Genomic DNA, 113,059 nt, shown 5'->3' on the forward strand with positions numbered 1-113,059 from the left:
CCTCACCCAGACAGCGGCGCACGGCGGAGTGCCGCTCTACGCCGCCAAGTGTGTCGTCGCGCCCGGTCATGGGTCGCTATCGGTCAGGCAACACAACCCGAACTGAACCGTCACGTTCCTACCCGCTGAATGACTCCATCAGCTCCGAACGGATGATGAAGCGCACACCGCGTGGAGCCTCGGCCGAGAAGCCGCCACCGCGACCCTTGACGGTGTCGATGAGCAGGGCGGTGTGGCTCCAGTACTCGAACTGTTCGGCGGAGATCCAGAACTCGATCAGCTGCTCGGGGTCCCCCGCAACGGCGATGTCGAGCCGGCCGAGCAGCACGTCCTGGTCGGAGGTGATGAACTCGCCCGCCGGAAAGCACATCGGTGAGCTGCCGTCGCAGCAGCCGCCGGACTGGTGGAACATCAGCGGGCCATGCTCCTCCCAGAGGCTCCGGAGCAGGTCGACGGTGACCTGCGCCAGCGCCACCCGAGACCGGGTCTCCCCCGGGATGGTGATGCTTGCCTCGACGGCAGCGACAGGGGGCGGGTCCTTGAGGTCTGTCATGGTGTCCTCCACAGGGTGGGATTGAGGGGTGCGGGGTCTCGCCAGGCTCGACCAGCGTGGGAATCGTTGGTCGAGCCTGCCGAGACCAGGTGACGGACGGTGGGCCGGCCGTCGAGCCTTCCCGCCGTCAGCAGGGCCTAGAAGAACCCCAGGGCGTCTTCGGAGTAGGACACGAGCAGGTTCTTGGTCTGCTGGTAGTGCCCCAGGGCAAGCTTGTTGTTCTCCCGGCCGATACCCGAGCTCTTGTACCCACCGAAAGCGGCTCCAGCCGGGTAGTTGTGGTAGTTGTTCACCCACACACGTCCGGCGTGCAGGTCCCGGCCCGCACGGTACGCCGTGGTGCCATTCCGCGACCACACCCCGGCCCCGAGGCCGTACAGGGTGTCGTTGGCGATCGAGATGGCGTCGTCGTAGTCGTCGAAGCTGGTCACCGCGACAACAGGCCCGAAGATCTCCTCCTGGAAGATGCGCATCTTGTTCTGGCCCTCGAAGATGGTCGGCTGCACGTAGTAGCCACCGCTGAGGTCGCCGCCCAGGTCGGCCTGTTCGCCGCCGAGCAGCAGCTTGGCGCCCTCCTTCTTGCCGATGTCGATGTAGGACAGGATCTTCTCCAGCTGGTCGTTGCTGGCCTGCGCGCCCACCTGGGTGTCGGTGTCGAGCGGATTGCCCTGCTTTGCCAGCTTGGTGCGCTCGATGGCGCCGCCGAGGAAGCTGTCGTAGATGGGCTTGTGCAGCAGTGCCCGGCTGGGGCAGGTGCACACCTCGCCCTGGTTGAAGGCGAACAGCACGAAGCCTTCCTGCGCCTTGTCGTAGTAGCTGTCGTCCTTCTGCGCCACGTCGTCGAAGAAGATGTTGGCGCTCTTGCCGCCCAGCTCCACGGTTGAGGGGATGATGTTGGCGCTGGCGTACTGCAGGATCAGCCGGCCCGTGGTGGTCTCGCCGGTGAAGGCGATCTTGCGGATCCGGTTCGAGGAGGCGAGCGGTTTGCCCGCTTCGATGCCGAAGCCGTTGACGATGTTGAGCACCCCGGGCGGCAGGATGTCGCCGATCAGCTCGATCAACACCAGGATCGACGCGGGGGTCTGCTCCGCGGGCTTCAGCACGACCGCGTTCCCGGCGGCGAGGGCCGGCGCGAGCTTCCAGACCGCCATCAGGATGGGGAAGTTCCAGGGGATGATCTGGCCGACCACGCCCAGCGGCTCGTGGAACTGGTACGACATGGTGTCGTTGTCGAGTTCGGCGTGGTCGCCGTCCTGGGCACGGATGGCGGAGGCGAAGTACCTGAAGTGGTCCGCGGCCAGGGGCAGGTCGGCGTTCAGCGGCTCCCGGATGGGCTTGCCGTTGTCCCAGGTTTCAGCGACCGCGAGCAGTTCACGGTTCGCGTCGATGACATCCGCGATCTTGTTGAGCACGGCGGCTCGGTGCGTGGCCGTGGTCTTGCCCCACGCCGGTGCGGCCTTGTGGGCGGCGTCGAGGGCCAGGTCGATGTCTTCGTGGGTGCTGCGGGCGACTTCGGTGAACGGTTTGCCGTTCACCGGGGAGATGTCTTCGAAGTACTGGCCTTTCACCGGCGGTACCCATTCGCCTCCGATCCAGTTCTCGTAGCGGGGCTTGAAGGTGACTTTCGCATCCGGCGTACCGGGGGCGGCGTAAACGGTCATTTCACTCCTTGTTCGACGGCTCTGTCGATGGTCTCCGCGTTCTCGCGGTCCATGGGCTGAGCCTAGGAACACAGAGGTTGCGAAACGTTGCGGTGCGTTCCCGGTGCGGCGCCGCGGCCGAGGTCATCCTCCGGTATGCGCCCGCTCACCCTCTGGATGGATGTCCGGCCTGCCCCGGTTTGCCTAGCGTTGACCACATGGAAACCCTGGAGAGTTCTCGCTTCGTCGCGCCGGCGCCCGCGCGCAGCGGCTGGTGGCACGCCGAGACCCGATCGTCGGCGCTGCGGGCCATCGCCGTGGCGGTCGGCGGAGCGGTGCTGATCGGCGGGCTGACCAGTTTCGCGCAGCAGTACCTGCCGCCCTGGATCAATTCGCTGGGCAACTCTGCCGGCGGCTGGACGATGTTCAGTTTCCTGATCGTCTGGCTCAGCCGCGCCCGGCCGCTGCTCGCGGCCATCCTCGGCATCGTGGTCTTCCAGCTTCTCGTCGAGTCCTACAGCGTCGTGTCCGAGTGGCGAGGGTTCGACGACGGCGATCCGTTCTCCTCGATCTGGACTCTTGTGGGCCTCGTCGCCGGGCCGCTGCTGGGCGTCGCCGCCAGCCTGGTGCGCCACGCGCCGCCGGAGTGGCGTGCCCTGGCGGTCACGCCGCTGAGCGCAGTTCTCCTGGGCGAGGGCATCTGGGCGCTCAACACCATCGCAGACACCACGAGCCCGGTCTACTGGACCCTCGAGATCGTGCTGGCGGTGCTCTTCCTGCTCGCGGCGATCCTGCACGGCCGGCTCACGCCCCGGCACATCTCGGTGGTGGGCAGTGTGTGCCTGGTGGGGACTCTGGCCTTCGTGAGTGTGCTCGTGTTCGTCGTGAATTGACGACTGACCCGGCTACGCGCTGAGCTCGGCCTCGATGCGGGTGAGGCTCGCCACCACAGCGGCTCGCTGCGGCGACCTTGCGGGCAGCAGCTGAAGACAGGCGCGCCACACCTCGGAGTCCCAGGCGGCCTCCTCGGTGCGGGCGTAGTCGAGCAGTACCTCCGCCGAGGCATCGCTGAGCAGGGTCTGGCGCAAACGCTGGCTCACCTCGGCGCGGATCTCCGTGACGCCGGGCGCTGCGGAGCCCGGCAGCACGGTTCCGCGGTATGCGGCCAGGGCCATCCGGTGGGCGCCGCGGGCGAGGAGGCGAAGCACCCGGCCGGCGTCAGTGTCGACGCTGGTCTCCAGACGGTATGGGCGAGAGCCGACCCGCAACTGCGGATGGCTGACCGCGAGCACCCGGCGCAGTCGCACCATCTCGGCGCGAAGGTTCTCGACGGCGTGCGGGTGCTCGTCGCTGAGGAGGCCCGCGAGCCTGTCGGCGGACAGGCCCTGCCGGTGCCAGGCGAGCAGGAGCAGGATCTCGGCGTGCCGGGGACTGAGGTCCATGCTGTGCTGGTCAACGCCCTGGGCGCCGTGCAGAGCACCGTGTTCGGTGCCGAGAACGCTCAATAGTATTCCGGGCGCGGTGAAGCCCGACGGGCGTGCGGGTACCGTCCGTGGAGCACTGAGGCTCTGAATGCGCAACTCAGCCTCGAGCGCGGCGACGGCCGCCTCCACGAGCGGCAGGGTCTGCGGGGCCACGGCGGCGTCTCCCCCGGTGATGTCGATCACGCCGAGCAGCGCCCCGGTGACCGGGTCGTGGATGGGCACGGCGGTGCAGCTGAACGGGTGAGCCAGCTGGCTGAAGTGTTCGGCGCGCTGAATCTGGATGCCGTGGTCGAGCGCCAACGCGGTGCCTGGTGCGCTCGTACCGACCCGGGCCTCCGACCAGTCGGCGCCGACCACGAAGTGCATGTCCTCGGCCCGGGTGCGCACCGAGCTGTCACCGTCGATCCAGAGCAGCCGGCCCGTCTCATCGGCCACCGCCACGATCAGCCCGAATTCGGCGGCGTGCCGCACCAGCAGCGTGTTGATCACCGGCAGCACCGCGGCCAGCGGGTTCTGCGCGCGCAGCCGGGCAAGCTGGTCGGCGCTCAGCGTCGGTGCGGCCTGCGCCGTCAGCGGGTCCAGGCGCAGCGAGAGCGAGCGTTGCCAGGATTCCCGCACCAGCCGGCGTACCCCGGCCTGCACGGCACCGGAGCCCAGGTCGGTTCGGTCCCCGATGGCGGCCTCATGCAGGCGTTCCTGCCGGGAGAACGTCCCCAGCGGTGAATCGGCAGGAGTTATCGTCCACGGGCTGCTCACAACACCTCCGATCAACGCTGGTCGTAGGCGACCTGCGCTCAGCGGCCGGTCGGGTGCTTCATTCTAGGCACAGTCGGCGGGAACTGTGCAGGCACGTAACGCGGTGATCCGCGTCCGCGAACGCTCAGGGCTGCGGCATGGCCGGTCGGTCCCCTTCGCGCAGCCAGTCGTCGAAGAAGGCGTCGAGCTGCTGGCCCGAGCTCTCTTCCATGACGGCTTCGAAGTCCTCGGTGGTGGCCGTGGAATCGTGGTAACGAGTCAGCCACAGGCGGGCGCCGACGAAGAATGCGTCGTCGCCGATCTCCGCACGCAGCGCGTACAAGGCGGCCGCCCCCCTCTGGTAGACCGGACTTTCGAACAGACCGTCGCGACCCGGGTCGGCGATGTTGAGCGTCCAGCCGTTGTCCGCGTCCAGCTCTGCCACCGTGTCGGCGAACTGGTCTGCCACATCTGCAGTGCCTCGATGCTCGGCCCACAACCATTCGACATAGGTCGCCCAGCCTTCGTTCAGCCAGATGTCCTTCCAATCGGCGGGCGACACCGCGTTGCCGAACCACTGGTGCCCCAGTTCGTGCACCACTGTCGATTCGTGCGCGACCTCGGAGTACACCGGACGGGTCTGGGTCTCCAAGGCGTAGTCGACAGAGTCGTCATCGACGATCGCCCCGAACGACTCGAACGGGTACGGCCCGAATTGGTCCTCGAGGAACGTGATCATCTGGGGTTGCAGGGCGAGGGACGCCGTCGTTTCGGCAAGGTCCTCCCCCGCTACGCCATCGTCGATGGCATTGATGATCGGCAGACCGTCAGGGCCGACGTCTCGGGAAACGGCGTAGTCGCCGACGCTCGCCGTCGACAGGTAGCTGGCCATCGGGTCCGAGGCCCGCCAGGTCCAGGTGGTCCACCCTGCCCTGGTCTTGGGCTGTCCGGCCGGCAACCCGTTCGCCACCGCGGTCTTGCCGGCCGGAACCGTGAGGCGGAACGTGTATGTCGCCTTGTCCTGCGGGTCGTCGTTGACCGGATACCACGTAGCCGCGCCATCGGGCTCGTTGACCACCATCGCGCCGTCAGCAGTGGTAACCCAGCCGTAGAGGGCCCCGGTGGTGTCCAGCGGTTGCCCGGTGGCACCGCCGTACTCGATCACGATGGTCGTCGTCTGACCTGCTTTGAGCTTCGGCCGCAGCTCGACGGTGAGTTCCCAGATACGGTTCGCGTCGTCCTGCTGCTGTGTCCACTCGGCGCTATCCCTGCCGTGGGACTTCCCGTGTGCCGCGGCCTTGCCGTCCACCCGGACGGATGCGACGTCCAGGCCGCGCAGGTCGAAATTGAGGGACTGCAGGTCCTGTGTCGCGCGGAGCGTGACGGCCGCGACGCCATTGAGGCGGCCGGTGAGCATCGTGGGATCCACCGGTGGTTCATAACGGAGGGCAAGGTCGTAGTCCTGGACGTCATACCCGCCGTTGCCGGCGTAGGGAAAGTACGTGTCGCCGGATCCGGCAGCTCCGGCCGAGTAGCGCGGCCCGTCGTTCCCGGAGGAGAACTGGGTCGTCGTACTGGACGCCGTCCCGCTGGTCGCGCTGATCTCGACCGTTGCCGGCGCGACCAGGGCGAACACCGACAGCCCCGCAACCGCGGCAGTTTTGAGCTTCTGCAATGACTTCAACGGACATTCCCTTCATCGGGAGTGACGACGAACAGAGACCCGCTGAACAGGGCACCGACCTGGTCAGGTCAGATGGCGAGGAGTTCGTTGCAGGGAATCCACAACTTAGTGCTGCTTGCCGGAAACGGGAAGGCCCTCGGACGAGATCGGGACGCGCTAGGAGCCGATCTCCTGGTAGGCGGCGAACAACAGCGACGCATCCGGACCCTCGAGCACGGTGGGCTTGCCGATGTCATCGAGCACGATGAAGCGCAGCATTCCGCTGCGGGTTTTCTTGTCGCGCTGCATCGTTGCCAGCAGGGTGGGCCAGCGGCCCACCGGGTAGGTCGTCGGCAGCGTGAGCGACTCCAGGATGCGGCGATGCCGGTCCACGGCCTCGTCGGAGAGCCGGCCGCTGAGCCTGGCGAGCTCGGCGGCGAACATCATGCCCACGGCGACGGCGGCGCCGTGGCGCCAGCCGTAGCGTTCTGCGTGCTCGACGGCGTGGCCGAGGGTGTGCCCGTAGTTGAGGATCTCGCGCAGGCCCGCCTCTTTGAAGTCCGCACCGACGACGCGGGCCTTCATGGCGATCGCCAGTTCCAGCACGCGGCGGAACTCGGGGGTGGTCGGGTCGGTGACAGCGGCGACATCCGCTTCGACGATGTCGAGGATCTCCGGGATCTGGATGAATCCGGCCTTCACGATCTCGGCGAAGCCGGCGAGGATCTCGTTGCGGGGCAGGTCGGCGAGGATCTCGAGGTCGCAGATCACGGCGGCCGGCGCGTAGAAGGTGCCGACGAGGTTCTTGCCCTCGGCGGTATTGATGCCGTTCTTACCGCCGACGGCGGCGTCGACCATGCCGAGCACGCTGGTGGGAATCTGCACCAACTTGACCCCGCGCAGCCAGGTTGCGGCCACGAAGCCGGCCAGGTCGGTCACGGCGCCGCCGCCGAAGCCGATCACGGCGTCGGTGCGGGTGAAGTCGGCCTGTCCCATCACCTGCCAGCAGAACGCGGCGACCTCCACCCGCTTGGCGGGTTCGGCGTCGGGGACCTCGGCGATGAGCACCTCGTACCGATCCAGCAGGCTTTCGCGCAGGGCAACGGCGCGGGCGCCGAGGTGCGAGGTGTGCACAATGAGCACCTTCTTCACGGTGTCACCGAGCTGTTCGGCGACATCGGCGACGATGCCCCGCCCGATCAGGACCGGGTAGCTGTCGACACCGCTGACGGTGATGGTGGTGGTGCCGGTCTCTGCGGGGATGATGTCGGTCACGATTGTTTTCTAACCCATTTCACAATGTCGGCGGCGATGGCGTCGACCGGTCTGGTCGACGTGTCGAAGTGCACGCTGGCCAGCGCCTCGTACAGCGGGCGGCGCTCGTCGTAGATGCGCTGCCAGGCGTCGGGACCGTCTGCCAGCAGCGGCCGCTTGGCGTTCTTGGTGCGGTTGCGCACGGCCTCGGCGGTGGTGCTCAGCGAGATCACGGTGGTGTGCCGCAGCGCGTCGCGGGTGGCCGCGTCGAGCACGGCTCCCCCGCCGAGGGACACCACGGCCGGCTGCTGCCGCAAGGCATCAGCGACGGCGGCACGTTCCAGGTCCCTGAAGTGGCTCTCGCCGTGCTCGGCGAAGATCTCGGTGATCGGGCCGTGCTCGGAAACGATGAGGGTGTCGGTGTCCAGGAACGGCACCCGGAGGGTGCGGGCGACCCGGCGGCCGATCTTGGACTTGCCCGATGCCATCGGCCCGATGAAGACCAGGGGGTAGAGCGGCGCGTCAGCGTCCCGCGCTGTTTCCGCATTCGCCGGCGTTACCGAGTCGCCACGGCCCCGGCCCGGTGCGGGGGCTGCCGGCCAGCCGTCTGCCGGACGGGACGCCTCCGGGCTCAGGAACAGCACGCTAGATCGTGGCGTCGCTGGACGCGCCGGTTCGCAGATTGGCCGGGATGCTGGCGAGATAGGAGTCCAGGTTGCGCTTGGTTTCGCCGAGCGAGTCGCCGCCGAACTTCTCTAAGACCGAGTTGGCCAGCACGAGCGCCACCATGGCCTCGGCCACCACGCCCGCGGCCGGGACCGCACAGACGTCGGAGCGCTGGTGGTGCGCCGGTGCCGCCTCGCTGGTGGTGATGTCTACGGTACGGAGCGCTCGCGGGATGGTGGCGATGGGCTTCATGCCGGCCCGCACCCGCAGCACGGTTCCGGTACTCATGCCGCCCTCGGTGCCGCCGGCCTTGTCGCTGGCGCGCAGGATCTCATCGTCGACCTGCACGAGTTCGTCGTGCGCCTCTGAACCCCTGCGGGTGGTGGTGAGGAAGCCGTCGCCGACCTCGACGCCCTTGATCGCCTGGATGCCCATCAGAGCGGCGGCCAGCTGCGAGTCCAGCCTGCGGTCCCAGTGCACGAAGGACCCGAGGCCGGGCGGGAGGTTGTATGCGAGCACCTCGACGATGCCGCCGAGGGTGTCGCCGTCCTTGTGGGCGGCGTCGACCTCGGCGACCATAAGCGCGCTGGTGGCGGCGTCGAAGCAGCGCAGCGGATCGGCGTCGAGCGAATCGACGTCTCCGGGGCGCGGCAGCGGTGAGCCCTCTGGCACCCGGACCGGACCGATCGACAGGGTATGGCTGACCAGCTCGATGCCGAGGCCGGCGAGGAAGGCCCGGGCGACGGCGCCGAGGGCGACCCGCGCGGCCGTCTCCCGAGCGCTGGCGCGTTCGAGCACCGGGCGGGCCTCGTCGAAGTCGTACTTCTGCATCCCGACGAGGTCGGCGTGGCCGGGCCGGGGGCGCACCAGCGGTGCGCCACGGCCGCGAGCCAGCAGGGCGGGGTCAACGGGTTCGGGGCTCATCACCTCGGCCCACTTGGGCCACTCGGTGTTGCCGATCCGCAGGGCCACCGGGCCGCCGAGGGTGAGACCGTGGCGGACGCCGCCGGAGATGCTGAGTTCGTCCTGTTCGAACTTCATGCGTGCCCCACGGCCGTAGCCGAGTTTGCGGCGCGCAAGGTCGAGGCGGATCTCATCTAGGGTGACCGGGATCCCAGCGGGCAAACCCTCGACAATAGCGAGGAGTTCGGGGCCGTGGGACTCTCCGGCGGTGAGCCAACGAAGCATGGGTACTATCCTTCCACAGCGCGGCCGGGTGCCGTCCCGCCGGCGGGAGCGGGCAGGGCTGCGCGCATGGCCGCCAGCACCGCTTCCTCGTCGGGAAGCGGCAGGAACGGGTCGTTGGCCACGAAGATACGAATCTGCACCAGGGCCTGGTGCAGCAGCATGGTGAGGCCGGACCTGGCGCTGCCGCCTGCCGCGTTCCACGACGTGGCGAGGGCGGTGGGCCAGGGCGCGTACCCCACGTCGAAGAGCAAGGTCTTCGCGCGGAGGGCGGCCGGGAATTCGTGTGGCAGAGCGGCGTCGCCGGGCATGGTGCTGATCACCAGGTCGCTCACGCGGTCGGTCGCGGCGGCGGCCGTCAGGCCCGACACCGTGACGACGAGCCCGAGCTGCCGGCCGAGCTCCGCGAGCGGGTCGGCCCTGGCCACGGTGCGCGTGATGATGTCCACGGTCTCCGCACCGAGTTCGGCGGCGGCCACGAGCGCGGATGCCGCGGTGGCCCCTGCGCCCAGCAGGGTCACGTGCGCGGCCCTGTCGATGCCGACCTCGGCGAGGGCGCGAACCAGGCCGGGCACGTCGGTGTTGTATCCCACGAGCGGACGCGAAGCGGCTGGGGCGTCGATGAACCGCACCGTGTTCACCGCGCCGGTGAGAGTGGCGACGCGGTCCAGGTCGGCCAGCCGAGGTCGTATCTTGTGCTTGAGCGGCATGGTCAGCGACAGGCCCAGCCACTCCGGGCCGAGGCCGTCGAGGAAGGCGTCGAGCTCGCCCTCGCCGACCTGCACGGCCGTGTACTCCCAGTCCAGTCCGAGCACCCTGTATGCGGCGGCGTGCAGCGCCGGGGACAGCGAGTGCGCGATCGGTGAGCCGAGCACAGCCAACCGGCGACGCGGCGAGGACATGTCGAGGGCTTCAGTCGGGTCAGCCATATTCGGGGTGATCATCCATCCAGTCCAGCCACTTGGTCACGCCGGCGTCGTGCTCGTCAACCGTTGTCGAGAAAATGGTCTCACCGGTATCCAGGTTCCACGTCACGAAGAATAGCCAGGTTCCTTCCGCGGGGTGCAGGGCGGCGTCGATGGCCAAGTCACCCGGGTTGCTGATCGGTCCGACCGGCGGTCCGGGGTGCACGTAGGTGTTGTAGGGGTTGTTGGCGTCTCGTCGTTCATCGTCCGTCGTGGTGACCAGGTGGGTATTGCCCGTTCCATAGGCCACCGTCGCGTCGGACTCCAACTTTCCGCTCTCCCACTGGGCCGGGTCGAGCCGGTTGTAAAAGACCCTGGACACCTTGAAGTAATCGGGTGCGAGCCCGGCTTCCCGTTGGATGAGGGAGGCCATCACGATGGTCTTCCACCGGTCGGCGGGGGCGACTCCGGCCGCGTCGAGAGCTTCGAACTGGCGATCCACGAGGGTCTTGATTGCGTCGTGGGCGCTGGTGGCCGGTTGGAACGTGTACGTGGCCGGGAACAGGAACCCCTCAAGGCTGGTGGCCTCGGCGGGAAGCCCGAACCCGGACAGATCGGCGGCGGCCGCCTGCAGGTCGGCCAGCGGGATGTCGGTACCTTCGGCAATCGAGGACAGCACGTCGACCGCTGCGGTGCCTTCGGGGATGACGACGGTGAGTTCCTGGCGGCTTTCCGGGTTCTGCAACGCCTCGAGCGCGGCCTGCGCGCTCATCTGGGATGCCAGCAGGTAGGCGCCGGGTTGGAAGACCGGGTCGGTCGGTTGAGCCAGAAGCAGGTCGTAGAAGGCGTCGTAGCTCTTCACCACGTCCTGGTCGAGCAGTGTCGTCGCGATATCGGACCCGGTGTCACCGTTGTGGATCATGACGAGCACCTCGCCGCTGCCGGAGCCCTCGTAGTCCTCGGGGGGCTGGGTGGAGGCGATGAACTGGCTGATCGGTCCCTGCAGGGCGAGCGCCGCGGCGCCCATGAGACCCAGCACGACGAGGAGGACGACCAGGCAGCCCACGGCGCCCTTGCGGGACTTCTTCTTCTCCGTGCCCGGATGGTCGGCGAGTTGCGCGCGGCGGTTTGCCCGTGAGTTGGGGCGCCCGGCGACCGCCGGGCCACCTGGGCCGTCGGCTGACGCGGGTGCAGAATCGGGCATCGTGCCAAAGCCGAGCCCGGCAAAGGGATTCTGGTCGGCCTGGTCGGTTTCGGCGGCGGCGGCGGACGGCGCGGAAACCGGAGGCTGGGGTGCTTCGGCCCGGACGCCGGTATTCGCCACGGAACTCTCGGCAGCAGAGTCAGCCGTCGAGGGTGGGTAGGCCGAGTCGGGCGCAACCGGCGCAGACCAGTACGCCAGCGGTGCCGGAGGCTGGGCGGCCCGGGGCGCCCGTCGTGCCGCAGGGGCTTCGGCCGTGCCGGGGGCTTCGTTCGCCGCCGGCACGGCAGCCGGGTCAGCGCTCTGCTCTGCCTGGGCATCCAGTGCCGCCTGGGCATCCAGTGCCGCCTGGGCATCCAGTGCCGCCTGGGAATTCCGTGCGTCCTGGGCCTCGCGCATGGCGCGGCGAGACGGCAGCGGCGTGTCACCTGTGCTCTCCGACCAGTTCTGGTCGGGGGTTTCGGGCGGGCTATTCGCCACGGTTACGGCCTTCCGGTCGGTTCTACGGGCGCGCCGGCAGGTTTACCCGTGGCCCGTTCCGTATCAAGTGCATGCTGCAGAATAATAGTCGCGGCGACCTGATCGACAACTGGACGCTGGGTGCGGGTGCTGCGGCCGGCGGTGCGCAGGGCGGCCTGCGCCGACACCGTCGACAGCCGTTCGTCGACGAGCCGCACCGGCACCGGCACCGTTACCGCGAGGCTCCCGGCGAACGTGACGGCGTCGTCGGTGGAGGCGGTGTGCCGGCCCGACAGCGCCAGGGGTAAACCGACCACCACTTCGACGGCGTCGAGTTCGGTGACGATGGCGGCGATCCTGGCGAGGTCAGGCGGCACCGACGCGGCACCGGGCGACGCAGCGCCGCGGTCTCTGGGCACGGTCTCCACCGGGGTGGCGAGCATGCCGTGGAAATCGCTGCGCGCGACGCCGATCCGCACCGTGCCGACATCGATTCCCACCCGCACACCCGAACGCATGGGCTAGCGGGCCACGAGCGTGCGCAGGGTGCTGAGCGCCTCGGGGATCAGGTCGACCTTGGTGCCACCGCCCTGAGCCAGGTCGTCCTTGCCGCCGCCGCCGCCGCCGAGAATCCCGGCGAGCTGTTTGGCCAGCGCGCCGGCCTTCGCTCCGGCGTCGCGAGCGGCCGCGTTGGTGGCCACGATCACGACGGGCTTGTCGGCCACCGTGGCAGCGAGGGCCACGACAGCGGGGTCGTTGCCCAGGCGTTCCCTGGTGCCGGTCACCAGCATCCGCACGTCGTCGGCTGAGTTGAGCACGCCGAGGTCTTCGGCCACCACCGTCAGATCGCCGATCCTGGTGGCCTGGGCCACGAGGGCCGGCACCCGGTCGCTGAGCGCACGTGCCTCGAACGAGGCGATCTTCTTCTCGGCGGCCTTCAGGCTCTGCATGAGGTCCATGATCTTGGCCGGCAGCTGCTCACGCGGGGTCTTGAGGTTGCTGGTGAGCTGCGACACGATTGCTCGTTCGGCGGCAAGGTCACGGAAGGCCTCGAGCCCGACCAGGGATTCGACCCGGCGGTTGGTCGAACCGACCGAGGCCTCGCTCACCAGGTTGATCATGCCGATCTCGGCGCTGGAGGCGACGTGGGTGCCCGCGCAGAGTTCGCGCGACCAGGGGCCGCCGATGTCGACGACGCGCACGGTCTCGCCGTACTTCTCGCCGAACAGGGCCATCGCGCCGAGCGCCTTGGCCTCGGCCAGTGGCAGTTCGCGGGTGCTGACCTCGAGGTTGTCCCGGATGGCGTTATTGGAGATCTCTTCGATCTCACTGCGCGTCGCCGGCGACAGGGCCTGGTTCCAGGAGAAGTCCAGCCTGAAGAAGCCGGCCTTGTTGTACGACCCGGACTGGTGGGCGTTCGGGCCGAGCACCTGGCGGAGCGCCGCGTGCAGGATGTGTGTGCCGGAGTGCGCCTGACGGGCGCCGCGACGCCAGTCGGGGTCGACGACGCTGGTGGCGGGGTCGCCCACACCCACCTCGCCGGAGCTGACCTGCACCTTGTGGCTGATCAGACCCTTGACGGGCTTCTGCACGTCGAGCACCTCGAGCTCATAGCCGGGGCCCACGATGAGGCCGGCGTCGGCCTCCTGGCCGCCGGACTCGGCGTAGAGCGCGGTCTCGGCGAGGATGACCTCGGCGATGTCCCCGGCGACCGCCCGGTTGACGGAGGCGCCGTCGACGATCAGGCCCAGGATGCTGGACTCGGTCTGCAGCATGTCGTAGCCGGTGAACACGGTTTCACCGTGTGCACGGAACGCGCTGTACACCGACAGGTCGGCGAGGTGGGTCTTCTTGGCCTTCGCGTCGGCTTTGGCCATCGCGCGCTGCTTCGCCATCAGGGTGTCGAAGGCCTCACGGTTCACGCTGAGGCCGGCTTCCTCGGCCATTTCGAGGGTGATCTCGATGGGGAAACCGTAGGTGTCGTGCAGCAGGAACGCCGTGTCGCCGGGAAGTTCGGCCTTCTCGGCCTTCTTGGTCTTGGCCACGGCGAGGTCGAGCACGCTGGAGCCGCTCGCGAGGGTGCGCAGGAAGGTCTCTTCCTCGGCATACGCGGCCTGGCTGATGCGGTCGAAGTCGGTGGCGACCTCGGGGTACGCGGCGCTCATGGCGTCGCGGGAGGCCGGGAACAGTTCGGTGAACGAGGCGGCGTCGACGCCGAGCAGGCGCATCGCGCGCACGCTCCGGCGCATCAGGCGGCGCAGGATGTAGCCGCGGCCCTCGTTGGACGGCATGACACCGTCGCTCATCAGCATCAGCGAGGAGCGCACGTGGTCGGCGACGATCCGCATCCGCACGTCATCCTCGTGGTCGGCACCGTAACGGCGGCCGGAGAGGGCCGCGGCACGGTCGAGGACCGGACGCACCTGGTCGATTTCGTACATGTTCTGCACGCCCTGCTTGAGGAACGCGACGCGCTCCAGACCCATGCCGGTGTCGATGTTCTTCTTGGGCAGGTCGCCGAGGATCTGGAAGTCATTCTTGCCGGTGCCCTCGCCGCGGAGGTACTGCATGAAGACCAGGTTCCAGATCTCCACGTAGCGGTCGTCGTCGGTGGCAGGGCCGCCGTCGATGCCGAAGGCAGGTCCACGGTCGAAGAAGATCTCGCTGCACGGGCCGGCCGGCCCCGGCTGGCCGGTCGACCAGTAGTTGGTGTCCATGCCGAGGCGCTGGATGCGGTGCTCCGGCAGCCCCAGGGCGCGCCAGTACCCGAACGCCTCGTCGTCGTTCTCGTACACCGTGACCCAGAGGTCCTTCTCGGCAAAGCCGTAGCCGCCGTCGGCCTCGCTGCTGGTGAGCAGCTCCCAGGCGTAACTGATCGCCTGTTCCTTGAAGTAGTCGCCGAAGGAGAAGTTACCGCTCATCTGGAAGAAGGTGCCGTGCCGCGGCGTCTTGCCTACCTCTTCGATGTCGTTGGTGCGGATGCACTTCTGCACGCTCGTGGCCCGCGGGAACGGGGCGGGCACCAGCCCGGTGAGGTAGGGCACGAACGGCACCATTCCGGCGACGGTGAAGAGGAGGGAGGGGTCGTCGCTGACGAGCGACGCCGACGGGACAACGGTGTGTCCCCGGTCGGCGAAGAAGTCGAGCCAGCGCCCGCGGATGTCGGCAGTCTGCATGGGGTCCGTACTGTTACTGGGATCGGAAATACGATCGGGAAGGTTCTGGTGGGAAGTGGCGCGGGTGAGCGCAGGAGGTTAGGGCTTGGACAGCTCTTCGATGGTCTCTTCTGCCTCGCCGAGGGCGGCGTGCAGTTCGGCCTCGCGCTTGCGGTAGCCCTCGGAGATGGCTTCGCCGAACTCACGGGTCTTGGCGTCGAGGTCGGTGAAGAACCGCTTGCCCTGCTGGGTCTTGTTCACCTCGTGGGCGGCAACGAATCCGATTCCGACGCCGACGAGTAACCAGATGACGTTCTTCATGGCATGTTCTCCCTGAGTTTGTGGAATGGGTGGCTCCCGGCCGGGGAACCCGCTGGTGAAGCGGGCACCAGGCGCTGGCAGTCTGCTTTCCAGCGTAGTGGACTTACTTCGTGCTGCGACGGGGCTTGGTGGCCCTGAAGGCCGCCCGCACCCCCGCGGAGAATCCCGCGAGCTTGATCAGCGGACCACCCACGGTGGCCGCGAAGAGGGCGACCATGGCCGACACGTTTCCGGTGACCTCCGCCACATTCGTGGTGATCGTGTCGATCGTGGCCAGCTGCTGATTGGTCTGCGCGACGGTGCTCGTGGTCTCCTCGAGCAACGGGGTGACGTTCTGACTGAGATCACGGATGGCGAGGGTCGTCTCGTCGAACACCCGGCCCAGCTTGATCAGGGGGATGGCGAGGAACGCCACCAGAATTGCGAAGACGCCAGCGGCAATCAGCCCGGCGATATCTCCACCAGTCATTCGGCACCATCCATTTCACATCGGCTCAGCAGGGTCCAGAGACAAGTTAGAACGCAAAAGGGCGGATCACCTAGGTGATCCGCCCTCAAGCGTAGTTCAGTTCCGGAGCGGCAGGCCGCGCCGGAGGCGACTAGCGTGCTGCGTAGTACTCGACGACGAGCTGAACTTCACAGGTCACGGGGATCTCGATGCGCTTCGGGGCGCGAACGAGACGGGCCTGCAGCTTGTCGAGTTCGACCTCGAGGTACGGCGGGAGCTTGGGCAGCAGGTCGACGTGACCGCCGGCCGCGGCAACCTGGAAGGGCTCGGTGCCCTCGCTCTTGGCCTTGACGTGGATGAGCTGACCCGGCTTCACGCGGAAGGAGGGACGGTCGACCAGCTGGCCGTCGACCAGGATGTGACGGTGCACAACCATCTGACGGGCCTGGGCGGTGGTGCGGGCGATGGCGGAGCGCACGAGGAGGGCGTCGAGACGGGTCTCGAGGATCTCAACGAGGTTCTCACCGGTCAGGCCCTGGCGGCGACGCGCTTCTTCGAAGGCGATCTTGAGCTGGGCTTCGCGGATGCCGTACTGGGCGCGTAAGCGCTGCTTTTCGCGCAGACGCACGGCGTAGTCCGAATCGGTCTTGCGCTTGGTGCGGCCGTGCTCGCCCGGAGCGTAGGGACGCTTCTCGAGGTACTTGGCGGCCTTCGGGGTCAGGGCGATGCCCAGGGCCCGCGAGAGGCGGGTCTTACTGCGGGTACGTGACTTGGTAGACACAGTGTCCTTTCGGATGGAACTGGAAGGTGGATACCAGGGCGACCGGGCGAGCCCGTTGGGGCAAGCCGAAGCGTCATGGGAGTTCAGAGGGGTGGGTGCCACGGGCCGCCCGGCTACAGGGCGAATCCACTCCAACTCAGGTTCAGGACGCAGCCGCATGCCGAAACCAGTTGTAGGCGAGGTCAAGGCTAACACACGCCAGGGCCGGTCGCCCCTGATTCAGGGGCAGGCGCGCCTACTCGCCGTGCACGATCTTGCGCAGCTTCGCCAGTCGGGCCGACACATCCCGTTCGTTGCCGTGCTCGGTCGGTCGGTAGTACCGGGTGCTCCGCAGCTCGTCGGGCAGGTAGTCCTGGGCCAGCACGCCCAGAGCGTCATCGTGCGGGTAGCGGTAGCCCTTGCCGTGGCCGAGGCGTTTGGCTCCGGGGTAGTGCGCGTCGCGCAGGTGCTTGGGCACCCGGCCGGTGTTGCCGTTGCGCACGTCCGCGATCGCGGCATCCAACGCCATGTACGCGGCGTTGGACTTGGGCGCGCAAGCCAGGTGCACCACCGCCTGGGCAAGCGGGATCCGTCCCTCCGGCATGCCGATGTACTGCACGGCGTCCGCGGCGGCGATCGCGATCACGAGGGACTGCGGGTCGGCCATGCCGATGTCTTCGGAGGCCAACACGATGATGCGGCGGCAGATGAAGCGCGGGTCCTCCCCGGCCTCGATCATCCGCGCCAGGTAATGCAGGGAGGCGTCCACGTCGGAGCCGCGCACCGACTTGATGAAGGCGCTGATCACGTCGTAGTGCTCGTCGCCGTTCCTGTCGTAGCGCAGCAGTGCCCGGTCGACCGCCAGCGAGACGATCTCCGTGGTGATGACGGGGCGCTCGCCGTCGGCGACCTCGGTGGTAGCGGCGGACACGGATGCGGCCTCCAGGGCCGTGAGCGCCCGGCGGGCATCGCCGGACGCGAGCCGGATGATGGCGCCACGTGCCTCGGGATCCAGCACGAACCGATCGGCGAGTCCGCGCAGGTCGGTGACGGCGCGGTCCACGACGATTCCGAGGTCGTCGTCGCTGAGCGTCTCCAGGGTGAGCAGCAGCGACCGCGACAGCAGCGGTGAGATCACCGAGAACGACGGGTTCTCTGTCGTGGCGGCCACGAGGATGATGATGCCGTTCTCCACACCTGGCAGCAGGGCGTCCTGCTGCGCCTTGCTGAACCGGTGGATCTCATCCAGGAACAGCACGGTGGACAGCCCGTAGAGGTCGCGACTGGTGCGGGCTTCTTCCATCACCTGACGCACGTCTCGAACGCCGGCCGAGACGGCGGACAGCTCGACGAACCGGCGCCCTGAGCTGTGCGCAATGGTCTGGGCCAGCGTGGTCTTGCCGGTTCCAGGCGGGCCCCACAGGATGACCGAGACCGAGCCCTGCTCCCCCGTCTTGTCGTTGGCCAGGCTCACCAGCGGTGACCCCGGGGTCAGCAGGTGGCGCTGGCCGGCGACCTCGGCCAGGCTCTTGGGGCGCATGCGCACCGCAAGCGGCGTCGCACCGGTACGGAGGCCTGGTTGGGCAGAAGACATGGCTCCAGCGTAGTTTGTGCCGCCGACAGCACAGCCCGCCGGAGTCGGCGTCGCCCGGCGCCAGATTTTCGCCGCCCCCCCCGGCAGTGCGTAGAGTGCACAGTGACCCGGGCCGTGTTGCCCGGCCAGCCCGATTCCCGCCGCAGGCGGCACCTGGAGGATTCCCGTGGCACCGAGCAACAAGCAGGAACGCGAAACCCGAGAAGCACGTGGTCGCGTTCGCTCCTATCAGGCCCGCAAGGCCGTGAACGAGCACCAGGTGAAGCGCCGGGTGCGCGACAACATCCTGGCCGGCAGTGTTCTCGTGGTGGTTCTCGTTGTGCTCGTCGGCGCCCAGCTGTTCTACTTCGGCGGCGGCCCCGGCACTCCGGCGCCCAGCGCCTCCGGCACGGCGACGCCGGCCGCCGAGCCGGTGACCCCGACCCCCGGAGCGAACGCGGGCGACGTTCCCTCGAGCGATCTGGCCGAGGGACGCACCTGGACCGGCACGCTCACCCTCAACGACATTGACCTCGGCGTCTCCCTCGACGGCGCCCTCGCCCCGCAGGCGGTTTCCTCGACCGTCCGCCTGGCCGCTTCCGGTTTCTACGATGACGTCGCCTGCCATCGGCTCACCACGCTCGAGGACTTCTCGGTGCTGCAGTGCGGCGACCCCAACGGCGACGGCTCCGGCGGACCCAACTATTACTACGGTCCGGTCGAGAACGCTCCGGCGGACAACGTCTACCCGGCCGGCACCATCGCCATGGCCAGGTCCAGCGATCCGTACAGCATGGGCAGCCAGTTCTTCATCGTCTACGAGGACACACCCATTGACGCGAGCGCGGACGGTTCCGGTTACACGGTCATCGGCACCGTGACCAGCGGTCTGGACCAGCTCATCAGCGGCATCGCCGCTGCCGGCGTAGCGGACGGCACGGAGGACGGCGCCCCCGTCGTACCGACCACCATCACCGGATTCTCGCTGCAGTAGAAACAGTTCCGCGGTAACAGTTCGGTCGTTTCCGCTGAACGATGGGCAGGCTTGCAATAGGCTTGTGCGCGTATTGGCTTGTGTCAGTACTGGCTCGTTCAGGGATTCACCCGCTGCAGTGCTCCATCGCACGGGGAATCAACCAAATCATTAAGGTGAGGCTCTTGACTACGACAGATCAGCAACCATGGGGTCGCGTAGACGAAACCGGCACGGTTTACGTGCGCGAGGCAGACGGCGAACGTGCCGTCGGCCAGTATCCCGACGCGACTCCGGAGGAGGCTCTCGCCTACTTCGAACGCAAGTACGTGGAGTTGAACGGGCAGGTCACCCTGCTCGAACAGCGCGCGAAGGGAGGAGCGCCGGCTGCGGATATCGCCAAGTCGGTCGCGAACCTGACCAAGTCCGTTGCCACGGCCAACGCCGTCGGCAACCTCGCCGCTCTCGCTGAACGCCTCGGCGCGCTCGGCGGCACCGTCACCGAACTCACCGAGCAGCAGGGTGTCGAGGCCAAGGCCGCCGGCGCTGCGGCCCTCGCGGAGCGTGCCGCCATCGTCGAAGAGGCCGAGCGCCTCGCCGCCGAAGACCCGGCCAAGACCCAGTGGAAGCAGACCAGCGCAGCGCTGGACGCCCTGTTCGCCAAGTGGCAGGCACATCAGCACGACGCCCCGCGCATCCCCAAGGGTGAGGCGAACGAGCTGTGGAAGCGATTCCGCGCCGCCCGCACCACCATCGAGCAGAACCGCAAGGCGTTCTTCGCCGAGCTCGACAGCGCCCACAAGGACGTGCGCAACCGCAAGCAGCAGCTCATCGAGAAGGCCGAGGCGCTTGCCCCCCAGGGTGCCGACGGCATCCCGGCGTACCGAAACCTGCTCGAGGACTGGAAGGCCGCCGGCCGCTCCGGCAAGAAGCAGGACGACGCCATGTGGGCCAAGTTCAAGGCCGCCGGCGACGTGCTCTACTCGGTGAAGAGCGAGATCGACGCGCAGGACAACGAAGAATTCGCCGGCAACCTGGTGGTCAAGCTCGAACTGCTCACCGAGGCCGAAGCACTGCTCACCGAAACCGACCGGGTCAAGGCCCGCGAGGTGCTCAGCTCGGTTCAGCGCCGCTGGGACGCCGCGGGCAAGGTGCCCCGCGACCAGGTCAAGCCGGTCGAGGAACGCATGCGCAAGGTCGAAGCCGCCGTGCGGAAGCTCGACGACGACCACTGGAAGCGCAACAACCCCGAGACCAAGGCTCGCGCCGAGGGCCTCGCCGGTCAGCTGCACGACGCGATCGCCAAGCTCGAGGCTGAACTCGCCGCCGCCGAGGAGACCAAGGACTCGCGGAAGATCAAGGACGCCACCGAGGCGCTTGAGACCCGCAAGGCCTGGTTGAAGGCCATCGGCCAGTAACACCGGCCCTCTGCCTACCCACACCCGACCGGGATCGGGAATCTGTCCACAGATTCCAGGTCCCGGTTCTGTGTGTCCGGCACGATCCGCAGGCTGGGGCGATGACGCCGCTCCTCCCCGCTGCCCTCACCTCAGCCGATCTGCCGCTGACCGAACTGCACTGCGCCCGGCTCGACGGTGAGGTGTTCGAGGTGGCCGGCGCCTGGTGCCCCGTGGATGCGCACGACGGGCCGGAGACCCGGGCCGCGGCGCTCGTGTCCATCTCGCCCCGCCACGCCGTGGCCGAGCGGATGACCGCGGCCTGGGTGTACGGCCTGACCGCCGAGCCCAACCGGCACCAGTTCTGCGTCGACGTGTCCGCGCGCACCCGGAAGCCGCTGGGCTCTTCCATCGAGCTCCGCGAGGTGCGACTCGGCGTCCAGGACGCCCGAGCGCTGGGGCCGCAGTTGATCACCACTGCCCTGCGCACCGCGATCGACCTCGCCCGCTGGGGACGGTCTCCGGGCTGCCCAGCCGACACCGCGCTACTGGCGGCCCTGCTGGCGTACGACGGTATCGACGGGAGACCCGACGACGCTCTTTACCGGCACGACCCTCTCGCCGTGCACCGGGGAATCTCGTTCAGTCGCGTGGCCGTCGCGCAGTTGACCGAGGCTCTCCGTCTGGCGCGTCGGCTCCACGGCGGCACCCCGCGATGGACCCCGCCGTGGTCCGGCGAGGCCTCAGCCGTCGCTGACCCTGTAGACGTCGTAGACAGCGTCGATCCGGCGCACGGCGTTCAGCACCCTGTCGAGGTGGGTGGTGTCGCCCATCTCGAACACGAACTTGCTGATCGCCAGCCGGTCGCTGGACGTGTGCACCGTCGCCGAGAGGATGTTGACGTGGTGCTCTGAGAGCACCCGGGTGACGTCGGAGAGCAGGCCGGAGCGGTCGAGGGCCTCGATCTGAATCTGCACGAGGAAGAGGCTCTTCGACGTCGGCGCCCAGTCGACGTCGATCATCCGCTCGGGCTCCTTGAGCAGCTCCTGAACGTTGTGGCAGTCGGCCTGGTGCACCGACACACCCGAACCGCGGGTGATGAAGCCCACGATGGTGTCACCGGGCACCGGGGTGCAGCAGCGCGCCAGTTTGACGAGGATGTCGGGAGCGCCGCGCACCAGGATGCCGGAGTCGTTGTTGCGCAGCGTCTGGGTGCGCCCGTTGGGTGTGAACGGCAGGTCGGTGGCGTCGCTCTCCTCCACGCTCTGCAGCGTGGCGACGACCTTCTCCAGCACTGACTGGGTGGACACGTGGCCCTCACCGACGGCGGCGTACAGCGCGGAGACGTCCTCGTAGCGCATGACCGCGGCGACCTCGGCGAAGGAGTCCTGGTTCATCAGCTTCTGCAGCGGCAGGTTCTGCTTGCGCATGGCCCTGGCGATGGCGTCGCGGCCCTGCTCGATGGCCTCGTCGCGGCGTTCCTTGGTGAACCACTGGCGGATCTTGTTGCGTGCGCGGGGGCTCTTGACGAAGTTCAGCCAGTCCTGGCTGGGGCCGGAGTCAGGGTTCTTCGAGGTGAACACCTCGACGACGTCGCCGGTGGTGAGTGAACTCTCCAGCGGCACCAGCCGTCCGTTGACCTTGGCGCCCATGGTGCGGTGGCCCACCTCGGTGTGCACGGCGTAGGCGAAGTCCACGGGGGTGGCGTCGGCAGGCAGGCCGATCACGCGCCCCTTGGGCGTGAAGACGTAGACCTCCTTGGCGCCGATCTCGTAGCGCAGGGAGTCGAGGAACTCGTTCGGGTCTGCGGTCTCGGCCTGCCAGTCGGAGATGTGCGCGAGCCAGGCCATGTCGGTGTCGCTCTGCGGGCCGGGGCCTGAGCTCTTGCCGTTGACCTGTTCCTTGTACTTCCAGTGCGAGGCCACGCCGTATTCGGCGCGTTCGTGCATCTCCTGGGTGCGGATCTGGATCTCGACGGGGCGGCCGCTCGGGCCGAGCACCGTGGTGTGCAGCGACTGGTACAGGTTGAACTTGGGGGTGGCGATGTAGTCCTTGAACCGGCCGGGCAGCGGGGTCCAGCGGGCGTGGATGGCACCGAGGACGGCGTAACAGTCGCGCACCGAATTCACCAGCACCCGGATGCCGACCAGGTCGTAGATCTCGTCGAACTCGCGGCCGCGCACGACCATCTTCTGATAGATGGAGTAGTACTGCTTGGGTCGCCCGGCCACCTTGCCGCGGATGCGCGCGGCCTTGAGATCGTCATTGATCGCGTCGATGACGTATTGCACGAATTCTTCGCGCTGCGGGGTGCGCTGCTTGACGAGGCTTTCGATCTCGGCATACAACTTGGGGTAGAGCACACCGAAGGAGAGGTCTTCGAGTTCCCACTTGATGGTCTGGATACCCAGCCGGTGCGCCAGCGGAGCGTAGATCTCGAGGGTCTCGGTGGCCTTCCGGGTTGCGGACTCGGCCGGCACGAAACCCCAGGTGCGGGCGTTGTGCAGACGGTCGGCCAGTTTGATGATGAGAACCCGGATGTCCTTGGACATCGCGACGATCATCTTGCGCACGGTCTCGGCCTGGGTGCTGTCGCCGTACTTGACCTTGTCGAGCTTGGTGACGCCGTCGACGAGCATCGTGATCTCGTCGCCGAAATCCGCGCGCAATTGGTCCAGGGTGTAGTCGGTGTCCTCGACGGTGTCGTGCAGCAACGCGGCAGCCACGGTCTTCGGCCCGATCCCGAGGTCGGCCAGAATCTGGGCGACGGCGACGGGATGGGTGATGTACGGCTCGCCGCTGCGACGTTTCTGGCCCTCGTGTGCGCGCTCGGCGGCGGCATACGCCCGTTCGATGATCGACAGGTCCACCTTGGGATGGTGGGTGCGCACGGTCTTCAGCAGCGTGTCGACAGCGCCGACGGGCTGTGCCCTGGAGAAAATGCGCGGAACCAGGCGGCGCAGTGATGCGGCGGATGGCGTAGTTGTCTCTGTCATCTCGTTACCTCACTCCTTGGCGCCAATTATCCCTGTACTAGCGAATAAACGGTAAACCGAGGCACGAGATCGGGTATTCCCGGCGGTTCGGCCGGCTCACGCGGTGACGTCCGCGTGAGTGACATCGGCGACCGGCGACGTGCCGGCGGCCTTGGCCTTGAGGGCCAGGGCCTTCTTGTCGCGCTTGCGGATCTCGGGCTCGTTCTCCCGCATCTGGGCGTAGAGCGGTGCCGCGATGAAGATGGTGGAATAGGTGCCCACCAGCATGCCGATGAACAGGGCGAGCGAGATGTCCCGGAGGGTTCCCGCTCCGAGCACGAACGCGCCGATCACGAGGATGGACGCCACCGGCAGCACCGCGACGACCGAGGTGTTGATGGAGCGCACCAGAGTCTGGTTCACCGCGAGGTTCACCGACTCGGCGAAGGTGCGCCGGGACTCGGGACCGTCGACGGCGGTGTTCTCACGGATCTTGTCGAAGACCACCACGGTGTCGTACAGCGAGTAGCCGAGGATCGTGAGGAACCCGATCACCGCGGCCGGCGTGATCTCGAAGCCCGTGATGCCGTAGAACCCGGCCGTGATCACGAGGTCGTGCAGCAGGGCGACCATTGCCGCGACGGCCATCTTCCAGGTACGGAAGTACAGGGCCATCACGACGCCGGCGAGCACCAGGAAGGTGAGCAGCGCGCGGATGGCGGAGCCGGTGATGTCCTGGCCCCAGGACGGGCCGATGAACGACGAGGTGACCTGTTCGGGATCCAGGCTGTATGCGGTGGCGAGGGCCGAGCGCACCTCACGGCTTTCGGTGTCGGTGAGCTGGTCGGTCTGCACCCGGATGCTGTCGGTGCCGACAACGGACACCCGCGGCGCCGCGGCGGGCACGACGTCGGTGACCGCCGTGGAGGCGGCATCCTGGTCCTGGGTGGAGATCTCGGAGAGAACGAACTCCGAACCGCCGGTGAATTCGATGCCGAAGGTGAAGCCGCCGCGCAGCGCGGGAACGACGATCGCGATCAGGATCATCGCCGCCGCCGCCAGGTACCAGACCTTGCGACGACCCACGATGTCGTAGGAGAGCTTGCCCGTGTGCAGGTCGTTGCCGAACTGGTTGAAGCTGGCCATTAGGAATCCTTCCCGTCGGTCGACTTACCGGAGCCGGTACCGATGAGCTCGGCCGCCTTGCGTTCGGCAATGGTCTGGCGTTTCACGGCCTCTTTGCTCGAGGACGATCCCTTGCGCGATGCCACCTCGCTGGAGGGCTTGAATTGCGCCCGCCCGCGGTACACGGCGCCCAGGGCGCGCGGGTCGAGGCCGCTGAGCTTGTGCCCGTCGCCGAAGAACTTGGTGCGGGCGAGCAGCTGCAGAGTCGGGTGGGTGAACAGCGCCACGACCAGGAGGTCGACGAGCGTGGTCAGGCCCAGCGTCAGAGCGAAGCCGCGGACGTTGCCGACGGCCAGGATGAACAGCACGGCGGCAGCCAGGAAGTTGACGGTGTCGGACGCGATGATGGTGCGGATCGCGCGCTTCCAGCCCGATTCGACCGAGGACACCAGTCCCCTGCCGTCACGGAGTTCGTCGCGCACCCGCTCGAAGTAGACGATGAACGAGTCCGCGGTGATACCGATCGCCACGATCAAACCGGCCACACCGGCCAGCGACAGTCGGTAGCCTTCCCGCCAGGACAGCAGGGTGATGAGCAGATAGGTGATGACGGCGGCGACGGCGAGCGACGCGACGGTCACCAGGCCCAGCAGCCGGTACTGCACCAGCGAGTAGAGCACGACCAGGATCAGGCCGATGAGGCCGGCGATGAGGCCGCTCTGCAGCTGCGTCGAACCCAGGGTCGCCGAGATCGTGTCCTGGCTCTGCACGGTGAAGCTGATCGGCAGGGCGCCGAACTTGAGCTGGTCGGCGAGGGCCTTGGAGGTGTCCTGGTCGAAGGAGCCGGTGATCTGCGGCTTACCGTCGGTGATCACGGCGAGGGTGCGTGGCGCGGAGATGACCCTGCCGTCCAGCACGATGGCGAACTGGTTCTGCGCGCCCTCGAGGCCGCTGAGGCGCGTGGTCACGTCGGCGAACGACTTGGTGCCGGCACCGTCGAAGACGATGTTGACGGCCCATTCGCCGGTGGTGGCGCCGCTCTGCGTGGTGACCTGTCCGTTGGTGGCGTCAGAGATGTTCTCTCCGCTGACCTCGACCGGGCCGAGGATGTACTTGACCGAGCCATCCGCTTCGCAGGTGATGAGCGGCTCGCCGGCCGGTGCGACAACGCTGGTGTCGATGTTGCTGCACTGGAAGCTGTCGAACTGTTCCTGCAGGGCAGGAGTGATGTTGTTCAGGTCGCTGGCGTCGGTGGGAGCGACAGCCGGCGTCTCGGCGGCCGGATCCGTAGCGGCATCCGTCTCGGGGGCGGCGGCATCGTCGGTGGCACCCGGCGTCGGAGTAGCGGTGGAGCCGTCGGCCCCGACGCTGTCCTCAGTGGGGGCGGATGCGACGAGCACCGGGCGGAACTCGAGCTTGGCCGACGATTGGATGCGGTTCAGCGTCGCGTCATCCGGCGTGCCCGGAATCGACACGACGATGTTCTGCCCGCCCTGGGTGTTGATCTCCGACTCGGAGACACCCGCGGCGTCGATGCGCTCACGGATGATCGAGACGGCCTGGTTGAGCTGCTCCGAGGAGACGGTCTGGCCGGACTCGAGCTTGGGCGCGAGAATGATCTGCGTGCCGCCCTCGAGGTCCAGGGCCAGCTTCGGCGTCCACGACCCGCCGCCGGTGAGCACCCCGGCTCCGTTGGCAACAATGAGACCGACGATGATCACGCCAAGCCAGGACAGGGAGCGCCAGGCCTTCTTGGTCGGAGACGACTTAGCCACCTATTGAACTCAGCTTTCTTTGCTCGCGGCCGCGCCGAAAGGCGCGGACCGCAGTGGGGTTGTTACGCGTCGCCCTTTTTGGGTTCGGTGTTGTTGTCGGGAGCGGCTTCTTCGGTCGTCGGCTCGAATTCGGTGCGCTGACCGTACTCCGGCTCGCCCGTGACGGCGGCGGTGCCGGCGTCGCTGTCGGCGGACTCGTCGAGCACGACGTCGTCGCCGACGACGGTGGGCTCCACGACGCGGGCGATGGTCTGACGGTGGATCTGCACGATGGTTCCGGGTGCGATCTCGAGGGCGACCTTGTTCTCTTCCTCATCGATCGACACGATGGTGCCGTACAGGCCGAAGTTGGTCATCACGTCTGCGCCGGCGACCATCTTGGACTGCAGCGCCAAGGTGTCCTTCTGGCGCTTGCGGCCGTTGCGAAACATGAAGAACACGAGCAGCGCCAAAACGGCGAGCATGACAAGAGTCAACGGATCCATAGAACTGTGAAACCTTCCCGTGCGAACGTGTAGTCGCGACGAAGTTTTTTAGTGCGAGTGGTTGAGGGGAACCGGTCGGAGGCACGCTCCTGACCAGCTTGAATTATAGAACATCCAAGGTGAGCGCAGCCTGAGGATTGCTCAAGCCGAAGTGCCGCCACGCTGCGGCAGTGGCAACCCGCCCTCGCGGGGTACGCGTGAGGAAGCCTATCCGCACCAGGAAGGGCTCAACGACCGATTCGATGGTTTCGGGCTCCTCCCCCACCGAGACGGCAAGCGTATTCAGCCCGACGGGTCCACCCCCAAAACGGGTGAGGACGATGTTCATGACCTCCCGGTCGAGCCTGTCGAGGCCGATTTCGTCGACATCGTAGAGCTCCAGGGCCGCGTGGACGGCGGCCAGGTCGGCGTCGCCGCCGTGCACCAGGGCGTAGTCGCGCACCCGGCGAAGCAACCGGTTGGCGATTCGCGGGGTGCCCCGGCAGCGGCCGGCGATCTCGTTGATGGCCTCCCGGTCGATCACCAGACCCAGCAGTCGTGCCGCGCGCACGAGAACCAGCTCGAGTTCGGCGTCTGCATAGAACTCGAGGTGCGCCGTGAAGCCGAACCTGTCCCGCAGCGGGTTGGGCAGCATCCCGGAGCGCGTCGTCGCACCGACCAGGGTGAACGGGGCCAGGTCCAGCGGCACCGAGGTGGCGCCGGCGCCCTTGCCCACCATGATGTCGATGCGGAAATCTTCCATCGCCAGGTAGAGCATCTCCTCGGCGGAGCGGGCCATCCGGTGGATCTCGTCGATGAAGAGCACTTCGCCGGGTACGAGCGAGCTCAGCACGGCGGCCAGGTCTCCGGCGTGCTGGATAGCCGGCCCGCTGGACATCCGCAGCGGCCGGTTGCCCTCGTAGGCAATGATCATGGCGAGTGTGGTCTTGCCCAGTCCGGGCGGGCCGGCCAGCAGGATGTGGTCCGGTGTGCGCTGTTGCATGGATGCCGCGGTGAGCAGCAGCTGCAGCTGGCCGCGTACCTTGTGCTGGCCGACGAACTCGGTGAGGCTCTTGGGACGCAGGGCGCCCTCGAACGCCAGCTCAGCGTCTCCCTCGAGGGACGGGTTGGTCAGGTCGACACCGGGGTCCTGGGTCATGAGCGTCGCTCCGCGGCATTGCCGGTGGCGGCGTGCTGGGCCGGTCCGAGCCTGGCCAGTGCGAGCCGGAGCACGGCTGCCACGCCGGCCGCCTCGGCGTCGAACTCGGCGGTGCTGCCGGCCAGGATCTCTTCCACGGCTTGAGCGGCGACACGTTCGGACCAGCCGAGGCCGATCAGAGCCGTCTGCACGCTCGCGCTCACCGTCGTCGTGGTCACGCCGGCCCGTCCGGCACCGGCGGGAGCCGCCGTGACGGCGACCTTGCCGACCAGCGACAGCACAATGAGCTTGGCGGTCTTCGGACCGATCCCGCTGACCTTGCGGAACACCGCGTCGTCTTCGGCGGTGACGGCCTGCGCGATCTGGTTCGGGCTCAGCACGGCGAGCACGCCCAGGGCGGACTTCGGCCCGACGCCCGTGACGCCGACCAGCAATTCGAATACGGCGAGTTCCTCAGCGCTAGGGAAGCCGTACAGGGTCAGGGAGTCCTCGCGCACGATCAGGGTGGTGGAGAGCCGGGTTTCGGTTCCGATCCGGGCGGCCAGGGCCGTTGACGGGGTGACCTGCAGAGCCAGTCCCACTCCCCCGACCTCGATCACGACCGTTGAGCCCAGGGCTGAAAGGACTGGGCCGCGCACTGATGAGATCACCTGGCAAGCCTACGGTGCGCCGCCGACGCTGCCGCCGTGGACCCCGGCGCGTTGCCGCGTTCGGCGTCACGCCAGGCCTTCTGCGCCGGGGTGAGAGCACCGGGGGCGAGCGACGGCGTGGACCGGTTGCCGGCCGCGACGGCGCCGCTGGTGGGCAGCACCCCGCCGGCGGCTCCGGTTCGCCAGGCGTGGCAGATGGCCAGGGCCAGGGCGTCGGCGGCATCCGCTGGTTTCGGGATCTCGGTGAGGCCGAGCACCCGGGCGACCATCGTTCCGACCTGCTTCTTGTCGGCGGATCCATAGCCCGTGATCGCGGCCTTGACCTCACTCGGGGTGTGCAGGGTCACGGTCAATCCGCGCTTGGCGGCGAGCATCAGTGCCACCCCGCTGATCTGGGCGGTGCCCATCACCGTGCTCACGTTCTGCTGGGCGAACACCCGCTCGATGGCCACGAAGTGCGGCTGGTGCCGGTCGAGTAGCTCCCCGAGGCCCTCGCTGATCAGCAGGAGCCGGCGTTCGAGGGGAAGCTCCGGTGAGCTGCGCAGCACCTGGACGTCGACCAGGGTCGCCGAACGGTTCGCTGCGACGTCGACGATGCCGACGCCGCAGCGGGTCAGACCGGGATCGATGCCCAGCACCCTGACCGTCATTCGGTGACTATTCGCTGTCTGCTTCGAGCTCGGCCTGAACCTCGGCCGATACGTCGTAGTTGCTGTAGATGTTCTGCACGTCGTCGAGCTCTTCGAGGGCGTCGATGAGCCTGAACACCTTGCGGGCGGTCTCGGCGTCGACCTCGATCTTGAGCTGGGGAACGAAGGCGATGTCGGCGGAGTCGTAGTCGATTCCGGCGGCCTGCAGCGCGGTCCGGGTGGCGACGAGGTCGTGGGCTTCGCTGAAGACCTCGAACTTGTCGCCGTCGTCGACGACCTCTTCGGCGCCGGCGTCGAGCACCGCGGTGAGGACGTCGTCTTCGGTGAGGTCATTGCCCTTGGGGACGACGACGATGCCCTTGCGGTGGAAGTTGTAGGCGACGCTGCCCGGGTCGGCCATGTTGCCGCCGTTGCGGCTCACCGTGGTGCGCACCTCGGCCGCGGCGCGGTTCTTGTTGTCGGTGAGGCACTCGATCATGATGGCGACACCGTTGGCGGCGTAGCCCTCGTACATGATCGTGGTGTAGTCGACGGCCTCGCCGGACAGTCCGGCCCCGCGCTTGACGGCGCGGTCGATGTTGTCGTTGGGAACCGAGGTCTTCTTGGCCTTCTGGATCGCGTCGACGAGGGTCGGGTTACCGGAGAGGTCCGCGCCGCCCATGCGGGCCGCGACCTCGATGTTCTTGATCAGCTTGGCGAACGCCTTCGCCCGACGCGAGTCGGTGACGGCCTTTTGGTGCTTGGTGGTCGCCCACTTGGAATGCCCGGACATGAATCTCCCGTTTGACGCTTACTCGTGCGACGCGCTTGGGGCGTCGGCTCCTGGTGGAGGTGCTCACTCACGTCACTGCATCGCTGCAGTTCGGCAAGACGCGCACCGCCCTGATGGCTCGGTGGCATCGCTGTCTGGCGACGGCGCGATGCCTTGCCAGTCTAGCCCGGGCGCCCCAGCGGTGCCCCTCGCCTCGCCAGGCCCTGGCGCGTTGATCGGTCAGGGCAGCGCGAGAATTTTGTGCAGAGTGCGAAGATTCCGGTTGGTGGTGGTTGATTTGTACCGAGCCTTGGCGCTGAGGCTGCTGAACGGGCTCTTGATGCCCACGGCCCGGCGCACCTGCCAGTAGAGCAACCCGGCGCCAGGCTGCACCCTCTCGTCGGCGGGATCGAGCGTGGCAGCGGCGGCCAGCAGTTCGTCGAGCAGGGCAGGCTCGGAGCCGAACAACACATAGGAGTGCCAGCCGTCACGGTCCTCGAACGGGTACCCGGCCACCGCTTCAGCCAGCTGGTCCCTGGTCATGAGCACGACCCAGGCCTGGTAGCCGAAGCGCTCCGACAGCGCCCGTTCGAGACCGGCCTTGACCGCCGAGACCTCCGGGTCGTCGCTCTCGAACACGACGTTGCCGCTGGCGAGCACTGTCTTCACTGCCGAGTGCCCGAGTGCGCTGACGGTGTCGGCCAGGGCCGCCATCGTGACCGTGATTCCGCCCACGTTGATGCCGCGGAGAAGGGCTACATACCTCGTCGTGCCGGGTGCTGTCATGCGCCCATTCTGGCGCAGAGACGGCTAGGTACCGAAGCCTGCCCGCGCCACCTTCTGCAGGAAGTACTCGTGGAAGCGGTACTCCCCCGTGATCTCCGGGTGGAAGGACGTGCCGAGGAGGTTGTCCTGCTCGACGGCGACGCACCTGCCGTCGGTGACGGTGGCCAGCGCTCGGGCCCGCGGGCCGATGCTCTCCACGACCGGCGCACGGATGAACACCGCGTGCACGGGCGCCTGGCCGAGCGCGGGCACGTCGAGGTCGGTCTCAAAGGACGCGGTCTGGGAACCGAACGCGTTGCGGCGCACGCTGATGTCGAGGCCGCCGATGCTCTCCTGGCCGGCGATGCCGTCGAGGACGGTGTCGGCCAGCATGATCAGGCCGGCGCAGGTGCCGTAGACCGGGAGCCCGGCCGCCACGGCCGCCTTCAGCGGGCCGGCGAGGCCGAACATCCGGGTCAGCTTGTCCATCACGCTGGACTCCCCGCCCGGGATCACCAGCCCGTTGACACTGGCCAGTTCCTCCGGGCGGCGCACGAGCACCACGTCGCTGCCGAGTGAGCGCAAGACCGCGACGTGCTCGCGAAAGTCGCCCTGCAGGGCGAGTACTCCGACGGTCATGAAGCGGGTGTTACCAGCCGCGCTCGGAGAGGCGGTGCGGGGCGGCGAGGTCGGACACGTTGATGCCGACCATCGCCTCGCCGAGCCCGCGCGAGACATCCGCGATGATCTTGGCGTCGTCGTAGAACGCGACAGCCTTCACGATCGCGTTCGCCCGTTCCTGCGGGTTGCCGGACTTGAAGATGCCCGAGCCCACGAAGACGCCGTCGGCGCCGAGCTGCATCATCATGGCCGCGTCGGCCGGGGTGGCCACGCCGCCTGCGGTGAAGAGCACGACGGGCAGCTTGCCGGTCGCGGCGATCTCGGCGACCAGCTCATACGGTGCCTGCAGTTCCTTGGCGGCCACGTACAGCTCGTCCTTGGTCAGCGAGGACAGCCGGGCGATCTCGCCCTTGATGGTGCGGATGTGCTTGGTCGCCTCGGACACGTCGCCGGTGCCGGCCTCGCCCTTGGAGCGGATCATCGCGGCACCCTCGGTGATGCGACGCAGCGCCTCCCCCAGGTTGGTGGCACCGCAGACGAACGGGATGGTGAAGTTCCACTTGTCGATGTGGTTGACGTAGTCGGCGGGGCTGAGCACCTCTGACTCGTCGATGTAGTCGACCTCGAGGGCCTGCAGCACCTGTGCCTCGACGAAGTGACCGATGCGGGCCTTGGCCATGACCGGGATGGAGACCTCGGCGCGGATGCTGTCGATCAGGTCGGGGTCGCTCATGCGGGCGACACCGCCCTGGGAGCGGATGTCGGCGGGAACGCGCTCGAGGGCCATGACGGCGACAGCGCCGGCGTCTTCGGCGATGCGGGCCTGCTCGGCGTTGACGACGTCCATGATGACGCCGCCCTTCAGCATCTCAGCGAGTCCGCGCTTGACGCGGCTCGAGCCGAACTGCTCGTGTGAAGTGGTGTCAGTCATAGCTTCGATTCTATTCCTTGCGTCTGGTGCCGCCGTTCGGGCGGCGACACGGGTGATGATCACTGATGGTGAAGCAGTACCGAGGGTTACGCAGTGCCAAGGGTGAGCAGGGCCGAGCAAACGACGGCTCAGGATTCCCCGACGGGCCAGCCCTCTGCGACCGAGCGGCGCACGTCGCCCAGAAGCTGGGGAATGGCCTTGGTGCCGGCGATGATCGGGAAGAAGTTCGAGTCCAGGGCCCAGCGCGGCACGATGTGCTGGTGCAGGTGCTCGGCAATCCCGGCGCCGGCGATGCGGCCCTGGTTCATGCCGAGGTTGAACCCGTCGCACCCCGACGTGGCCTTGAGCACTCGCATGGCCGTCTGGGTCAGGCTGCCGATCTCGGCGACCTCCTCGGGCGTCGCCTCGTCATACGTCGCGACATGCCGATACGGGCAGACCAGCAGGTGGCCGCTGTTGTACGGGAACAGGTTCAGCAGCACGTAGGCGTACTTCCCGCGGGCCACGATCAGAGCCTTCTCGTCGTCCATCGACGGTGCGATGCAGAACGGGCAGTCGTCGGGGTGCGGTTGCTGGCCGCCCTGGATGTAGACCATGCGGTGCGGGGTCCACAGCCGTTGGAAGGCGTCGGGTACCGCGGCGAAGTCGCCGGAGTTCTCCACCTCGACGCCGTCGGCCAGGTCTTGCGGATTGCCGGACAGGCGGTCCCAGGGGGTGTCGCGCGGCTGGTCCTGTGCGGGACCTGCCGGGGTGGCGTCGTTCATGGGCTAGCTCAGCCCGGCGGGAAGAACGGCGTCGACGATCTCGTCCGCCTCGGTGAGCGGGGCCGTCGCGGCACCCTCGGCGAAGTCGGCGGCGCCGAGGACCTGCGCGCGGGTGCTGATCGACGCGATGATCCGGCGGATGGCGTCGTCAACCGGGACACCGTTTTCCTGGGTGCCGTCGCGGAACCGGAAGCTGACCGCGCCGTTCGCGCGGTCGTCTTCGCCGACGATGAGCTGGAACGGGATCCTCTGCAGGGTGGCATTGCGGATCTTCTTCTGCATCCGGTCGCTCGACGCGTCGAGTTCGACGCGCACGCCGGCGGTCTTGAGCTTGGCCAGGACCTCCCAGAGGAAGTCCTCGTACTGCTCGGACACGGGGATGCCGATGACCTGCACCGGAGAGAGCCAGACCGGGAACGCGCCAGCGTAGTGCTCGAGGAGGATGGCGAAGAACCGCTCGATCGAACCGAGCAGCGCGCGGTGGATCATGACGGGCTGCTGACGGGTGCCGTCCGGCGCGGTGTACTCCAGGTCGAACAGCTCCGGCTGGTTGAAGTCGAGCTGCACCGTGGACAGCTGCCAGGTGCGGCCGATGGCGTCACGGGCCTGCACGGAGATCTTCGGGCCGTAGAAGGCCGCTCCACCGGGGTCGGCGACGAGTTCGAGTCCCGAATCCTCTCCCACCTGGCGGAGGGTCTCGGTCGCCGCATCCCACTGCTCGTCCGTACCGACGGACTTCTTGGGGTCGCGGGTGGACAGTTCCAGGTAGAAATCGGTGAGGCCGTAGCCACGCAGGGTCTCGAAGACGAACTCGAGCTGGCTTGCGACCTCGGCGCGCACCTGGTCCTGCGTCACGTAGATGTGCGCGTCGTCCTGGGTGAGGCCGCGCACGCGGGTGAGGCCCTGCAGGGTGCCGCTCTTCTCGTAGCGGTAGACGGTGCCGAACTCAGCCAGCCGCAACGGGAGCTCGCGGTAGCTGCGGCCGCGAGCCTTGAAGATCAGGTTGTGCATCGGGCAGTTCATGGGCTTGAGGTAGTAGTCCTGGCCCTGGCGGGTGACGTTGCCCTCGGCGTCGACCTCTTCGTCGAGGTGCATGGGCGGGAACATTCCGTCGCGATACCAGTTGAGGTGCTGACTGGTCTCGAACAGGTGACCCTTGGTGATGTGCGGGGTGTTGACGAGGTCGTAGCCGTTGGCGAGCAGGCGCTCGCGCATGTAGTTCTCGATCTCGGAGCGAATGATGCCGCCCTTGGGGTGGAACACCGCGAGACCGGAGCCGATCTCCTCGGGGAACGAGAACAGGTCCAGTTCCTGGCCGAGCTTGCGGTGGTCGCGCTTGGCGGCTTCCTCGAGGCGAGCCTTGTAGGCGCGCAGTTCGTCCTTGGTGGGCCAGGCGGTGCCGTAGATGCGCTGCAACTGCGGGTTCTTCTCCGAGCCTCGCCAGTAGGCGGCGGCAAGGCGGGTGAGCGAGTAGCCGTTGCCGATCATGCGGGTGTTGGGCAGGTGCGGGCCGCGGCAGAGGTCCTTCCACACCGTCTCGCCCGTCTTCGGGTCGACGTTGTCATAGATGGTCAGCTCGGCGCCGCCCACCTCGACGGACTCGTTGTCGCCGTTCTCGGCGGTGCCACCTGCCGAGACCCCGCCCTTGATGCCGATCAATTCGAGCTTGTACGGCTCTGCGGCCAGCTCGGCGCGGGCCTCGTCATCGGTGACGACCCTACGCACAAAACGCTGGCCCTGACGGATGATGCGGTCCATGGCCTTCTCGAGCGCCTTGATGTCTTCGGGTGTGAACGGTACGGCCACGTCGAAGTCGTAGTAGAAGCCGTCGGTGACGGGCGGGCCGATGCCGAGGCGGGCCTCCGGGTTGACGGTCTGCACGGCCTGGGCGAGCACGTGGGCAGCCGAGTGCCGCAGGATGTTCAGGCCGTCGGGCGAGTCGATGGTCACCGGGGTGACGTCATCCGTCTCGGTCACCGTGGTGGCCAGATCCTTGAGCTCGCCGTTGACGCGCATTGCGACAACGGATCGGTCGGTGAATAGCTCAAAGCCGTCAGCCACGTGTATTACTCCCTGTGTTTGCGTACCCGACAACTTTAGTGGAGTCGAGCCATCGGGGATGCGAGGGCAGCTGCCGACGAAAAAACCCCCGGTTCGAGAACCAGGGGTTTGTCTGTGCTGTGGTGGGCGATACTGGGATCGAACCAGTGACCTCTTCCGTGTCAGGGAAGCGCGCTACCGCTGCGCCAATCGCCCAGAACCGCCGGTCGTACGTGCGGGCTGGAGGTGGATACGGGATTCGAACCCGTGTAGACGGCTTTGCAGGCCGTTGCCTCGCCTCTCGGCCAATCCACCGTGTTCGGTCATACGTGTACACCAAAGAAAATCGGCCTTTCGGCCGATTCACTTCGAGCGGATGACGAGATTCGAACTCGCGACCCTCACCTTGGCAAGGTGATGCGCTACCACTGCGCCACATCCGCAACTGCTCGCATTTCTGCGTGCTTGGAAGACTCTACCTGATCCTGGAGGCGCCGTGTGCACATGACGCGCCGACACGGCGCCTCCCGGGATCACAGGGTGTCGGATGTCGCTGTCGCCCGGGTGCGGCCGAACACCACACCCAGCACAACCATGCCCAGGCCGAGGACCAGGTGCAGCCAGTTGTCCGCGCTGTTCAGCGGAACGAAATTGACCGCAGATTCCTGGTCGATGAACAGCCCGTACAACCACAGCACGAGATAGATCACTCCACCCCAGATGAGGTAATTGCGGGCGCCGATGGCCGTTCGGGCCAGGACGATTCCGACGACGCCGTAGAGCAGGTGCACCAGGTTGTGCAGGATCGAGACCTGGAAGACGCCAAGCAGCAGGGCTTCTGATTCGTGCCCCGCCAGCAGCAGTTGGTCGTAGTTCGTGGTTATGCCGGGGATGAATCCCGCGATGCCGACGACGAGGAAGATCACGGAGATCACCAGGGTGACTTTCTGCACGCTGGTGGCCGTAAGGGTCCCGGTGGTCGACGCTCCAGATGATGTGGACATGTCTCCTCCAATCCTCAGGTGACGAACGGGTTCGATGCCGCCCACGGTAGTCCCGACGATGTCGCGGCTCAAGCACGCACAAAAAAACCCCCGGCGTGAGCCGGGGGTTTTGCTGTGGGCGATACTGGGATCGAACCAGTGACCTCTTCCGTGTCAGGGAAGCGCGCTACCGCTGCGCCAATCGCCCAGGTCCTTCGGGTACTCGTGGTGCGTGAGTACATCTCAGGCTGGAGGTGGATACGGGATTCGAACCCGTGTATACGGCTTTGCAGGCCGCTGCCTCGCCTCTCGGCCAATCCACCATACTTGTAGGGTTCTATACCAAAGTGAATCGGCCTTTCGGCCGATTCAATTCGAGCGGATGACGAGATTCGAACTCGCGACCCTCACCTTGGCAAGGTGATGCGCTACCACTGCGCCACATCCGCAACTGCTCGCATTTCTGCGTGCGTTGAAGACTCTAGCCGATAGTGCGACGCATATTCAAACCGAGCGAATCCAGCGTGTCGCGGCCTCTCGATGTGCGTTCGGGGCCCGGTCTGGTCTAGTATCAGATGTCGCAGTCGAGAGGTTTTCGGGTGTGGTTCGGGCGATTGGCGCAGTTGGTAGCGCGCTTCCTTCACACGGAAGAGGTCGTGGGTTCGAGTCCCGCATCGCCCACCAGAAACAGCCCCCGGAATCCCCGGGGGCTTCTTTCGTTAAACGTGCTGTGCGATGCCGGCTAGGTCGACTGCACGGGCGTGGAGGCGAAGAGAACCTGGTCGCTGGAGACGAGATCATTTAGGGTGAGCACCCGATCGAGGTTGTGACCGGCCGCCAGCGCCATTGTGAGCTGGTCATCGCTCTGAGGAGCGAGCCGTCCCTCCATGAATCCGTTCAACGCCCGCACCGCGCAGGCGGTGAGCACGCCCTCGGGGGTGCCGCCGATGCCCATGGCCAGGTCGATGGCCCCTTCAGGCGTGGCGGCGCTGATCGCCGCGGACACGTCGCCCTCCCCCGCCAGCACGACGCGTGCCCCCATTCCGCGCAATTCGGCTACCAGGTTCACGTGCCGCGGCTTGTCCAGCACAGCAACGGTGATCTCGCTCACCGGCTTGCCGAGCGCGTCGGCGAGGTTGCGCACGTTCTCGGTCGGCGTGGCGCGGAGGTTCATGACGCCGCGGGCCGGCCACGACGAGATGAGCTTGTCCATGTAGAACACGTCGGTGGGATCGAACAGCGTGCCTCGCGGGGCGAGCGCGATGACGCAGACCGATCCGGGCAGGCCCTCCTGCACGAGGCGGGTGCCGTCGAGCGGGTCTACGGCGATGTCGCAGGCCGGGCCCTGGCCGGAGCCGAGTTCCTCTCCGTTGGCGAGCATCGGCGCCTCGTCCTTCTCGCCCTCCCCGATCACGACGAAGCCCGCGAACGGGGCGTTCAACAGCTCGGCGCGCATTGCAGCCACCGCCGCCGCATCCGCCGCGTTCTTGTCACCGCGACCGAACCACGCTCCCGCGGCCAGCGCCGCGGCAGCTGTCGAGGCGCGCACGGCGTCGACCAGCTCGTCGGAGTAGTGTTCGGCGCCGAGCACCGTGGTGCTGACGGTGCCGATGATCGTGCGCGTGCCCGGAGTGACGGCGTCGGCCGTGGTGTTGCTGCCCATGGGAGTCGATGGTACTCGCCGGGCCGAGCGGCCTCTCGGATAGGGTCGACGGGTGATCACAGAACACGCCATCCTGCCCGTGCGTCCTGGCCTCGAAGAGGCCTTCGTGGCTGCCTTCCAGAAAGCCCGGTCGTTGATCGAGTCGATGCCCGGATTCCGGAGCCTCAGCCTGTCAAGGTCGGTCGAGGTGCCCGCGTCGTTTCTGCTTTTGGTCGAGTGGGAGCGGCTCGAGGATCACACCGAGGGCTTCCGGGGCTCCCCCGAGTACGGCGAGTGGAAGGCGTTGCTGCACAGGTTTTACGACCCGTTCCCAGACGTTCAGCACTTCATCGCCGTGGGCTGATTCGAGGTCGCCGCTCCTCCACAAGTCGCTGGTCAGAAGTCTTTTATGCACCCGCGTTCGCCAGCGCCAGAATGTCGGTGGTGGGTGGGATTATCAGGGTATGAGCAGCCCAGGAGAGCAGTTCCCCGAAGACCCCGACGCCGGTGCCCAGGCCCAGGCCAGACGCCGTAGGCAGGCTCTGCAGGACCAGGCGCGGGCGACTCTGGCGAGGAAGGTCGCCAAAGCCGGGAAGGCCCACCGGAAGATTGCGAAGGCCACCGCGCTGCGCGCCCGAGCATTGGACGAGCTGCGCGAATGGAGCTCAGACCCGGTGAACGCGACACTACTGAACCCCGACTACGCCCGCGTCGGTGCGACCGGCCCGGTCCTGACCGATGCGGATTCCAGTCCGCGGAAGGTCACGGCGTGGGAGGACCAGGAGATCGCCCGCCGCACCGTCACCAGCGAAGTCGCGTGCAGCCTGCGCCTGGCCGAGCACACCGCGGAGAATCTGATCGGGGAGGCGTCGATTTTCGCCGGTCCCATGAAGGCGACCCTGACGTTGATGAGTCGCGGGGAGATCAGTTATCGCCACGGGCAGGTGTTGATGGAACAGCTCAGCTTTCTACCGCTGGAGGACGTGGCGGAACTGGAGTCGCAGCTGCTGCCGGCAGCGAAGGACCTCACGGTGGGCAAGCTCAGGGTCAAAGCGCGTCAGCTGCGGGAACGGGCCCACCCGGAGACCATCACGCGGCGCGCCACCGAGGCAGTGAAGGAACGCGGGGCGTGGTGGGAGGGCCGGCCCGACGGGATGGGCACGCTGACCTGGTACGGCACCCCTCAGCAGACCATGGCCGCGCACGACCGTTTGAGCAGCATCGCCGAAGCCACCCGAAACAGGCAACGCCAGGACGAGTCGATCCCCGAGGAGCAGCGGCGCACCATCGGCCAGATCTGCGCCGACGCGATGGCCGATCTGCTGCTTGACGGTGTCACACCGACCGGCACCGGCGGGGGAATTCGAGGCAGCGTCATGGTCACCATTCCGGTGCTGTCCGTGATGGGACAGGACGACGCCGCGGGTTTCCTGGAGGGGTACGGGCCGATCCCCGCGGACGCCGCCCGGGAGATAGCGGGCGGGGCACCGAGTTGGACCCGGCTGCTGACCCACCCGGAGACCGGAGTCGTACTCTCCATCGGCAGTGAACAGTACCGGGTCCCCGCAGACATGAGACGGGTGGCACGCCTGCGCGACGGCACCTGCCGGTTCCCAGGCTACACTCGCCCGGCCGCACGGAGCGACATCGACCACACCATAGCCCGGGAAGAGGGAGGACCAACCGACGTGGACAACCTGGCCCACCTCTGCCGGCCGCACCACCGGCTGAAGCACCAGACCCTCTGGGCCGTCGAGCAGGAACCCGGTGGTGTGCTGGTCTGGACCTCCCCTGCCGGCCAAACGCACCGCACCTTCCCGGAGACCTACCTGGGCCCGCCGGTCACCCAGGCAACAGAGCCGGAACCACCACAGGCCACATCGCCCTCCGAGCCGTTGAGCACTGACCCCGACGATCCGCCCTTCTAGAGCGAGTTGCCAATTCGGCAAATGTATTTGTCAATCTGTGGGTTGCACCTCAGCATGGTCCCATGACCACCTTCGAAGCCCCTCCTTCCCCTCTCTCGCAGACTTTCGACGTCGTCATCATCGGCGGCGGTGCAGCAGGACTCAGCGCCGCGGTTGTGCTCGGACGGGCACGACGATCAGTCATCGTCATCGACGGCGGAGAACCGCGCAATGCGCCCGCCGCGGGCGTGCACAGCTTCCTCACCCGCGACGGCGTCAGTCCCGCCGAGTTGATCCGACTCGGTCAGGACGAAGCCCGGTCCTACGGCGCCGAATTCCTCGCCGGCCAGGCCGTGGACAGCCAGCGCTCTCCCGCCGGCTTCACGGTGACCCTCGACAACGGCCGGGCGGTTTCCGCACGCCGCCTTCTGGTGGCTACTGGACTCGTCGACGAACTGCCTGACGTTGCCGGTCTGAGCGAACGGTGGGGCGTGGACGTGCTGCACTGCCCCTACTGCCACGGTTGGGAGGTGCGGGACCAGGCCATCGGCATCCTGGGCACCGGCCCCTTGTCGGTGCACCAGGCGCTACTCTTTCGCCAGTGGAGCAGCAATGTCACCCTGTTCCTGCACGGCGCCATGCTCGATGCCACCGGCGCCATCTCCGAGAAGCACGGACCGACCGAGGCCGAGTGGGAACAACTCGCCGCCCGAGGCATCAAGGTCGTCATCGGCCCGGTCGCGAGCCTCGACGTGCAGGATGACACGCTGGGCGGGGTGCGCCTGACCAGCGGCCACCTGATCCCGCTGCAGGCGCTTGTGGTCGCCCCGACGTTCACCGCCCGCACGGCCTTCCTCGCCGGCCTGGACCTCGCCCCGGTTGCGCATCCGATGGGCGTCGGCACCCACCTGGACAGCGACGAGACCGGCAGGGTTCTCAGCGGCGGGAGCGTCGTGCCCGGTGTCTGGACCGCGGGCAATGCGACCAACCTGATGGCGCAGGTCGTCGTGTCCGCTGCCGCCGGGCTCGGAGCAGCCACCGCTATCAATGCCGACCTCATCATGGCGGACGTGTCGGCCGCCGTGGACGCGTACCGTTCACCGTTTTCGGCCGATGCCGAGGCCCGCAACAGCAGCACCGTGCTCGGGGATCGCCGGCACGGGGTGAGCCCAACGCTCGCCCCGGGCTCAGGCCCGGCCGTGTCCGCCGAAGACGTCCCCAGCAGTGACGTACCCATCGAAGACGTACCCACCGGTGACGTACCCAGCAGTGACGTACCCAGCAGTGACGTACCCAGCAGAGCCGGACACACCCGATGACTGAGACCTTCGACCAGGCCTACTGGGACGCCAGGTACGGCGCCGCCGACGACGTGTGGAGCGGCTCACCGAACCCGGTCCTGGTCAGCGCGGCCCTCTCCCTGCCGGCCGGAACCGCCCTGGACATCGGCTGTGGCGAGGGTGGCGACGCCATCTGGCTGGCCACCAGGGGTTGGCAGGTCACCGCCGTGGACTTCTCGGCGGTCGCACTGGAGCGCGCGGCCGCTCGCAGCCGGCGTGCTGGCGGCTCCCCGGCCGAATCTGCCGCCCTCGCTGACCGGATCTCGTGGGAGCAGCACGATTTCACCAGGTGGGTTCCGCCGGCCGGCAACTTCGACCTGGTCAGCGCCCAGTTCATGCATCTGCCGGCTGCGCAGCGGACACCCCTGTTCGGCGCGCTCGCGGCGGCTGTCGCACGGCGCGGCACCCTGCTCATCGTGGGCCACGACGTGTCAGACAGCCACCACCGGGGGCACATTACCCCGGCCGACCTGTTCTTCACGGCACCGGATGTGGCGGCCACCCTCGACCCGCAGCTGTGGCGTGTGGATGTGGCGGAGTCGCGGCCGCGGGCCGCGACGGATCCGGATGGCTCGCCGGTCACCGTCAGCGATGCCGTGCTCAGCGCCCGCCGCTGGTAGCTGGTAGTCGGGCCGGGTGGCCGGTCAGTCCCGAGTGCCGAACCAGGTCGTGACCCCGGGTGAAAACAGCACCGAATCGGGTGCCCGGGTGCCCGCCAAGCCCGGAAACCCCGCCGACGCCAGCAGGGTGTCGTCGAGGGCGACCAGTTCCGCTCGGAACAATTGCCACGGTTCGTGGTGGTTCCGGAGCCGGATGGTGCGGCCGCGCACCCTGGTGAACAGTGCCCACCGGGCGGTGAGGAAGTCGGCAAGCGCATCCGCGCTGACCGCAATCCCCGTCGACCGCGCCACGATGCTCGAGTGGGCGCCGGCGGCGAAGTGGCGGGTGGAGGAGTAGCGGTACTCCCCCGCCGCCACCTCGAGCTTGGTCCTCGACCACATGTAGGGAAGCGCGAACATCGCTCGGGCGGCGAGCACCGCGGCAAGCCTGGACGCCTCGAGCGAGACGAAGACGACACCCCGGCGGCCGCGGGAGTCGACCGCGTACAGGCGAACGTTGACCTCGACGAAGTTGCCGAAGTACGGCACGGGCGGGCTGCCGAACACGGTGGCGCGGTCCAGGACGAACGGGATCAGGCCGACCCAGCTCGAGCCGTCGAAGACATCCGGGCGAAGACCGGCCGGAAGCAGCGGCGCCACCTGCTCGGCATCCACCCGCCAGTGCAGGAAGACCAGGTCTGACCACCGCTGGCTCGCCGTCGCCCGGCCGACAAGCGGCGGGGCAACGGACGAGATCGGCCAGACGTCGGACATAGTACCGGTTAGACCGCGTCGTCCACGGGAACTGCGTCGGCCGCACCCGAGGTGCCGACGGGCACGAAGGCTTCGGTCGCGTGCGCCCGCGCCAGAGCGCTGCCGGCAGCTGTGCCGCCGATCAGCCCGCCAAGGAGGTCCTTGATGCCAACGCCCATGGTCGAGCTGAGCACGGCGTCGACCTCGGAGAACCCGGAGGCGACGTTCTTGCTCAGTTGGCTGGCGCCGTCGGTCGAGATCACGGTGAGCTGGTCGATGTTGCCCATCGGGGCGGCGAGCTCGTGCGCGATCTTGGGCAGCATCTCCACCAGACGCAGCTGGATGAGCGCTTCGGACTGATCGGCCACAGCCTGCGCGCTGAGGCGGGTGGCTTCGGCCTCTGCCGAACCGCGAGCCAGGATGGCGTCGGCGTTGGCCTGCCCTTCTGCCCGGATGGCTTCCGCGGACGCGACTCGGCTGTCCCTGTCCGCGTTGGCGGCAGCGACCCGGGCCTCGGCAGCGGCAGCGGCAGAGACGCGTACCCGGTACGCGTCGGCATCCGCAACAGCGTTGACCTCGGAGTCGAGCTCGGCCTTGCGCAGGCTGGCGCGACGTTTGGCGGTGAGCTCCTGCTCTTGCACGATGTTCTGCTGCGCCTTGGCCTCGGCGAGCGGCTTGGCCGCGGCGGCTTCGGCCGACGCCTTATCGGTGTCCAGCTGGAGCGCGGCCTTGCGCAGGGCGAGCGTGTTCTGCGCCTCGGCGACGGCCTGTTCGGCGATGATCGACGCTTCCTGGGCCTCGCGGTTGGCCTGGTGCTCAGCCACCTCGGCCTGACGACGCACCTTGGCCTGCTCGGCGCGACCGAGGTCGCGAATGTAGTCGTTCGCGTCGGTGATGCCCTTGATCTCGAAGGAGTCGACGTCGACGCCCTGGTTCGCGAGGGACTCCCGTGCGGTGGCCAGCACAGAGCTGCCGAGCTCGTCGCGTTTCTGGATGATGGTCATGACGTCGGTGGCGCCGATCGACGACCGCAACGAACCGCTGAGCACTTCCTGCGCGAAGTTGTCGATGTTCTTGTCCTGGCCGGTGAACCGCTGGGCGGCGGCGCGGATGGCGGTGGGGTCGTCGCCGACCTTCACGATCGCGACGGCTTCGACGGTCAACGTGATGCCGTTGCGGTCCTGGGCGACGGCCGTGATCTCGATCGCCCGGCTGCGCAGGCTGATCTTGAACGCCTTCTGGAAGAACGGGGTGATGAACACGCCCTGGCCGTGTACGACGCGCTGGCCGGATTCTTCCAGGGTGGCGCCGTCGACGATGGTCTTCTTCGACTTCTTGCCTGTGATGACGAGGGCTTCGTCCGGCCCGGCGTTCTTGTACACCGAGCGGGCGTACACCAGAACGATCACCCCCACCACAATGACGAGAAAGACGATCCCGATAAAGGGACTGAGAAGTTCTAACATGTGGTCCTTCCGGTCCGCGCCAGGCGAACGTGTCGTCGGGCAGCCGGAGGGCCCCGCTCCCTCTCAGTAGGCTAGCGGTCCCGCACCCCGGCGTGGGGCGTCGGAAGAATCAGTTGTTTCCTCAGGCCAGCAGTTTTGCCTTGGCGGCCGTGAACTCGGTGTCACTCAGTACCCCGGCATTGTGGAGCTGGGAGAGCTGGTTCAGCTGGTCGAGCAGGGCGGAGTCGCCCGCGCCCTGGGCCGGGGCGGCCGCCGGCATAGGCTGCTGCTGCTGGGCGGCATACTCGTTCTGCTGTGCCTGGGCCTCGGCGTCGGCCTGCGCTTGGGCATCCTGGGCCCTGGACTGCTGTCGGCGCTGCACGTTGCCGCTCACAGCTGTGGCCGTGCCGGCGACGACCGCCGTGCGCGCGGCCATACCGATCAATCCGGGGCGACCCATTCGACGAAGTGGCATGATCTGGTCCTCACTGTCCTGGTGGACTGTCCTGGTGGTGAATGTGCTGGTCGGCTGGCCTGTTAGCGGTCAACGGGCAGCTTCGAGCACGGCATTGACGACGGCCGCGGGGATGCGGTCATGGTGCAGAACTGCGCCCCCGGATGCGGCCAGGGCCGACGCGAAGTTGCGCGCCCACGCAAGTTCCACGACAAGCACCGCGGCGGAGGTACCTGGCGGCAGTTCGGTTGCGAGTTCCTCGACGTCATCCAGTCCCGCGAGCCCGAGTTCGCCCAGATCGAGGTCGGGCAACTGGGCCTTCTCGGGCAGATCCTCCACCTCGACGATCCGCAGATCACCGGCGGCGTCGCGTGAGACGAAGAGCAGGTCGAGCAGCCTGATCGTCTTCTCGGCGATCAGGTCGCGAAGCGCCGCTCCCAGGGCGGGGCCCGGCCTGTCCCCCTCGAAGGAGATCAGGAGGACCTCCACTGGTCCGTACGTGAATTCCGCCATCGGTCGTCCCTTCGTCAGCCCCGGGGGCTGACCCGCCACCCGTGTGGGGTCAGTGTCGCCGTGCGGCCCCGGGGTGGAGTCACCCGATGTGGGTGAATCTCCCTCGCGCGGCTACAACAACCCGCGATCCTGCGCGATCGACACGGCGTCGGCCCGATTCGTGGCTTCGAGCTTCTGGTAGATGTTTCGCAGGTGGGTCTTCACGGTGTTCGGACTGACGTTGCGCTTCTGCGCGATGTCCGCAACCGACTGGTGGAACGGTAGTTCACGCAGGACCTCCCGTTCGCGCTGGGTGAGTGACGGGGCACTCCGACCGCGGTCCTGGCCGAGTGCGCGCTCATGTGCCGGGAGGGCGTCGGCCCGCCGCAGGATGTGGCGAGCGAAGTCGTCCAGGTCCCCCAACCGGCCGAGCCGATCGCGGATGAGTCCGATTCCCTGGCCGCCGACGGCGAGGAAGGCCCGCTCGCCGCCGATACGGCTCGCCAGCCGGAGGGCCCGCAGCAGACGCGCATCCGACTCGACGTGTCGACCAGACACCTCCGCAACGTGGGCAAGGGCGATCCAGGCACTCACGATGGTGGTGCCGCGCCAGGCGGTCGCTTCCTCCAACGCAGCTGCACGGAGCCGCTCCTCGGCCGGGTGGCCGGTTCGGGTGGACGGCACGAGCAGGAACCTGATCAGCAGGGCTTCGAGCGACCCCTCCCCGAGCGCCTTTTCGATCAGGCGGACAACCGGCTGCGTCTCGGCGCGACCGTCCAACGCTCCGCTGACCTCGATCAGGGGCACGCAGCAGAGGCTCAGTGCCCGCGGATGCTCCGCGCCCACCTCACGCATCAGAAGCATCAGCCGGTCCAGAGCCTGGCGTGAATGCGCCGCGTTGTCGAGCCGGCTCAACAACAACAGGACCTCTGCCGGCACATTCACGCCGGCGTCAGCACCTGGAGCGTCCGGTGATGCCAGGGCTTCGAGAATGGCGGAGTCGACCGGCCGGCAGCCCTCATACCGGCGCATCATCGCGTAGAGCAACGCCCTACCGGTGACGTGGTCGATCGGCCGCAGGGCACCCGGCACCGACTCGGCCGCCGGTACGCTCGCCGATTCCGCCGTCGCCCACCCCGTAGAGTCTGTCGTCCACCCATTCTTGCGGCCCAGCCAGGTCGACATCGACGCCATCTTGCCCTCCAGCATGGCCACGTGCAGCCAGTTGCCGGAATGTCCGGCGGCCGTAGCCGCCAAGTCGGTGGCCAGCAGGAACAACCAGTCGAACCCGGCGAGCCTCGCCGAGTCCGCAACCTCCCGCAGTAGGTCCTCCGCCGCACCGGATTGCCGGAGCCGGTCCAGGCAGCGGCCCTCCGCCATCGCCGCCAGCAGGTCCACGGCCAGGTCCTGCCGCGCCGCCGCCGCCGAATCGGCCCGGAGCGCGCTCAACCGTGACTCGATCTCAATGGGATCGCTGGCATGGATGGCGTGCAGGACCTCGACGACGAACGTCCACCGGAGCGAGGCCGCCTCGGACCGCTCGGGTGTTGCCAGGGCCAGCACGCCCGCGTCTGCGGCAGCGAGGAGCTGGTGCACCCGACGCCGCACGGGAAGGTAGGGCGGCTCCAGCAACACCCGCAGGCACAGGGTCGCCACAGCTGTCAGGCAGCCCTCTATCCGGTGAAGCGCGCGACCGACCAGGTCGGTCGCCCCACTCAGGACCAGGGCCAGTCCGAACCGTTCGAGGAGCTCCCCGACCCGCTCGGCGTCGTCGGCCAGCAAAGACTGCTCCATCGCCGCCGCCCCGCAGGCCCGCTCCGAATACCACCGGCAGGCCAGCAGATGTCTCTCCCTCGCGGCGCCGGCGTCCAACCGTCGACCCTCCGCCTGCAGATAGGCCAGCAGGATGGGGTGATACCGGTACCCGGTCCCGCCCGGCGCGGCCGGCTCCCGCGTGATCAAGGTGTTGTGCCGGGCCAGCCGCTCGAGGACGTCGCCGGCGTCGGCGCGCTCGGACACCGCCACCGCCACGTCGAGGGCCACCACCTCGCTGAGAGCCGATGTCATCAGTACGTCGCGATCTCCCGGATCCAGGCCGGCGACCACCTCGGCGGCGAGGTAGTCCGCGACCACAGGGTTGTCACCGTCGAAGCGCCGCAGGTCGAGCGCATCTCCCTCGGTGTGCCGCCAGGTCAGAGCGAGCGCCAGGCCGGTCGCCCACCCGCCGGTATGGCTCTGCAGAACGGCACCGTCGTCGGCCGCCAGGTCGATGTGCTGCAACGACGCCAGGGCGAAGGTCTCCTCCAGCGTGAAAGCCAGCATGTCATCGGCGCAATCGATGAGCACTCCGGTCGCCTCCAGCGGCGCGGTTCCAGACACGGGCCGGTGCCGGCCGGAGACGACCAGACGCAGGCCCGCGGGCTGCGCTGCGACAAGTTCCTCCAGTACGCCGGTCAGATTCGTACCACCGGCCGGCGACGGCCTTTCGGCCAGGTGGAGGTCATCGACGAACACGAAACGGAGGCGCTGGTCCATCACGCCGCCGGGCTCCGTGAGCCTCCGCCGGATCTCAACGGCGTCGCCGGCGTCGCGCAGGTCGGTTCCGGTGAACCACTCCAGGCGCTGGTTCTCGGCCACCAACCGGCGAGCCCACGCCGCCATCAGGGTGGTCTTGCCAGACCCAGCGGAATCCCAGAGCACAAGAACCCGGGCATCCGGTGCCCGCAGCCGCTCGAGCAACGCATCCAGCCGGGGACGATGCAGGTACCACGCAGGTTCGGCGGTGAGGCCGGGCGGTAGGAGGAAAGTTTCCCGTGCGGGCCGCTCCGGGGTGGGCGGGCCCGGCGCCGGCGGAGGGACCGGTGTGAGCGGAGGGACCGGAGTGAGTGGGGGAACCATCAGGAAACGTCCTCGATCTGCATCCATTGCGCAGCGCCGGCTGCAACATCTGGGGCGCCGGCGCACGGGCCGGGTGGTGAGGTGCTCTGGTGCCGTATGACTCCGTCAAGGCCCCGGCTGACCGGGACCTTGACGGAGCTTCTCGCGGCGTTCGGGTCGCCGCCAGTGAGGTGATACTGGCGCGGTGGTTGAGTCGGGTCAAGGGGGCATCGCCAACGGCGAGCGTGCGGATGAGCTCAGCGCCAGCCGTATCGTGCCCGCAGCGCCCGCTCGATCAGCGCGTATCGAGCTGCGTCGACCAGGGTGCCTTCACGGCGCACCCCGCCCTGGCGCACACGGAACACCCTGGCGAGTCCGGCCCAGCTCGGGCGGTGGGCGGGATCCCACGGCCCGACGCCGAGGGCAAGAAAGTCGTCGTCGCCGGTGTGGTCGGTGCTGGTCAGCTGCACCGCCAGCATGTTTCCCCCGGTCAGGGGCGCCACGACGACAACCGGACGATCCTTGCCCCGGCCGTCACGTTCCTGATAGGGAACCCAGGTCCACACGATCTCGCCGGGGTCCAGCGCGCCGTCGCTCTCCGGCGCATATCCCCACCTCGGTCTGTGCACCGTCCCGGGGTCGAGTTCGATCGTGGCGTCAGGACCTGTGCGCCCTGGACTGGCCCGATTCTCTGGCGTCCCGACCGATGTTCCCACCTGTTTTCCGGGCGGAGTTCCTGCCCGTCGCGCGCCGAACAGGGCAGAGCGAAGGGCGGTGAGGAGGCGCCGGGGCTGTGACACACCCGAACCCTACCTCACCGCCCTGGCGGCCATGCGTGACTACACGTTGGCGAGGGCGTAGCCCTCTTCGCCGTGCACCGAGGTGTCGATGCCGGCAACTTCGTCTTCGTTCTTCACTCGGAAGCCGATGGTCTTCTCGATGGCGAGGCCGAGCAGGTAGGCGACGACGAACGAGTAGGCCAGGACCGCGAAGGCCGCGATGGCCTGTACGGCGAGCTGGCCGAGGTCGCCGCCGACGAAAAGGCCGGTGCCGATCGCGAAGAAGCCCAGATACAAGGTGCCGATGAGACCGCCGACGAGGTGGATGCCCACGACGTCGAGGGAGTCGTCGAAGCCGAACTTGAACTTCATCTCGATCGCCATGGCGCAGACCGCACCGGCGATCGCTCCGAGCAGAAGTGCCCAGCCGGGCTCGAGGTTGGCGCAGGCGGGGGTGATCGCGACGAGGCCGGCGACGGCACCTGAGGCGGCGCCCACCGAGGTGGCCTTGCCGTCCTTGATCTTCTCAACGATGAGCCAGCCGAGGATGGCGGCGGCGGTCGCACCGACGGTGTTGACCACGATCAGGCCGACGTTGGCGAGGCCGTTGAGCCATTCGGCGCCGGCGTTGAAGCCGAACCAGCCGAACCAGAGGATGGACGCGCCAAGCAGCACCAGGGGCACGTTGTGCGGCTTGGTGATGCCCTTTTGGAAGCCGATGCGCTTGCCGAGGACGAGGGCGAGCGCGAGCGCGGCCGCTCCGGCGTTGATGTGCACGGCGGTTCCGCCGGCGTAGTCGATCACGCCAGGCAGGCCGAGGGTCTCGCCGAGGCTCATGATCCAGCCGCCGCCCCAGACCCAGGCTGCGACAGGGAAGTAGACCAGGGTGGCCCAGATGCCGGCGAAGATCATCCAGGAACCGAACTTGGCCCGGTCAGCGACGGCACCGGAGATCAGTGCGACGGTGATGATCGCGAAGGTCGCTCCGTAGGTGGCGCCGAGGAGGTCGAGGTTGCCGGTCTCGCCGGTCGCGAGGGAACCGAGCCCGAAGTCAGAGAACGGGTTGCCCGCGAACTGGGTGGGGCCGTCGACAGCGCTCATGTTGAATCCGTACAGGATCCACAGAACGGTGATCAATCCCAGGGCTCCGAAGCTCATCATCATCATGCTGACGACGCTCTTGGCCTTGACCAGGCCGCCGTAGAAGAACGCGACTCCCGGAGTCATGAACAGAACCAGTGCGGTCGCCGTCAACCCCCATGCAATGCTTCCCGTGTCCATAGATTGTCCTCACACCTCTCGAATCAGCCGGTGTACCGGAAGCCGCACGTCGATCTGCTGGGTGCCGTGCCGGTCCTGGGTACGCCACTCAGTCTCCGACCGGGACGTTTCACGAGCCGTTCTGAGGTGTTTCCGGGATGTTACGCATCCCATCTGAACGTTAAGAGCGTGTTACGCGGTGCGCGCTCACTCGGCGTCTCACTCGCCGTGCGGCGGCAGCTCACCGGTGGTGAGGGCCACCATGCGCGATTGGGAGCGCTGGTACTTCTTGCGGTATCCGCCCTCCATCATCTCGGCGTCGAACACATCGTGCAGGGGAACTCCGCTGGCGATGATCGGAATCTCGGCGTCGTAGACGCGGTCGATGAACGCCACGAGGCGCAGCGCATCGGTCTGGTCGGTGAGTAGGTACACGTTGCGTAAAGCGATGACGTCGAGTCCGGCGATCATCTTGATGTACTTCGACGGATGCACGGTGCTGAGATGCAGCATCAACGCGCCGAAATCATCGATGGTCACCCGGGAACCGCGCTCGAGCAGGGCCTCGCTGAGATGGTCGAAGTCATCGGGCGAAACGGTCTCGGCGTGACCAGACGCATCCCGGCGGCGGTAGTCGAGTCCGTCGATGCGCACCGTCTCGAAGTTCGCGGACATCGCCTGGATCTCCCGCAGGAAGTCGGCCGCTGCGAACCGGCCCTCGCCGAGCGAGTTCGGTGGCGTGTTCGACGTGGCCGCGACCCTGGTTCCGGAGGCGATCAGTTCGCCGAGCAGCCTGGTCATCAGCATGGTGTCGCCCGGGTCGTCGAGCTCGAACTCGTCGATGCAGATCAGCTTCGCACCGGTGAGCTGGGTCACGGTTTCGGCGTACCCGAGAGCGCCGACCAGGGCCGTGTACTCGATGAAGGTGCCGAAGTACTTGGGGCCGGGCGCCCCGTGCCAGAGCGCGGCGAGCAGGTGCGTCTTGCCCACGCCGAAGCCGCCGTCGAGGTAGATGCCGGGCAGCTCGGCCTTGGCCTTGCGGGTGCGGGAGAAGAACCCGCCCGGCCGGGCCCGCCAGGCCGCGAAGGCGTTCAGCCGTTCCACGGCGCCCTGCTGCGAGGGATAGTCGAGGTCGGGCCGATAGGACTCGAAGGAGGCGTGCTCGAATTGCGGGGGCGGTACCAACTCCGAGACGATCTCCGCCCCGGTGATGGATGGTGACCTGTCGACGAGTCGAAGGGGCAGCTTTCGGGTGGCACTGACCATGTCTGACATCCGGTTCCTGTCTGTGCCCGGCATCCTGACGGAATTTCGGTGCGGGGTTCTACCTTGTACCTATGAGACCTGTGCGCAGGTTGTCCACCAGCCTAAATGCACCCACACCAGGGCCGTGCCGCCGCTCGGCGGTCGCGAGCCCTCCCGAAGGAAAATCATGACAGTCGAACCAGACCCGTCCGCCACGTTCGCCGACTATGCGCACCCCGAACGGCTGGTGTCGACAGACTGGCTGGCCGAGCACCTCGGCTCCCCCGGTCTGGTTGTCGTCGAATCCGACGAAGACGTCATCCTCTATGAGTCCGGCCACATTCCCGGAGCCGTCAAGATCGACTGGCACACCGACCTCAACGACCCCGTCGAACGCGACTATATCGACGGTGCCGGCTTCGCTGAGCTGCTCGGTCGCAAGGGCATCAGCCGGGACAGCACAGTGGTGATCTACGGCGACAAGAGCAACTGGTGGGCGGCGTACGCCCTCTGGGTGTTCACCCTGTTCGGCCACGCAGACGTGCGCCTGCTCGACGGCGGGCGCCAGAAGTGGATCGACGAGAACAGGGAACTCACCCGCGACCGGGAGAGCGCCGAACCGGCCCAGTACCCTGTCGTCGAGCGGGAGGACGCGCCCATCCGCGCGTTCAAGGACGACGTTCTCGCGCACTTCGGCCATCCGCTCATCGATGTGCGTTCGCCGGAGGAATACAGCGGGGTGCGCACCACCGCCCCCGCATATCCCGAGGAGGGCGCTCTGCGGGCCGGGCACATCCCGTCGGCCGTTTCGGTGCCGTGGGCGCGGGCCGCGGCCGAGGATTCCACGTTCCGGCCCCGCGCCGAACTCGACGCCATCTATCGCGACGAGGCCGGCCTCGCCGGTGACGAGCCCGTGATCGCCTACTGCCGGATCGGCGAACGGTCCAGCCACACCTGGTTCGTGCTGACCCACCTGCTCGGCCTGCAGAACGTGCGCAACTACGACGGCTCCTGGACCGAGTGGGGTAGCGCGGTGCGCGTGCCGATCGTGCAGGGCACGGCCGCGGGTGCCGCCCCGGCACCACGATGACAAACCGGATGCGCACCCGCACCGACATGGCAGAATTGACTCGATGAGCGCGGACACCCTACCCACCCAACTCGCCGACATCCGCGAGGATTTTCTGGCGCTCGAGCAGCCCGATCGACTGATGCTGTTGCTCGAGTTCTCCAACGAACTCCCCGAGCTTCCCGAGCGGTACCGGGACCACCCCGACCTGTTCGAACGGGTCGTCGAGTGCCAGTCGCCGGTGTTCATCTTCGTGGAGGTGGACGAGAGCCGCACCGTGCACCTGTACGCGACGGCGCCGGCGGAGTCGCCCACCACCCGTGGCTTCGCCTCGATCCTCGCCCAGGGCCTGGACGGCCTCAGCGTCGCTGAGGTGCTCGCGATTCCTGACGACTTCCCGCTGTCGATCGGCCTCACCCAGGCCGTGTCACCGCTGCGGTTGCGCGGAATGACGGCCATGCTGGGCCGAACCAAGCGTCAGCTGCGCGAGCGGGCGGCAGCCCTGGCGTAGCCGCGGACCTACTCGGCGTCCGCCGCCCCATGGGCGTCCCCGCCTTGTCCCGCCGCGTTTTGTCCTGTGCCGACTTGTCCTGACGTTTCGAGCCAGCCGAGGATAGCCGCGTTCCACGCCGTCGGGTCGTAGTTCCAGAGTTTGGTGTGCCTGGCGACGGCGAACGGCACCAGGGTGACGATGTCCGGACGCCGCTCGGCCAGCCTGCGCGACGGCGCCGAGGGCACATAGCCGTCATCGTCACTGTGCAGGATGAGGATCGGCAGGCTCAGGTCGTCGGCCCGGTTGACGAAGTTCAGGCGGGGGAAGTCGATCGGCAGGTGCAGTCCGGTGACGGCCCGCCCCCAGTGCCGGCCCATCACCACGAGTGCGCCGCGCACCACCACCTGGGGCAGCCGCAGGGTCAGAGCCTGGTAGGCCACGACATCCGCCCAGTCGATGACGGGAGACTCGAGCACGATGCCGGTGAGCCGGCCGTCGTGGCTCGCACGGGTGGCGGCCTGCAGGGCGATTGCTCCGCCCATCGACCAGCCCATCAGCACGATCTGGGTGGCTCCGTTCCGCACGGCGAAATCGATCGCGGCCTCCACATCGCGCCATTCGGTGTCGCCGAGCCCGAACCGGCCGTCGGCGCTCGGTGGAGCGTCGCCGTCGTTGCGGTACGACACGAGCAGGCAGGAGTACCCGGCGCGATGGAACACCGGTACCGCCCGCAGCGTCTCCTGGCGGCGGACCCCGCGGCCGTGCACCTGGATCACCCAACGGCCGCAGGGCTCTGCGGCAGGAATGAGCCAGGCCGGCGCGGGCCCGAGCTCGGTCGGCACCGTCACGTTCGAGAACTCGAGCCCGAGGTCCCACGGACCGAGGAAGGAGTATCCACCCAGGCGGCCTGTGGTGGCTGCGGCGATGTCGCCGAAGTCCACGGAGAGGATGCGCCGGGTGACGGTTTTCGTCGTACGGGCCTCGATACCACCCAGACGGGCGTGACCGGAGTCCGCCGCGAACCAGAAGCTGTATTCGCCGGGCAGGACCGCATCAGCCGTGGCGTTGAGGGTGATGGTGCCGCCGGCGAGGTCGACGTCGAAGACCCTGGTGTCGTCGGAGCGCCTCGTCGGCGGGGTCACGATACGCCGCGCCATGACGCCCGCCAGCACACCGACGGCCACCATTGCGGCCGCCGCCACCGCGACTGCGCCGCCTGCCACGACAAGTCCCGCGGACGCCAGGCCGTTCGCAGGTCCCTGTCGCGTGCCGTTCCCCGTCATGCCTACCTCCACGCTGCTCGGCGTGCCTCGCACCAGCGCACGGAAAAAACTCTAGTCTGCAGACGTGCCCGATTCAGAGGATCAGCCCCAGCGCCCCGCGCCGTTTGCCGCGGCGCTCGACGCGATCCGTCATTCCAGCCCTCGCCCGGAGCTGGTGGTCACCGAGATTTCAGCTCCAGGAAACCTGGCGCCGTTCGCCGTCGCGTTGTCCGCGGACGTCACGCCGGTTCGGCACGGCAGCGACTCCGACTTCGGCACCGGGCGCTTCATCCTGCTCTACGACCCCGACGAGCCCGAAAGCTGGGGCGGCCCATTCCGCGTGGTGTGCTTCGCGCAGGCACCGCTGGAGTCCGACATCGGGGTCGATCCGTTTCTCGCCGAGGTGGCCTGGGCCTGGTTGGTGGATGCCCTGGACACCCGCGGCGCGAACTACACCGCCGCCTCCGGGACCGCCACCAAAATCCTCTCCTCCGGCTTCGGCGAGCTCGCCCACCAGGGCGATGGCGCCCAGATCGAGCTGCGGGCGTCGTGGAGCCCGCTGGACAACGACCTCGCCGCCCACGTGGAGGGCTGGGGAGAGTTGCTCTGCATGCTCGCGGGACTGCCGCCCGCCGGCGAGCTGCCGCTTCCTCCCCGTCACGGTCATCCGTCGGAGTCCCATGCCGCGAAGCATGGGCAGGCCGAGGACACCGGTGCCGCTGACGGCGGAGCAGCGCGCGGTGCTGCACACGAAGACCGTGACCGGGGGTACGCCGGCTTTGCCGCTGACGACTATGCCCCGCACACCACGGCGCCCGGTGGCAACGCCTCCCCCGGCAACCATCCTGCGGGAATCTCGCTCGGCTTCGTCGACCAGATCGGCCCGGCATCGACTCCGGTGCGGCGAACCGGCCCCGGACTGCATACGCTGGGAGTGGCCGCCGCCGGCCTCGACTCCGGTGGCATGGAAACGGCCGGTGTTCACAGCATCGGCCCCGATACACTCGGCGCCGACAGCGCCGGCAGGGAGACCGCGGGAATGAGCGCCATGGCAGTGAACACAGCCGGATCCGAAACCGGCCACAACGGCCTGGGTCTGAGCCCCGGCTCCCTCGGCACGACGGCACCGAGCCTCGCGGGCGTCGCGGACCTTTCGGCGCATCGTGCAGCCCGTGGCTGAGAAGCCCGTGGCAGAGAAACGGCCGGCCGACCAGCCCGCGGTCGGACACCAGGTCATCGATTCTCACGCGAGCTACCTCGCGTCGATCCAGGCCCTGACCGCCGGAACCGGCCCGATCGGCATCGACGCGGAGCGCGCGTCGGGGTTCACCTACTCCCAGCGTGCGTACCTGATCCAGATCTACCGCAGGGATGCCGGCACTTTCCTGTTCGATCCGCCCGCTGTGGGCGACTTCAGCGAGCTCAACGAGGCGCTGGCGGACGAAGAATGGATCCTGCACGCGGCCAGCCAGGATCTGGCCTGTCTCCGCGAGGTGGGACTGGACCCGGCGCGCATCTTCGACACCGAGCTCGCTGCCCGCTTGCTCGGCCTGCCCCGCGTTGGCCTGGGTACCGTCGTCGAGGAACTGCTCGGCATCCATCTCGCCAAGGAACATTCGGCGGCCAACTGGTCCACCCGGCCACTGCCGGAGAGTTGGCTGGTGTACGCGGCGCTCGATGTGGAGCTGCTCCCGGATCTGCGCGATAGCATGGTCGACCTACTCGTCGAATCCGGCAAGACCCAGATCGCCGAGCAGGAATTCTCCGCTGTGCTCGCCAAGGAAGCCAAACCGGCCCGTGCGGAGCCCTGGCGCCGGCTGTCCGGCCTGCACGCCGTGAGGGGCCAGCGCAACCTGGCCGTGGCCCGCGAGCTCTGGGTCGCCAGGGACGCCCTGGCCCAGGAACTCGACGTCTCCCCCGGCCGGCTGGTTCCCGACGCCTCTCTCGTTGCGGCAGCCCGGCTCCTGCCGGCGAGCCGGAACGCCCTCGCCGAGCTGCGTGAATTCAACGGTCGGGCCAGCCGGACCGAACTCGACCGGTGGTGGAAGGCGATCCTGCAGGGGCTGGCCAGCGCCGACCTGCCCTCGGTGAAGGCCACCAGCGACGCCCTGCCGCCTCCGCGTGCCTGGGCCGACCGCAATCCCGAGGCCGACCTGCGCTACAAGGCGGCCAGGACCGCCCTGACCATTGTGTCGGAACACCGCGCGATACCGCTGGAGAACCTCCTCACGCCTGAACTTCTGCGTCGGGTCGCCTGGCAGCCGCCGGAACCAGCCGGGGTCGATGCCATCGGCGACGCCCTCGTGCTGCTCGGAGCGCGAACCTGGCAGATTGAGGCCACCGCACAATCAATCGCGGATGCCTTTGTGGAAGTCCACCAAACGACTTCCGTGCCGTCGCACGCAGATTCGTAGGAACAATCAAAGGATTCACTCCGGATAATCCGTCACCCTAGGATCGTGCGATACCTGTTTTGAGTGATGGAGGCAAAGTGGCCGAGAGAACTGAAGTCGTCTTCGTGGACGGGGTTCGCACCCCGTTCGGTCGTGCCGGCGAGAAGGGTATGTATTGGAATACCCGCGCCGACGACCTGGTGGTCAAGGCGATCACCGGATTGATGGAACGCAACCCGTCCGTGCCGGGGGAACGTATCGACGATGTCGCCATCGCCGCGACGACCCAGGCCGGTGACCAGGGTCTGACCCTCGGGCGCACCGCAGCCCTTCTGGCCGGCCTGCCCGTGTCGGTGCCTGGATTCGCCATCGATCGCATGTGCGCGGGGGCGATGACCTCGGTCACCACCATGGGAGCCGCGATCGGTTTCGGCGCCTATGACCTCGCCATCGCCGGTGGCGTCGAGCACATGGGGCGCCACCCGATGGGCGCAGGGGTCGACCCGAATCCGCGGTTCCTCAGCGAACGTCTGGTCAGCGAGGATGCCCTCAACATGGGCGCGACCGCTGAACGCATCCACGACAGGTTCCCTGAGTACACCAAGGACCGTTCGGACCGCTACGCCCTGCGCAGCCAGCAGAAGGTCGCCGCCGCCTACGAGGCCGGCAAGATCCAGCCCGACCTGGTGTCAGTGGCCACCCGCAGCGCTGCCGGCTGGGGCCTCGCCACCCGGGACGAGGCACCGCGCCCCGAAACCACCCTCGAGGGCCTGGCGAGCCTGAAGACCCCGTTCCGGCCGCACGGCCGGATCACCGCCGGCAACGCCTCCGGCCTGAACGACGGCGCCACCGCGTGCCTGCTCGCCAGCGGCGCTGCCGCCAAGGAACTCGGCCTCACCGTGAAGATGAAGCTTGTGAGCTTCGCCTTCGCCGGCGTCGAGCCCGAGGTGATGGGCCTGGGCCCCGTGCCCTCCACCGAGAAGGCACTGCGGAAGGCCGGCCTGTCGATCACCGACATCGGCCTGTTCGAGCTCAACGAGGCGTTCGCCGTGCAGGTGATCTCCTTCCTGGATCATTTCGGCATCGACGACGACGATCCCAGGGTCAACGAGTACGGCGGCGCCATCGCCATCGGCCATCCGCTCGCATCGTCGGGCGTGCGCCTGATGAACCAGCTCGCCAGCCAGTTCGCCGAGCACCCCGAGGTGCGATACGGCGTCACCGCAATGTGCATCGGCCTCGGCCAGGGCGGCACCGTCATTTGGGAAAACCCGCACTTCAACAAGAAGGCAGCGAAGCGATGACCGACAAGACCAGCACCCCGACCGACTACGCCTCCGTGGACTTCTCCCCGCTCGTCGTGGTGTCCGGCGACGAGGTCGTCACCCACTCGCTGGTGCGGGACATCCCGCTCTCCGGCGGTCGCACCCTGGCGCTGCTCACCCTCGACAACGGCCGGGACCACACCCGGCCGAACACCCTCGGCCCGGTGACCCTGCTGGAGTTCAGCGGCGTCCTGGACGAGCTCACCGCCCGCGCCGGACGCGGCGAGATCCACGGCGTGGCCGTCACGGGCAAACCGTTCATTCTCGCCGCCGGCGCCGACCTCAGCAAGGTCAGCGAGATCCCGTCCCGCGAGGTGGGCAAGCTGCTCGCCCAGCTCGGCCACTTCGCGCTGGGCAAGCTGAGCACGCTGGGCGTGCCGTCGTTCGTGTTCATCAACGGCCTCGCCCTCGGCGGCGGCCTCGAGGTGGCCCTGAACGCCGACTACCGCACCGTCGACGAGACCGTTCCGGCCATCGCGCTGCCCGAGGTCTTCCTCGGCCTCATTCCGGGCTGGGGCGGCTCATACCTGTTGCCCAACCTGGTCGGCATCGAGAACGCCCTCAAGGTGATCGTCGAGAACCCGCTCAAGAACAACCGCACCCTCACCGGCGCGGATGCCCTCAAACTGGGCATCGCCGACAAGATGTTCAGATCGGTGACCTTCCTCGAGGAGTCGATCCGCTGGGCCGACGATGTCATCGCCGGCCGGGTGAAGGTGGACCGGCCCAACGCGCCGGGCAAGATCGAGCGCATGGTCAAGTGGGATGCCGCCGTCGGCATTGCCCGCAAGATGCTCGAGTCGCGCATCGGCACCGTCGCGGCGTCGCCGTACGCCGCGCTCGACCTGATCAAGGCGGCCAAGACCGGTACCAAGGCCGAAGCATTCGCCCGCGAGGACGACGCTCTGGCCGACCTGATCTCCGGGGACCAGCTGCCGGCGAGCATCTACTCGTTCAACCTGGTGCAGAAGCGCGCCAAGCGCCCGGCCGGCGCGCCCGACAAGGCCCTCGCCCGCCCCATCGGCAAGGTCGGCGTCATCGGCGCCGGCCTGATGGCCAGCCAGTTCGCCCTGCTCTTCGTGCGGCGGTTGCGGGTGCCCGTGGTGATCACCGACCTCGACCAGGCCAGGGTCGACAAGGGAGTGGCGTACATCCACACCGAGATCCAGACCCTGCAGGACAAGGGCCGGATCGGCTCCGACGAGGCCAACCGGCTGCGCGCCCTGGTCACCGGCACGACGGACAAGGCCGACTTCGCCGACGCCGACTGGGTCATCGAAGCCGTTTTCGAGGAGCTCGGAGTCAAGCAGGAGGTGTTCGCGGAGATCGAGAAGCACATCTCCCCCACCGCCATCCTGGCCACCAACACCTCGTCGCTGTCGGTGGAGCAGATCGGTGCCAAGCTCGCTCACCCCGAACGGCTGGTCGGTTTCCACTTCTTCAACCCGGTCGCCGTGATGCCGCTCATCGAGGTGGTGAACACCCCCGCCACCGACGAGGCCACCCTCTCGACGGCGATGGTGATCGCGGCCAAGCTGCGCAAGAACGCCGTCATCACCCGCGACACCCCGGGCTTCGTGGTGAACCGGGTGCTGGCCAAGCTGCTCGGCGAGGCCATGCACGCCGTGGACACCGGCACCCCGTTCGAGGTGGTGAACGGCGCCCTGGCCCCGTTCGGGCTGCCGATGACACCGTTCGAGCTGCTTGAGCTGGTCGGCCTCAAGGTGGGCGCCCACGTGCTGGACACCCACCACACGGCGTTCCCCGACCGGTTCTTCGAGAGCACCAATCTGCACCGCCTCGCCGAACACGGCAAGATCCTGGATCGCAATTCCAGCGGCAAGGTCACCGGGTTCGACAAGGGCGCGGTGAAGATCGTGGCCGGCGGCACAACGCCGATCACGGCGGAGCAGATCCTGCGCCGGGTGGAGGACGGCCTCGCCGACGAGATCAAGCGGATGCTCGACGACGACGTGGTGCACGCGCCAGAGGACATCGACCTGTGCATGCTCCTCGGCGCGGGTTGGCCGTTCCAGATGGGCGGGATCACGCCCTACCTGGACAGGGTCGGCGCCAGCGAGCGGGTCTTCGGGGGCACGTTCCACACCCCGATGGTGCGCGGCGTGGGCTCCGCGGCGCCCGCCACCAGCGCGCCGGTCCTGAACTAGCGCGCCAAGCTCGCGCGCGAGCGCACCAACTGTTCCCCCTGCGGACAAATGTGGCCGGCACACCGGCCACATTTGTCCGCATTGGCAACAGATGCGGCGGATGGAGCAGGCAGCGTCGCTGCGCGCCCGGTGCGTGCGGGCGCAGGCGTGCGAGCCCGTCAGCGGCGGTGCGCAGGGCGCTAGGGGCTCGGGTCAGTCGCGGGGCGCGCGCTGCAGCGGGATGGCGCCGGTGCCGCCGCCGGTGCGTTCGGCATCGGCGGGCAGGGCGCGGGCGTGGGGCAGCTTGCTGCCGAGCACCATCGCCACGACGTCGCGGGCGATGTGCTGCGGGGTCAGACCGACCCGCTCGAGGATCTCGGCCCTGGTGCCGTGGTCGAGGAACTCGTCGGGCAGACCCAGCTCGGTGACGGCGGTGTCGACGCCGGCCTCGCGCAGGTCCTGGCGGATGCGGGTACCGATACCGCCGACGCGGATGCCGTCTTCGATGCTCACGACGATGCGGTGCTGGGCGGCGAGTTCGATGATGCTCTGCGGCACCGGGACCACCCAGCGGGGGTCGACGACCGTGGCGCCGATGCCCTGGGCGGCGAGGCGCTCCGCAACCTCGAGGCCCATGCCGGCCATCGGACCGACGGTGACGATGAGCACGTCCTGCTGGCTACTGCGCAGGAGCACGTCCACGCCGTCGGCCAGACGCTCGAGGGCGTCGAATTCGACACCGGTGCTGCCCTTGGGGAAGCGCAGCACTGTGGGGCCGTCGTCGACGAGCACGGCCTCGCCGAGCTCCTCACGCAGGCGGGTGGAGTCACGCGGGGCGGCCAGCCGGATGTGCGGGATGACCTGCAGGATCGCGAGGTCCCACATGCCGTGGTGGCTCGGCCCGTCCGGCCCGGTCACCCCGGCCCGGTCGAGCACGAAAGTGACCCCGGCACGGTGCAGGGCGACATCCATCAGCACCTGATCGAAGGCACGGTTGATGAACGTGGCGTAGAGCGCCACCACCGGATGCAGCCCGCCGAAGGCGAGCCCTGCCGCGCTGGTCACGGCATGCTGCTCGGCGATGCCCACATCGTGCACCCGCTCGGGGAACCGCTCGGCCATCTTGTGCAGGCCGGTGGGCCTCAGCATGGCCGCGGTGATCGCCACCAGCTTGGGGTTGCCTGTGGCCAGGTGCAACAGCTCGTCGGCGAACACCGAGGTCCACGACGGTGCCCCAGCGGATTCGGTCGGTTCACCGGTCTCGGGGTCGATGACGCCCACAGCATGGAACTGGTCGGCCACGTCCTGCACGGCGGGATCGTAGCCCTTGCCCTTCTGAGTGATCGTGTGCACGATCACGGGTGCGCCGTACTCCTTGGCCTGGGTCAACGCTTCGAGCATGGCGTCCATGTCGTGGCCGTCGACCGGGCCGATGTACTTGATGTCGAGGTTGGAGTACAGCGCCTCGTTGTTGGAGAACCTGCTGAGGAAGCCGTGCAGGCCGCCCCGCACGCCGCGGAAGATGGCCCGGGCCGGCGCCCCCATGTGATCGAACGCCTGCCGGCTGGAGAGGTACGCGGCCTTGTAGCTGGCCCGCAGTCGCACGGTGTTGAGGAATCTGGCCATGCCGCCGATGGTGGGGGCGTACGACCGGCCGTTATCGTTGATCACGATGATCAGGCGACGGTTGTTGTCGTCGCTGATGTTGTTCAGCGCTTCCCAGGTCATGCCGCCGGTGAGCGAGCCGTCGCCGACGACGGCGATGACGTGCCTGTCGCTCTGCCCGGTCATCTCGAACGCCCGGGAGATGCCGTCGGCCCAGGACAGCGAACTGGACGCGTGCGAACTCTCGACGATGTCGTGTTCGGACTCGCGACGTTGCGGGTAGCCGGCCAGCCCACCGGTCTGGCGCAGCCGGCTGAAGTCCTGCCTCCCGGTGAGCATCTTGTGCACATAGGACTGGTGGCCGGTGTCGAAGACGATGGCATCCCGGGGCGAATCGAAGAGGCGATGAATGGCTATCGTCATCTCGACCACGCCGAGGTTGGGTCCGAGGTGCCCGCCGGTCTTGGAGATCTCCGCCACCAGGAAGGCGCGAACCTCCGCGGCGAGTTCCACCAGCTGGTCCTTCGTGAGACCGTCGAGGTCCCGGGGACCGTGGATCGTCTCCAAAAGGGTCATGGGCACTACCTTTCGCGTACTCAGTGCTGTGTGTGCTCAGTGCTCTTCAGTGCGCGGGCTTGGCGCGTCACGCGGAACAGAACTGGCGCGCAGATCGAATGAACCGAGTCTACGCGCCAGCTGTCCAACCAGTCTGTGAAGCTCCCACCCACATGAGCGGGCAGGTTCTGGAACTAAACGAGCGAACGGAGCACGTACTGCAGGATGCCGCCGTTGCGGTAGTAGTCGGCCTCACCCGGGGTGTCGATGCGCACGACGGCGTCGAACTCGACGACCGGCTTGCCCGCGGCGGAGTGCGCCGTTGGCGTTGCGACGACGTGGACCGTCTTCGGTGTGGTGCCGCTGTTGAGCTCCTCCAGGCCGCTGATCGACACGCTTTCGGTGCCGTCCAGCCCGAGGGAACCCCAGCTTTGGCCGACCGGGAACTGCAGGGGCACGACGCCCATGCCGATCAGGTTGGAGCGGTGGATGCGCTCGAAGCTCTCGGTGATGACGGCCCTGACGCCCAGGAGGCTGGTGCCCTTGGCCGCCCAGTCCCGCGACGAGCCTGAGCCGTACTCCTTGCCGCCGAAGATCACCAGCGGGGTGCCCGCTGCCTGGTAGTTCTGGCTGGCGTCGTAGATGAACGACTGCGGCGCATCCGGCTTGGTGAAGTCGCGGGTGTAGCCACCCTCGACGCCGTCCAGCAGCTGGTTGCGCAGCCGGATGTTCGCGAACGTGCCGCGGATCATGATCTCATGGTTGCCGCGGCGCGAGCCGTAGGAGTTGAAGTCGGCACGCTCGACGCCGTGCTCCATCAGGTAGGCACCGGCCGGGCTGTCGGCCTTGATGTTGCCGGCCGGGCTGATGTGGTCGGTGGTGACCGAGTCGCCCAGCTTGGCGAGCACCCTGGCGTCGACGATGTCGGACACCGGGGTGGTCTCCAGCGTCATGCCGTCGAAGTACGGGGGCTTCCGCACGTAGGTGGAGGTGGGGTCCCACTCGAAGACCTCGCTGTCGGGCGTGGGCAGTGCGCGCCAGCGCTCGTCGCCCTCGAAGACCTCGCCGTATTCCTTGGTGAACATAGCCGTGTCGATCGAGCTGTCGATGGTGGACTGCACCTCGGCGGAGTCGGGCCAGATGTCCTTGAGGAAGACGTCGTTGCCTTCGGTGTCGGTGCCGAGCGAGTCGGTGTCGAAGTCGAAGTTCATCGACCCGGCCAGGGCGTACGCGATGACCAACGGCGGGCTGGCCAGGTAGTTCATCTTGACGTCCGGGCTGATCCGGCCTTCGAAGTTGCGGTTGCCCGAGAGCACCGCGGTGACGGCCAGGTCGTTGTCGTTGATCGCGGCCGAGACCTCGTCGATCAGCGGGCCGGTGTTGCCGATACAAACCGTGCAACCGTAGCCGACTGTGTAGAAGCCGAGGGCCTCAAGGTCGTCGGTGAGGCCGGCCTTGGCGTAGTAGTCCGTGACGACCTTGGATCCGGGGGCCAGGGTGGTCTTGACCCACGGCTTGGACTTCAGGCCTTTCTTCACGGCGTTGCGGGCCAGCAGCCCGGCCGCGAGCATGACGGACGGGTTCGACGTGTTGGTGCAGGAGGTGATGGCTGCCACGGCCACGGCGCCGTGGTCGAGGGTGTAGCTCGCGCCGTCGGCGGTGGTGATCGGCACCGGGCTCGACACCGAGACCGGAGCGTGGCTCACGTGCTGGTGCGAGATCTGGTGCGCGGTCTGTTCGTCCTGCGCGGTGAACCCGATCGGGTCCGACGCCGGGAAGGACGCCTCGACGGCCGCGTCCACCATGGACAGGTCGTGGGTGGCGTAGTTCTGCAGGTCGATTTCGAACTGCGTCTTGGCGTTGCTGAGTTCGACCCGGTCCTGCGGGCGCTTGGGGCCGGCGATCGACGGCACCACGGTGCCGAGGTCGAGCTCGAGGTACTCGCTGAAGGTGGGCTCCTGGGCGGGGTCGTGCCAGAGACCCTGCAGCTTCGAGTACGCCTCGACGAGCGCGACCTGGTCTTCGCTCCGGCCGGTGAGGCGCAGGTAGTCGAGGGTGACGTCGTCGATCGGGAACATGGCCGCGGTGGAGCCGAACTCCGGGCTCATGTTGCCGATGGTGGCGCGGTTGGCCAGCGGCACCTGCGCGACGCCGGCACCGTAGAATTCGACGAACTTGCCCACGACGCCGTGCTTCCGCAGCATCTGGGTGATCGTGAGAACGACATCCGTTGCGGTGACGCCGGTGGGGATCGCGCCGTTGAGCTTGAACCCGACGACCTTGGGGATGAGCATCGACACGGGCTGGCCGAGCATGGCCGCCTCGGCTTCGATGCCGCCGACGCCCCAGCCCAGCACGCCCAGGCCGTTGACCATGGTGGTGTGTGAGTCGGTGCCGACACAGGTGTCCGGGTAGGCGCGGAGGACCCCGCCTACCTCGCGGGTGAAGGTGACCCTGGCCAGGTACTCGATGTTGACCTGGTGCACGATGCCGGTTCCCGGCGGCACGACCTTGAAGTCGTTGAAGGCCGTCTGGCCCCAGCGCAGGAACTGGTAGCGCTCACCGTTGCGCTGGTATTCGAGCTCGACGTTGCGCTCGAGGGCGTTGTCGCTGCCGAACAGGTCCGCGATCACGGAGTGGTCGATGACCATCTCGGCCGGGGCGAGCGGGTTGATCGTGTTGGGGTCGCCGCCGAGCGCGGCAACGGCCTCGCGCATGGTGGCGAGGTCGACGATGCACGGCACACCGGTGAAGTCCTGCATGATCACACGTGCTGGCGTGAACTGGATCTCGGTGTCAGGGTCTGCGGTGGGTACCCACGAGCCGAGAGCGCGGATGTGATCCGCGGTGATGTTGGCGCCGTCTTCGGTGCGGAGGAGGTTCTCCAGCAGCACCTTGAGGCTGAACGGAAGCTTCTCGTATCCCTTGACGGCGTCCAGACGAAAGACCTCATAGTCCGTCGATCCGACGCGCAGGGTGTCCCGAGCTCCAAAACTATTAACAGCAGACACGATGCCCTCTCCTTCGTGGAAACCGACGGAAAACCGTCCGCAATCCTCAATCCTGACCATGTGACGCCAGGTTCTGCCAGCAAGGGTAGCCTTACCCCGCGACCATCCGGCAGTGGGGCCGACGGCGAGGTCACCTCGCTCGCGAACTATCTTGACGTCGAGATAAGAATAGCACTCCGGCTGCGGCCGGGATGGGCGACACGGCTCGGGCCGAGCTGTTACGGTTCGGGCTGATCGCCCGCGCCCTGGGCGGCGGTGGCCGCGTAGACCGAGCGCACCATCAACCAGGAGAGCACCAGCAGCGGCGCGTACAGCGGGATGCCCATGAGCAGTTTGGTGGCGCCGAGCCACTCAACGTTGCCCGCGTAGTAGAGCGGGAGCTGAACGGCCAGGCGCAGGATGAACAGACCGGCCCACATGAAGGTGAGGAGCGTGAGAACCCGCCGCTTGGACGGGTCGGTCCGCCAGGCGAGCTGCTCCCCCATCAGGAACCCGACGGCCACACCGATCAGCGGCCAGCCGACAAGCGCTGAGACCAGCAGCACGGCGCCGTAGGCACCGTTGGTCCAGAAGCCCGGCAGGTAGAAGTCTTCGGCACGGCCGGTGAAGAGGGCGAGCACGGCACTGATACCGATGCCGACGAGGCCGCCGACGGCCTGGGTGACGGTTTGCCTCTTGACCAGCCGGAGCACGAAGAAGACGACGCCGATGAGGACCGGGGCGATCAGCGAGGGAATCAGGTCGCGGGTAACCGTGTAGATGACCAGGAAAACCAGCCCGGGCAGCACGGCTTCGATGAGCCCGCGGATGCCGCCCATCGCCGCCAGGAGGGCGTGGCCGCTGATCGGTTCCCCGTCGGCCGCCGGGCTGAAGCCGGCACGCCGGGCAGCGGCAGCCATGCTGTCGGCGATCGGGCTGCCGGCGCCCGGCTCGTTCTGAGGAGCTTCGGGGTGTGGCCCGGAGGGGGAATCCGTCATCAGGAGGCTTTCGGTGAGGTGTCTGGCGGACCGGCGTGGCCTGGGGCGCGTCGTGACCGAGGCGCCGGGCGGCTAGGCGCCGGCTGGTTCGGGGTTGCCCGCCGGGGTTGCCGGCATCCGGAGCGGAATCAGGTCGCGGGGCGGCATCGGGGCCGATCCGCGCACGACGACGATGCTGCGGAACAGGTCTTCGATCTGTGCTGCGGCCTCGGGGTTGATGGCGCCCTCACCGGCGATGACGCCGCGCAGGAACCAGCGCGGGCCGTCGACGCCGATGAACCTGGCCAGCCGGGTGGTGCCGGAGGGACCCTGGCCGGCGGCCACGGGGATCTCGGCGACCAGTTCCGGACCGAACGGACCCTCACGCGGCGTGGTCGAGCCACCCTGCTTGGCGATCTGGTCGGCGATCTGGGTGCGGATCTCGTGCCACAGGCCGCTCGAGCGCGGCGCGGCGAAGGGCTGGACCTGCAGGGTCGATCCGGCGTAGTCCAGGCCGATGGCGACCACGCGCTTGCTGCCCTCTTCGATTTCCAGCCGCAGGTGCAGTCCCTCGCGGGGAAGGATCTTGACGCCGCCGAGGTCGACGTACGGGCGAACCGGGTTCGCCTCTGACTCGTCGAGGGGGCCCTCGACGTCGCGGTCGGCCGGTGCCGACTTGGCGTGCAGGTCAGGGGCGGCCTGCTCGGTCTCGCTGAGCTGGGTGCCGGCGGACTCAATCGACTCGGGGCCGTCGGTGCTCGAGCGCGTGTCGGGGTTCACGTTGTCACTCACAGGTTTTCTCCACTCTGGTGGGCATCCGCCGGGGCGGACGTTGGGATCTGGGGGGTCGCGTCTGCCGCTGACTTGGGCGCGACGCCGGTCGAGCCGAAGCCGCCCTCCCCACGCATGCTGCCGGGGAGGCGTTCCACCGGCACGAAGACCGCTCGCGCCACCGGCAGCACGATGAGCTGGGCGATGCGGTCGCCGACGTTGATGGTGAAGGGGACGTCGCGGTCGGTGTTGAGCAGGCAGACCTTGACCTCGCCCCGGTAGCCGGCGTCGACGGTTCCCGGCGAGTTCACGACGGTGATGCCGTGCTTGACCGCCAGGCCGCTGCGGGGAACGACGAAGGCCGCATAACCATCCGGAAGTGCGATCGACACGCCGGTGCCCACGAGGGCGCGTTCGCCAGGGGCCAGGACCAGAGCCTCGGCGGCATGCAGGTCCGCTCCGGCGTCACCCGGGTGGGCGTAAGTCGGGAGAACGGACGCGGTAATCAGAACTTCGACGCTTTCAGCCACGTGTCGAGGGTAGTGCAGTTATCTGGTCGAATAGACCCATGCCCGTTTATCGCGAAAAACTCTGGCCATCCCCGTGGCTGTTCGTCATCATCGCGCTTGTGATCCCCGCAAGCCTGCTGGTCTTCCTGCCGATCTCCGTGTGGGCGGGGGTCCTCACCGGGGCCGGCCTCTACCTCGGCAGCGCCCTGTTGCTGGTGCTGGCATCGCCGACCGTGCAGGTCTCCGATGGGGTGCTCACCGCCGGCCGGGCGAGCATCGAGACGAACCTCCTCGGTGAGGCGATTCCGTTCGAGGGTCAGGAGGCCACGCTTGAACGGGGCCAGAGGCTGGATGCCCGCGCCTGGCTGCTGATCCGCGGCTGGATCGCACCGGTGGTGCGGATTCCATTGACCGACCCGACGGATCCGTCGCCGTATTGGCTGGTGTCCAGTCGCCGACCACAGAAAATGGCCGCCGCGATCAATGGATCGCGACGGCCAGCATCAAGTAACTAAGCGCGCTTAGGCGTCGCACTCCAGGCAGACCGGGCCGAGCTTGGTCTCGTGCGACATCTGCGAACGGTGCTTCACGAGGAAGCACTCCACGCAGGTGAACTCGTCGGCCTGCGGGGGCAGGACGACGACGTCGAGGTCGAGGTCGGACAGATCGGCGCCCGGGAGGTCGAAGCCACCGGGGTTGTCGGAGTCGTCAACATCAACGACACCAGACATCTTGTCGGGTACACGCTCCTTGAGGGCCTCAATCGACTCTGAGTCGTCTTCGGTCTTTCGCGGTGCGTCGTAGTCGGTTGCCATGCCCATCCATTTCATTAACGCCGATAAACGAAATCGGCGGCCATAGTTTGCAACAATCCGTGCGGAATAGCAAACCAATCACCAACCTTTCAGGTTGGCAATGGGAGCAACTTCCGGCACGCCCGCAGTATTCCCCGAAAATGAGCGCTCCGCATGGCAGGGTAGGGCCATCAGTGATCGCGAGAGGGCTTTCGCCATGCAGGATTTGAAGGTTATCGGAGTCGAGAACGGCGCGCTGCTTGCAGCGTCAGAGGAGGGTGATCGTTTTCGGATCCCCATCGATGCAGTTCTGGCGTCCAGGCTTCGCCAAACCCAAACGGATTCGTCCGTTCGACCCAAGTTGTCGCCCCGGGAGGTGCAGGCGCATATTCGCTCCGGCATGTCCGCGGAGGACGTCGCGGCTGTCACCGGTGCGTCGCTCGACTTTGTCAAGCGCTTCGAGGGGCCGGTGGTCGCAGAGCGCGAGTACATCGTCTCCAGCGCGCTGAGCGTGCCCGTGCACACCGCCATCGACCCGGATCCGATTGACGAGCAGGCCAACTTCGGCAGTGTCATTCGCGAACGCCTGGCCTCGCTGGGCGCGTCGAACGAACGCTGGGCGAGCTGGAAGGAACCCGGCGCTGGGTGGATCGTCAAACTCGCCTTCACGGCCGACGACATCGACCACGACGCCAGGTGGGGTTTCGAACCGAAGAAGAACGCCCTGTCCCCCATCGGCAGTGAGGCCATCGCGCTCTCCCAGCAGGGCGAGCTCAAGGGTGCCCTGATCCCCCGGCTGCGTGCTGTCGGCGCCGAGACCAGCCTGGCCGACGTGAGCCGGTTCGACAGCGGCGCGTTCACGTTCAAGGAGTCCCTCGCGGACGACATCCTCAACGACACCGCTCCCCTGCACGATCCGGTTCCCTATGCCCGTTCGGCCGGAACGACGGAGGCAGTCTCCAAGGCCGCCATCAAGCGTGCCGATGAGCCGCCGCAGAGCCTGAGCGAGACTGCTGACCTGCTCGAGTCGTTGCGCCGCCGCCGCGGCGAGCGGGAAGCAGCAGCCGTGGAGACCGACAGGCCCGGTGCGCACGAAACCGACTCCCGACGTGCCGAGCGCACGCCGGCCGAGACCGGCATTCGTCTCGTCCACGAAGAGACGCCGGCCGCCGAAGTCGCCCCGGAACGCACCGAGGAACCCCGCAACGCGTGGGCGTCCCAGGCTGCGACCGGGCAGCCGCGCGCCGGTCAGACCAGCCGTCGCGGGCGGGCCTCGATGCCCAGCTGGGACGAGATCGTCTTCGGCGCTCGTACCGACGACGACCTGGCCTGATTTCGCCCGCCGGTCCGCACCACCCGGTGTGGCCTGGCGTGCGCGTGGCTAGGCTCTGACGTGATGACGCGCGCGTCCCGCACCGATATCACCCGGCGCCGCCTGATCAGTCAGGCGCTCACCGGGCGGTCCGGGGTGCTCGGTGCCGCCGACGTGCCCGGTGACGGGCCGGCCCTGGTCGTCGACCGGATGCTGGCCGTGCAGGCCCAGGACCTGCGCTGGGCCAAGTGGGCGGTGGCGGTGCGCTCTCCCGGCAGTACCTCGGCCGACGTCGACCGGTTGATCGATTCCGGACGGATCGTGCGTTCCTGGCCGATGCGGGGAACCCTGCACCTCGTTCCCGGACCGGACCTGGCCTGGATGCTCGGCCTGACGACCCCGAGGCTCTGGGCCGGTGCGGCCACACGGCGCCGCGACCTGGGCCTGGACGAAGCCATCATCGAACGTGCGCGCGCCGTGGCCGTGGCGGCGCTGAGCGGCGGACGGGAACTGACCAGGTCGGGCTTCCTGGAGCTGCTGGAGCGCCACGGCATCAACACCGACCACCAGCGGGGGTACCACCTGATCTGGCACCTCGCCCAGTCGGGAACACTGTGCTGGGGCCGGCAACTCGATTCCCAACAGATGCTCGTCCTCCTCTCGGACTGGGTTCCCCAGCCCCGGCGGTTCGAATGCGACGAAGCGCTCGGCGAGTACCTCCTGCGGTATCTGACGGGGCACGGTCCGGCCCCGCTGACCGACTTCGCCTGGTGGTCCCAGCTCACCATGGCCGACGCCAAGACCGCAGAAGCCGTTGCGGGGCCCCAGCTTCAGGCCCTGGACGTCGACGGCGTGCGCCACCTGCTCCCCCGGCACGCCGACCTCGGTCCCCTCGGTCGCGCGGCCCCAGGTCGGGGCCCGACCGCCGTGCTGGCCCTGCCCGGGTTCGATGAATACCTGCTGGGCTATCGTGACCGCAGCTTCGCGATCGAGCCCGAGCGCCTGACCACGGTCGTGCCGGGCAAGAACGGCATCTTCCTGCCGCTCCTGGTGCATTGCGGCCGCATCGTCGGGACGTGGCGCCGGGACTGGAATCCCAAGCTGATCACGCTCCAGCCGGCACCGTTCGCGGAGCCCTCCAGACAATCGGCGGCAAGCACCGACCGCGCCCTGCACGAATACGCGCACTTCCTCGGCCGCCCTGTGCACATCCTCCCCGCCGCGACGGCCGCGCCTGTCGCACCCTGACCGACCGGTCCGGCCGGGGGGCGGGCCGACCCCCACGGGCCTTGTAGCCTATGACAGTGCGAATAACGGCCAACCTGCGAGTGTCCAGACGGATCCCGCTTTTGCAGACCCTCAAGACGTCGGTCGCCGTCGCCCTGGCCTGGATCATCTCGATGTGGCTGCTGCCGGGCGAGCTGCCCATCTTCGCCGCCATGGCCGCCATCTTCGTGGTGCAGCCCAGCGTCAATCAGTCTCTCGGCCGCGCCCTGGAACGCAGCCTCGGCGTGGTGGGCGGGGTCTTGGTCGCCCTGGCCATCGGCCTGTTGTTCGGCCAGTCCAGTTGGATCGTCCTCTCGGCCGTTATTCTGTGCATCCTGCTCGCCTGGGCCCTCAAACTCTCCCCCGGCTCGGCCAACCAGATACCGATCAGTGCGATGCTCGTTCTCACGCTGGGCGCCGCAACACCCACCTATGCCAGGGACCGCATCATCGAGACCATCCTCGGCGCCTTGATCGCCGTCCTCGTCAACGCCTGGATCGTTCCGCCGGTGCTGCTCACCCCCGCGCACGACGCGGTGACCCGGCTCACCCTGGAGGTCGCGGCGACCTTCGACAGGGTGGCCAACGCACTGTTGAGCCCGCAGAAGTACGCCGACCTGGAGACCCTGATGATCCAGGCCCGGCTCCTGCGGCCCATGCTGGCCAAGGCCGAGCGAGCGATCAGCCAGGCCGAGGAGAGCCTCACCCTCAATCCTCGCCAGGCCAGGCACCGTGAGGTGCTCGACGCCGATACCCAGCTCTACTCCCACCTGATCCCCCTGGTGACACGGGCGCTGGGCATGACGCGAGCGCTGCGAGATCACTATGACGACTCGTTGCACCTCGAACCCACCGTGCAGGCCTTCGCCATCGAACTGGAACGGGCCGCGCACGATCTGCGGTTGTTGACGGTGCCGCCTGATGCCTCGACGCGCAGCTCGTCGGCACCGGTCGTCGAACCGCCCGCCCTGACGGCGCCGTTGATGATCATGACCCCGCACCCCCAGCACTGGATCCTGATCGGTGCCCTGATGGAAGACCTGCGCCGGGTGCGCGAGGAGATCACCGGCGAGTAGGCTGCCCGGCATGTCGAGCAGCCTCGAGCCTGAGCCGCCAGACGCCCAGGCTGGAGCCGGGCCGCATCGGCGCACGGTGCTCTCCACCCGCAGGTTGGAGTCGTATACGGACGGTGTCTTCGCCATCGCCGCGACCCTGCTGGTGCTGAACGTCTCCGTCGACGGCATCGGTGTGGCCCGGTCGGACACCGACTTCGTGCACCAGATCGGCGACCTGGCACCCAGCGTGTTGAACATGGTGGTCAGTTTCCTGCTGCTCAGCCTGCTCTGGGTCATCCATGTGCGGCAGTTCGAGTTCATCCCCCGGGTCGACAGCACCATTGTGTGGCTGAACAATTTTCGCCTGCTCTGGGTGGTCCTGGTTCCGTTCACGACCAGCCTCAATGACGAGTTCGGCCGGTTCCTGCTGGGCCGCACCCTGCTGCCGCTCAACTTCCTGCTGATCCTGCTTTTCAGCACCTGGCAATGGTTCCACGCCAGTTCGCCACGGCGGCGGCTCGTGCAGGGCGCGTCCGACGCGGCGATTCACAATGCGCGGGTGAACTCGGTCAGCGCCCTCGGCGAGGCATTCGGTGTGGTGCTGCTGGCGACGTTGGTCGGTTCCCCGGCGTTCCTCCTGTTCGTCCTCGACCCCCTGATCAGTCTGCTGCTCCGGCGCGCCGGGGTGCTCCGTCCGACGCCGGACGGCGCCGTGGCCTGACCGGCATGGCGGGGCAGCACAAACGGGGACCCCTTCTGGAGGGATCCCCGTTCGCCGTACGAAGGTGCTTAGGCCTGGAGGGCGCCCTGCAGCTCGAGCGTGATGGTGACCTTCTCGCCGAGCAGCACGCCGCCGGTCTCGAGGGCCGCGTTGTAGGTCAGGCCGAAGTCTTCGCGGTTGATCTGGGCGGACGCGGTGGCGCCGAACTTGTAGTTGCCGTAGGGGTCTCCGCCGAAGCCGCCGAACTCGAAGTCGAAGCTGACGGGCTTGGTGACGCCCTTGATGGTGAGGTTGCCGTCGACGACGTAGTCGCCCTTGACGACGCGCACGCCGGTCGACACGAAGTCGATGGTCGGGTAGGTCTCGGCGTCGAAGAAGTCGCCGGTGCGCAGGTGGCCGTCGCGGTTGGCCTCATTGGTGTTGATGGACGCGACGACGGCGGAGGCCGTGACGCTGGTCTCGAGGGGGTTCTCGGTGGTGACGAAGGTGGCGTCGAACTTCTCGAACGTGCCCTTCACCTTGCTGATCATGATGTGACGGATGCTGAAGCCGACCACGCTGTGGGTGGGGTCGATGGTCCAGGTTCCAGCTTTGTAGCCGGGGATGGTGGTGGTGTCGATGTCGCTCATGGTGCTCCTCAAGTCCGTGGGCCGGTGGATTCGCCGCCCTCAGGTATATGCAATCGCATACGTCCCCAGGATATTCCGACAAGCGCAAGAATAGATGTGAACGGTTCAGGAACGGCCGGGAACGAACGCCGAGGGAAGGCAACTAGGCTCCTCCTGTCGAGAGGAGTCACGATGACAGCAGAGGCCACGCCGGGTGCCGCTCTGGGCATCCGCGATCTCGCCCCGGAGAGCGTTCTGGTGCTCGCCGGGGGTCGCGCCATCCTGTTGCAGCTCGCGAACCCTGCCGTCGGTCACGGAGTCGCCCGGCATAGCGACTTCGCTGCCCGGCCGCTGCAGCGGTTGAGCGGAACCCTGGCGTATGTCTACGCGGTCACCTGCGGCACCCCCGACGACCGCGCTGCGGCCGTGCGCCGAGTGTCCCTGGCCCACCGTCCGGTGCACAGCGCCCGAACGTCTGGCCGGCAGGATACCGGCGACCAGCCTGCCGGGGCGCCGACGTACAACGCCTTCGATCCCGAGCTGCAGCTCTGGGTCGCCGCAACCCTCTACGAATCCGCAACCCGCATGCACGACCTGATCTACGGGCCGCTCACCGACGCCGACGCCGAGGCGGTCTATCGCGACTACGGCGTGTTGGGCACGGCCCTGCAGGTGCCGCCAGGGCTCTGGCCGGCGGATCGTGCGGCCTTCGCTGCCTACTGGGACTCGGCGGTTGCGGCTCTCTCGACGGATGACACGACGCGGTCCGTCGCCAGGCAGCTGTTGCACCCGGCGTCTGGCCCACTCTGGCTGCGCCTGGCCATGCCGCTCGCCCGGCTCGTCACGACCGGGCTGCTGCAGCCGAGGGAACGAGCGCTCTTCGACCTGCCCTGGTCCTCGCGCCGGCGACGCGCCTACGCGGCGGTCATCGGTATCGTCCGGCTGGTCTATCCGCGCCTGCCGGCGCGAGTGCGGCAAGCACCGATGCGGCGGTCGCTGCGGGCCGGCCGGGCCGGCCTCGGGTGAGCGTACGTCGTTAGAAGAAGTCGTCCGGCGTGCCGGCCGCCCGGGTCACTGCGACTGTCGAGACACCGGCGCCGTCGAGCTTGGCCATCGCGACGCGCAGCCCTGACTCCATCTGGGAGGCCCAGACTTCGGTTTCGCGGGCGCCGGCCTCAACAGACTCAAGCTTGGCCAGTGCCTTCTCCTTGTCGGCCCGTTCGGTCTTGACCTGCTGGATGCTGAGGGTGACGGCGTAGTACGCCGCGACCATAGACGCGATCGGCGTGGCGATGACGGCCAACGCGATGATGCTCTCGTTGGAGACATTCACGAAGATCATGATGATGAACGCGATCGCCAGGACGGCGATGCCCACGAGGACCACCAGGGCCGCGCGCTGCGGCGGGCCCGTGCGGAGGTCGGAGAGCAGGGTGCGGCGCGGCTTCGCGGGGGCCGGCGTGGCAGCGTCGGTGGTGTCGCCGGGGCCGTCGGTTACCGGTTCGGTGCCCGGCATGGGCAGCCGCTCGGTGGTGGTGGAGGTGTCGAGCGGGAAGGTGCGGTCGAACGGGTCATAGCTCTGATTGGTCATGGTCACTCCGTGGGTAGGTTTCGGTCGCTCGGGTGAGGAATCAAGGCTCTGTCGTTGGGAGGGCTGTCTCTGACGGTGCTGTCTCTAACGGTGCTGTCTCTGACGGTGCTGTCTCAAACGGTGCTGTCGTCGAGGGTAGCGCGTCCCCGGGTAGGAAGACTCGTTTGTAGCTCCGCCCGTCCGGCAGCTCGACGGTGCGGCTGATCAGCTTACCCCGGGTCACCTGCAGATACACCGCCTGCACGCTGACGCCGAGCAGGCCCGCCGCCTCCGCCACCGAGTGCCCGGGCAGGTCGGTGGGCACGCTGCTCGGCCGGCTGCTGCGCTTGCGGCCGGCGTCCTGGCGAGCGGCGATCTCGGCATCGGTGCCCTGCCACCGCCACTTGGCTGCCGTCGGCTTCAGGCCCGCGGCATCCGCGATTTGCGGCCAGCCGGCTCCGTCGGCGAGGGCGTCGCGCACACTGGTCAGCGCGGCCGGGTCGGCGTCCAGATGGTGCAGCACGGCGCGGATGGCTCGCATCCGCTCGAGGGGCCGAGCGCCGCCGTCGGCATCCACCGCAATCAGGCGGGCCAGCGCCGCCGCAGTCTCCGGTGTCAGGAACTCGCCCATGGGTCCTCCTCGGTCGTCAGTGGCGCTGGTCGGCGTGCTTTCGGCTGTTCCTAGCCGAGTACCGCCACGGCGTGCGGGGGCAGCAGGATCCGGCCCTCGCCCAGGTGAGGGGTGGCATCGGCGTTATTCGCGAAGGCCAGGTGCACCCTCTGCCCGGCAACCGGAATGGACCGGCCGCTGCTGGACAGGTTGATCACGATTTCGGTCCCGCCGCGGGTCAGCCGCAGCCAGCCATCCGGTTCGTCGTAGGCCACGGCGACTCGTGCGAACCGCGGATCGGTGAGATCGGCCAGGCTTCGGCGGAGGCCGGCCAGGGCGCGGTAGAAGGCCAACAGGCGGCCGGATTCCGGGCGGTGCAACTCGGACCAGTCCAGTTTGGACCGTTCGAAGGTGGCCGGATCCTGGGGGTCGGGCACCACAGCCGGGTCCCAGCCCATGCGGGCGAACTCGCCGATGCGGCCCTCGGCCGTGGCCAGGCCGAGCTCGGGCTCCGGGTGTGAGGTGAAGAACTGCCACGGGGTGCGCGCGCCCCATTCCTCGCCCATGAACAGCATCGGGGTGAACGGGCCGAGCAGGGTGAGTGCGGCGGCGATGGCCAGCTGGCCGGTGTCGAGCTGGGCACTGAGCCTGTCCCCGATGGCCCGGTTGCCGATCTGGTCGTGGTTCTGTGAGGCGACGACGAGGCGCCAGGCCGGCATCCGTTCGACGTCGATCGGGCGGCCGTGGTGACGGCCGCGGAAGGTGGACAGCGTGCCGTCGTGGAAGAACCCGCGGGTGAGCACCTTCGCCAGGGCGCCCAGCGGCTCGAAGTCGGCGTAGTAGCCCACAGTCTCGCCGGTCAGGGCGACGTGCACGGCGTGGTGGAAGTCGTCGCTCCACTGGGCGTCCAGGCCGTAGCCGTTCGCTTCCCGGGGGGTGATGAGCTGGGGGTCGTTGAGGTCGGACTCGGCGATGAGGGTGAGCGGGCGGCCCACGTGAGCGCTCAGCACCGCGACCTCGCCGGCGAGCTGTTCCAGCAGGTGCACGGCGGAGTGATCCTTGAGGGCGTGCACGGCGTCCAGGCGCAGGCCGTCCACGTGGTAATCGCGCAGCCACATCAGCGCGCTGTCGATGATGTACCGGCGCACCTCGTCGGAGTCCTGGCCGTCCAGGTTGACCGAAGCGCCCCAGGTGTTGCCTTCGGCGTCGCTGAGGTAGGGGCCGAAGTTGGGCAGGTAGTTGCCGCTGGGGCCCAGGTGGTTGTGCACGACATCCTGGATCACGCCGATGCCGGCGGCGTGGCAGGCGTCGACGAAGCGCTGATAGGCGGCCGGGCCGCCATAGCCCTCGTGCACGGCGTACCAGAGCACGCCGTCGTAGCCCCAGTTGTGCGTGCCATTGAAGCCGTTCACCGGCAGCAGCTCGACGAAGTCGACACCGAGGTCGACCAGGTGGTCGAGTCGGCCGGCCGCGGCCTTGAGGGTGCCCTCGGGGGTGAACGTGCCGATGTGCAGCTCGTAGATGGTCGCGCCGGCGAGCTGGCGGCCGGTCCAGGCTGAATCTTGCCAGGCATGGGCAGCCGGATCGAACGTGCGGGACAGCTCGTGCACACCGTTCGGTTGGCGGCGGGATCGCGGGTCGGGGAAGGGACCGGCGCCGTCGACGACGAAGCCGTAATCGACGCCGGCAGGGTCACCGGGTAGGCTGCCGTGCCACCAACCCGACTCTCCGCGGATCATCGGTGCGGTGGCGTCGCCGGAGGCCAGCCGGACGCTCTCGGCGGCCGGCGCCCACACGTCGATCGGGACGGTGGTCTCCTCGGTGTTGGCTGTCGTCACGGGGTGGCCTCCTCGGTAGCGGCGGATGCGGCGGCGGATGCGGCGGCGGGGATCAGCAACGCGACCGGGTAGCGAGAGAGCAGGTCGGCCAGGCGCACCTGGCCGCCGGCGAAGCGGGCGCCGGTGAGAGCGTCCTGCCAGTCGTGCCCGGCGAGCATGATCGTGGTGTCGCCCCAGCCGATGCGGGCCAGCGCGACGGGCAGCCGGGTGGCCACGGTCACGGCACCGCCGCGATCGTACGCCACCACGTGTGCGGCGGCGGGCCCGAAGGCTTCGACGGGGGCGTGCCGGCCGAACAGCTCCGGACGGTCCCGCCGCAGGCGCAGGGCGCTCGTGGTGACCAGGAGCTTGGCGGCGCCAGTTTCGTCGATCGGGGGCAGCCAGCCCTCGGTGACGCGGTCCAGATAGTCCCTGCGCACCGCATAGTCGACCGGTCGGCGGTTGTCCGGGTCCACGAGCGACATCTCCCAGAGTTCGCTGCCCTGGTAGACGTCGGGCACACCGGGCGCGGTGAGCTGGATGAGCTTGAGAGCGAGCGAGTTGCTCCAGCCGGCCTGCTTCACCCTGTCCACGAATGCCGAGACGGTGCGGGCCAGGGGCCCGTCGACGGCGAGGTCGCGAACCAGTGCGCGCATCCGGTCTTCGAAGTCCTCGTTCGGCGCGGTCCAGGTGGTGGAGAGGTTCGCCTCGCGGGACGCCTTCTCGGCGTAACCGATCAGTCGGTCGGTGGAGGCGGGCCAGGAACCCACGATGGCCTGCCAGAGCAGGTTCTCGAACGGGGCGTCGCCGAGCGGGGCGAGCGCACGCAGCTCGGCGAGTGCGCCGGCCCACTCGTCGGGGACCTCGGCGAGGACCGAGATGCGGGCCCGCACGTCTTCGCCGCGCTTGGTGTCGTGGGTGGACAGCGTGGTCTGCGAGGCGGGTGCCACGGCCAGCCGGGTCTGCTGGCGGCGGTGGAACTCGTCGACCGACACCGCGAACTCGCTCGGGTCCGCACCGACCTCGTTGAGGGAGGTGAGCCGGCTGTAGCGGTAGTACGCGGTGTCTTCGACACCCTTGGCCATCACCATCCCCGAGGTCTGCTGGAAACGCACGGCCGCGGGGTGCGCGGGGTCGGTGAGGTAGGGCAGCAGCGCGGTGATGGTGGCGTCGAGATCGGGGCGGCGCTGCCGGGCCAGCCGCACGGCGGTGTCGAGCTCGTGCCGGCCGACCGGCAGGTAGGAGCGGTAGACCGGGAACCAGGCGATCAGCTCGGCGAGGGCGTCGATGACGGCATCCGAGTGCGGCAGCTCGGGCAGCAGCCGGGCGAGCCGGCGCACCTCGCTCTGCAGGATGCCGTCGGCGATGGCGCGTTTGCCGGTGTAGACGAGTTCGGTCCAGGAGACGGGCCCTGCCTGGGCCGTCCCGGTGCGCTCGGACTGCAGCGCGGCCTCCAGGGCGTCCAGGGCGTCCTGACCGGCGGGGTCGACCAGCACCCTGTCGAAATCGGCGAGGGCGTCATAGCCGGTGGTGCCGTCGGTGGACCAGCTGCTGGGCAGCTGTTCGCGGCCCTCCAGGATCTTCTCCACCAACAGGTAGCCGCCGCCCATGGCCGCATGCAGCCTGTCCAGGTAGCCGCCGGGATCGGCGAGACCGTCGGGGTGGTCGACCCGCAGGCCCTGCACCTGACCGCTGTGCACCCAGCGCAGGATCTCCCGGTGCGATTCGTCGAAGACCCAGGGCACCTCCACGCGCACGCCCGCGAGGGTGTTCACGGCGAAGAAGCGGCGGTAGTTGAGGTCGGCGTCCGCCCGGCGCCAGTTGACCAGTTCGTAGTGCTGCCTCCCGTGCACGACGGCGGCGGGGGCGCCGTCGTCCGCGGTACCGGGGGCGATCGGGAAACGGTTGTCGTAGTAGTGCAGTTCGTCGCCCACGATGGTGAGCTCGCCCAGGTCATCGTCGCCGTCGCCGAGCACCGGCAACAGCAGCCGTCCGTTGCCGGCTGGCCAGTCCACGTCGAAGGCCTCGGCGTAGCGCGAGGACTGCCCAGCCGTGAGCAGGTCCCACCACCAGGCGTTGCTGTGCGGAGTATTGACACCGACATGGTTCGGCACGATGTCCACCAGGATGCCGCGTCCTGCGGCGCTCGCCCGCTCCGACAGCCGGGCGAGCGCCTCCGGGCCACCGCGGGCGGGGTCGACGGAGCCGTGATCGATCACGTCGTAGCCGTGGTCGGAGCCCTCCTCAGCGCTGAGCAGAGGGGAGAGATAGAGCCAGTCGGCTCCGAGCCTCGTGACGTAGTCAAGGACCTCGGCCGCCGCATCCAAATCGAAGGCGGAAGTGATCTGCAGGCGATAGGTGGAGACGGGAATGCTCATTCTGCTACGAGTTTCCTTCGGTCGGGGCATACGGGTCGCTCAGCACCGGCAGGGTGATCGTCGACGTCGGCGGGGACGGGTGGCTGGCCAGTGACGCTGCGACGGAGTGATCCGGCGCCACTTCCGGCACATGGTATTCGCGGAGCACCACGAGGGAGCGGCCCTTGACGGTGTGGATCGCGCCGGCGGGGCGGGGCAGCGAGTCCGCGCCCTCTCCCCCGGTGTCGATCACGATCTCCCAGGCGGGCGAGTATTCCTCGCTGGGCAGCGTGAACGGCACGTCTTCGGCATCCGCATTGAAGAGCAGGATGAAGTTGACGTCGGTGACCTCGCGGCCTCGGGAGTCGCGCTCCCGGATGCCCTGACCGTTGAGGAACATGCTGACGGTGCGGGACCGGCTTTCGTCCCAGTCCTCCGCCCGCATCTCCTCGCCGTCGGTGTTCAGCCAGACGATGTCGGCCAGGGGGTCGCCCTCGCCGCGCTTGCCGGGGTGACCGTCGAAGAACCGGCTGCGCCGGAAGGTGGGGTGTTCCTTGCGCAGCCGCACGACAGCGGAGGTGAATTCGACCAGCGGCTGGTCTGCCTCGTCCCAGTGGATCCAGCTCAGTTCGGAATCCTGGGCGTAGGTGTTGTTGTTGCCCTGCTGGGTACGACCGAGCTCGTCACCGTGCAGGATCATCGGCACGCCCTGGGAGAGCAGCATGGTGGCGATGAAGTTGCGCTGCTGGCGGCCGCGCAGGGTGCGGACGGCGTCATCGTCGGTGGGGCCTTCGACGCCGCCGTTCCAGGAGCGGTTGTGGCTCTCGCCGTCGTTGTTGTCCTCGCCGTTGGCGTCGTTGTGCTTCTCGTTGTACGAGACCAGGTCGTTCAGGGTGAAACCGTCGTGCGCGGTGACGAAGTTGATCGACGCCACCGGGCGACGGCCGGAGTGTTCGTACAGGTCGGCCGAGCCGGAGATGCGCGAGGCGAATTCACCGAGCGTCGACGGTTCGCCGCGCCAGAAGTCGCGCACGGTGTCGCGGTACTTGCCGTTCCACTCCGTCCACTGGGGCGGGAAGTTGCCGACCTGGTAGCCGCCGGGGCCGACGTCCCAGGGCTCGGCGATCAGCTTGACCTGGGAGACGATCGGGTCCTGCTGCACGAGCTCGAAGAAGGTGGACAGCTTGTCCACGTCATACAGGTCGCGGGCCAGGGCACTGGCCAGGTCGAATCGGAACCCGTCGACATGCATCTCGATCGCCCAGTAGCGCAGCGAATCCATGATCAGCTGCAGGGAGTGCGGATGGCGCACGTTGAGGGTGTTGCCGGTGCCCGTGTAGTCCATGTAGTAGCGACCGTCATCGTCCATCAGCCGGTAGTAGGCGGCGTTGTCGATGCCCTTGAACGAGATGGTCGGGCCCAGGTGGTTGCCCTCGGCAGTGTGGTTGTAGACCACGTCGAGGATGACCTCGATGCCGGCGGCGTGCAGGTTCTTGACCATGCCCTTGAATTCCTGCACCTGCTGGCCGAGGTCTCCGCTGGAGGAATAGGCGTTGTGCGGGGCGAAGAAGCCGATGGTGTTGTAGCCCCAGTAGTTACTGAGGCCCTGGTCCTGCAGGGTGGAGTCGTTGACGAACTGGTGCACCGGCATCAGCTCGATCGCGGTCACGCCGAGTTTCTGCAGGTGTTCGATGACCGACGGGTGGGCGACGGCGGCGTAGGTGCCGCGCTGGGATTCCGGCACCTCGGTCTGCAGTTGGGTGAGGCCCTTGACGTGAGCCTCGTAGATCACCGATTCGCTGTACGGCGTCCGCGGCGACCTGTCGCCCGTCCAGTCGAAGAACGGGTTCACGACGACGCCGAGCATCATGTGCGGGGCGGAGTCCTCGTCGTTGCGGGAATCCGGGTCGCCGAAGTTGTAGGAGAACAGGGCCTGGTCCCAGTCCATGACGCCGCAGGTGGCTTTCGCGTACGGGTCGAGCAGCAGCTTGTTGGGGTTGGCCCGCTTGCCCTCGCTGGGGTTGTACTCGCCGTGCACCCGGTACCCGTAGCGCTGGCCCGGTTGCACCTCCGGCAGGTAGCAGTGCCAGACGAAGGCGCTGGACTCCCGCACTTCGACGGGAGTCTCTGCGCCGTTCTCGTCGAACAGGCAGAGCTCCACCCGTTCGGCGGCCTCACTGAACAGGGCGAAGTTGGTGCCGCTTCCGTCATAGGTTGCGCCAAGCGGGTAGGCAGATCCGGGCCAGGTTTCCACGGTGTACTCCTCGAGGAAGGTGAGAGCGAAAGGATGAACGTGGGCGGTTTGCCTGAGCCGGGCCCACTGGTTTACGCTACCCCGTCCGGAGCACGCGGAATTGCCGTCAGGCCATGAGTTCGTGTACCAGGGGGGCCACCTCGGTGCCGTAGAGCTCGATACTGGTCATCAACTTCTCGTGCGAAAGGGTGCCGAGGCTGTACTTGAGGTCGAAGCGGGAGAGTGAGAGTCCCGTGGCCATCTTGGCGATCTTGGTCGCGACTGTGTGCGGGGAGCCCACGAACAGCGCTCCGTCTGGACCGGCATCCTGCTCGAACCTGGCCTTCGTGGCCGGCCCCCAGCCGCGTTCGCGGCCGATGCGGTCCTGCATGGCGCGGTAGTGCGGCCACATCTCCTCGCGGGCCTGTTCGTCGGTGGCGGCGATGTAACCGGGCGAGTGCTCGCCGATGGGCTGCGCGTCTTGGCCGAACTGGTCGAGTGCGCGGTGATACAGGTCGGTGAACTGGGCGAAGGCCAGGGGTTCGCCACCGATGATGGCGAGCATCAGGGGCAGGCCGTAGTGGGCGGCGCGCACCACGGACTGCGGGCTGCCGCCCACGCCGATCCAGGTGCGGATGGAGCCCGATTCGGTGGGCGGGAACACGCGCTGCTCGGTCAGGGCACCGCGAGTGCTGCCCGCCCAGGTGACCGGCTGTTCCTTGAGCAGCTCGGCGAACAGTTCGAGCTTCTCCTCGAACAGCTGCTCGTAGTCACTGAGCTCCAGGCCGAACAACGGGAAGGACTCGGTGAACGATCCGCGGCCCAGGATGACCTCGGCGCGACCGTTGGAAACGGCATCGAGGGTGGCGAAGCGCTGGAACACCCTGACCGGGTCGTCTGAGCTGAGAACTGTGACGGCGGAGCCGAGCTTGATGGCACTGGTGCGTCCGGCGATGGCGGCGAGCACGACCTCGGGGGCTGATACCGCGAAGTCCTCACGGTGGTGCTCGCCGATACCGAAGAAGCTCAGGCCCACCTGGTCGGCGAGCACTCCCTCGGCGACGACGTTGCGCAACACCTGGGCGTGGCTGAGCAGGCTGCCGTCCTCGGCGTAGGTGACGTCGCCGAACGTGTCGAGACCCAGTTCCAGTGTCGGTGCCATGTGTGGTGCGCCCTTCCGGTTAGTTTGTATGCATACGCATACTACGGGTCAACCGTCGGCGCCCCTGACCTATTCCGGATGCCGTCACTCGGTGTCGTCGGAGGCCGCGGCGGGCAGGACGTTGTGATTGCGCCTCAGGATATTCTGCGGATCGTAGGCGCGTTTGAGCGTGGCCAGCCTGTGCAGTTTCGCCTCCGAGTACACAGGTCGGACCGGGGCCGCCGCGTCGGCGTCTCGTTCCTCGCCGAGGAAGTTCAGGTAGGTGCCGCCGGTGCCCAGCGGCTCCATCTCCGCGCCGAACGCCCGGATGAAGGCCATCCGGGCCGCGTCCTCGGCCGGATCGGCCCAGAAACCGTAGATGTTCAGCCAGAACCGGGCCGCTCGACTCGGGAATGGTGTGGCGTCCTCCGCGACGCGCGCGTATGCGCCACCCAGGTGGTGGATGTCGAAGCCGGTACCGACCCAGGACTGTTCGGCGCCCCGGCGCGCCAGCACCGCCCTGACCTCGTCGTCCAGCCTGTCGAAGGAGGTGTTCTTCCAGTACCCCCGCGATCCCTTCGGGAAGAACGCGTCGACGGAGGACTGCCAGGCGCTCCAACTGACCGGTTCGACGGCCTCGATCGTGGGTGGCGCGGCGCGACGCATCCGGTCGACGAGCTCTTCGGCCCGCGCCGTGTCGGTGGCTGCCCAGGCGAAGCCCAGCATCAGCAGTGGATCGGTGCCGAGTTGCATGCCGGCCGGCGGCACCAGGATCGTGAGGATAGAGGTGAGTTCGTCCGGAACGTCCCTGCTCCACGCCTCGTAGGAGGCCAAGGCCTGCGCCCAACGGTCCCTGGCATAGAGGAAATTGCCGGTGAACGGCCGTTCCGGTAGCGGATGCGCCCTGAACGTGAACGACGTGACCACCCCGAAGTTGCCACCGCCGCCGCGGAGGCCCCAGAACAGCTCGGGGTTCTCGGTCTCGCTGGCCTGAACAGTGTCGCCGGCGACGGTGACGACCTCCGCAGCGATGAGGTTGTCAACGGTGAGTCCGTGCGCCCTGGTCAACCAGCCGACCCCGCCTCCGAGGGTGAGCCCGGCGATACCGGTGCCGGAGACGACGCCGACCGGAACGGCCAGGTTGTACGGCGCGGTGGCGGCGTCGAGGTGGGCGAGAGTGGCACCGGCCTGGACCTGCACGGTGCGGCGGGCCGGATCGACCTGAACGTCATGCAGTCCGGAGAGGTCGAGCACGATCCCGTCGTCGACGGTGCCGTTGCCTGCGACGTTGTGGCCGCCACCGCGCACCGCTATGGGCAGGCCCTGCGTGGCGGCCAGAGCAAGGGTCGGGGCAATGTCCGCAGCCGACCCCGCCCGCACGACGGCGATCGGGCGCCGGTCGATCATGCCGTTCCACACCCGCCTGGCGTCGTCATAACGCGGGTCGGAACGATCGATCAACTCACCGGAGATTCTGGTGCGCAGCTGGGAGAGCAGGGAACGGTGGGTGGAATCGGTGGTGCGGTCAGGCTGGGAGTTCATCGGGCTACCTCCAACGGATCGACGACGAATATCCGGCGCCGGCCTGCCCCCTGCCACGGCGCCGTCCGCGTCTATGACACCACCTTCAGTTGCGCACGGCAACGCCCGTCGTGCTCTCGGTGACCCGGCCGGCATCGACAGACCAGTGCCTGTCCAGTCGCACGGTGGAGAGCATCCGCCGGTCGTGAGTGACCAGCAGCAGGGTGCCCGTGTAGGACTCGAGCGCCACCTCGAGCTGCTCGATCGCGGCGAGGTCGAGGTGGTTGGTGGGCTCGTCGAGCACCAGCAGATTGACCCCGGCCGCCTGCAACAGGGCCAGGCCCGCGCGGGTGCGTTCCCCGGGCGACAGGGCGTCGGCGGGCCGGTTGACGTGGTCGGCGGCGAGGCCGAACTTGGCCAGGAGGGTGCGGATCTCGCCCGCGGAGGCCTCGGGCAGGCGGTCCTCGAAGATGGCTAGCAGGGACCTGTCGCCGGTGACGCTGGCCCTGGCCTGGTCGATCTCGCCGATGGCCACGCTCGCGCCCAGGCTCGCCGTTCCGGCATCGGGGGTCCGGCGACCCAGCAGTGCTCGCAGCAACGTGGTCTTGCCCGCACCGTTGGCTCCGGTGATGCCGATGCGCTCCCCCGCATTGACCTGCAGGGAGACCGGACCGAAGACGAAGTCGCCCTGTTCGATGACGGCCTCGTTGAGGATCGAAACCACGGTGCTCGAGCGGGGTGCCGTTCCAATGGTGAACTCGAGCTGCCATTCCTTGCGGGGTTCGTCCACCTCGTCGAGCCGAGCGATCCGGCTCTCCATCTGGCGCACCTTCTGCGCCTGCTTCTCGCTGGACTCCGCGGACGCCTTGCGCCGGATCTTGTCGTTGTCCGGAGACTTCTTCATGGCGTTTCGCACGCCCTGGCTGGACCATTCCCGTTGGGTGCGGGCCCGGCCGACCAGATCGGCCTTCTTGTCGGCGAATTCGTCGTATGCGGCGCGCTTCTGTCGCCTGGCCGTCTCGCGTTCCTCGAGGTACGACTCGTAGCCGCCGCCGAACACGCGGTTGGCGCCCTGGGCGAGGTCGAGTTCGAGGATCCGGGTAACCGAGCGGGCCAGGAATTCCCGGTCGTGACTGACCAGCACAGCGCCGCCGCGGAGGCCCGTGACGAAGGCTTCCAGGCGTTCGAGGCCGTCGAGGTCGAGGTCGTTGGTGGGCTCGTCGAGCAGCACGATGTCGAACCTCGACAGCAACAGCGCGGCCAGGCCGACCCTGGCGGCCTGGCCGCCGGAGAGCGAGGTCATCAGCGCATCCGCGGCCACATCGGCGTCGAGGGTGAGCCCGAGGTCGTGCAGCACAGCGGGAAGCCTGTCATCCAGGTCGGCCGCGCCGCTGGCCAACCAGCGGTCGAGGGCGACAGAGTAGACATCGGCCGGGTCCGCTTCGCCGGGCACGGCAGGCTCGGCCAGGGCGGCTGCCGCGGCGTCCATCGCACTGGTCGCCTCGGCGCAGCCGGTGCGTCGGCCGATGTACGCCGCCACGGTCTCGCCGGGCACCCGCTCGTGTTCCTGCGGCAACCAGCCCACGAACGCATCCGCCGGCGACAGGGCAACGGTGCCGCCCTGCGGTTCGTCGAGCCCCGCGAGCAGGCGGAGCAGGGTCGACTTGCCCGCACCGTTCACACCGACGATCCCGACGACGTCGCCGGGTGCCACCGTGAGGTCAAGGGAATCGAACAGGGTGCGGTGGGCGTAGCCGCCGGCGAGGGCCTTGGCGACGAGTGTTGCGGTCATGGTCCTAGTTTCCCATTCGTTTCTGCAGCGGACGTTTCCGCCCCTCGATTCCAGCCGTCGTCGCCCGCCGCTGTCGCGAACCGTCACACCGGTGCCGGCCTGTGAGCCACTCGTTACGCTGGGCCCATGACGGTTCGCCCAGACAAGCAGGTACCAGAGTCCCTCGCCGAGTTCAGCCAGGCCGTGCACGCCGGCAATCACATCGATCCGGGAACCGGCGCCGTGCGCACCCCGATCGTGATGGCGAACTCGTACGCCCTGCCGGAAGACCCGTCCTCGATCAGCTGGTCCGGAACCGACGTACCCCTCTACACCCGAAACAGCGGCGTCAACCAGCTCGGACTGCAGGAGAAACTCGCCCTGCTCGAGCACGGCGACGACGCCGTCGCCCTCGCCAGCGGGGTCGCTGCCCTCCACGCGGTGTTCTTCACGTTCCTGCGCACGGGTGACCACGTCGTGGTGTCCGATGTGGCGTACGAGGCCACCTTCAAGCTCTTCAGGGAACTGCTGCCCGACAAATTCGGCATCCTGGCGACCTTCGTGGACACCAGCGACCCGGGCGCGGTGGCGGCGGCGATCCGGCCGGAGACCCGCCTGGTGCACGTCGAGGCGATCGCCAACCCCACCACCAGGGTGACCGATGTCGCCGCCATCGCGGCCATCACGAGAGCTGCCGGCGTGCTCCTGTCGGTGGACTCCACCTTCACCCCGCCACCGGTGCTGCGTCCGCTCGACCTCGGGGCCGACCTGGTGGTGCACTCGCTCACCAAGTACATCAACGGCCACGGTGACGCCATGGGCGGCGCGGTCATCGGCTCGCGGGAATTGATCCAGCGCATCAAGTCAGAAGCCATGGTCGACGTTGGCGGGGTGATCAGTCCGTTCAATGCCTGGTTGATCATGCGCGGCTCGGTCACCCTGCCGCTCCGGTTGCGCCAACACACCGACACTGCCCAGCGGGTCGCGGAGTTCCTCGCCGCCGACCCCCGGGTCGCCTTCGTGGCGTATCCGGGCCTGCCCGAGCATCCCCAGCACCAGGTTGCCCTGCGGCAGTTCCGGCAGGGTTTCGGCGGGATGCTCGCCTTCGCGCTGGCCGGTGACCCTGCGACTCAGAATCGGTTCGTCGCCGCTCTGCGAGTGATCACCTCCGCGGTCTCCCTCGGCCACGACGAGAGCCTCATCGTGCACGTGTCGGGCACCGGCCCCAGGGCGGCCTACTACCCCGAGGAATTCCAGCGACTCGGCCACCTCCGCTTCTCGGTGGGCCTGGAGGACGCCGAGGACCTGATCGGCGACCTCGCGGCCGCCCTCGACGAGACCTTCGGCTGACCCGCTCGCTCAGTTCACCGCGTCGACGTAGAGCCAGGTCCCTGACACCTTCTCGAAGCGGCTGATCTCGTGCTGTTGCAGGCGTCGGCCGTCCTGGCTTGAGTGGGCCGTGAACTCCACGATCCCGACGGTGTCGAGCAGACCGCCGTGCACGGTGCGGTCGATGTCCAGGCGCAGCCACGTCACCGATGCGTCGAGTTCCAGTGTGGCCGGCCGGGTTCGCGGGTGCCAGCTGTGCAACAGGTAGCCGGCATCGCCGACGGCGAAGGCCGCATAGCGTGAGCGCATCAGCTGTTCGGCTGTGGCTGCCCTGGCGTCGCCGAGGTGCAGCCGCTGGCAGCAGTGGGCGTAGCTGTTTCCGCTCAGGCAGGGACACCGAACGGGTAGGGCCTGAGCTGTATCAGGGCCGGATACGCCGGGGACGACGACACCGGGGACTGATTCAGAGTCAAATGGGGGCACCGTGCAATTATCGTTCGTTTAGCGCGCGCCGAGGCTCTCACGCCGAGGTGACGCGCACGAGGGCCTCGTTGCGGCTGCGGATGCGGGGTGTCCAGGGCGAGTCGAAGCGTGCGAAGTACAGTCCGCCGAGCGGCTCGAGTCTGGACGCCCGCACTTCGTCGAGAAGTCGCCTGCCGCGATCGAGGAACCGCGTCGTGGTCCACCCACCGAATCGGAGCACCGCCGCCTCGTGAGACGGAATGGCCCGGATCCGCACAGCGTCGTCCAACGGCTGCGGAAGCGCGGCCGGATCGGTGCCGACGGCCAGGACCAGACTCACCAGGTGCCCGGAGGACGGCACCGGCACCTGCAGCACAGGTGCCGTGTGCGGGAAGGTCGTCGCTGCCCGATTCCCCCCGGCGAGGTACCCGTGCAGCGGGCGGAGTCCGACGGCGGCTGCGCGGGTGAGCGCGGCATCCACGTGCACCTGCACGAGCACGCACTCCGGGTAGCGCCGAACGTCGAAGTGTGGAAACGCCCGCACCACCGTGTACGGCACCTGCTCGTTCATACCGGGAGTGTAATCCAGCACCCCCGGAACGGGGGCCACCGCGAAGAGGGGGTCAGGCCTTCTTGACGACGCTGGACTTGAGCTGGGTGGTGACGCCTTCGATGCGCGCCTCGATGTCGTGATCGCCCACGCCCTGACGCAGACGGATGTCGCGCACCTTGGTGCCGACCTTGATCACGTTCGACCCACCCTTGACTTTCAGTCCCTTGACGATGGTCACGGAGTCCCCATCGGCCAGAACACTGCCGAACGCGTCGGTGATAACGGCCTCAGCGGCCGGTTCGTCGGCGGAGGCGGTCTCGGCCGTCCACTCGTGCGCGCACAACGGGCAGACCAACAGCGACCCCATCTCGTAGGTCAGATCGCTGGAGCATTCCGGGCACGGGGGCAGGGTCTCATTCACCTCCCCATCGTAGAGGCAGAGGCGGTGGCCGGCGTCCAGTGTCGACAGATCCACGGTGTGCTCGCGCGCGCTCAGAGAATGACAGCGCATTCCCTGACAACTCCACGGTAATGAGCGTATTTTGCCCGGTAGAGCGTGCCGTCGACAGTGACGGCGCCGTCGATGGATTGAACAGAGGTGGACACATGGCCCGGCACTTCCTTTTGATTGCACCGGTCACGACGGCTACTGACGGGGGTGCGGAATGAGTGTTCTCGCTGAAATCCTGATTGCTCTCATGGTGATCATGGCGCTGTCCGTGGTGAGCGTCGTCGTCATCACGCGATTGCTGTACAGGCGGGTTCGTCGCAGCCGGGCGCTGAACGACGCCGTGTTGCGCGCGCGCACCGGCCTCACCATCGGCCCGCAGCACGACGTTATGCGGCTACGGTTGCGGCTGCGTCAAACCCTGGTCAGCGGCCAGGAAGCCGTCGCCCTGGCCGGCCGCAGCCAGGGACCGCACGGCGACCTCCAGCGACTGTTTCGTCGCGTCCTGGAGGAGAGCAGCGCGGTTCAGGCGCAGTTGATCCTGCTGTCCAGCGAGAGGGATCCGGTGGTCCTCGCCGAGGCTCTGCCTCAGGCCGGCCGCCGCGTCGATCAGATTTCCGGGTTGGTGAAGCGGATCCGTGGTGTCGTCGCAGCCGGCCTCGGCGCGCGAACCGATGACTCGCTCACGGCGCTCCAGGACGACGTCGATCGGGAGATCGCGGCGGTCGACGCCGGCGTCGCGGCGCTGCACGACCTCAACATGTCGGACTCGGCGTCAGCACTGCCCAGGCTCGGCCGAGGGAGCACATCATGACGTTCAGCTCACGGCTGCGCGTCATCTTCCGCAGCAAGGCCTCCCGAACCCTGGACAGGCTGGAAGATCCGAGAGAGACGCTGGACGACAGCTACGAACAACTTGTGCGGATGTTGCAGGACGTTCGGGTGGGCTTGGCCGATGTGGCGACCGCCAAGAAACGGATCGAACTGCAGGGCCAGGAGATGGGCGCCCGCCACAAGAGGCTGGCGGACCAGGCCCAGGAGGCGTTGAACCAGGGCAGGGAAGACCTGGCCAGGACCGCGCTGGAACGCCGCTCCCTGCTCGAGGGCCAGGTTGTCTCCCTCCGCGACCAGTACTCGACCCTCGCGAGGCAGCAGGCGCAGCTGCAGGACAACGAACGTCGCCTGGCCGAACGGGTCACCGCGTTTCGCACCGAAAAGGAGACCATCAAGGCCAGTTATGCCGCCTCCGAGGCCCAGGTGCGGGCAAACGAGGCCGCTGCCGGTCTCGGGTCTCAGATGAGCGACGTGGGTCTCAACCTGGACCGGGCCAAGGACCGCATCGCTCAGATGCAGGCCCGAGCCGCGGCCACCGACGATCTTCTCGCCAGCGGCACGCTCAACGACCTCACGGCTCCACCGGATGCCGACCTGGAACGACAGCTGGCCGGCGGCGCGACATCTGCGCAGGTGGAGCGCCAACTGCAGGCCATGAAGGATGCCGGGCCTTCGGGCGCCCGCGGTACCGCCGGATCGCGGGATGCCGGCCCGGACGCCTGGCTCAGCATCGGGCAAGGACCACAGGGGCACTAAAAAACCCCCGATGACGATTGTCATCGGGGGTTTTTCTTTGTTTTGGTGGATCCGAGGGGATTCGAACCCCTGACCCCCTGCATGCCATGCAGGTGCGCTACCAGCTGCGCCACGGACCCAGACTTTGTTTCGAATTCCTCCGAAACAACTTCATTAGGTTACTACATGTTTGGAGTGCTCGTGAACCAAACGCTACTCCGCGGCGTCAATTTCCACGCTGGATTCGACATCGGAGCTCTTCTCGGCAGCATCATCGGCGTCGTCGAGGGCACGTGCACTGGCCAGATCGATCGGGATTACCGGGCAGTCCTTCCACAGGCGTTCCAGCGAGTAGTACACCCGCTCTTCCTCGTGGAAGACATGCACGACGAGGTCGCCGAAGTCCACCAGGACCCAACGCCCTTCGGCGCGGCCCTCACGACGGAGCGGCTTGTAGCCGGCCTCGATCAGCTTGTCTTCGATCTCGCCGGCGATGGCGACGACGTTGCGCTCTGAGCGTCCGGTGACGATGAGGAAGATGTCGGCCAACGGCAACGGGTTGGAGACGTCGATGGCAACGAGGTCCTCCCCCGCTTTCGAGTCGGCGGCGGCGGCAGCCACCTTGAGGAGCTCGAGAGCGTGGGCAGAAGCGGTCATCGATTGAATCCCTGAGTTAGTAAAAGCGAAAAGGATGGCATTAGTAGATATTGAAGGCGTAGCCGACGACGAAGAGGGCCAGCACGCCGATAGCGAGCACCGCGGCGGTGATCGCGAGAACTGTCGGCAGGGACGCGCCACGCTTGCGGGGCGGTGTCATCACGCCCCTGGTGGACGTGTGAGTGCTCACCGCACGGCTCGCGCTGACCGGTGCCACGTCGTTGTGATGACCGCCCTCATCGAGCTGGTCGAGCATGCGGTCCATCTCCGACGAATCGAAGAGGTTCGGGTGCTGGCCGGTGGCGCCGAGGCTGCGGGGCAGATCGATGGAGCCGGTGATCATGATCTCGCCGGTGCTCGTGATCGGTCCGCCAGGACCCTGACGAGGAATTGACGGCAGGATCAGAGCGTTGGTGGTGGTGGGAATGCCACCGGCGCCGACGCCGCGACCCACGAGGTCGTCGAAGGTCTGGTCGTCCCGGCGTCCGATGGTCTCAATGTGACTGTCGTCTTCCCTGTCCACCGACCAGTGACCGATCGGCGGGTGCAGGCCATCGACTGCTGCCGGCGCCTCGGGAGGCTGCACGTCTTCCCCGGAGGCGGTGCGTGGCGCGGCCACCGGGGCAGGAACAACGGGAGCGTGGTCGGAGGCCCCAGCGGCGTCGTCGGCGCTGGCGGAGGACGCTGCCTGCAGCGCGCGCATCTCGCGGCGGCTCAAGGTGCGACCGGAGTCGACCAGAACTGGCGGCTCGGGAATGGGCAGGGGGGCGGGCGCCTGGGCGGACCGGCCCGGCGCGGACGCCGCGGATGCCTGGGGCGCAATCGCCCCGGACTCGTCCACCGGTCGTTCAACCGGCGGTGACGTGTGCCGTGAGTGGTGGGGCTCGGCGGGGGTCGCGGTCGGCTCAGCGACTGTCGGCTTCGCGGAGGACGGCTTCGCGGGCGGCGTCTCTTCGGAACCAGGCTCAGCAGCGGCCGGCTCGTGCTCCCTGGCCAACTCGCGCAACTGCCGTCGCGTCAGTGGCTGCGGGCTATTACCCAACGTCATGCCACACTCCGATACAGATGGTGCTTTGAGATGTACTGGACTACCCCGTCGGGGACCAAGTACCAGACCGGGAATCCCCGGTTCACGCGCGCCCGGCAGTCAGTAGACGAGATCGCCAGAGCCGGAACCTCTAGCAAGCTTACGTCCTGGTTTGGCAATCCAGAAATGCTCAGGTCGTGTCCCGGGCGACTCACAGCCACAAAATGGGCCAGCTTCCACAGTTCGGCGACGTCTTTCCAGCCCAGGATCTGAGTGATGGCGTCGGCGCCGGTGATGAAGAACAGTTCGGCATCCGGACGTTCGGCGTGCAGGTCACGGAGAGTGTCGATGGTGAAGGTGGGACCGGTGCGGTCGATGTCCACACGACTGACCGTGAATCGTGGATTGGACGCCGTCGCGATGACTGTCATCAGGTAGCGGTGCTCCGCCACAGTGACGTCGGCCTTCTGCCAGGGCTGGCCGGTGGGCACAAAGATGACTTCGTCCAGGTCAAAGCTCTGCGCCACCTCGCTGGCTGCCACGAGGTGCCCATGATGAATGGGGTCGAAGGTGCCGCCCATCACTCCGATGCGGGGGCGGTTCCGGGTCACGGTGCGCCGATTGTCAGTGGCCGCCGTGGCTGGCAGCGCCACCGTGAGCGGCGGCGTACGCGTTGGCCTTGGCGCTGTGGCGGTTCGCCACGTCCCGGAAGCTCCACACCACGAACCCGAGGGCAGCGAAGACGATGAGGGCAACGAGGCCGTAGACCCAGGTCGCGACGGGCAGCTGGGTGTGCTCGACCTCGGCAAGGACAGCGGTCACGAACAACATGGGGTCTCCGTTCAGGAATACTTCTTCGCCGGCGAGGGCGGGCGGTAGCGGTACCGCGACCAGTCTAGTGGGAGCACCTGCCCGGGCAGGCGAGCGGCACGGGCGCTAGCTGCGGATCTGGCCGGTTCCGCGCACGATCCACTTCGTACTGGTGAGCTCGGGCAGGCCCATCGGTCCTCGCGCGTGCAACTTCTGGGTCGAGATGCCCACCTCCGCGCCGAAACCGAACTCGCCACCGTCGGTGAACCGGGTCGATGCATTGACCATCACGGCCGCGGAGTCGACCTCGTTGAGGAAACGCTCCGCATTCACGATGTCGTTGGTGATGATCGATTCGGTGTGACCGGTGGAGTACCGCCTGATATGCCGGATGGCGGCATCGAGGTCGGCGACCACGGCCACCGCCAGGTCGAGACTCATGTACTCGGTCGCCCAGTCCTCCTCGGTCGCCGGCACCGCCGCGGGGTACAGCGCCCGAACGGCGGCGTCACCGTGGATGGTGACCCCGGACTCTGCCAGCTTGGCAAGCACCCCGGGCAGCACCCTGTCGGCGGCCTGCTCGTGCACGAGCACGGTCTCGACCGCGTTGCAGACGCTGGGCCGCTGCACCTTGGCGTTGTGCACGATGTCTGCGGCCCACGCCTCGTTTGCGGAGGCATCCAGGAAGATATGCACGACACCGGCACCGGTCTCGATCACCGGCACCGTCGATTCCGTCACGACGGCCTGGATCAGTCCGGCGCTGCCGCGCGGGATGAGCACATCGACGTGTCCGCGGGCCTGCATCAGGGCCGTCGCGCCCGCCCGTCCGAACGGATCGATGGTCTGCGCGCACTCCCCCGGCAGGCCGGCGCCCACCAGCGCGCGCTGGATCAGGGCGACCAGGACCCGGTTGGAATTCTCGGCGGCTGAACCGCCGCGCAACACCGCGGCGTTGCCGCTCTTGAGCGCCAGCGCTGCGATGTCGACCGTCACGTTGGGACGCGCCTCGTAGATGACGCCGACGACACCGAACGGCACCCGGACCTGGCTGATCTTGACCCCGTTGGGCAGGCTGCTGCCGCGCACCACCTGGCCGACCGGGTCGGTGAGTTGTTCGATCTCGTCGACGGCGTCGGCCAGCGAGCGGATGCGCGCGGCGTCGAGGGTCAGCCGGTCCAGGAGGCCGGCATTGAGGCCGTTTTCGGCGCCGGCGGCCAGATCGAGCGCATTCGCCGCGACGATCTCGGGAATATTCGCCCTCAGGCCTTCGGAGAGTCCGCGCAGGGCCCGGTTCTTCACCTGTGTCGGTGCGGCCGCCAGGGCCAGCGACGCCGTGCGGGCGTCGGCCAGCAGCGCCGCGAACGCCTCGGCCTCCCCCGCCGCCAGGGTTCCTGAGCTGTGCGGGAGAGAAGCCGGCAGGGTGGTGGCGGGAAGGGTCTCTGACATGCCGTCAGTTTACGGCAGTGCGCCTCACGGCCGCCGGGTCGGCCGGCTCGAACCAGGTACCGATCAGCTCGCCCCTCAGAGCCTCGGCGACCAGCGCCGTTGACGTCACCAGGACCGCTGTTCCGGCCTCGGCGGCGATGCGGGCGGCCGACACCTTGGTGCCGGCGCCCCCGGTGCCGACTCCGGACAGGGAGGAGCCGAACTCCACCCCCGGCAGGGTGTCGCCCAGAGCGACGTGGTCGATCGCCTCCGCACCAGGCAGGTGCGGGGGCCGGGTGTAGAGCGCATCCACATCGCTGAGCAGAACGAGCAGATCGGCCTTCACCAGGGTGGCGACCAGGGCGGCGAGCCTGTCGTTGTCGCCAAACCGGATCTCGTGGGTGGCCACGGTGTCGTTCTCGTTCACGATCGGCAGGATGCGCAGGCCCAACAGGCGTTCCATGGCGCGTTGGGCGTTGCTGCGCGGAGACGCGTTGTCGAGGTCTCCGGCGGTGAGGAGCACCTGGCCGGCGATGATGTCGTACCGGTCCAGGCTGTCCTGGTATCGGAAGATCAGCAGGTTCTGACCGACCGAGGCCGCGGCCTGTTGGGTCGCGAGGTCGGTGGGGCGCTCATCGAGCTGCAGGTAGGGCATCCCGGTGGCGATCGCACCCGAGGACACCAGGACCACCTCGGCCCCGCGGCCGTGTGCCGAGGCCAGCGCGTCGACGAGCGGCGCGATCTGGCCGACGTTGGCACCGCTGATCGACGACGATCCAACCTTCACGACGATGCGAGCCGCCGTGGCGACGTCGCTGCGCTGCAGCCGGCGCCGCACGGCGCCCGTGCCGAGCCGGTCGGTACGGCCGCCGTCGGTCCCGCCCCCCTCGGTCACTCGGAGTCGCCCTCCTTGACGCGCCGGCGGGCGGCGTTGTTCTCGGTGACAACGCCTTCTCCGGCGTTGAATTCCTCTTCACCGGTCGACCACATGCCGGCCTCCCGCTCGCGGATGAGTTCCGCACGCGCGGCGGACTTCGCGTCCATGCGCTTGAGGTATTCCTCACGACGCTCGTTGCTGGTGCGACGCTTGGAGTCGTCCATCCGGCTGTCGGTGCCGCGCGGGGCGGTGATCAACTCGGCGGTGGAGGTGAGCGTGGGCTCCCAGTCGAAGATCATGCCGTCGCCCGGTCCGATGACGACGGTCGAGCCGGCGACCGCACCGGCCTTGAACAGCTCGTCCTCGGTACCCAGCTTGGCCAGCCGGTCGGCGAGGAAGCCGACGGCTTCGTCGTTCTTGAAGTCGGTCTGCTGCACCCAGCGTTCGGGCTTGGCGCCCAGGATGCGGAAGATGTTACCGAACGACCCGCCCTCGACGCGCACGATGAAACCGCTGTCGTCGACGGGCTTGGGGCGGATGACGATCCGCGGCTTGAGCGCTGCGGCTTCGGCACTCGACAACCGGCCGGCCTCGACGGTTTCGGCCAGGGCGAAGTTCAGCTGACGCAGTCCTTCGTGACTGACAGTGGAGATCTCGAAGACGCGGTAGCCGCGGTCTTCAAGCTCGGCCTTCACGAACGCGGCGAGTTCGCGGCCCTCCGGCACGTCGATCTTGTTCAGCGCGATCAGCTGGGGACGCTCGAGCAGCGGCGTCTGCCCCTCGGGAACCGGGTACGCGGCGAGCTCACCGAGAATGACGTCAAGGTCGCTGATCGGGTCGCGTCCGGGGTCGAGGGTGGCGCAGTCCAGGACGTGCAGCAGTGCGGTGCACCGTTCGACGTGGCGCAGGAACTCGAGTCCGAGACCCTTGCCCTCGCTGGCACCTTCGATCAGGCCGGGAACGTCCGCGACGGTGTAGCGCACCTCTCCGGCATCGACGACGCCGAGGTTGGGCTGCAGGGTCGTGAACGGGTAATCGGCGATCTTGGGCCTGGCGGCCGAGATGGCGGCGATCAGGGATGACTTGCCGGCCGAGGGATAACCGACGAGCGCGACATCTGCCACTGTCTTCAGTTCCAGGAAGACATCGCCCTCGAAACCGTAGGTGCCCAGCAACGCGAAACCGGGGGCCTTGCGCTTGGTGGAGGCCAACGCCGCGTTGCCGAGCCCGCCCTGACCGCCCGGGGCGACGACGATGCGGTAGCCGGGCTCCGTCATGTCGGCGAGCTCGTTGCCTTCGGCGTCCTTGACCACAGTGCCCAGCGGCACTGACAGCTCGATGACGTCACTGCCGTAGCCGTTGCGGTGGTCGCCCATTCCGGGTCCGCCGTTGGCGGAGCTGCGGTGGGGTGAACGGTGGAAGGCGAGCAGGGTGGTCACCTGCGGGTCGGCGACGAGCACGATGTCGCCACCGTTGCCGCCATTTCCGCCATCGGGTCCGGCGAGAGGCTTGAACTTCTCGCGTTTGACCGAGACACAACCGTTTCCTCCGTTGCCCGCTCGCAGATGCAGCGTGACTTGGTCAACGAACGTGGCCATGGAAATGCCCCTTTCAGGTGGCGATAAAAAAACATGAGGACGAGCCGAAGCCCGCCCTCATGCTGAAAAGCTGTGTGGAAGCCTAAGCGGCTGCCACCACGATGTTGACGACCTTGCGGCCACCCTTTGCTCCGAACTCGACCGAGCCGGCTTCGAGGGCGAAGAGAGTGTCATCTCCACCGCGGCCTACGTTGACGCCGGGGTGGAAGTGGGTGCCGCGCTGGCGGACGATGATCTCGCCCGCGCCGACAACCTGACCACCGAAGCGCTTCACGCCGAGGCGCTGGGCGTTGGAGTCACGACCGTTGCGAGTGGAACTCGCACCTTTTTTGTGTGCCATTAGTTATTCTCCTCGGGCCTAGGCGATGCCGGTGACCTGAACGCGAGTGAGCTCCTGACGGTGCCCCTGACGCTTCTTGTAACCGGTCTTGTTCTTGAACTTCTGGATGACGATCTTCGGGCCGCGGAGGTCGTTGAGGACCTCGGCAGTGACCTTGACCTTGGCCAGTGACGATGAGTCGGAGGTGATCTTGTCGCCGTCGACGAGAAGCACGGCGGCCAGCTCGACGTTGCCGTCCTTATCAGCCTTGATTCGGTCCATCGTTACGATGGTCCCGACCTCTACCTTCTCCTGCCGCCCACCGGCGCGCACAACTGCGTAAACCACTTTACGTACCTATCTCTGGGGAACCCCGGGGGCTCCGATTCCTATGATGGAAAGTTACCGAGTGCACATAGTCCAAGTCGGGCCATGTCACTTCAGAAAACCTTGGCTATCGCGTGGACATAGTCCTCCGCACACCAACACTCGACTTTAGCTGATCGGGTAGCCCCGGTCAAACCATTCCAAGAGGGCGTGTCGCGCCCTCGGTGAGAAGGTGCCGCCAGGTTCAATCTTAGGGCCGGCATTGTCCCTACACTTTCAGCATGGGCATACTGATCGACCAGCCGGCTTGGCCTGCGCACGGCACGCTCTGGTCGCACCTGGTGAGCGACGCCTCGCTCGAAGAATTGCATGCCTTCGCGGCCGCCCAGGGTGTGCCGCGGCGCGGGTTCGATCTGGACCATTACGACGTGCCGCAGTCGAGCTACGACGCTCTGGTAGCTGCAGGTGCCGAGCCCGTGGACTTTCGCGGGCTGGTCACCAGGCTCCGCGCGAGTGGTCTGCGCGTCACCGCCAGGGAACGGCGATCCAGGCCTCGGGGCCACTGAGGTCGTTCCGACACGCGAAGTGCACGGGCGTCACCAGGTGGCGTCGATGCCCACGATGCTTCGACTGACGATGCCCGTGCTCACCTCCACGAAGACCGTCGTCGCCGTGGTGGCCTGGGGGTCGACGGGGTACCCGTCCGTCACCTGGGTCTGACTGTTCGGCACGGTCTGGATCGCCAGGTACTGGTCGTTGGGCGAGATCGAGAACCCGACGATGGTTTCGTTGGGCAGCACAGGTTCGTAGAGCACCCGGCTGGTCGGCGAGGCCGCCTCGCCTGTCACAAGGATGATCGACTGCAGCACACGGCCGGTGGCCTGGTCGAATTCGGCGACCCGCTGCACGTATCCCTCTCCCCCGGTGAGAAAGCGCAGCTCGGCGGTGTACGGGGTGGTGCCGGCCACATCCTGCGGAACTATCGCCGCCTCGGTCCCGGTCGAGAGGTCCAGGATGTACTGGCTCTCCTGGTCGGAAACGGCGATCCGCAGCCCGTCGGGGGCGAAGGCGTCGAGGTTGGGGAACTGGCCGATCGGGATGGGCACGCTCAGGGAACCCGCGCTGTCTCTGCGCGGATCGATCAGGAGCAGGGTGGTGTCGAAGAGTTGCGCCACGATCTCGGGGCGGTTGGCCATGAACCCCCAGGCGCTGGCCTGGACCGGCTCGCCGTCGAGCCCGGCCACGGAGTCGACAGTGCCCCGGGTGAGGTCGAGCACGAAAAGGGTGTTGTCGTACTGGTTCCCGGCCGCGCCGGGAGCGCTGCTGAAGCGGAAACCGACGGCACTCGAGGACGACGAGGCCCGCAGGTCGTGCACGGTGCCCGCGCCAGGCACGGTGAGGGTACCGGCGCGGCCGTCGGTGCCGACCAGGCTCAGTGCGCTGGTGAGGTCGTCGTTGATCGTGGCCACCACCAGTTCGTCGCCCACCGGCACGAACGACTGGATGTACGGGGCGCTGAATACGACGTCGGTCTCGGGTGATCCGACGGTCGTGCGCAGAATCCGGTCTTCGGCCTTGGTCGACTCCCCCGGCTCGGCCGGCGATCGGCTCAGCAGGTAGAGGGGCGCTTCATCGGTGTGGAATGCGACGGACAGCTCGCTCGACCTGTCGGGGAACGGTCCAGTGACGGCGCTCACGGTCACGGTGTACTCCGTGTCGTAGGCCAGCGGCTGGGCGAAGACGACCACGATGGAGTCGTTCCTGGTCTGCACGTCGACGACGCTGGCGGGGCTCACCGTGACCTGGTCTCGGCTCACCTCGGCCAGCTGCTGGTTGGTGCCGAGCACCAGCCGCTGGTTGGCCGCGGTGACGACGGCCGTCGTGTCCACGTCAGAACCGGTCAGCCGGGGTCCGTTGAACACGTTCACGGCAACGAGTGCCAGGCACAGCACGATCAGCCCGATCAGCAGCGCGGCGAGGGTGCGGCGAAAACGCCGGCTCCCCCCGTCGACGGACGCCTCCGCTGCCGGCACGTCAGTAGACATACGGGTCGCTCGGCTGGTCGACGGGCTCGACGGTGGTGGGCAGCACGGCGAGGGCGTCGGCGGAGCGGGCGCTCGGGTTGCTCACGAAGGTGCCCGTGACCTGCACCCAATCGTCGGTGTCGTAGGTCGCCTTCCAGCCCGGCTGGTACACCGGGACCCCGATCGGCTGGGCGTCGACGGCGCAGCAGGTGACCACGAACCGGGCCACGTAGAAGACGTTGTCGGGGTCCGCGGCATCCGGCAGCACAAATCCGGTGACGTTGGCTGTCTTGTCGGCGTAGAGCGCGGGGTCGTCGGACTGGGCCAGGAGTGACACCCACTCCTTGACACTCAGGCGCTCGTAGTCGCCGGTGCCCACCAGGGCTGCGGCATCTTCCGCCGCGGCCGCGCCGTCCAGTCCACCGGAATTGACCTCTCGCTGGGTGGCTGTGGCGCTGGTGAGGGTGGCCGGCGGCAGTGCCAGCACCGTGACCGCCGCGATGACCAGCAGCAGGGCGCTGCCGCTCAGCGCCACCGCCCGCCGCCGGGCCGACACCGGCTCGCCGGATGACGGGGTGCGGTACACGAAGCTGGACACCACGAACACGAGCCCGAGCACGGCCATGACCGTGGTGAAGATGAAATAGCGGGGGTGGATGTAGAGCCCCAGCTGACCTGTCACGCCGAGCCAGATGGTGGCGACCACGATCACCAGGCTCAGACCGATGCCGCGCCAGCGTTCGGCGAGGTAGCTGGACAGGCCGTCGGGCAACATCGGCTTACGCGACATAGTTCACCAGCAGGCCGGCGGCGGCGCTCATCAGGGCCACCAGTGCGGTGATCTGCACCAGGGTGCGGGTGGTGAAGGTCGTGCGCATCAGCGCGAGCATCTTGACGTCGATCATGGCTCCGAAGGTGAGGAAGGAGGCGATACCGCCCGGCATGAAGGTGCTGCCGAACGACAGCACGAAGAAGGCATCGACATTGGAACAGACCGCGACGATGAAGGCCAGGGCCATCATGGCCAGCACCGACCAGACCGGGTTACTGCCGAGCGCCAACAGCACCGATCGCGGAACGAAAACCTGGGTGAGGGCCGCGATCAGCGATCCGATGAACAGGGCGGGCATGATCACAGCGGTCTCGCGGGTGAACAGGTCGACGCTCTTTTCGATCCGGCCCTGCCGGGGACCGTGCGGGTGGCTGTGCCCGCCGTCGTGGCCGTCAACGTGTGCCCCGTCGTGACCTGGGGCAGCCGGCAGCGCGCAGGAGGCCGAGAAGGTGCGCGTCAGGAGGCGGTCAGGGTCGGGGTGGCGGCTGAACAGCCAACCGATCACGTTGGCGATGATGAACCCCGCCACGATCCGCGTGATGAGGATCCCGTCGCTGAAGCCGAAGGCCTGGTGGGTGGTGATGATGGTGATCGGGTTCAGGATGGGCGCGGCGAGCAGAAAGGTGATCGACTCCGGCACGGTGAACCCGCCGACCATGAACCCGCGGGCGAGCGGCACGTTGCCGCATTCGCAGACGGGGAAGAACATGCCCAGCAAGGAAATGGCGCCCCGGCGCAGCAGGGGCTGCCGGGGCAGGTACCGGGTGATGAAACCGTGCGGGAGCCACACCTGAACCACGGTGGAGAGCAGGATGCCGAGGAAGACGAACGGAGCGGATTCGATGATCACGCTCAGGGCGAGGGTGATGGTGTCCTGGGCCCGGTCCGGGAGCCCCCAGCCGGCGAAGGCCGGACTCAGCGCGCGGACCGCAAATGCGCCGGCCACGAGGACGACCCCGAGGATGAGCCCGATAGGCACGCGACGCACGGCCCCCCGATCGCTGTGCATCCGTCGATCTTACCGGTGCCGCGCTGGGAGCGCGGTCACCGAATCTGGCCGGACCCGCCAGGCGCCCGACGACAAAAGCGGTGCCGCCCCGAGGGGCGGCACCGCTGTGGTGCGTTGACGGTCGGGAACCGTTACGGGGCGTCCTGCGTGGGCACAACGATCGGCTGCGCACCTGCGGTCGAACCGCCGGCAGTCGTGACGCGCCGGCTGCGCGAGCGGCCCTGGCCGGGCTGCTTGGGCTCCGGCAGCGAATCGAGCACCGAATCGAGCAGCTGGTCGGTGACCTGCTTGCTCACCGGCCGGCGGCTGCGCGGCGACTTCTGCACGGGAATGTCGAGAATCGCGACACCCTCGGTGGAGTCGTCCGCGGCGGACGCGGCCTGCTGAACCTGGGCCTGGGCGGCCTCGGGGACGGTCTCCGCGGATGCGGCGGCCGGCTCCTCGACCGGGGCTGCCGGCGTGGTGTCGGTCGACTGGCCGTTCCGGCCACCCGACCGGCCGCCCGAACGCGTGCCGCGGGTCGTCGACCGAGCGGCGGGAGCGGCGTCGACGCTCTCGGCTACGGGAACGACGTCGGCATCGGCGGGGGCGGCCGCAGGCTCGGTCGGCGCGACCACGGGGATCGAACCGGTCAGGGTGCGGGTGATGGTGCGGGCGGCGATCAGCGCGAGGGCGTGCTTGGCGTCCTCGGTGATGCCGTGCGTGCCATGACTCGCCTTGGCCGCATCCGTCGGAGCGGAGGTTGCGTGTGCCTGGCCGCCGCCCTGGCCGCCATTGGCGCGCTGCGAGGTGCCGGCGTCGTGGCCGGAGGCTCCGCCGCCGTTGCCGTTGGACTTGCTGCGCGGGCGACGCTCCTGAGCTGGCTGGGCGGTCTGGCGGTGCTTGATGACGGGGTCGTGGTGGATGACGATTCCACGTCCGGCGCAGGCCTCGCAGTTCTCGCTGAACGACTCGAGCAGGCCCAGGCCGAGCTTCTTGCGGGTCATCTGCACAAGACCGAGCGAGGTGACCTCGGCCACCTGGTGCTTGGTGCGGTCACGGCTCAGGCACTCGACCAGGCGGCGCAGCACCAGATCGCGGTTCGACTCGAGGACCATGTCGATGAAGTCGACCACGATGATGCCGCCGATGTCGCGCAGGCGCAGCTGGCGCACGATCTCGTCGGCCGCTTCGAGGTTGTTTTTGGTGACGGTTTCTTCGAGGTTTCCGCCCGAACCGACGAACTTGCCGGTGTTCACGTCGACGACTGTCATCGCCTCGGTGCGGTCGATGACCAGCGAACCGCCCGACGGCAGCCAGACCTTGCGGTCCAGTGCCTTCTCGATCTGCTCGGAGATGCGGTACTCGTCGAACGCGTCGCGCTCGCCCTCGTAGCGCTGCACACGCTCGACGAGGTCGGGAGCCACCTGACGCAGGTAGGACTCGATGACCTCCTGGGCGTCGTCGCCGGAGATGACCATCTTGTGGAAGTCCTCGTTGAAGACGTCTCGCACGATCTTGATCAGCAGGTCGGGCTCGCTGTGCAGCAGGGCCGGCCCGGAGACCGTCTCGACCTGCTTGGCGATGGACGCCCACTGCGCGGTCAGGCGGTTGACGTCCAGGGTGAGCTGTTCGTCGGTCGCGCCTTCGGCCGCGGTGCGCACGATGACGCCCACGTTGTCGGGCAAGACCTCCTTGAGGATCTTCTTCAGGCGGGCGCGCTCGGTGTCGGGCAGCTTGCGGCTGATGCCGTTCATGGAGCCGTTGGGCACGTAGACCAGGTAGCGGCCGGGCAGGGAGACCTGGCTGGTGAGCCGGGCACCCTTGTGACCGATCGGGTCCTTGGTGACCTGCACGAGCACCTTGTCGCCGGGCTTCAGGGCCAGCTCGATGCGGCGGGTCTGGCTGCCACCCGGGGAGTTCACCGCGGCGGCGTCCCAGTCGACCTCACCGGAGTAGAGCACGGCGTTGCGGCCGCGTCCGATGTCGACGAAGGCGGCTTCCATGCTGGGCAACACGTTCTGCACCCGGCCGAGGTAGACGTTGCCGATGAGCGAGGCATCCTGGTTCTTGGCCACGTAGTGCTCGACGAGCACCCCGTCTTCGAGGACGCCGATCTGGATCTTGTTGTGCTTGGCGCGCACGACCATGGCGCGGTCGACCGACTCGCGGCGGGCGAGGAACTCGGCCTCCGTGATCACCGGGCGGCGACGGCCTGCGTCGCGGCCGTCGCGGCGGCGCTGCTTCTTGGCCTCCAGGCGGGTTGAGCCCTTGATGCGCTGGGGCTCGGTGATGAGCTCAGGCTCGCGGGGCGTGCGCACTCGCACGACGGTGTTCGCCGGGTCGTCGCTGCGACCCTCCTCGCCGGTGCGGCGGCGTGCGCGACGGCGAACTGTGGAGCCCTCTTCGGCGTCGTCATCCTCGTCGTCGAGCTGGCGTGAACCCGACCGCACCGGGGCGGCCAGAATGGCCGGCGCCTGGAAGATCAGGGACGTCGTCGGGCGGCGAACCACCTCGACGGTTTCGTCGAAAGGTGTCGGCAGCGCCGGGAACGCGACCGGCTGGTCCGCCGCGGCGGCCACCAGGGACTCGTTCGGAACTGACTCCGGCAGGATCGCTGCGTCGACAGGGGCAGGCACGCTCGGTGCCTCGCTGATCGGCTCAGTGTGCTGTGCCGGTGCCGCCTTCCTGGTTGATTTGCGAGTGCCGAACAGGCCCTTGCGCTTCTTGTTTTCGTTGTCTTCCACCATCACTGGTGCGCTCCTTGACCGCTGTGGGTGACCGCGCCACCCACTCGGTTACTCTCTCGTGCGAGCCCTTCGCTTACGCGAAAACCCCGCGAATCCTCTTGCGTTATGCAACTTTGCGTTGTGCAACCGGCTCTTGGCTCTGGTTGCGAATACCTTTGGTCTAGGACCAATGAATCTGGGCTATTGCCGCCCATTAAGCCTTATGGCATCGGTTTGAGCGCGGCTCAAACGACTGTTTCGATTATCGCACGCATTCCCAGGGTCGCGTACGCGACACATGGCATAATCCGAATGTGCCATTCACCACCTCAAAAAAGCCCCCGATCGGCCTTGCTGTTTTCCTGATCGTCGCGGGGGCGATCGGCTTCGCCGCGGCGTTTGCGCTCACGCTCGACAAGTTCACGATGCTGCAGGATCCCACCGCGCAGCTGTCCTGCAATTTCAGCGTGCTGGTGGGGTGCAGCACCAACCTCGGCTCCTGGCAGGGCGCGGTGTTCGGCTTCCCCAACCCGCTGATCGGCGTGGCAGCGTGGAGCGTGGTGATCACCATCGGCGCCGCGATCCTCTCCGGCGCCCGCTTCGCACGCTGGTTCTGGCTGGGCCTGAACCTCGGCGTGACCGGCGCCCTCGCCTTCGTGATCTGGCTGATGGGGCAGAGCTTCTTCGTGCTCGACGTGCTGTGCCCCTGGTGCATGGTCACCTGGAGTGTGACGATCCCGGTGTTCCTCGCCGTGACGCTGTACAACCTCAAGACCGGCATCCTGCCCGGCTCGGCCCGGGTGCGGCGGCTGGCGGCGGGTGCGTACTCCTGGATCTTGGTGATCACCATCGCCTGCTACCTCGTCGCAGCGACGGTTGCCCAGGTGCAAATGGACTTCCTGCACCGCCTCTGAGGCACCCCGACCACAAGAACTGCCCCGGAAACGCGAGGTTTCCGGGGCAGTTCTGTCAGCGCGCTGCGTGGGTTCTAGGCGAACCAGAGGGCCAGCTCGCGGGCGGCGGACTCGGGCGAGTCCGAGCCGTGCACGAGGTTCTGCTGAACCTTCAGGCCCCAGTCGCGGCCGAGATCGCCGCGGATGGTTCCGGGCGCGGCCGTGGTGGGGTCGGTGGTGCCGGCCAGGGCTCGGAAGCCCTCGATGACGCGGTCGCCGGCGATCCGGAGTGCCAGGATCGAACCGCTCTCCATGAACTCGACGAGCGGCTCGAAGAACGGCTTGCCGGCGTGCTCGGCGTAGTGCTCGGCGAGCAGCGAGCGCTCGGCCTGCACGAGCTTGACGTCGACGAGGGAGTATCCCTTCGCCTCGATCCGGCGAAGGATCTCGCCGGAGAGGTTGCGGGCGACGCCGTCGGGCTTGACCAGTACGAGTGTTTCCTGAACCTGGGTGCTCATGTGTATTCCTTGCTCTCTGTGTTCGAGGGGCTGTGCGTGTGTTTGAGGGGCCGTGTGTTCGGGCTCTAGGTGCTCGGGGTGTTCCGTCGGTCGATGCGTGAGCCGGTGATCATGCAGTAGGCCCACATGCCGGCGAACAGTGCGCCGACGAAGAACATCGCCGGGTTGAGGAATCCGGTGGCGACGATGATCACCTGGACGGCCCAGCCGACCACGTACGCCCAGTTGTACCGTAGCAAGCCGAGGGTGGCGACCATGATCAGGCAGAGCAGCGCCCCGCCGCCCAGGGTGACCCAGGCGGGCAGGTCACTGAGCCCGAAGATCACCAGGGTGGCCAGGAACACCACGACCAGCTCGAAGCCGAGCACTATCGAGGCGAGCGAGCGCCGCACCGATCCGCTTCTCACGGGGTCATCCAGTCCCCCGCGTCGGCCAGCGCCACGGCGTCGCCCACGAGGGTGATCGAGCCGGCGACGAGCACGGCGCGCTTGGGGGCGTCCTGCGCCCAGCCGCGGGCGGCGTCGAGGGCCTGGGCGAGGTCGCCGAACCTGAACGTGTCGCTGTCGCCGACGTGCTCCGCCACGAGGTCGGCCAGGTCGTCGACCGGGATCGCGCGCTCGGAATGCGACTGGGTGACGTGGAAGCGGGTGGCGACCGGACGCAGCGCCTCGATGATGCCGCCGGCGTCCTTGTCGGAGAGGATGCCGATGACCACGGCGATCTCATCGAAATCGAAGTAGCTCTCCAGCGCCGCCGTCAGCGCCAGGGCACCGTGCGGGTTGTGGGCGGCGTCGACGAGCACGGTCGGTTCGATGCCGACCAGCTGCAGCCGACCCGGTGAGGTGGCCGTGGCCAGGCCCTCCACCAGGATGTCTTCGACCAGGGCCTGGCTGCCGGCGCCGAGGAACGACTCGACCGCCGCGATGGCGACGGCGGCGTTCTGCGCCTGGTGGGTGCCGTAGAGCGGCAGGAACAGCTCGGAGTAGGTGCCGGCGATGCCCCGCACGGAGATGAGCTGGCCGCCGACGGCGACGTGGCTGGCGAGGAGGGCGAAGTCGCTTCCCTCGCCGACCAGGGTGGACTCCGTCAAGGCCGCGGCGCGGCTCAGCTCGGTGAGAGCCTCCGGTACCTGCGCGGCGGTGACCACGGCGGCTGCGGGCTTGATGATGCCGGACTTGGTGCGCGCGATCTCGGCGATGGTGTCGCCGAGCCGCTTGGTGTGGTCGAGCGCGATCGGGGTGAACACCGCGACCTGTCCGTCGGCGACGTTGGTGGAGTCCCATTCGCCGCCCATGCCGACCTCGAGCACGACCACATCCACGGGGGCGTCGGCGAAGCACGCGAAGGCCAACACGGTGAGGGCCTCGAAGAAGGTGAGCGGTTCCTCGTTCGCGGTGGCCAGTTCGGTGTCCACCATGCTCAGGTAGGGCTGGATGTCCGCCCAGTTCGCGGCCAGGGCCTCATCGGTGATCGGCGCCCCGTCGATCACGATGCGCTCGTTGAGCCGGATCAGGTGCGGGCTCACCAACAGTCCGGTGCGCAGGCCGTAGGCGCGCAGGATGCTCTCGATGATGTGACTGGTGCTGGTCTTCCCGTTCGTACCGGTCACGTGGATGATCGGGTACGAGTTCTGCGGATCGCCGAGCAGCTCGACGGCCCGTCGGGTGGCCTGCAGGCGCGGCTGGGGTGCGCTCTCGCCGACCCGCTCGAGCAGCGCGGCGAGCACGGCATCGCCGGCGTCGCGGAATTCGTCGGGGTAGTAGTCGTCAGACATTGATGGTTCCTTTTTCGCGGGCGACGGCAACGATGACCGGTCCGGTGTTCGCGTAGTGATTGGCCTCGAAGCGCACGTAGTGTTCGACGATGGAGCCGGTCAGGCCCTGCAGCCATTCGGCGGGGGTGCCTGCGGCGAGCACGTCGACGGGGACCGCCGAGGATGAGTGGGTCGCAAAGCGGGTGGCGAGGGTGTCACCGGCAACGTCGACACCGCCCGCGAGGGCGAAGGTGGCGGCATCCGTCTCGTCGAAGAAGACCAGGTCGAGGCTGATCCGGTCGCTGACCGCGAAACCGGCGGACTTACGGGTGTCCTGCACGGCACGGATGAGGTCGCGGGCCAGGCCCTCGGCCTCGAGCTCGGGCGTGGTGGTCGTCTCCAGCAGCACGAAGCCGCCGCCGGCGAGCAGGGCGAGTGCCGAGCTGCTCAGCGCCGAGTCCGCGTCCGCCGCCGCTGAGGCGGCCTGCAGCTCCAGCTCGTACTCCCCCGCGACGAGTTCGATACCGCCGGCGGTGACGACGCCGTCGGTCTCTGACCAGTCGCCGGTGCGGGCGGCCTTGATGACCTGCTGCACCTGCTTGCCCAGCCGAGGGCCGGCGGCCCTGGCGTTGACGGTGAGTTTGGAGGTGATGCCGTAACTCTCGGCAGAATCGGGCTTCTGTTCGACCAGGGTGACGGACTTGACGTTCAGTTCGTCGCGCAGGATGCCCTCGAACCCGGCCAGGGCTGCCGTGTCTGTGGTGACCACGGTGAGGTTCGCCAGCGGGAGCCGCACCCGCAGGCCGGCCTTCTTCCGCAGCGACAGCACCGTGGAGCTGACCAGGCGGATCTGGTCCATGGCCGTGACCAGGCCGGGATCGGCGGGAAAGTCAGCGGCGTCGGGCCAGTCGGTCAGGTGCACGCTGCGACCGCCGGTGAGGCCCTGCCAGATCCGTTCGCTGATCAGCGGCAGCAGCGGGGCGGCAACCCGGGTGACGGTCTCGAGCACGGTGTACAGGGTGTCGAAGGCGTCGGCACCGGCGCCGTCGGCGGAGACGCCGGTCCAGAACCTGTCGCGGGAGCGGCGCACGTACCAGTTGGTGAGCACGTCGGCGAAGTCGCGCAGGCGCGACGCGGCCAGGGTGCTGTCCAGACGTTCGAGGTCGACGGTGACGGCTTCGACGAGGTCGCGGGTCTTGGCCAGCAGGTAGCGGTCGAGCACATCGGTGGAGTCGGTGCGCCAGGTGGCGGTGTAGTCGGTGGCGTTGGCGTAGAGCGAGAAGAAGTACCAGGTGCTCCACAGCGGCAGCAGCATCTGGCGGGTGCCCTCGCGGATGCCCTCCTCGGTGACGATCAGGTTGCCGCCGCGCAGCACCGGGGAGCTCATCAGGAACCAGCGCATGGCGTCGGAGCCGTCACGGTCGAAGACCTCGTTGACGTTCGGGTAGTTGCGGAGCGACTTGCTCATCTTCTGGCCGTCGTTGCCGAGCACGATGCCGTGGCTGACCACGTTCTTGAACGCCGGGCGATCGAACAGCGCGGTCGAGAGCACGTGCAGCAGGTAGAACCAGCCGCGGGTCTGGCCGATGTACTCCACGATGAAGTCGGCCGGGTTGTGCGAGTCGAACCATTCCCGGTTCTCGAACGGGTAGTGCACCTGGGCGAAGGGCATCGAGCCGGAGTCGAACCAGACGTCGAGCACATCCTCGATGCGGCGCATGGTGGACTGCCCGGTGGGGTCGTCGGGGTTGGGCCTGGTGAGCTGGTCGATGTATGGCCGGTGCAGGTCGGTGGGGCGCACGCCGAAGTCGGCCTCGAGCTCGTCGAGCGAACCGTAGACGTCGATGCGGGGGTATTCGGGGTTGTCGCTCTTCCAGACCGGGATCGGGGAACCCCAGTAGCGGTTGCGACTGATCGACCAGTCGCGGGCGTTGCCGATCCACTTGCCGAACTGGCCGTCTTTGACGTTCTCCGGAACCCAGTTCACCTCCTGGTTGAGGTCGACTAAGCGGCCCCGGAAGTCGGTGACGCGCACGAACCAGCTCGACACCGCCTTGTAGATCAGCGGGTTGCGGCAGCGCCAGCAGTGCGGGTAGGAGTGCTCGTAGCTGGCCTGGCGGAGCAGTCGACCTTCGGCCTTGATCAGCTGGGTGAGCGGCTTGTTGGCGTCGCTCCAGAGCTGGCCCGCGACCTCGGTCACGTGCGGAAGGAACTTGCCGCCATCGTCGAGGGAGAGGATCACCGGGATGCCGTAGGCGCGGCAGACGATCTGGTCCTCCTCACCGTAGGCGGGCGCCTGGTGCACGATGCCGGTGCCGTCGGAGGTGGTGACGTAGCCGGCGACCACGAACTTCCAGGCGTTCTGGGTGCCCCACTCGCTCTCGTCGGCGTAGTAGTCGAACAGGCGGTCGTAGGAGACGCCCTCGAGGTCCCGGCCGGTGACCGTGCGGCTGATGGCGGCCGTCGCGTCGGCGGCGCTGTCGTAGCCGAGGTCCTTGGCATAGCTGCCGACGAGGTCGATCGCCAGCAGGTACTCGGCGCCGAGCACCTCGGTGGTCGCCTCGGGCGCGCCGGCCTGCTCGCGCAGCACCTCGGCATCCGGGGTGCCGTGCGGACCGGCCGGCACGACGGCGTAGACGATGTCGGGCCCGACGGCCAGGGCGAGGTTGGTCGGCAGGGTCCACGGCGTGGTGGTCCAGGCGAGGGCGCGCACGGCGGTGAGGCCGAGGGTCTCGGCCTTGGCGCCGACCAGCGGGAAGGTGACCGTGACGGTCTGGTCCTGGCGCATCTTGTAGACGTCGTCGTCCATGCGCAGTTCGTGGTTGGACAGCGGGGTCTGGTCACGCCAGCAGTACGGCAGCACCCGGTAGCCCTCGTAGGCCAGGCCCTTGGTGTGCAGTTCCTTGAACGCCCAGATCACCGACTCCATGAAGGTGATGTCGAGGGTCTTGTAGTCGTTCTCGAAGTCGACCCAGCGCGCCTGGCGGGTGACGTACTTCTCCCAGTCCTTGGTGTACTCCAGCACCGATTCCCGGGCGACGGCGTTGAACGCGGCCAGGCCCATCTCTTCGATCTGGCTCTTGTCGGTGATGCCGAGCTTGCGCTCGGCCTCGAGCTCGGCGGGCAGGCCGTGGGTGTCCCAGCCGAAGCGGCGGTGCACCTGCTTGCCGCGCATGGTCTGGAAGCGCGGGAACAGGTCCTTGGCATAACCGGTGAGCAGGTGGCCGTAGTGGGGCAGGCCGTTGGCGAACGGCGGACCGTCGTAGAAGACCCACTCCGGGGCGCCTTCGCGGTTGTCGATCGAGGCCTGGAAGGTGCCGTCCTTCTCCCAGAAGTCCAGCACCTCGCCCTCGATCTGCGGGAAATTCGGCGAGGGAACGACGGCGGCATCGGGGTCGGTCAGGCCGAACGCGTTGTCTGTGGGCTGCTGCGGGTACGTCATGCTTCTCCTGGACGAGGCGGGTGAAAAGCCGCTGGCCTATTCCACGAGGACGCTCACCCCGACAGGGCGATGCGCGGTACCACCTCGCTTGCCGTTCCCGAAAGGCGAACGACCGCTCAAACAAAGGCTATGACGGGCCCGACCCGTTCGGCTCTACTGGTCGGTGCCGGGCCTGGGCCCTGTCCCGACGTTCTTCCGAAGACTCCCCGGTGATAGCCGGATCAGTGTCTGTGAATCACATCTCGGTCAATACTACCGTGTCGCGCAACCCGGCCGGCTGGTGCTCTCAGACGGGGTCCAGAACCGTGCGGAAACCCGCGCACACCGGCGAGACAGCCGCGTCGACGTAGGCCGCCAGCCCGCCCCGGCCGACCCCGGCGGCGGCCCATTCCGCTGCCGCGGCAGCCGCAGCGGCCACCACCGAGGTGGAGAAGGCCCGGCCAAGCAGGTCGGCTTCGACGGAGTGCCCCGGCCTGGCGCCGACGAACTCGTGCACCAGGCCGACCTGCACGAGAAGCCGGGCCAGGGCGGATGCCTCCAGCTCGTTCGTCGTCGCCATCAGCTCGTACTGGGTGACCGCCCACGGCACCCGGCCGGGGCCGAAGCCGGCGGCAACGCGCAGCAGGGCCTGGCGCACCGCCTCGGTCACCGGGGCGGTGCGGTCGCAGTCGGCGAGGGCGCCGGGCAGCGCCGCCAGCCCTGCATCGACATCCACCCAGAGCAGGTCGCTCTTCGCGGTGAAGTAGTTGAAGAAGGTGTTGCGGCTCACCCCGGCGCGCCTGGCGATGTCCCCGACCGTGGTCTTGGCGTAGGTCTGCTCGAGGAACAGCTCCGCGGCGGCCTCTTCAAGCATCGCCCGGGACGACGCGTGCGGGCGACCGACGGCTCGGGAATCGTTCATGGCCCTCCAGTGTTCTACGATGGACTCGACGCGTTCCTTTGTTGTACGCAGTCCATCAATGGTACAGCGTGCACCAGCCCGTCTGAGAACCCCTCGTCCGACCGTGCAACCCGTGAAAAGAGACAGCAGCATGCCCCGACCGGGAATCCTCAGCGCCACCCCCCGCCCACTCATCCTGGCCGCGGTGGCCGGCGCCGCCGCGTTCACCCTCGCCCTCACCGGCTGCACGAGCGCGTCCCCCGATGCCGACACCGGCACCCCGGCATCCGGCGGCACCCTGACCTACGCGTCCGGCGACGCGGAGCCCACCTGCCTCGACCCCCACGTGGGCGGGAACTACCCGCAGGCATTGGTCAGCAGTCAGTTCCTGGAGTCGCTGGTCTCGTTGGACGCTGACGGCACCATCATTCCGTGGCTGGCGGACAGCTGGACCGTGAGCCCGGACGGGCTCTCCTGGGAGTTCACGCTCACAGACGACGTGAGCTTCACCGACGGAACCCCGCTGGATGCCGCTGCCGTGCAGGCCAACATCGCCCACCTGCAGGACCCGGCGACAGGTTCATCCACCGGCTACCTGGCCCTGGCCAACGTGACCGGCACCGAAGCGGTCTCGGACTCCGTCGTGCGGCTCACCCTGGCGCAGCCGGACAGCGCCCTGCTCGAGTCGTTGGCGCAGCCGTGGCTCGCCATCGAGTCCCCCACCGCGCTCGCCCGCAGCCAGGACGAGAATTGCGCCGCGCCGGTGGGAACCGGCCCGTTCGTCGTCGAATCCTGGGTGAAACAGAACGCCATCACCCTGGTGCGGAACGACGACTACAGCTCTCCCCCGGCCGACGCCGAGCATGACGGTCCCGCCTACCTGGAGAGCATCGTCTGGCGCTTCATCCCGGACTCGGCGTCCCGCTACGCCGCCCTGCAGGCCGGCGAGGTCGACGTGATCGACAACGCCCAGCCCGACACCATCAGCCAGGCGGAGTCCAGCGACACCATCGTGCACCTCGACGCTCCCCGCCCCGGCGCCTCCAACCGCATCGAACTGAACTCCGGCAAGGCACCGTTCAACGACGCCGCCGTGCGGGAGGCGTTCATCCGCTCCGCGAATGTCGACGACGCGGTCAGCTCCCTGTTCCAGGGCAGCGCGGACCGGTCATACTCGGCACTGTCCAGTGTGGAACCGCTCGGCGTATCCCGACCGGACCTGTTCGACTACGACCCGACCGCCGCCGCCGAGCTGCTCGACGGCGCCGGCTGGTCGGAGACGGACTCGGAGGGTTATCGGGTGAAGGACGGCGTGCGGCTCACCGTGGTGTTCCCGGTCAGCACCAACCAGTCCATCCCCGCCGAACAGTCGGTGTTCGAGCAGATCCAGGCGACGGCCAAGGAGACCGGTTTCGACGTCCAGCTGACCAAGCTGGACCTGTCCAGCTGGTACACGGCCCTCGGCAGCAACGCCTACGACGCCGTCAGCGCGCCCTACACCAAGATCGGTCCCGACGTGCTGCGGATCCTGTTCCACTCCGACGGCATCACCCCGGCACCGAGCGGCTACTTCGCCAACCACGCCCAGCTGAACGATCCCGAGGTGGACAGCCTGCTCACCGAGGCGGTCCAGACCAACGACACCGACCAGCGCGCTTCGCTGTACGAAGACGCCCAGGACCTGATCCTGGAGGGTTTCTACATCCTGCCGCTCTACGACCAGCAGAACCACTTCCTGCTCGGCTCGGCGGTCGAGGGCGCTCGCGCGCTGCCGACGGTGTCGACGCCGGCGTTCTACGACGCGTGGCTGAACCGCTGACGACAGCCGCCCGGCGGGGCGGACGGCCTCGGCTCCGAGGTCTCGTCCGGCGACTCGCCGGCGCGGTCTTCGTGCTGTGGGCCGTCG

At 67.9% G+C, this 113,059-nt stretch carries 101 protein-coding genes, 8 tRNA genes and 1 pseudogene (2 of these 110 running past the window's edge); 28 read left to right on the forward strand and 82 right to left on the reverse strand.

All coding sequences use genetic code 11. The features are described 5' to 3' along the window. A protein-coding gene (locus tag ACEN2M_RS01310) for a GntR family transcriptional regulator (RefSeq protein ID WP_441646318.1) crosses the window boundary here: on the forward strand, positions 1–106 show its final stretch. It extends 686 nt beyond the left edge of the window; only the last 106 of its 792 coding nucleotides appear in the window; its start codon lies off the left edge, out of view; the stop codon is at positions 104–106. Positions 107–118: 12 nt separating this feature from the next. Here the strand turns inward: ACEN2M_RS01310 and ACEN2M_RS01315 are convergent, their stop codons facing one another. Together ACEN2M_RS01315 and exaC are read right to left on the reverse strand one after the other, a co-directional pair. Then, on the reverse strand, positions 119–553 hold the full coding sequence (locus tag ACEN2M_RS01315) for a DUF779 domain-containing protein (RefSeq protein ID WP_441646319.1): 435 nt from the start codon (positions 551–553) through the stop codon (positions 119–121). Positions 554–690: 137 nt separating this feature from the next. After that, positions 691–2,214, reverse strand: coding sequence for an acetaldehyde dehydrogenase ExaC (exaC, locus tag ACEN2M_RS01320; protein WP_088456300.1), 1,524 nt, complete (start codon positions 2,212–2,214; stop codon positions 691–693). A 197-nt stretch (positions 2,215–2,411) separates the two neighbouring features. Between exaC and ACEN2M_RS01325 the strand changes: the two genes are divergently transcribed. Continuing rightward, entirely contained in the window at positions 2,412–3,086 is a 675-nt protein-coding gene (locus ACEN2M_RS01325; protein ID WP_441646320.1) for a DUF6518 family protein, read from the forward strand. 12 nt (positions 3,087–3,098) lie between these two features. On the opposite strand, the gene ACEN2M_RS01330 is transcribed toward ACEN2M_RS01325, so the two are convergent. From ACEN2M_RS01330 to ACEN2M_RS01390, 13 genes are all read right to left on the reverse strand, one after another. Then, positions 3,099–4,433, reverse strand: a complete 1,335-nt coding sequence (locus ACEN2M_RS01330; RefSeq protein WP_441646321.1) for a hypothetical protein — start codon at positions 4,431–4,433, stop codon at positions 3,099–3,101. Positions 4,434–4,557: 124 nt separating this feature from the next. Next, positions 4,558–6,096, reverse strand: a complete 1,539-nt coding sequence (locus ACEN2M_RS01335) for a M1 family metallopeptidase (protein ID WP_441646322.1) — start codon at positions 6,094–6,096, stop codon at positions 4,558–4,560. 156 nt (positions 6,097–6,252) lie between these two features. Beyond that, a complete protein-coding gene (aroB, locus tag ACEN2M_RS01340; RefSeq protein ID WP_441646323.1) occupies positions 6,253–7,350 on the reverse strand; it encodes a 3-dehydroquinate synthase in 1,098 nt (365 codons plus the stop codon). Continuing rightward, complete coding sequence (locus ACEN2M_RS01345) at positions 7,347–7,973, reverse strand: shikimate kinase (protein ID WP_441646324.1); 627 nt, start codon at positions 7,971–7,973, stop codon at positions 7,347–7,349. Before ACEN2M_RS01345 ends, aroB begins: the two co-directional genes overlap by 4 nt. Before the next feature lies 1 nt (position 7,974). Then, positions 7,975–9,183 (reverse strand): chorismate synthase, encoded by a 1,209-nt coding sequence (aroC, locus tag ACEN2M_RS01350; protein WP_441646325.1) that lies wholly within the window; start codon positions 9,181–9,183, stop codon positions 7,975–7,977. Between the two features lie 5 nt (positions 9,184–9,188). After that, a complete protein-coding gene (locus ACEN2M_RS01355) occupies positions 9,189–10,109 on the reverse strand; it encodes a shikimate dehydrogenase family protein (RefSeq protein WP_441646326.1) in 921 nt (306 codons plus the stop codon). Beyond that, on the reverse strand, positions 10,102–11,766 hold the full coding sequence (gene mltG / locus ACEN2M_RS01360) for an endolytic transglycosylase MltG (protein WP_441646327.1): 1,665 nt from the start codon (positions 11,764–11,766) through the stop codon (positions 10,102–10,104). The genes ACEN2M_RS01355 and mltG overlap by 8 nt, the downstream gene beginning before the upstream one ends. Positions 11,767–11,768: 2 nt before the next feature. After that, on the reverse strand, positions 11,769–12,263 hold the full coding sequence (ruvX, locus tag ACEN2M_RS01365) for a Holliday junction resolvase RuvX (RefSeq protein WP_441646328.1): 495 nt from the start codon (positions 12,261–12,263) through the stop codon (positions 11,769–11,771). A gap of 3 nt (positions 12,264–12,266) precedes the next feature. Further along, positions 12,267–14,921, reverse strand: a complete 2,655-nt coding sequence (alaS, locus tag ACEN2M_RS01370; protein ID WP_441646329.1) for an alanine--tRNA ligase — start codon at positions 14,919–14,921, stop codon at positions 12,267–12,269. Positions 14,922–14,999: 78 nt separating this feature from the next. Continuing rightward, positions 15,000–15,221 (reverse strand): hypothetical protein, encoded by a 222-nt coding sequence (locus ACEN2M_RS01375; protein ID WP_441646330.1) that lies wholly within the window; start codon positions 15,219–15,221, stop codon positions 15,000–15,002. Between the two features lie 103 nt (positions 15,222–15,324). Then, positions 15,325–15,690 (reverse strand): DUF948 domain-containing protein, encoded by a 366-nt coding sequence (locus tag ACEN2M_RS01380; protein WP_441646331.1) that lies wholly within the window; start codon positions 15,688–15,690, stop codon positions 15,325–15,327. A gap of 130 nt (positions 15,691–15,820) precedes the next feature. After that, positions 15,821–16,450, reverse strand: a complete 630-nt coding sequence (gene rpsD / locus ACEN2M_RS01385; RefSeq protein ID WP_088456307.1) for a 30S ribosomal protein S4 — start codon at positions 16,448–16,450, stop codon at positions 15,821–15,823. A gap of 235 nt (positions 16,451–16,685) precedes the next feature. Then, entirely contained in the window at positions 16,686–18,023 is a 1,338-nt protein-coding gene (locus tag ACEN2M_RS01390; RefSeq protein WP_441646332.1) for a replication-associated recombination protein A, read from the reverse strand. 166 nt (positions 18,024–18,189) lie between these two features. On the opposite strand from ACEN2M_RS01390, the gene ACEN2M_RS01395 reads away from it, so the two are divergent. Further along, positions 18,190–18,996 (forward strand): peptidylprolyl isomerase, encoded by an 807-nt coding sequence (locus ACEN2M_RS01395; RefSeq protein WP_441646333.1) that lies wholly within the window; start codon positions 18,190–18,192, stop codon positions 18,994–18,996. A 164-nt stretch (positions 18,997–19,160) separates the two neighbouring features. Further along, a complete protein-coding gene (locus ACEN2M_RS01400; RefSeq protein ID WP_441646334.1) occupies positions 19,161–20,393 on the forward strand; it encodes a DUF349 domain-containing protein in 1,233 nt (410 codons plus the stop codon). 722 nt (positions 20,394–21,115) lie between these two features. Here the strand turns inward: ACEN2M_RS01400 and ACEN2M_RS01405 are convergent. The 20 genes from ACEN2M_RS01405 to ACEN2M_RS01500 form a co-directional block, all read right to left on the reverse strand. After that, on the reverse strand, positions 21,116–23,368 hold the full coding sequence (locus tag ACEN2M_RS01405; RefSeq protein ID WP_441646335.1) for a RelA/SpoT family protein: 2,253 nt from the start codon (positions 23,366–23,368) through the stop codon (positions 21,116–21,118). A gap of 96 nt (positions 23,369–23,464) precedes the next feature. Then, complete coding sequence (gene secF, locus ACEN2M_RS01410; protein WP_441646336.1) at positions 23,465–24,493, reverse strand: protein translocase subunit SecF; 1,029 nt, start codon at positions 24,491–24,493, stop codon at positions 23,465–23,467. Next, positions 24,493–26,247, reverse strand: a complete 1,755-nt coding sequence (gene secD, locus ACEN2M_RS01415) for a protein translocase subunit SecD (RefSeq protein WP_441646337.1) — start codon at positions 26,245–26,247, stop codon at positions 24,493–24,495. Before secD ends, secF begins: the two co-directional genes overlap by 1 nt. Before the next feature lie 62 nt (positions 26,248–26,309). After that, entirely contained in the window at positions 26,310–26,711 is a 402-nt protein-coding gene (yajC, locus tag ACEN2M_RS01420) for a preprotein translocase subunit YajC (protein WP_441646338.1), read from the reverse strand. A 124-nt stretch (positions 26,712–26,835) separates the two neighbouring features. Then, a complete protein-coding gene (ruvB, locus tag ACEN2M_RS01425) occupies positions 26,836–27,870 on the reverse strand; it encodes a Holliday junction branch migration DNA helicase RuvB (RefSeq protein WP_441646339.1) in 1,035 nt (344 codons plus the stop codon). Then, the gene (gene ruvA, locus ACEN2M_RS01430) at positions 27,867–28,520 is read right to left on the reverse strand and encodes a Holliday junction branch migration protein RuvA (RefSeq protein ID WP_441646340.1); all 654 of its coding nucleotides are present in this window, start codon (positions 28,518–28,520) and stop codon (positions 27,867–27,869) included. Before ruvA ends, ruvB begins: the two co-directional genes overlap by 4 nt. Continuing rightward, on the reverse strand, positions 28,517–29,170 hold the full coding sequence (gene ruvC, locus ACEN2M_RS01435) for a crossover junction endodeoxyribonuclease RuvC (RefSeq protein WP_441646341.1): 654 nt from the start codon (positions 29,168–29,170) through the stop codon (positions 28,517–28,519). The genes ruvA and ruvC overlap by 4 nt, the downstream gene beginning before the upstream one ends. A gap of 7 nt (positions 29,171–29,177) precedes the next feature. Next, positions 29,178–29,942 (reverse strand): YebC/PmpR family DNA-binding transcriptional regulator, encoded by a 765-nt coding sequence (locus tag ACEN2M_RS01440; RefSeq protein WP_441646342.1) that lies wholly within the window; start codon positions 29,940–29,942, stop codon positions 29,178–29,180. A 219-nt stretch (positions 29,943–30,161) separates the two neighbouring features. Then, positions 30,162–30,707, reverse strand: coding sequence for a DUF1697 domain-containing protein (locus ACEN2M_RS01445; RefSeq protein WP_441646343.1), 546 nt, complete (start codon positions 30,705–30,707; stop codon positions 30,162–30,164). Positions 30,708–30,731: 24 nt separating this feature from the next. Beyond that, positions 30,732–31,325 carry a pyridoxal 5'-phosphate synthase glutaminase subunit PdxT gene (pdxT, locus tag ACEN2M_RS01450; protein WP_441646344.1) on the reverse strand — a complete coding sequence of 198 codons (594 nt, stop codon included), beginning with the start codon at positions 31,323–31,325 and terminating at the stop codon, positions 30,732–30,734. Positions 31,326–31,335: 10 nt separating this feature from the next. Continuing rightward, complete coding sequence (gene pdxS, locus ACEN2M_RS01455) at positions 31,336–32,238, reverse strand: pyridoxal 5'-phosphate synthase lyase subunit PdxS (protein ID WP_441646345.1); 903 nt, start codon at positions 32,236–32,238, stop codon at positions 31,336–31,338. A 128-nt stretch (positions 32,239–32,366) separates the two neighbouring features. Continuing rightward, positions 32,367–33,002: an HIT family protein gene (locus tag ACEN2M_RS01460; protein ID WP_441646346.1), complete on the reverse strand. Its 636-nt coding sequence runs from the start codon at positions 33,000–33,002 to the stop codon at positions 32,367–32,369. Between the two features lie 3 nt (positions 33,003–33,005). Beyond that, a complete protein-coding gene (thrS, locus tag ACEN2M_RS01465) occupies positions 33,006–35,063 on the reverse strand; it encodes a threonine--tRNA ligase (protein ID WP_441646347.1) in 2,058 nt (685 codons plus the stop codon). 120 nt (positions 35,064–35,183) lie between these two features. Beyond that, positions 35,184–35,258, reverse strand: a tRNA-Val gene (locus ACEN2M_RS01470). A gap of 25 nt (positions 35,259–35,283) precedes the next feature. Next, positions 35,284–35,357 (reverse strand) — tRNA-Cys (locus ACEN2M_RS01475). Positions 35,358–35,413: 56 nt separating this feature from the next. Then, positions 35,414–35,485: transfer RNA gene (locus ACEN2M_RS01480), tRNA-Gly, on the reverse strand. A 90-nt stretch (positions 35,486–35,575) separates the two neighbouring features. After that, the gene (locus ACEN2M_RS01485) at positions 35,576–36,046 is read right to left on the reverse strand and encodes a DUF4383 domain-containing protein (protein WP_441646348.1); all 471 of its coding nucleotides are present in this window, start codon (positions 36,044–36,046) and stop codon (positions 35,576–35,578) included. Positions 36,047–36,161: 115 nt separating this feature from the next. Continuing rightward, positions 36,162–36,233, reverse strand: a tRNA-Val gene (locus tag ACEN2M_RS01490). Positions 36,234–36,274: 41 nt separating this feature from the next. Next, positions 36,275–36,348 (reverse strand) — tRNA-Cys (locus tag ACEN2M_RS01495). A gap of 54 nt (positions 36,349–36,402) precedes the next feature. Continuing rightward, a tRNA-Gly gene (locus tag ACEN2M_RS01500) sits at positions 36,403–36,474 on the reverse strand. A 159-nt stretch (positions 36,475–36,633) separates the two neighbouring features. Between ACEN2M_RS01500 and ACEN2M_RS01505 the strand changes: the two genes are divergently transcribed. Next, positions 36,634–36,709 (forward strand) — tRNA-Val (locus ACEN2M_RS01505). A 58-nt stretch (positions 36,710–36,767) separates the two neighbouring features. Here ACEN2M_RS01505 and glpX read toward each other — a convergent pair. Further along, positions 36,768–37,688, reverse strand: coding sequence for a class II fructose-bisphosphatase (glpX, locus tag ACEN2M_RS01510; protein WP_441646349.1), 921 nt, complete (start codon positions 37,686–37,688; stop codon positions 36,768–36,770). A 52-nt stretch (positions 37,689–37,740) separates the two neighbouring features. On the opposite strand from glpX, the gene ACEN2M_RS01515 reads away from it, so the two are divergent. From ACEN2M_RS01515 to ACEN2M_RS01530, 4 genes are all read left to right on the forward strand, one after another. Next, a complete protein-coding gene (locus tag ACEN2M_RS01515; RefSeq protein WP_441646350.1) occupies positions 37,741–38,031 on the forward strand; it encodes an antibiotic biosynthesis monooxygenase family protein in 291 nt (96 codons plus the stop codon). A gap of 100 nt (positions 38,032–38,131) precedes the next feature. Next, positions 38,132–39,595, forward strand: coding sequence for a DUF222 domain-containing protein (locus ACEN2M_RS01520; protein ID WP_441646351.1), 1,464 nt, complete (start codon positions 38,132–38,134; stop codon positions 39,593–39,595). Positions 39,596–39,657: 62 nt separating this feature from the next. After that, positions 39,658–40,893: an NAD(P)/FAD-dependent oxidoreductase gene (locus tag ACEN2M_RS01525; RefSeq protein ID WP_441646352.1), complete on the forward strand. Its 1,236-nt coding sequence runs from the start codon at positions 39,658–39,660 to the stop codon at positions 40,891–40,893. Further along, complete coding sequence (locus ACEN2M_RS01530; protein WP_441646353.1) at positions 40,890–41,534, forward strand: class I SAM-dependent methyltransferase; 645 nt, start codon at positions 40,890–40,892, stop codon at positions 41,532–41,534. The genes ACEN2M_RS01525 and ACEN2M_RS01530 overlap by 4 nt, the downstream gene beginning before the upstream one ends. Positions 41,535–41,558: 24 nt before the next feature. On the opposite strand, the gene ACEN2M_RS01535 is transcribed toward ACEN2M_RS01530, so the two are convergent. The 8 genes from ACEN2M_RS01535 to zapE form a co-directional block, all read right to left on the reverse strand. Further along, complete coding sequence (locus tag ACEN2M_RS01535; RefSeq protein WP_441646354.1) at positions 41,559–42,287, reverse strand: YqjF family protein; 729 nt, start codon at positions 42,285–42,287, stop codon at positions 41,559–41,561. Positions 42,288–42,295: 8 nt separating this feature from the next. Beyond that, positions 42,296–43,732 (reverse strand): flotillin family protein, encoded by a 1,437-nt coding sequence (locus ACEN2M_RS01540; protein ID WP_441646355.1) that lies wholly within the window; start codon positions 43,730–43,732, stop codon positions 42,296–42,298. Between the two features lie 121 nt (positions 43,733–43,853). Next, the gene (locus ACEN2M_RS01545) at positions 43,854–44,186 is read right to left on the reverse strand and encodes an SHOCT domain-containing protein (protein ID WP_441646356.1); all 333 of its coding nucleotides are present in this window, start codon (positions 44,184–44,186) and stop codon (positions 43,854–43,856) included. Between the two features lie 69 nt (positions 44,187–44,255). Next, positions 44,256–44,678 carry a DUF6325 family protein gene (locus ACEN2M_RS01550; protein WP_441646357.1) on the reverse strand — a complete coding sequence of 141 codons (423 nt, stop codon included), beginning with the start codon at positions 44,676–44,678 and terminating at the stop codon, positions 44,256–44,258. Positions 44,679–44,789: 111 nt separating this feature from the next. Next, positions 44,790–47,555 carry a LuxR C-terminal-related transcriptional regulator gene (locus tag ACEN2M_RS01555; RefSeq protein ID WP_441646358.1) on the reverse strand — a complete coding sequence of 922 codons (2,766 nt, stop codon included), beginning with the start codon at positions 47,553–47,555 and terminating at the stop codon, positions 44,790–44,792. A 236-nt stretch (positions 47,556–47,791) separates the two neighbouring features. Next, a complete protein-coding gene (locus ACEN2M_RS01560) occupies positions 47,792–48,163 on the reverse strand; it encodes a type II toxin-antitoxin system PemK/MazF family toxin (protein WP_441646359.1) in 372 nt (123 codons plus the stop codon). A 210-nt stretch (positions 48,164–48,373) separates the two neighbouring features. Further along, positions 48,374–49,594, reverse strand: coding sequence for an ammonium transporter (locus tag ACEN2M_RS01565; RefSeq protein ID WP_441646360.1), 1,221 nt, complete (start codon positions 49,592–49,594; stop codon positions 48,374–48,376). Between the two features lie 198 nt (positions 49,595–49,792). Next, complete coding sequence (gene zapE / locus ACEN2M_RS01570; protein WP_441646616.1) at positions 49,793–50,839, reverse strand: cell division protein ZapE; 1,047 nt, start codon at positions 50,837–50,839, stop codon at positions 49,793–49,795. Between the two features lie 166 nt (positions 50,840–51,005). Between zapE and ACEN2M_RS01575 the strand changes: the two genes are divergently transcribed. Further along, positions 51,006–51,908, forward strand: coding sequence for a sulfurtransferase (locus ACEN2M_RS01575; protein WP_441646361.1), 903 nt, complete (start codon positions 51,006–51,008; stop codon positions 51,906–51,908). 43 nt (positions 51,909–51,951) lie between these two features. After that, on the forward strand, positions 51,952–52,398 hold the full coding sequence (locus tag ACEN2M_RS01580; RefSeq protein ID WP_441646362.1) for a SufE family protein: 447 nt from the start codon (positions 51,952–51,954) through the stop codon (positions 52,396–52,398). Positions 52,399–52,406: 8 nt separating this feature from the next. Here ACEN2M_RS01580 and ACEN2M_RS01585 read toward each other — a convergent pair whose 3' ends face one another. Further along, positions 52,407–53,663, reverse strand: a complete 1,257-nt coding sequence (locus tag ACEN2M_RS01585) for an alpha/beta hydrolase family protein (RefSeq protein WP_441646363.1) — start codon at positions 53,661–53,663, stop codon at positions 52,407–52,409. A gap of 64 nt (positions 53,664–53,727) precedes the next feature. On the opposite strand from ACEN2M_RS01585, the pseudogene ACEN2M_RS01590 reads away from it, so the two are divergent. The 4 genes and pseudogenes from ACEN2M_RS01590 to ACEN2M_RS01605 all read left to right on the forward strand — a co-directional run. Then, positions 53,728–54,282, forward strand: a pseudogene (locus tag ACEN2M_RS01590) (DUF3000 domain-containing protein); the annotation flags it as partial. A 532-nt stretch (positions 54,283–54,814) separates the two neighbouring features. Next, complete coding sequence (locus tag ACEN2M_RS01595; RefSeq protein WP_441646364.1) at positions 54,815–56,056, forward strand: HRDC domain-containing protein; 1,242 nt, start codon at positions 54,815–54,817, stop codon at positions 56,054–56,056. Positions 56,057–56,133: 77 nt separating this feature from the next. Next, entirely contained in the window at positions 56,134–57,339 is a 1,206-nt protein-coding gene (locus ACEN2M_RS01600) for a thiolase family protein (protein WP_441646365.1), read from the forward strand. Continuing rightward, positions 57,336–59,528, forward strand: a complete 2,193-nt coding sequence (locus tag ACEN2M_RS01605) for a 3-hydroxyacyl-CoA dehydrogenase NAD-binding domain-containing protein (RefSeq protein WP_441646366.1) — start codon at positions 57,336–57,338, stop codon at positions 59,526–59,528. The genes ACEN2M_RS01600 and ACEN2M_RS01605 overlap by 4 nt, the downstream gene beginning before the upstream one ends. A gap of 192 nt (positions 59,529–59,720) precedes the next feature. Here the strand turns inward: ACEN2M_RS01605 and dxs are convergent, their stop codons facing one another. The 5 genes from dxs to dut form a co-directional block, all read right to left on the reverse strand. Continuing rightward, positions 59,721–61,688 carry a 1-deoxy-D-xylulose-5-phosphate synthase gene (gene dxs / locus ACEN2M_RS01610; RefSeq protein WP_441646367.1) on the reverse strand — a complete coding sequence of 656 codons (1,968 nt, stop codon included), beginning with the start codon at positions 61,686–61,688 and terminating at the stop codon, positions 59,721–59,723. A 173-nt stretch (positions 61,689–61,861) separates the two neighbouring features. After that, positions 61,862–64,678, reverse strand: coding sequence for an aconitate hydratase AcnA (gene acnA, locus ACEN2M_RS01615; protein WP_441646368.1), 2,817 nt, complete (start codon positions 64,676–64,678; stop codon positions 61,862–61,864). A 218-nt stretch (positions 64,679–64,896) separates the two neighbouring features. Then, complete coding sequence (locus ACEN2M_RS01620) at positions 64,897–65,655, reverse strand: DUF3159 domain-containing protein (protein ID WP_441646369.1); 759 nt, start codon at positions 65,653–65,655, stop codon at positions 64,897–64,899. A 72-nt stretch (positions 65,656–65,727) separates the two neighbouring features. After that, complete coding sequence (locus ACEN2M_RS01625) at positions 65,728–66,372, reverse strand: DUF3710 domain-containing protein (RefSeq protein ID WP_441646617.1); 645 nt, start codon at positions 66,370–66,372, stop codon at positions 65,728–65,730. Positions 66,373–66,422: 50 nt separating this feature from the next. Then, positions 66,423–66,935: a dUTP diphosphatase gene (gene dut, locus ACEN2M_RS01630; protein ID WP_441646370.1), complete on the reverse strand. Its 513-nt coding sequence runs from the start codon at positions 66,933–66,935 to the stop codon at positions 66,423–66,425. Between the two features lie 38 nt (positions 66,936–66,973). Between dut and ACEN2M_RS01635 the strand changes: the two genes are divergently transcribed. Further along, the gene (locus ACEN2M_RS01635; protein ID WP_441646371.1) at positions 66,974–67,429 is read left to right on the forward strand and encodes a DUF3093 domain-containing protein; all 456 of its coding nucleotides are present in this window, start codon (positions 66,974–66,976) and stop codon (positions 67,427–67,429) included. Positions 67,430–67,435: 6 nt separating this feature from the next. On the opposite strand, the gene ACEN2M_RS01640 is transcribed toward ACEN2M_RS01635, so the two are convergent. Next, positions 67,436–67,729, reverse strand: a complete 294-nt coding sequence (locus ACEN2M_RS01640; RefSeq protein ID WP_066599570.1) for a DUF4193 domain-containing protein — start codon at positions 67,727–67,729, stop codon at positions 67,436–67,438. 196 nt (positions 67,730–67,925) lie between these two features. On the opposite strand from ACEN2M_RS01640, the gene sepH reads away from it, so the two are divergent. The 4 genes from sepH (at position 67,926) to ACEN2M_RS01660 (ending at position 72,062) form a co-directional block, all read left to right on the forward strand. Further along, positions 67,926–69,041 carry a septation protein SepH gene (gene sepH, locus ACEN2M_RS01645; RefSeq protein WP_441646372.1) on the forward strand — a complete coding sequence of 372 codons (1,116 nt, stop codon included), beginning with the start codon at positions 67,926–67,928 and terminating at the stop codon, positions 69,039–69,041. A 63-nt stretch (positions 69,042–69,104) separates the two neighbouring features. Then, positions 69,105–70,268: a winged helix DNA-binding domain-containing protein gene (locus tag ACEN2M_RS01650; RefSeq protein ID WP_441646373.1), complete on the forward strand. Its 1,164-nt coding sequence runs from the start codon at positions 69,105–69,107 to the stop codon at positions 70,266–70,268. Positions 70,269–70,318: 50 nt separating this feature from the next. Continuing rightward, positions 70,319–71,362: an FUSC family protein gene (locus ACEN2M_RS01655; protein WP_441646374.1), complete on the forward strand. Its 1,044-nt coding sequence runs from the start codon at positions 70,319–70,321 to the stop codon at positions 71,360–71,362. Between the two features lie 10 nt (positions 71,363–71,372). Beyond that, positions 71,373–72,062, forward strand: a complete 690-nt coding sequence (locus ACEN2M_RS01660; protein WP_441646375.1) for a TMEM175 family protein — start codon at positions 71,373–71,375, stop codon at positions 72,060–72,062. A gap of 68 nt (positions 72,063–72,130) precedes the next feature. Here ACEN2M_RS01660 and ACEN2M_RS01665 read toward each other — a convergent pair whose 3' ends face one another. Continuing rightward, positions 72,131–72,691, reverse strand: coding sequence for a YceI family protein (locus ACEN2M_RS01665; protein WP_441646376.1), 561 nt, complete (start codon positions 72,689–72,691; stop codon positions 72,131–72,133). A 171-nt stretch (positions 72,692–72,862) separates the two neighbouring features. Between ACEN2M_RS01665 and ACEN2M_RS01670 the strand changes: the two genes are divergently transcribed. Next, positions 72,863–73,696, forward strand: coding sequence for an oxygenase MpaB family protein (locus tag ACEN2M_RS01670; protein ID WP_441646377.1), 834 nt, complete (start codon positions 72,863–72,865; stop codon positions 73,694–73,696). A 10-nt stretch (positions 73,697–73,706) separates the two neighbouring features. Here the strand turns inward: ACEN2M_RS01670 and ACEN2M_RS01675 are convergent, their stop codons facing one another. The 8 genes from ACEN2M_RS01675 to ACEN2M_RS01710 form a co-directional block, all read right to left on the reverse strand. After that, positions 73,707–74,261, reverse strand: coding sequence for a hypothetical protein (locus ACEN2M_RS01675; RefSeq protein ID WP_441646378.1), 555 nt, complete (start codon positions 74,259–74,261; stop codon positions 73,707–73,709). A 40-nt stretch (positions 74,262–74,301) separates the two neighbouring features. Then, on the reverse strand, positions 74,302–74,871 hold the full coding sequence (locus ACEN2M_RS01680; RefSeq protein ID WP_441646379.1) for a hypothetical protein: 570 nt from the start codon (positions 74,869–74,871) through the stop codon (positions 74,302–74,304). Between the two features lie 50 nt (positions 74,872–74,921). Continuing rightward, complete coding sequence (gene treZ / locus ACEN2M_RS01685) at positions 74,922–76,688, reverse strand: malto-oligosyltrehalose trehalohydrolase (RefSeq protein WP_441646380.1); 1,767 nt, start codon at positions 76,686–76,688, stop codon at positions 74,922–74,924. After that, entirely contained in the window at positions 76,685–79,045 is a 2,361-nt protein-coding gene (gene treY / locus ACEN2M_RS01690; protein WP_441646381.1) for a malto-oligosyltrehalose synthase, read from the reverse strand. The genes treZ and treY overlap by 4 nt, the downstream gene beginning before the upstream one ends. Before the next feature lie 4 nt (positions 79,046–79,049). Then, positions 79,050–81,278, reverse strand: coding sequence for a glycogen debranching protein GlgX (gene glgX / locus ACEN2M_RS01695; protein ID WP_441646382.1), 2,229 nt, complete (start codon positions 81,276–81,278; stop codon positions 79,050–79,052). Positions 81,279–81,384: 106 nt separating this feature from the next. Further along, complete coding sequence (locus tag ACEN2M_RS01700) at positions 81,385–82,419, reverse strand: LLM class flavin-dependent oxidoreductase (protein WP_441646383.1); 1,035 nt, start codon at positions 82,417–82,419, stop codon at positions 81,385–81,387. Between the two features lie 84 nt (positions 82,420–82,503). Further along, complete coding sequence (locus ACEN2M_RS01705; protein ID WP_441646384.1) at positions 82,504–83,940, reverse strand: FAD-binding oxidoreductase; 1,437 nt, start codon at positions 83,938–83,940, stop codon at positions 82,504–82,506. Between the two features lie 85 nt (positions 83,941–84,025). Next, on the reverse strand, positions 84,026–85,711 hold the full coding sequence (locus ACEN2M_RS01710) for an ABC-F family ATP-binding cassette domain-containing protein (protein WP_441646385.1): 1,686 nt from the start codon (positions 85,709–85,711) through the stop codon (positions 84,026–84,028). Positions 85,712–85,837: 126 nt separating this feature from the next. Here ACEN2M_RS01710 and ACEN2M_RS01715 point away from each other — a divergent pair, with 126 nt between their 5' ends. Beyond that, on the forward strand, positions 85,838–87,040 hold the full coding sequence (locus ACEN2M_RS01715; protein ID WP_441646386.1) for a trans-sulfuration enzyme family protein: 1,203 nt from the start codon (positions 85,838–85,840) through the stop codon (positions 87,038–87,040). 9 nt (positions 87,041–87,049) lie between these two features. Here the strand turns inward: ACEN2M_RS01715 and ACEN2M_RS01720 are convergent, their stop codons facing one another. From ACEN2M_RS01720 to ACEN2M_RS01730, 3 genes are read right to left on the reverse strand one after another with little or no spacing between them, the layout of a single operon-like run. Beyond that, positions 87,050–87,502, reverse strand: a complete 453-nt coding sequence (locus tag ACEN2M_RS01720) for a YchJ family protein (protein WP_441646387.1) — start codon at positions 87,500–87,502, stop codon at positions 87,050–87,052. A gap of 37 nt (positions 87,503–87,539) precedes the next feature. Continuing rightward, the gene (locus ACEN2M_RS01725) at positions 87,540–88,052 is read right to left on the reverse strand and encodes an SOUL family heme-binding protein (RefSeq protein ID WP_441646388.1); all 513 of its coding nucleotides are present in this window, start codon (positions 88,050–88,052) and stop codon (positions 87,540–87,542) included. Between the two features lie 52 nt (positions 88,053–88,104). Further along, complete coding sequence (locus ACEN2M_RS01730; RefSeq protein WP_441646389.1) at positions 88,105–88,455, reverse strand: zinc ribbon domain-containing protein YjdM; 351 nt, start codon at positions 88,453–88,455, stop codon at positions 88,105–88,107. A 244-nt stretch (positions 88,456–88,699) separates the two neighbouring features. Between ACEN2M_RS01730 and ACEN2M_RS01735 the strand changes: the two genes are divergently transcribed. Then, positions 88,700–89,296 (forward strand): hypothetical protein, encoded by a 597-nt coding sequence (locus ACEN2M_RS01735; protein ID WP_441646390.1) that lies wholly within the window; start codon positions 88,700–88,702, stop codon positions 89,294–89,296. Next, the gene (locus tag ACEN2M_RS01740) at positions 89,293–90,072 is read left to right on the forward strand and encodes a PspA/IM30 family protein (protein WP_441646391.1); all 780 of its coding nucleotides are present in this window, start codon (positions 89,293–89,295) and stop codon (positions 90,070–90,072) included. Before ACEN2M_RS01735 ends, ACEN2M_RS01740 begins: the two co-directional genes overlap by 4 nt. 43 nt (positions 90,073–90,115) lie before the next feature. Here ACEN2M_RS01740 and ACEN2M_RS01745 read toward each other — a convergent pair. The 10 genes from ACEN2M_RS01745 to rplU all read right to left on the reverse strand — a co-directional run bounded on the left by ACEN2M_RS01745 (position 90,116) and on the right by rplU (position 97,115). Beyond that, positions 90,116–90,191 (reverse strand) — tRNA-Ala (locus tag ACEN2M_RS01745). Positions 90,192–90,264: 73 nt separating this feature from the next. Beyond that, positions 90,265–90,708, reverse strand: a complete 444-nt coding sequence (gene rsfS, locus ACEN2M_RS01750) for a ribosome silencing factor (protein WP_441646392.1) — start codon at positions 90,706–90,708, stop codon at positions 90,265–90,267. A 40-nt stretch (positions 90,709–90,748) separates the two neighbouring features. Next, positions 90,749–91,756, reverse strand: coding sequence for a hypothetical protein (locus ACEN2M_RS01755; protein ID WP_441646393.1), 1,008 nt, complete (start codon positions 91,754–91,756; stop codon positions 90,749–90,751). Then, positions 91,753–92,316 carry a nicotinate-nucleotide adenylyltransferase gene (nadD, locus tag ACEN2M_RS01760; RefSeq protein ID WP_441646618.1) on the reverse strand — a complete coding sequence of 188 codons (564 nt, stop codon included), beginning with the start codon at positions 92,314–92,316 and terminating at the stop codon, positions 91,753–91,755. Before nadD ends, ACEN2M_RS01755 begins: the two co-directional genes overlap by 4 nt. A 43-nt stretch (positions 92,317–92,359) precedes the next feature. Then, a complete protein-coding gene (locus ACEN2M_RS01765) occupies positions 92,360–92,566 on the reverse strand; it encodes a hypothetical protein (RefSeq protein WP_134454837.1) in 207 nt (68 codons plus the stop codon). Positions 92,567–92,671: 105 nt separating this feature from the next. Beyond that, positions 92,672–93,994 (reverse strand): glutamate-5-semialdehyde dehydrogenase, encoded by a 1,323-nt coding sequence (locus ACEN2M_RS01770; protein ID WP_441646394.1) that lies wholly within the window; start codon positions 93,992–93,994, stop codon positions 92,672–92,674. A 4-nt stretch (positions 93,995–93,998) separates the two neighbouring features. Then, positions 93,999–94,799, reverse strand: a complete 801-nt coding sequence (gene proB, locus ACEN2M_RS01775) for a glutamate 5-kinase (protein WP_441646619.1) — start codon at positions 94,797–94,799, stop codon at positions 93,999–94,001. Positions 94,800–94,864: 65 nt separating this feature from the next. Then, positions 94,865–96,448 carry a GTPase ObgE gene (gene obgE, locus ACEN2M_RS01780; protein WP_441646395.1) on the reverse strand — a complete coding sequence of 528 codons (1,584 nt, stop codon included), beginning with the start codon at positions 96,446–96,448 and terminating at the stop codon, positions 94,865–94,867. 82 nt (positions 96,449–96,530) lie between these two features. Continuing rightward, positions 96,531–96,788 carry a 50S ribosomal protein L27 gene (gene rpmA, locus ACEN2M_RS01785; RefSeq protein ID WP_066595878.1) on the reverse strand — a complete coding sequence of 86 codons (258 nt, stop codon included), beginning with the start codon at positions 96,786–96,788 and terminating at the stop codon, positions 96,531–96,533. A gap of 18 nt (positions 96,789–96,806) precedes the next feature. Further along, on the reverse strand, positions 96,807–97,115 hold the full coding sequence (gene rplU, locus ACEN2M_RS01790; protein ID WP_110127466.1) for a 50S ribosomal protein L21: 309 nt from the start codon (positions 97,113–97,115) through the stop codon (positions 96,807–96,809). Between the two features lie 260 nt (positions 97,116–97,375). Here rplU and ACEN2M_RS01795 point away from each other — a divergent pair, with 260 nt between their 5' ends. Next, entirely contained in the window at positions 97,376–97,660 is a 285-nt protein-coding gene (locus tag ACEN2M_RS01795; RefSeq protein ID WP_441646396.1) for a DUF4031 domain-containing protein, read from the forward strand. A 30-nt stretch (positions 97,661–97,690) separates the two neighbouring features. On the opposite strand, the gene ACEN2M_RS01800 is transcribed toward ACEN2M_RS01795, so the two are convergent. From ACEN2M_RS01800 to ACEN2M_RS01815, 4 genes are all read right to left on the reverse strand, one after another. Continuing rightward, complete coding sequence (locus ACEN2M_RS01800) at positions 97,691–99,139, reverse strand: hypothetical protein (protein WP_441646397.1); 1,449 nt, start codon at positions 99,137–99,139, stop codon at positions 97,691–97,693. Further along, positions 99,129–99,908, reverse strand: coding sequence for a TIGR03943 family putative permease subunit (locus ACEN2M_RS01805; RefSeq protein ID WP_441646398.1), 780 nt, complete (start codon positions 99,906–99,908; stop codon positions 99,129–99,131). The genes ACEN2M_RS01800 and ACEN2M_RS01805 overlap by 11 nt, the downstream gene beginning before the upstream one ends. Continuing rightward, a complete protein-coding gene (locus ACEN2M_RS01810) occupies positions 99,898–100,959 on the reverse strand; it encodes a permease (protein WP_441646399.1) in 1,062 nt (353 codons plus the stop codon). Before ACEN2M_RS01810 ends, ACEN2M_RS01805 begins: the two co-directional genes overlap by 11 nt. 131 nt (positions 100,960–101,090) lie before the next feature. Next, a complete protein-coding gene (locus ACEN2M_RS01815; RefSeq protein WP_441646620.1) occupies positions 101,091–103,688 on the reverse strand; it encodes an Rne/Rng family ribonuclease in 2,598 nt (865 codons plus the stop codon). 293 nt (positions 103,689–103,981) lie between these two features. Between ACEN2M_RS01815 and ACEN2M_RS01820 the strand changes: the two genes are divergently transcribed. Further along, a complete protein-coding gene (locus tag ACEN2M_RS01820) occupies positions 103,982–104,581 on the forward strand; it encodes a vitamin K epoxide reductase family protein (RefSeq protein ID WP_441646400.1) in 600 nt (199 codons plus the stop codon). A 74-nt stretch (positions 104,582–104,655) separates the two neighbouring features. Here the strand turns inward: ACEN2M_RS01820 and ndk are convergent, their stop codons facing one another. The 5 genes from ndk to ACEN2M_RS01845 form a co-directional block, all read right to left on the reverse strand. Then, positions 104,656–105,078, reverse strand: coding sequence for a nucleoside-diphosphate kinase (gene ndk, locus ACEN2M_RS01825; protein ID WP_441646401.1), 423 nt, complete (start codon positions 105,076–105,078; stop codon positions 104,656–104,658). Positions 105,079–105,143: 65 nt separating this feature from the next. Next, positions 105,144–105,485 (reverse strand): DUF4233 domain-containing protein, encoded by a 342-nt coding sequence (locus tag ACEN2M_RS01830; protein ID WP_441646402.1) that lies wholly within the window; start codon positions 105,483–105,485, stop codon positions 105,144–105,146. Then, positions 105,482–106,852 carry a bifunctional folylpolyglutamate synthase/dihydrofolate synthase gene (locus tag ACEN2M_RS01835; RefSeq protein WP_441646403.1) on the reverse strand — a complete coding sequence of 457 codons (1,371 nt, stop codon included), beginning with the start codon at positions 106,850–106,852 and terminating at the stop codon, positions 105,482–105,484. The genes ACEN2M_RS01830 and ACEN2M_RS01835 overlap by 4 nt, the downstream gene beginning before the upstream one ends. Next, positions 106,845–110,273 (reverse strand): isoleucine--tRNA ligase, encoded by a 3,429-nt coding sequence (gene ileS / locus ACEN2M_RS01840; protein WP_441646404.1) that lies wholly within the window; start codon positions 110,271–110,273, stop codon positions 106,845–106,847. The genes ACEN2M_RS01835 and ileS overlap by 8 nt, the downstream gene beginning before the upstream one ends. Positions 110,274–110,559: 286 nt before the next feature. Further along, positions 110,560–111,174, reverse strand: coding sequence for a TetR/AcrR family transcriptional regulator (locus tag ACEN2M_RS01845; protein ID WP_441646405.1), 615 nt, complete (start codon positions 111,172–111,174; stop codon positions 110,560–110,562). 130 nt (positions 111,175–111,304) lie between these two features. Here ACEN2M_RS01845 and ACEN2M_RS01850 point away from each other — a divergent pair, with 130 nt between their 5' ends. Together ACEN2M_RS01850 and ACEN2M_RS01855 are read left to right on the forward strand one after the other, a co-directional pair. Beyond that, positions 111,305–112,972 (forward strand): ABC transporter substrate-binding protein, encoded by a 1,668-nt coding sequence (locus tag ACEN2M_RS01850; RefSeq protein ID WP_441646406.1) that lies wholly within the window; start codon positions 111,305–111,307, stop codon positions 112,970–112,972. Beyond that, positions 112,957–113,059 carry the beginning of an ABC transporter permease gene (locus ACEN2M_RS01855; RefSeq protein WP_441646407.1) on the forward strand. It continues 887 nt past the right edge of the window, so the window shows 103 of its 990 coding nt (coding positions 1–103); its start codon is at positions 112,957–112,959; its stop codon lies off the right edge, out of view. Before ACEN2M_RS01850 ends, ACEN2M_RS01855 begins: the two co-directional genes overlap by 16 nt.

This window comes from Cryobacterium sp. W22_MBD10_FK3, from assembly GCF_052113745.1.
GTDB lineage: Bacteria > Actinomycetota > Actinomycetes > Actinomycetales > Microbacteriaceae > Cryobacterium.

Bases quoted from the DNA above. Each gene is read 5' to 3' on its own strand.
- ACEN2M_RS01530 (WP_441646353.1), top strand. From the start codon at position 40,890: ATGACTGAGACCTTCGACCAGGCCTACTGGGACGCCAGGTACGGCGCC.
- ACEN2M_RS01565 (WP_441646360.1), bottom strand. From the start codon at position 49,594: ATGGACACGGGAAGCATTGCATGGGGGTTGACGGCGACCGCACTGGTT.
- ACEN2M_RS01705 (WP_441646384.1), bottom strand. From the start codon at position 83,940: ATGAACTCCCAGCCTGACCGCACCACCGATTCCACCCACCGTTCCCTG.
- ACEN2M_RS01315 (WP_441646319.1), bottom strand. From the start codon at position 553: ATGACAGACCTCAAGGACCCGCCCCCTGTCGCTGCCGTCGAGGCAAGC.
- ACEN2M_RS01535 (WP_441646354.1), bottom strand. From the start codon at position 42,287: ATGTCCGACGTCTGGCCGATCTCGTCCGTTGCCCCGCCGCTTGTCGGC.
- ACEN2M_RS01620 (WP_441646369.1), bottom strand. From the start codon at position 65,655: ATGACGGATTCCCCCTCCGGGCCACACCCCGAAGCTCCTCAGAACGAG.
- ACEN2M_RS01770 (WP_441646394.1), bottom strand. From the start codon at position 93,994: ATGTCAGAGACCCTTCCCGCCACCACCCTGCCGGCTTCTCTCCCGCAC.
- ACEN2M_RS01735 (WP_441646390.1), top strand. From the start codon at position 88,700: ATGAGTGTTCTCGCTGAAATCCTGATTGCTCTCATGGTGATCATGGCG.
- ACEN2M_RS01755 (WP_441646393.1), bottom strand. From the start codon at position 91,756: ATGACGTTGGGTAATAGCCCGCAGCCACTGACGCGACGGCAGTTGCGC.
- ACEN2M_RS01710 (WP_441646385.1), bottom strand. From the start codon at position 85,711: ATGACCGCAACACTCGTCGCCAAGGCCCTCGCCGGCGGCTACGCCCAC.
- ACEN2M_RS01815 (WP_441646620.1), bottom strand. From the start codon at position 103,688: ATGGTGGAAGACAACGAAAACAAGAAGCGCAAGGGCCTGTTCGGCACT.
- ACEN2M_RS01640 (WP_066599570.1), bottom strand. From the start codon at position 67,729: ATGGCAACCGACTACGACGCACCGCGAAAGACCGAAGACGACTCAGAG.
- ruvB (WP_441646339.1), bottom strand. From the start codon at position 27,870: ATGACCCAGGACCCCGGTGTCGACCTGACCAACCCGTCCCTCGAGGGA.
- ACEN2M_RS01765 (WP_134454837.1), bottom strand. From the start codon at position 92,566: ATGTTGTTCGTGACCGCTGTCCTTGCCGAGGTCGAGCACACCCAGCTG.
- nadD (WP_441646618.1), bottom strand. From the start codon at position 92,316: ATGGGCGGCACCTTCGACCCCATTCATCATGGGCACCTCGTGGCAGCC.
- rpmA (WP_066595878.1), bottom strand. From the start codon at position 96,788: ATGGCACACAAAAAAGGTGCGAGTTCCACTCGCAACGGTCGTGACTCC.
- ACEN2M_RS01550 (WP_441646357.1), bottom strand. From the start codon at position 44,678: ATGGCGGAATTCACGTACGGACCAGTGGAGGTCCTCCTGATCTCCTTC.
- ACEN2M_RS01440 (WP_441646342.1), bottom strand. From the start codon at position 29,942: ATGTCCGGGCATTCCAAGTGGGCGACCACCAAGCACCAAAAGGCCGTC.
- ACEN2M_RS01670 (WP_441646377.1), top strand. From the start codon at position 72,863: ATGACAGCAGAGGCCACGCCGGGTGCCGCTCTGGGCATCCGCGATCTC.
- ACEN2M_RS01680 (WP_441646379.1), bottom strand. From the start codon at position 74,871: ATGGGCGAGTTCCTGACACCGGAGACTGCGGCGGCGCTGGCCCGCCTG.
- ACEN2M_RS01725 (WP_441646388.1), bottom strand. From the start codon at position 88,052: ATGAACGAGCAGGTGCCGTACACGGTGGTGCGGGCGTTTCCACACTTC.
- ACEN2M_RS01545 (WP_441646356.1), bottom strand. From the start codon at position 44,186: ATGCCACTTCGTCGAATGGGTCGCCCCGGATTGATCGGTATGGCCGCG.
- ACEN2M_RS01675 (WP_441646378.1), bottom strand. From the start codon at position 74,261: ATGACCAATCAGAGCTATGACCCGTTCGACCGCACCTTCCCGCTCGAC.
- ACEN2M_RS01835 (WP_441646403.1), bottom strand. From the start codon at position 106,852: ATGTCTGACGACTACTACCCCGACGAATTCCGCGACGCCGGCGATGCC.
- ACEN2M_RS01800 (WP_441646397.1), bottom strand. From the start codon at position 99,139: ATGTCTACTGACGTGCCGGCAGCGGAGGCGTCCGTCGACGGGGGGAGC.
- treY (WP_441646381.1), bottom strand. From the start codon at position 79,045: ATGAGCATTCCCGTCTCCACCTATCGCCTGCAGATCACTTCCGCCTTC.
- secF (WP_441646336.1), bottom strand. From the start codon at position 24,493: ATGGCCAGCTTCAACCAGTTCGGCAACGACCTGCACACGGGCAAGCTC.
- ACEN2M_RS01650 (WP_441646373.1), top strand. From the start codon at position 69,105: ATGACGCGCGCGTCCCGCACCGATATCACCCGGCGCCGCCTGATCAGT.
- ACEN2M_RS01580 (WP_441646362.1), top strand. From the start codon at position 51,952: ATGAGCGCGGACACCCTACCCACCCAACTCGCCGACATCCGCGAGGAT.
- sepH (WP_441646372.1), top strand. From the start codon at position 67,926: ATGCAGGATTTGAAGGTTATCGGAGTCGAGAACGGCGCGCTGCTTGCA.
- ACEN2M_RS01655 (WP_441646374.1), top strand. From the start codon at position 70,319: ATGACAGTGCGAATAACGGCCAACCTGCGAGTGTCCAGACGGATCCCG.
- pdxT (WP_441646344.1), bottom strand. From the start codon at position 31,325: ATGACCGTCGGAGTACTCGCCCTGCAGGGCGACTTTCGCGAGCACGTC.
- ACEN2M_RS01520 (WP_441646351.1), top strand. From the start codon at position 38,132: ATGAGCAGCCCAGGAGAGCAGTTCCCCGAAGACCCCGACGCCGGTGCC.
- yajC (WP_441646338.1), bottom strand. From the start codon at position 26,711: ATGCTCGCCGTTTTGGCGCTGCTCGTGTTCTTCATGTTTCGCAACGGC.
- ACEN2M_RS01585 (WP_441646363.1), bottom strand. From the start codon at position 53,663: ATGACGGGGAACGGCACGCGACAGGGACCTGCGAACGGCCTGGCGTCC.
- ACEN2M_RS01355 (WP_441646326.1), bottom strand. From the start codon at position 10,109: ATGGCTGACCCGACTGAAGCCCTCGACATGTCCTCGCCGCGTCGCCGG.
- dxs (WP_441646367.1), bottom strand. From the start codon at position 61,688: ATGACCCTTTTGGAGACGATCCACGGTCCCCGGGACCTCGACGGTCTC.
- ACEN2M_RS01665 (WP_441646376.1), bottom strand. From the start codon at position 72,691: ATGAGCGACATCGACACCACCACCATCCCCGGCTACAAAGCTGGAACC.
- ACEN2M_RS01575 (WP_441646361.1), top strand. From the start codon at position 51,006: ATGACAGTCGAACCAGACCCGTCCGCCACGTTCGCCGACTATGCGCAC.
- rsfS (WP_441646392.1), bottom strand. From the start codon at position 90,708: ATGACCGCTTCTGCCCACGCTCTCGAGCTCCTCAAGGTGGCTGCCGCC.
- ileS (WP_441646404.1), bottom strand. From the start codon at position 110,273: ATGACGTACCCGCAGCAGCCCACAGACAACGCGTTCGGCCTGACCGAC.
- ACEN2M_RS01460 (WP_441646346.1), bottom strand. From the start codon at position 33,002: ATGAACGACGCCACCCCGGCAGGTCCCGCACAGGACCAGCCGCGCGAC.
- ACEN2M_RS01805 (WP_441646398.1), bottom strand. From the start codon at position 99,908: ATGTCGCGTAAGCCGATGTTGCCCGACGGCCTGTCCAGCTACCTCGCC.
- ACEN2M_RS01325 (WP_441646320.1), top strand. From the start codon at position 2,412: ATGGAAACCCTGGAGAGTTCTCGCTTCGTCGCGCCGGCGCCCGCGCGC.
- exaC (WP_088456300.1), bottom strand. From the start codon at position 2,214: ATGACCGTTTACGCCGCCCCCGGTACGCCGGATGCGAAAGTCACCTTC.
- ACEN2M_RS01850 (WP_441646406.1), top strand. From the start codon at position 111,305: ATGCCCCGACCGGGAATCCTCAGCGCCACCCCCCGCCCACTCATCCTG.
- ACEN2M_RS01605 (WP_441646366.1), top strand. From the start codon at position 57,336: ATGACCGACAAGACCAGCACCCCGACCGACTACGCCTCCGTGGACTTC.
- ACEN2M_RS01740 (WP_441646391.1), top strand. From the start codon at position 89,293: ATGACGTTCAGCTCACGGCTGCGCGTCATCTTCCGCAGCAAGGCCTCC.
- zapE (WP_441646616.1), bottom strand. From the start codon at position 50,839: ATGGTCAGTGCCACCCGAAAGCTGCCCCTTCGACTCGTCGACAGGTCA.
- ruvX (WP_441646328.1), bottom strand. From the start codon at position 12,263: ATGCGTTCGGGTGTGCGGGTGGGAATCGATGTCGGCACGGTGCGGATC.
- alaS (WP_441646329.1), bottom strand. From the start codon at position 14,921: ATGCAGACTGCCGACATCCGCGGGCGCTGGCTCGACTTCTTCGCCGAC.
- ACEN2M_RS01810 (WP_441646399.1), bottom strand. From the start codon at position 100,959: ATGCACAGCGATCGGGGGGCCGTGCGTCGCGTGCCTATCGGGCTCATC.
- ACEN2M_RS01405 (WP_441646335.1), bottom strand. From the start codon at position 23,368: ATGACAGAGACAACTACGCCATCCGCCGCATCACTGCGCCGCCTGGTT.
- pdxS (WP_441646345.1), bottom strand. From the start codon at position 32,238: ATGACTGACACCACTTCACACGAGCAGTTCGGCTCGAGCCGCGTCAAG.
- ACEN2M_RS01795 (WP_441646396.1), top strand. From the start codon at position 97,376: ATGGGCATACTGATCGACCAGCCGGCTTGGCCTGCGCACGGCACGCTC.
- ACEN2M_RS01525 (WP_441646352.1), top strand. From the start codon at position 39,658: ATGACCACCTTCGAAGCCCCTCCTTCCCCTCTCTCGCAGACTTTCGAC.
- ndk (WP_441646401.1), bottom strand. From the start codon at position 105,078: ATGAGCACCCAGGTTCAGGAAACACTCGTACTGGTCAAGCCCGACGGC.
- ACEN2M_RS01445 (WP_441646343.1), bottom strand. From the start codon at position 30,707: ATGACAGCACCCGGCACGACGAGGTATGTAGCCCTTCTCCGCGGCATC.
- ACEN2M_RS01555 (WP_441646358.1), bottom strand. From the start codon at position 47,555: ATGGTTCCCCCACTCACTCCGGTCCCTCCGCTCACACCGGTCCCTCCG.
- ACEN2M_RS01845 (WP_441646405.1), bottom strand. From the start codon at position 111,174: ATGAACGATTCCCGAGCCGTCGGTCGCCCGCACGCGTCGTCCCGGGCG.
- aroC (WP_441646325.1), bottom strand. From the start codon at position 9,183: ATGCTTCGTTGGCTCACCGCCGGAGAGTCCCACGGCCCCGAACTCCTC.
- ACEN2M_RS01380 (WP_441646331.1), bottom strand. From the start codon at position 15,690: ATGACTGGTGGAGATATCGCCGGGCTGATTGCCGCTGGCGTCTTCGCA.
- ACEN2M_RS01375 (WP_441646330.1), bottom strand. From the start codon at position 15,221: ATGAAGAACGTCATCTGGTTACTCGTCGGCGTCGGAATCGGATTCGTT.
- obgE (WP_441646395.1), bottom strand. From the start codon at position 96,448: ATGGCCACGTTCGTTGACCAAGTCACGCTGCATCTGCGAGCGGGCAAC.
- ACEN2M_RS01540 (WP_441646355.1), bottom strand. From the start codon at position 43,732: ATGTTAGAACTTCTCAGTCCCTTTATCGGGATCGTCTTTCTCGTCATT.
- ACEN2M_RS01390 (WP_441646332.1), bottom strand. From the start codon at position 18,023: ATGTCTTCTGCCCAACCAGGCCTCCGTACCGGTGCGACGCCGCTTGCG.
- ACEN2M_RS01635 (WP_441646371.1), top strand. From the start codon at position 66,974: ATGCCCGTTTATCGCGAAAAACTCTGGCCATCCCCGTGGCTGTTCGTC.
- ACEN2M_RS01485 (WP_441646348.1), bottom strand. From the start codon at position 36,046: ATGTCCACATCATCTGGAGCGTCGACCACCGGGACCCTTACGGCCACC.
- ACEN2M_RS01715 (WP_441646386.1), top strand. From the start codon at position 85,838: ATGACGGTTCGCCCAGACAAGCAGGTACCAGAGTCCCTCGCCGAGTTC.
- glpX (WP_441646349.1), bottom strand. From the start codon at position 37,688: ATGGGCAGCAACACCACGGCCGACGCCGTCACTCCGGGCACGCGCACG.
- ruvC (WP_441646341.1), bottom strand. From the start codon at position 29,170: ATGACGGTCAGGGTGCTGGGCATCGATCCCGGTCTGACCCGCTGCGGC.
- ACEN2M_RS01660 (WP_441646375.1), top strand. From the start codon at position 71,373: ATGTCGAGCAGCCTCGAGCCTGAGCCGCCAGACGCCCAGGCTGGAGCC.
- ACEN2M_RS01700 (WP_441646383.1), bottom strand. From the start codon at position 82,419: ATGGCACCGACACTGGAACTGGGTCTCGACACGTTCGGCGACGTCACC.